This is a genomic window from Kribbella sp. NPDC043289, assembly GCF_056436705.1.
In genome coordinates this window covers 76,301-189,900 of record NZ_JBWKCB010000011.1, presented here as the reverse complement: position 1 = coordinate 189,900, position 113,600 = coordinate 76,301, and the positions used below count along the sequence as shown (strand labels likewise).

Here is a 113,600-nt window from a genome sequence, read left to right as displayed (position 1 = left end):
GACGCGAAGGACGCGGTCTACGCGTCGACGTTCAGTCACGCCAACGAGGTCGCCAAGCCGGGGTACTACAAGGTCGGCCTCGACTCCGGCGTGACGGCGGAGCTGAGCGCCACCACGCGGACCGGTTCGGCCGCCTTCACGTTCCCGGCCGACCAGGCCAAGACGGTGATGTTCCGTACGTCGAACTCCGAGGTCGGATCCAGCGACGCGCAGCTCAGCATCGACCCCGCGCACCGCACGGTCAGCGGATCGGTGACGAGCGGCAACTTCTGCGGGTACCTCGCCAGCGTCGGGCAGCGCAGCTACTACACGCTGCACTTCGTCGCGGAGTTCGACCAGCCCTTCAAGAACCAAGGCACCTGGACCGACACCACGGTGACTCCGGGCAGCACGAGCGCCCGCGGCGGAACGACGTACGGGACCGACGGGTGGATGCCGCCGAACAAGGGATCCGGTGGGTACGTCGGGTTCGCCGGCGACAAGGTGACGATGCGGATCGGCATCTCGTACGTCAGCACCGCCAACGCCTTGGCGAACCTGCACGCCGAGAACCCACGCGGTACGTCGGTCGCGGTGACGGCCGCGAAAGCCAAGCAGGCGTGGCGAAAGCAGCTCGACCGCATCGAGATCACCGGCGGTACGACGGACCAGCGCACCACGTTCTACACCGCGCTGTACCACGCCCTGCTGCACCCGAACGTGTTCAGCGACGTCAACAAGCAGTACTGGGGTTTCGACCAGAAGCCCCACACGCTCACCCGTGGACAGCAAGCGCAGTACGCCACCTTCTCCGGGTGGGACGTCTACCGGTCGCAACTGCAACTAGTTACATTGCTCGAACCTGACCGCGCGGGCGACATCGCCCAGTCGTTGTTCAACCAGGCCTCGCAGAACGACGGCATCTGGGACCGATGGACGCACGCGTCGGGTACTACTGCCGTGATGACTGGCGACCCGTCGGCGCCGGCAGTCGCGGGCATCTACGCATTCGGTGGGACCAACTTCGACGCACGCCAAGCACTGAAGTCTTTGGTGCAGGCGGCGACGGTGCCGACGGCCAAGGACCTCAGTTCGGCAGGTAAGCCGGTCATGTCGATCGGACAGCGGCCATCGCTCGACAAGTACCTCGCGCTGCACTACATCCCCACGAAGTCCAACGCGTGGGGCGGTGCGGTCGAGACGCTCGAGGACGTGACGGACGACTTCGCCCTGGCACAGTTGGCTCAGCGGACCGGTGACCAGGCGACGTACCAGAAGTTCCTGACCAGGTCGCAGTACTGGCAGAACGTTTTCAACCCGGACAACGGTGGCTACATCCAGAACCGCGACGACAACGGCGCCTGGCCGGCGTTCACGCCGTCGACGTACGACGGGTTCGCCGAGGGTAGTAGTGCGCAGTACACCTGGATGGTGCCGCACAACCGGGCCGGTCTGGTCGACGCGATGGGTGGTGTGGACGCGGCGAATCAGCGGCTGGACGCGTTCTTCAAGAACCCGGACGGGACCTGGGCGCTCACCGGTGCGGGCGAGCTGCACGCGGAGATGGACAACGAGCCGTCGATCAACGCGCCGTGGATCTACAACTACACCGGCAAGCCGTACCAGGCGCAGGAGACGTTGCGTCAGGCAATGAACCAGCTCTGGAACACCAGCACCGGTGGAATCCCGGGGAACGACGACCTGGGCGCGATGTCGTCCTGGTACGTGTGGACCGCGCTGGGGCTCTACCCGGATGTGCCGAGTCGTGCGGAGCTGCAGGTGGCGGCGCCGCTGTTCCCGCGGGCGGTGATCCACCGGGACGGCGGGAAAACCATCCGGATCAACGCTCCGGGCGCGGACGCGCCGTACGTCCAGTCCTTGAAGGTCAACGGGACGGCGTCGACCAAGGCGTGGTTGCCGGAGTCGTTCGTGCAGCGTGGCGGCACGCTGGACTTCACACTCGCGGGGACGCCCAACAAGGTGTGGGGTGCGGACGTCGACGACGCACCGCCGTCGTGGCGGACCGGTGAGATCCCGTTCCAGACCTCCACCGACACCAGCCGCGTGGTGATCGCTCCGGGAACTGCCAGTGCACCGATCGCCCTGCAGGCGCACAGGTTGAGTGGGACCGCACAGGACGTCACCTACACGCTCAAGACACCTGCTGGCCTCACGGCGACACCTACTACTGGCACGTTCCCCGTCGACAAGACCGGTAGCGCGGCCGTGACGATCACTGCGGCCGCTGGTACGCCGGACGGGCGCTATCCGGTCACGGTGACGATGAAGGCCGCTGACGGGACTGTGCTGCCACAGGTCGGTTTCACTGTCGTTGTCGGCCAGCCGAACTCCTTCTTCGTACTGCGCGAAGGCGTGGGCATCTCGGACGACAACGGGGATCACACCGAAGCGGACTACGACGGTGGTGGCGTCAGCTACTCACGCCAGGCTCTGGCCGCGGCTGGTCTGACATCTGGTGGTGCAGGCACTGTGCAGGGCCTCAGCTTCACGTGGCCCGACGTACCCAATGGTGAGCCCGACAACGTGCCTGCTGACGGTCAGCTGCTCAACCTGAACCTGCCGACCGGTAGTACGAAGCTGTCGTTCCTCGGCAGTGCGGTGAACGGCAACCAGCAGACGACCGCGACCCTCACCTACGCCGACGGGACCACGTCGCAGATCGACCTGTCGTTCAGCGACTGGACCCTGGGTGGTGGCGGCGACACGCTCCACTACGGCAACGTGATCGTCGCAACCACGCCGTACCGCAACGAATCCGGCGGCGGCAAGGACAACGTCACCACCCACATCTTCGCCACCGCACCGGTGACGCTGGCACAGACACCGGTCAGCATCACGCTGCCGAAGAACCGCGACCTCCGGCTCTTCAGCGTGGCCGCCGGCTGAAGCTCGTCAAATCGCGCTGCCGCCCGTCTCCGCGAGCGCGGCAGCGACCTGACGCGCGTTCGCCGCGAACTCTTCGTCGGGGATCGGCGGGAGCATGTCGTCCCAGACGGCGATCATCGCGCCGCGCAACTGCATCATCCCGAGCGGCCGGGCGAGGAACCACAGATGGAAGTGCTCGCTGCCGTCGCCCCAGCGGTTGAAGTGCGTGCGGCCGACACTGTCGAGATCCTGAACCGCCTTGGCCACCCGCTGGATCACCGCACCGAGCGTGCCGGTCAGCTCCGGCGGCAGGGTGTCGAGCCGGTAGTGCGCCCGCGGCTCGAGGATCGCCACGAACGGCAGCCCGCTCGGCTTACGCGCCTTCAGCTTCCAGTGCTCGTCCCGCCAGATCACATCCCGATCCGGTTCCTTGCACGACCAGCAGTCCTCGCCGCCTGCCCCACCGCGAGCGGGTTCCGGCAGCACCGGCTCGTCCAAGGGCACCACTTGCACGTCGCCCTCGAACGGGAAGAACGGTCCACCGAGCAACGGGTCCGCTGACATCCGTTCGCCGTACGGGAGCCGTTGGTGGTATTCAGAAGGCAGCATGCACGGCACTCTGCCCGACAATCGGGGCATGGAGAAGCCGGAGTTGGCAACGTTGTTGGGGATGGACCCGCACCCCGAGGGTGGGTGGTATCGGGAGACGTGGCGGTCGGACGTGGAGTTCCAGCCCGAGGGGTACGGCGGGACTCGGGCCAGCGCGACCGCGATCTACTTCCTGTTGTCGCCGGGGGAGGAGTCGCGACTGCATCAGGTCCGGTCGGCGGAGATCTGGCTCTGGCACTCGGGCGGTCCGTTGACGCTGGAGTACGGCGAGGAGTCGGTCACGCTCGGACCCGACGTACGCGCGGGTCAGCGGCCGCAGGTGGTGGTTCCGGCCGGGGCGTGGCAGTCTGCCCGTCCGGCCGGGGACGAGGCGGTACTGGTGTCCTGCGTGGTGTCGCCCGGCTTCGACTTCGCCGACTTCACCCTGCGCTGACCCGCTTCGCTCCGGCCGGTCGGCACTCCTACCTCAGCAGCACGGCCTACGTCAGCGGTACGGCGGCCTCGCCGGTGCCGAGTTCCGGCAGGTGCTCGCGGACCATGTAGCCGCCCGCGCAGACGATCCAGACCGCGGACAGCAGCAGCGGGACCGTGGTCATCAGGATGCCGCCGGCAACGAACGTACCGCTGGTGGCGAACACCCCGAACGCGCCGGCGAACGACACCACGGCCGCCAGCAAGGCAAGGTACCCGAGCCAGTCCGGCATCAGGTGCGTCCGCAGTACGCCGAGACCCGCAGCGGCCAGCGGCAGCGCGGCGGCGAAGCCGATCATCGTCGTGGTGACCGCGCTCAGGTCGTACATCAACCGGGTGATGGCCTGGTCCCGGCCGGTGATGCCGAACGCGCTCCCGGCGATCAGGACGGCGTTCAGGAAGATCGCGCCGCCGACCAGCACCGAGCCGGCCAGCAGCGCCAGGTGGACGTCGCTGCGCTCGGCCCGCTCCCGAATCGCCTCGGCGAAGGCAGCCGCGAACCAGATCACCAGTCCGGCCGCGGCGGCCCAGAGCAGTGCGCTGAACAGCATCGTGGTCCGGTGGTCGGCGAGCCAGCTCGCGATCGAGCTGTCCGAGTCGCCGACCGTCGGAGGATTACCGGGCAGGAACTTGCCCAGCATTGCCAGGACGACAAAGGCCAGTCCGGCGAAGCCGCCCCATCGCAACTCGTGTCGCTCGGTCATGGGGAACACCTCCAACGTTGCACCGCGCCGACGTGGTGCATCTACTGCTGATGTTCCCCCGTTCACACCCGGAATCAAGACCTACGTCAGCACGGTGGCCAAGGCCTCGTACCCCGGCAGCAGGTCGATCCCTTCGTGCCCCAGCTGCTGGATCGCGACGTGGTCGGCACCCGCGTCCAGGTGCGCCTGCAGACCGGCCGCGATCTCGACCGCGGACCCGTGCAGCACCATCGCGTCGACCAGCCGATCGCTGCCGCCGTCGGCGAAGTCGTCGTCGCTGAACCCGAGCCGCTTGAAGTTCGTGGTGTAGTTGCTCAGGTTCAGGTACGGCGCCAGCCGCTCCCTGGCCGTCGCACGGGCAATGTCCGGATCGGTCTCCAGCACGATCGACTGTCCCGGCGCGAGCAGCACTCCGCCACCGAGGATCCGGCGCGCTTCCCGGGTGTGTTCCGGTGTGGTCAGGTATGGCAGCGCGCCGGCCGTCCGGGCTCCGGACAGCTGCAGCACCTTCGGACCGAGCGCGGCCAGCGCCCGCCGGTCGACCGGAACCTTCGCGTCGTCGAGCTCGTCCAGGTAGCTGACGATCTTCTGGTATGGCGACTGGTACTCGTCGGTCGCCTCCCGGTGCCCGACCCCGACCCCGAGCAGGAACCGTCCCGGGTGCTCCTCCTCCAGCCGGTGGTACGACGCCGCGACGTCGGCCGCCGGCGACTTCCACATGTTGACGATGCTGGTGCCGACGGCAATCGAAGTCGTTGCGGCCAGCAACACCTCGACATCGCGCAGGCCGGCATCCGGTGAGCTGCCGAGCCACAGGGCGCCGTACCCCGCCTGCTCCAGTCCCGCCGCGAGCTCCGGGCCGTAATGCTGGCCGCCGTGCCAGATTCCGTAGCGTCCCAGTTCCATCGCCACCACGTGCTCCTCTCGTCGAACGTCGCACAGTGCAACCCGGCGCGGGCGGGCGCGCATTCCAAGCATTCCTGACGCCCCCGAATGCTCGTCAATGATCGCTGCCACGTCAGAGGTGCGCGGCGATCCCCGGAACGCGCTCCCGGAGCCCCCGCAGACGCCGCTCGGTACGCTGCGGTTCACCAACCGTCGCCAGATTGAGCATTCCCGCATCGCCCGCAACCTGGCCGGCGCGAATGACCCGGGCCGACCGCTCCGCGGCGAGCGGCGCGGCCTCCAGGATCTGCAGCGGTGAGTAGGCGCCGCCGTACGCCTCGGCCATCAGCCGGAGCCGGGCGGCCTGGTACGCCAGATCGGTTCCGACTGCCAGTGGGGCGGTGTTCCAGGCGGTGAACGCCACGTCGTCCAGCGGTAGGCCGGGCCCGGCGAGGTCCCAGTCGATCACGCCGCTGAAGCCCTGGTCGGTGCCGATCCAGTTGTAGTACCCGTAGTCGTGCATGCAGATGATCTGGTCAGCAGCGAGTTCACTCGCGCCCGCGCGCCAGGTGATCACCCCGGACGGCCGGTACGCGGCAACGATCTCGTGATACCGCGCCAGCCAGCGCATCGCGTCCCCGAGGACGTCGTCCGGGACCTCCGGGCCGTACGCCGTACCCGGAAGGTAGTCGAGCACCTCCCGTCCGCGATCGTCGTACCCGTGCACCCGCGGTACGCCGGTCAGTCCGGCCTCGGCGAGATGGCCGAGCAGCGCATGCACCGCCGGAGTCCAGGCTCCGGTCGCGCGCCGGACCGTTGCGCCGACGCGGACAGCGCCGCTGATGTTTCCGCCGTGCAGCGGTATTTCTTCCGGCATGACGTCATCTTTGCCGAAATGCTTCCGTTGGGTTACCGACAGTGCACCGGCCGAGTGTCGCGTTCCGATGAGACCATCTGATCGGGTGGTATGGACCGTGCGGGCATACACTCGGCACGACCTGGCAACTACCCCTCGACGCCGGGCCGCGCGGACACAACGACGTGGGCCGCACACCTGGATCGCGAAAGAAGGGCCGTTGTGAAGGTCGGAGTACCGAAGGAAGTCAAGAACCACGAGTATCGGGTGGCGATCACCCCGTCCGGAGTGCACGAGTTCGTGCGCACCGGACACGAGGTTCTGATCGAGCAGGGGGCCGGCGACGGCTCGCTGATCCCGGACGCTGAGTTCGTCGCCGCCGGAGCACGGATCGTGCCGACCGCGGACGACGCCTGGGCGGACGGCGAGCTGGTGCTGAAGGTGAAGGAGCCGGTGGCCGAGGAGTACCACCGGATGCGCAAGGACCAGGTCCTGTTCACCTACCTGCACCTGGCCGCGAGTCAGGAGTGCACCGACGCGCTGCTGACCTCGGGCACCACTGCCATCGCCTACGAGACGGTGCAGCTGCCCGACGGGACGCTGCCGCTGCTGGCGCCGATGAGCGAGGTGGCCGGCCGGTTGGCACCGCAGTCCGGTGCGTACCACCTGATGGCGCAGGGTGGCGGGCGGGGCGTGCTGCTCGGCGGCGTCTCCGGCGTCCACCCGGCCCGCGTGGTCATTCTCGGCGCGGGTGTCTCCGGTATGAACGCGGCCGCGATCGCGCTCGGCATGCAGGCGCAGGTCCAGCTGTTCGACCGCAACATCGCCCGGCTCCGGCAGGCCGACCAGATCTACCAGGGCCACCTGCTGACGATCGCGTCGAACGCGTACGAGATCGAGCGCGCGGTACTCGAGGCCGACCTGGTGATCGGCGCGGTGCTGGTGGTCGGGGCGAAGGCGCCGAAGCTGGTCACCAACGACATGGTCAGCCGGATGAAGCCGGGCAGTGTGCTCGTCGACATCGCGATCGACCAGGGCGGCTGCTTCGAGGACTCGCGTCCGACCACGCACGCCGACCCGGTCTACAAGGTCCACGACTCGCTGTTCTACTGCGTTGCGAACATGCCCGGCGCGGTGCCGAACACCTCGACGTACGCGCTCACCAACGTGACGCTGCCGTACGCGATCGAGTTGGCGAACCTGGGCTGGCGGGAAGCGCTGAAGCAGGACCACAGCCTGGCGCTCGGCCTGAACACGTTCGACGGTCATGTCACGTACGGCCCGGTCGCCGAGGCTCACGACCTGCCGCAGCTGAAGCTGGACGAGGTGCTGGTCTGAGTATCACCCGGGCGGTCGGTACCTACCTTGACCACCTGACGGTGGAGCGCGGCCTGGCCGCCAACACCCTGTCGTCGTACCGGCGTGACCTGCGCCGGTACGGCGGCTATCTCGCGGCGACCGGGATCGACGACCTCGGCCGGATCACGGAGGCGGTGGTCAGCGACTTCCTCATGCGTTTGCGTGAGGGTGACGCCGACCATCCGCCGCTGACCGCGTCCAGCGCCGGCCGGACCGTTGTCGCGGTCCGGGGGTTCCACAAGTTCTGCGTGCGGGAGGGGCTGACCGCAGTGGACCCTGCGGCGGCCGTCAAGCCGCCTGTACCGCCGCAGCGGCTCCCCAAGGCTCTGGCGATCGACGAGGTGCAGTCGATCCTCTCCGCGGCGGCTGGAGCGGAGGCCGAGCCTGCGGTGCTGGCCACGCGCGACGCTGCGCTCCTGGAGTTCCTGTACGGAACCGGTGCGCGGATCTCCGAAGCGGTCGGTCTGGACGTCGACGACATCGACCTGGACGCCGGTGAGGTGCTGCTGCGCGGGAAGGGCAGCAAGGAGCGGGTAGTACCCGTCGGGTCGTTCGCCCGCCAGGCACTGGCCGCCTACCAGGTTCGTGGACGGCCTGATCTGGTGTCGCGTGGTCGTGGGACTCATGCGCTGTTCCTGAACGCTCGTGGCGGCCGCCTGTCGCGCCAGAGCGCTTGGACCGTACTGCGGCGGGCAGCGCAGCGGGCCGGGATCACGAAGGAGATCTCGCCGCACACGTTGCGGCACTCGTACGCGACACATCTGCTGGACGGTGGCGCCGACGTGCGCGTCGTACAAGAGTTGCTGGGACATGCGTCCGTGACGACGACACAGGTCTACACACTCGTCACGGTCGACAAGCTCCGTGAGGTCTACGCCACGGCGCATCCGCGAGCACTCTGACCCCGCGGCGACGCCATACTTCGTGCAGTGACGAACCTGCCACCGCACTTCGTTGAGGTCCTCGCCAACCGCCTGGCTGAGTACACCGGTCAGGACCTACGGACGATCAGGCCAACCGTCCGGTACGCCGGTGACGCGCTCGCGGGCCGGATGGCCGACCTGATGCTGGATGACGTTCGACGGTACGTGGGGGACGAGCATCCGGAGTACCTGAGTGCCAGGAACCGGTTCGTCGAGTCTGTCGGGCCGGAGCTCCGGACGGTGTCACCGGGCGTCGGTACCGAGGTTCAGCGACTCCAGCAGGCTCGCGCGGACGCGGATCGGGTATTCGCGCTGGCGGTCGACGTGGCAGATCCGATCGGGGTAGCTGTCGAAGCGCCGCGCTCGCTGGAGGCACAGCGTGCGGCCAGGATCACCGTGGCACAAGGGCTCATCCACGGACTGCCGGAGGGACAGACGCCGACCGCGGAACGGATCGGCGAGTGGCTGGCCGACGCCGGGAACGACACCCAGGCGTTCGTCCGCTACGCGGGCACGGACCTGTTGCGGGCAGCCGGTGACACGAACTACGAGCCGCGGACGAGCATGCGCAGCGGGAACGAGACGCTGCGGGACGGGGTCGCACGGGCCTGGGTACGGCATCGGCTGCCCGAGATCGCTGCCGCGGTCGGGCATCCGTTGGAGCCAGGGGACCTCGATCAGCTGCGGTACGGCAACCCGGGAGGCATCGCGGACGGTCTGGTGCGGGCGATCAGCTCGCGGTCCGGGAAGTCCACTGACGAGGTGCTGGATCGGCTGTGCGAGGCGGGCGACCGCGCTGCGCAACGTGGTGCGGACCAGTGGTCGACGGCTCGTCAGCTGCTGGTGCCGCAGGAGGCGCTGCAGTCGGTGAACGAGGGCGACCGGCACCTGGCCGGCTGGCGGTCCGTGTACGCGATGGAGGACGAGTTCAAGCGGCACTACGGCGACTCCGACCGGACGCCGGAGCTGACTCCCGAGGAGGCCGGCGTCGCCATCGCCGAAGCGGGCGTGGCATCCGCGGAGCGATTCGGCGCCACGGTGCCCGGGCCTGCGCCGGCGCAGCGTGACCCAGCGCTGGACGCGGCAATGAACGCCGCCTTCGTGCCCTCCACCGGTCGGTCCTCGTCGACTGCTGGTCACGGGGAGCGCTCAACTGCCGCACGTCCCACCCAGCAACAGAGCACGCAGATCAACGACCGCTGAAAGCCTCAGCAGCCTAGGCTCCTTCGCGTGAGCCAACAGGGGACGGTGGCGGAGGAGCGGCACGCTAGCTGGTTGGAGTTGTTCTTCGACCTCACCGTGGTCGCGGCGGCCGCACAGATCTCGCACCGGCTGCACGGCGCGGAGACCGTCGGTCAGATCGCCGCGTGCGCCGCGATGTACTACGCGATCTGGAGCGTGTGGACGACGACCAGCGTCTACGCCAACGTCGCCGGCGAGCGCACCCGGCAGCGCTCCGTGCTTCTGACCATGCTCGGCATCGCGATCATGGCGGCCGCCGTACCAGGTGTCTGGCCGCAGCTGCTGCCGGGCGAGAACCACGACGTACCCGAGCACCGGACCTGGGTGTTCGTGGTCGCGTTCCTGGTCTGCCGGGGGATCGCGTCCCGGTCGGCGGCGCGCGACGGACAGGTAGTCACGTTCTGGCCGGCCACGCAGACCGTGGCGGCGACGCCGTGGGTGGCGTCGCTGTTCGTGCCGGAGCCGATCGCCTACGTGCTGTGGGGCGTCGCGATCGCGCTCGACATCGCGTTCTCGGTGCTGGGTGCGACCAATCCCCGGATGGTCGAGGGGATGACGGAGCGGGCCCGCAGGCGCCAGCAGGAACGCGATCGGCGCGAGTCCAGGCGGCTGGCCGACCTGATCCGCCGCGGTGTCTCACCGGACCGGCTCCCGGACGCGTCGCCGACCCTCATCTCGGTCGCGCAGGTCGAGCGCGGGCATCTCGGCGAGCGGCTCGGGCTGTTCGTGATCATCGTGCTCGGTGAGGTACTGGCGCAGGTGGTCGACGCGAACGGTGCGGAGGACTGGACGCGGGCCGTCATCGCGGCGTCGTTGGCCGCGTTCCTGCTGGTGGTGCAGTTGTGGCGGCTGACGTCCGAGTACGGGTTCACGCCGGCGCCACGACGTACCAAACCGCTCGAGCCGTGGCAGGCGTTGCCGGCGCATCTCGGCGTCACTACGGCGATCGTGGTGATCGCGTCCGGGCTGGGCGCGTTGATACCGGAGGCGGCGGAGCATCTGCACGCGAAGGACCGGTGGTACCTGTTCGGTGGGCTGATGCTGTACCTGCTGACCAGCGTGTTCGCCGGTGTGGCCGGGCGGTCGCCGCTGCGGTGGTACTTCGGCTGGGTGCTGCCATGCGCGCTCGTCGCAGCGCTGGGCGGAACCTTCGGGTACGTCGTGCCTGGGTGGGCGCTGGCCCTTCTCGCGTGGGGCGTGCTCGCCTGGTTCTCGTCGTACAACCGGCTCGTGCGGACCTAGACCCCGGCGCTCGACGTAATCGGACGGTGTGCGATCATCTGGTTACGGTTGGTCATCCAGGGCGGACGATCGGCCAGGCTCGGAGCTTTGTCGACAAACAGCCCCACCCCGGTGCGGAGTGGCTGGTTGAGAGTGCTTGAATGCACGCTTACAGTCGCTGGGATCGCCCGTATCGGTTGAAAGGTTTGACGAGTCATGAACGAGTCGACATTCCCGGGCACCGAACACGAGATGGGCCACCTCCCGGAGCATCGACCGGAGCACTTCTCGGTCCCGGAGCCGGTCCAGCCGATCAGCACGCCCAGCCTCGAGCCCGGCCACCAGCCGAGCCCCGAACCCAACAGCCAGCCGAGCAGCCCGAGCCGACCGGCGACACCGCCGGCCCGGGCACTGCCCGACAACTATGCGGAGATGCCGAAGCCGACGGCCAAGCTCACCGCGGAGGATCTAGCACTCGTGAACGACCCGAACGGCCCGCGGCACACTCTCGGGCCGACCGGCCGGCCGATGCCGGACCTGCCGGAGCCGCAGCCCCCGACCAAGACCGGCCCGGCGCAGGTGATCGCGATGTGCAACCAGAAGGGCGGCGTCGGCAAGACCACCACCACGATCAACCTCGGCGCGGCGATCGCCGAGACCGGTCGCAAGGTGCTGCTGATCGACTTCGACCCGCAGGGGTCCGCCTCGATCGGCCTCGGCGTCCAGCCGCACGACCTCGAACTGTCGGTCTACAACCTGCTGATGCAGCGCGACATCACCCCGGACGAGGTGATCCAGCCGACCCGGGTGGAGAACCTCGACCTGCTGCCGGCCAACATCGATCTGTCCGCGGCCGAGGTGCAGCTGGTCCAGGAGGTCGCCCGCGAGTACACGCTGCAGCGCGTCCTCGGTCCGATCATCCCGAACTACGACGTGATCCTGATCGACTGCGCCCCGTCGCTCGGTCTGCTCACCGTCAACGCGCTGACCGCGTCGCACGGCATCGTCGTACCGCTGGAGTGCGAGTTCTTCGCGCTCCGCGGCCTGGCCATGCTGACCGACACGATCGGCAAGGTCCAGGACCGGCTGAACCCGAAGCTGGAGATCGTCGGGATCCTCGGCACCATGTTCGACGGGCGTACGACGCACGCCCGGGAGGTCCTCGACCGCGTGGTCCAGGCCTTCGACGAACGCGTCTTCCACACCGTCATCCGGCGTACCGTCAAGTTCCCCGAGACCACGGTCGTCGGCGAGCCCATCACGACGTACGCCCCGTCCTCGAGCGCGGCCATGCAGTACCGCGACCTCGCCAAGGAGGTGCTCGCGCGTTGTCCCGCCGGGTGAGCCTGCCAGGTGCCAGCGAACTCTTCGGGGGTGCGGCACCCAAGCAGACCCAACCCGAGAAGCGCACCACCGACGGACCGTCATCGGTACGGTCCCGGACGACGGTCGTCGACGACCGGAAGTCGAGTGGTCGGATCCGCCACGACACGAAGATCACCGTGTACGTGACGGAAGAGGAGCTGCTCGGCTTGGAACAGACCAGACTCGCGCTCCGTGCGGAGCACGGCCTGACGGCCGATCGCGGCCGGATCGTCCGCGAGGCGATCGATGTCCTGCTCGCCGACTTCGTCGACCACGGACCGGACTCGGTCCTGGTCCGGCGGTTGAAGGCGTCGGAGTGACGGTGTCCTCGGACGCACCGACCGGGGCGGAACAGGATCCGGCGCCACCGGTGGACCCGGTCTCCGAGGGTGTGGTCTCCGAGGACGCGCCAGCTGTTGCTGAGGGCAAGGGTTTCAGTGTTCACCTGGTGAACTTCGAAGGCCCGTTCGACCTGCTGCTGCAGCTGATCTCGAAACACAAGCTCGACATCACCGAGATCGCGCTCTCCCAGGTCACCGACGACTTCATCGCGCACATCAAGGCGCTCGGGTCCGAATGGGACCTCGACCAGACGTCGGAGTTCCTGCTGATCGCGGCGACCCTGCTCGACCTCAAGGCGGCCCGGTTGCTGCCCAAGGGCGAGGTCGAGGACGACGAGGACCTCGCGCTGCTGGAGGCGCGGGACCTGTTGTTCGCACGGCTGCTGCAGTACCGGGCGTTCAAGCAGATCGCCGCGTTGGTGCAGGAGCGGATGGCGCAGGAGGCCAAGCGGTTCCCGCGGGCCGTCGGGGTCGAGCCGCGGTTCGCGGAACTGCTGCCCGAGGTGCTGCTGGGGATCGACCCGGCCGGGCTGGCGGCGCTCGCGGCGAAGGCGATGGCGCCGAAGAACGACGTACCCCCAGGGGTTTCGCTCGCCCACCTGCACGCGCCGGCGGTCACGGTGCGGGAGCAGGCGATCGTCATCGTGGACCGGTTGCGGCGGCAGCGCAGCGCGACGTTCCGCTCGCTGGTCGCGGACTCCCCGGACACGGTCACCACGGTGTGCCGGTTCCTGGCGTTGCTGGAGCTGTTCCGGGAGGCCGCGGTCAGCTTCGACCAGGTCACGCCGCTCGGCGAGCTGACGGTCCGCTGGACCGGCACCGACGAGGGCGACATCGACGTCAGCGACGAATTCGACGAGGAAGCCCAACCCGCCTCCGAGGAGGGTGAGGCGCCGACGGTCTCCGACGACACCGACTTCCTCGAACCAGGCGCTTCGCACACCACCCACGACGAGTACCAGTCCGACCCAGACAACCCCGAGACGGCAAGCCAGTGACCAACCCCACCAGCCCACCCCCCGCCGCCCCTTCCCCCAACCCGGGAGCGACCGGGGAGGAAAACCGTCCCGAAACGGGCAGCAATCCTCCCCAATCTCAGACCGAGGCCGAGGCGGAGAACGCCGCGGACGCCGCCGAGACCCAGAACCGCGCAACGGATGACGCGAACGCGGGCGTTGACGCCGACGCCGAGGCTGACGCGGGTGATGACGCGAACGACGGGTCGGCTGACGACGCGAGCGCCAACGCGGGTGATGGCGGAACGGATGACGCCGGCGCGAGTGAAAACGCGGGCGACGGCGCTGACGCGCACGTGGGCGGTGACGCCGACGCGGGCGATGACGCGAGCGCTGACGGTGATGTGAACGCCGACGCGGGCGACGATGCGGGGGATGGCGCGGACGCCGACGCGGGTGAGGTGCGGTCGGGGGCGGGGCGGGCTTCGGGGCCGGTGGGGGATGAGGTTGTTGTTGATGATGCGACTATGCGGCGGGCGCTCGAGGCGATTCTGATGGTGACGGATGAGCCGTTGCCGGTGTTGACCTTGGCTCGGGCGGTGGGGCGGCCGACGGGTGATGTGGGGGATGCGCTGGCGGAGCTCGCGGCGGAGTACACCGAGCAGGGGCGTGGGTTCGACCTGCGTGAGGTGGGTGGGGGCTGGCGGTTCTACACGCGCGCCGAGGCAGCGGTGTACGTCGAACGGTTCGTGCTCGACGGACAGCAGGCGCGGATCACGCAGGCGGCGCTCGAGACGTTGGCGGTCGTCGCGTACAAGCAGCCGGTCAGCCGCGCGCGCGTCTCCGCGATCCGTGGTGTGAACGTCGACGGTGTCATGCGCACGCTCGTGGCGCGGGGGCTCGTCGAGGAGGCCGGCTCGGACACCGAGTCGCAGGCGACGCTGTACCGCACCACGACGTACTTCCTGGAACGCATGGGAATGCAGTCCTTGGACGACCTTCCCGAGCTCGCGCCGTACCTTCCCGAAATGGACGACATCGAGGAAGAGTTGGCCGCACAGTCCCTTCCGCCGGCGCCCACCACCACCGAGTCAGAGTCGACGCAGTCCGCCGAGGAGCCGGATCAAACCGCCTCCACACCGAGCGAAGACGAAGCAGCCGACGCCGAGACCCAGCAGCCGGCCGAGGACGCAGACAGCTCCGACGGAGAGGATGTGGATTCCGAGGAGGCGGAGGCTCCCACCGTCGAGTTGACGGTGGATGCTGAAGACACTCAGGAGGAGTCCGCAGAGGTTGAAGAGGTTGGGGATGGGCGAGGGGTTCGCGATGGCGGATGACGGTGGGGTTCGGTTGCAGAAGGTTTTGGCTCGGGCGGGGGTTGCTTCGCGGCGGAATGCGGAGTTGCTGATCGAGGAGGGCCGGGTCGAGGTCGACGGGCGGGTGGTGACCGAGTTCGGCGTCCGCGTGGATCCGGAGACGGCTGTCATCCGGGTCGACGGGGAGCGGATCCCGCCGGTCAGCGCGAACGCGTACCTGGTGCTCAACAAGCCCCGTGGCGTGGTGACGACGATGTCCGACCCGGAAGGGCGGCCGTGTATCACCGACTACGTGCAGGATCGCCCGGAGCGGCTCTTCCACATCGGCCGGCTCGACACCGACACCGAGGGGTTGCTGCTGCTCACCAACCACGGTGAGTTCGCGCACCGGCTCGCGCACCCGTCGTACGAGGTCTCCAAGACGTACGTCGCCGAGGTCGAGGGCAACGTCAAACCAGCGGTACTGCGGGCCCTCCTCGACGGTGTGGACCTGGAGGACGGGCCGGCCCGCGCCGACACGGTGAAGGTCGTCTCGACCGTCCCCGGCCGGACCCTCGTGGAGATGAGCCTCCACGAAGGCCGCAACCGGATCGTCCGGCGGATGTTCGACGCGGTCGGTCACCCGGTGAAGCGCCTGACCCGGACCGCGATCGGCCCGGTCCGCCGCGGCAACCTGCACACCGGCGAACTCCGCGAACTCGACCCCAAGGAACTAGGCCAGCTCCTCGACCTCGTCGACCTGTAGCAAATCGGCAGCTCGACAGGAGGTGTCGAGCAGCAGGGTAGTGCACCTGAGCGCGACCGTACGGGTGCGTACGGCGTACACCAGGTGCACTACCTGTCCAAATGCCGCTACGTCTGCAGATCGGCTTCTTCCGGTACGACGACCTGGTTGACCATGCTGCGGATCCGGTCGGCCGGCAGGGCGACCGCGCGGGCCCAGAAGTAGATGATCAGGTTGAACACCGCGACCACCAGCATGTCCCACCACAGCGGGAACCACGGGTGCTTGAGCGGCCCGAAGTCGCTCAGGTACACGATCAGTCCCATCCCGACCAGATACACCGGCAGCCATTGCGCGGCGCGCAGGTCGAGCTGCGGCGTGATCGGGTTCAGGTTGAGCACCCGGTTGCCGATCAGTACGACGTACCCGATCAGGATCGCGACGCCGAGCTTCCAGTCGGTGGCCCATCCGGACCACAGGATCAGCAGGTTCGCGATCACGAACGCCAGCGGCGACATCCAGGTGGCTCCCGGCAGCCGGTACGGGCGATCCGCTTCCGGCAACCGGGTGCGGAACACTCCGAGCGACAGCGGCGCACCGGCGTACATCAGCACGCTCGCGCTGGTGATCAACCCGACCAGCGACCGCCAGCTCGGGAACGGCAGGAAGCAGATGCACCCGATCACGAACGCGGTGATCAGCCCGACCCACGGTACGCCGCGGCGGTTGGTCTTCTCGAACACCGACGGCACGTACCCGTTCCGGCTGAGGCCGTACGACACCCGCGAGCTCCCGGTGATGTAGATCAGTCCGGTGCCGGCCGGGGAGATGATCGCGTCGAGGTACAGGATCGTGGCCAGCCAGCCGAGGCTGACCAGTGACGCGAGCTGCGCGAACGGTCCGGTGAGCGCCGTGAACGCGGCCGTGGCCCAGGTCCCCTTGACCTGATCGGCCGGCAGCGCGGCGATGAACACGACTTGCAGCGCGATGTAGATCAGCGCGCCGATCACGATCGAGCCGATCACGGCCCGCGGGATGTCGCGTTTCGGGTTGCTGCTCTCGCCGGCGAGCTGGTCGGCCTGCTCGAAGCCCAGCAACGCGAAGATGATGCCGCTGGTCGACACCGCGGACAGGATGCCCTTGGCGCCGTACGGGTTGAAGCCGTTGGCCGCGGTGAAGTTGCTGCCGTGGAACGACGCGATCGCCAGTACGAAGATGGTGAGCAGCGCAATGCCGACCTTCCACCAGGTCGCCGCGCTGTTGGTGCGCGCCAGCAACCGGATGCTGAGGAGGTTGATCGCGGTGATCACTGCCATCAGGACGACGGCGACGATGATGCCGCTCGTGGTCAGGACGTGCTGGCCGTTCTCGGTCTTCAGCCAGCCTTTCCCGAACGAGTAGTGCTGGCCGTAGGTGATCATCGCGAGCACCTCGATCGGTGCCACGGGGGCGGCCTGCAGCCAGGAGAACCATCCGAACGAGGCCCCCGCGGCGCCGCCGAACGCGTAGTGCGGGAAGCGCCGTACCGCCGGAGACCGGGTACATCCCACCCAGCTCGGCGTGCACGAGCGCGAGGACCAGGATCGCGGCACCGCCGATGACCCACGAGATGATCGCCGCGGGGCCCGCGGTGGACAGGGCGCCTTGCGCGCCGAACAGCCAGCCGGAGCCGATGATCGATCCCTCGGACGCCCAGATCAGACCGATGGAAACCGATGTCACGTCGCAGGCCGGGCCGGTTCCGCTCGGTGGCGGGATGTGCAGTGGAAGTGGCCATAACCGCACCATCACCCCGGTGCGCGGGCGGTGCAGTAACGCTGGCTGCAGACCCGTACCCCTGCTAGCAGGTACTGCGGTTTGCGGCCTGCTGCGACGACGGCGCGGCGGACCGGATCGCATGCTGGCCGGAGAAACCCTGCGGCGATCCGGAAGGACGCACGATGATGCGAAACCCACACAGAGCCGTTGCGCTGACCGGTACCACCGTCGCGCTGCTCGCCAGTCTGGTTGCCTGTGGCAGCAACAACAAGGCGTCGAGCAGCACCAGCAGCAGCGCTCCACCGGCGAACACCAAGGTCGGAATCCTGCTCCCGGACACGGCGTCCTCGCCGCGCTGGGTCTCCGCCGACCCGAACAGGCTCCGTAGCCAGTGCAGCACGAACAAGCTCACCTGCTACATCGACAATGCCAACGGCAGCGCGACCACGATGGAGTCCCAGGCGCAGGCGCTGATCAACCAGGGCGTCGGCGTCCTGCTGGTGACGAACCTCGATTCGGGGTCCGGCAAGGCGATCGAGTCGCTGGCCAAGCAGCACAACGTGGTGACGATCGACTACGACCGGCTGACCACCGGCGGGACCGCCGCGTACTACGTCTCGTTCGACAACGTGAAGGTCGGCGAGGACCAGGGCAAGTCGCTGACGGCGTGCCCGCAGGTGACGGGCAAAACCTCGGTCAACTACGTGGACATCGACGGTGCCCCCACCGACAACAACGCCACGCTGTTCGCCCAGGGCTACAACTCGGTGCTGTCGAAGCAGACCGGCTGGACCAAGGTCGGCGACCAGACCGGTAACTGGGACCCCGCCACCGCGCAGGCCGTGTTCACCACGATGCTCGGCCGGAACCCGAACATCAACGCGGTGATGGTGGCCAACGACACCATGGCGCAGTCGGTGATCAACGTGCTGAAGTCGCAGAACCTCGCCGGCAAGGTCGCCGTGTCCGGTCAGGACGCGACCGCGGGGGGTCTCGACAACGTGATGCTCGGCACCCAGTGCTTCACGATCTACAAGCCGGTCGCCGGTGAGGCGGACGTGGCGGTCAAGCTGGCGGGGCAGATCCTGTCCGGCCAGAAGCCGACCGCTCCCACGACGATCAAGGATCCGGCCGGCGGGCGCCAGGTCCCGTCGTACCTGGCTTCGCCGACCGTGATCACCAAGAAGAACGTGGCGCAGCCGGTGACCGATGGCTACGAGACCGCTGCGTCGGTCTGTCCGACCCCGGCACTGGTGAAGCTCTGCGCCGAGAACGGTATCCGCACACCGTGACGACCGTGGAGTCGCACGACGTCCTGGAGCTGCACGGCGTCGGCAAGTCGTTCGGCCCGGTCGTGGCGCTGTCGTCGGTGGACTTCAGCGCCGCGGGCGGCGAGGTGACCGCGCTGGTCGGGGACAACGGCGCGGGCAAGTCGACGCTGGTCAAGAGCATCGGCGGGATCCACCGCATCGATGCGGGCGAGATCCGCATCGACGGTACGGCGCAGCACCTGCACGAACCGCGGGACGCGGCCCACCTGGGGATCGAGATCGTTCACCAGGACCTCGCGTTGTGCGACAACCTCGATGTCGTCGGCAACATGTTCCTCGGCCGCGAACGGCTCGGCCGGTTCCACACCCTCGACGAGAACACCATGGAGCACCTGGCCGGGGAGACGCTGGCCTCGCTGTCGGTCCGCACGGTCCGCTCCGTCCGGCAGAAGGTGGCCAGCCTGTCCGGTGGCCAGCGGCAGACGGTAGCGATCGCGAAATCCGTCTTGTGGAGTTCGAAGATCGTGATCCTGGACGAGCCGACGGCGGCCCTCGGCGTCGCGCAGACCGAGCAGGTGCTGGAGCTGGTCCGGCGGCTCGCGGACCACGGCGTCGCCGTGGTCCTGGTGTCGCACAACATGAACGACGTGATGCAGGTGGCCGACTCGATCGCCGTCCTGTTCCTGGGGCGGATGGCGACCCAGGTACGCCGTACCTCGGTGACCCAGACGCAGGTCGTCGAACTGATCACCTCCGGCCGGTCGGGTGATCTCGGTCTGCCGGGGGCCGAGTCGATCGGAGCACCGGCATGAACGCGGTCCTCGCCGAGAAGGCGCCGCAGCACCAGCCCGCCACGAGCGCGTTGGCCGAGTACATCCGCGACTACGTGGCCCGGCTCCGCGGCGGAGAACTCGGGTCCGCGCCGGCGGTGGTCGGCCTGGTCGTGATCACGGCGTTCTTCTCGATCGTCCACCAGGGCTTCCTGAGCGCGTACAACCTCGAGGCGCTGGTGATCCAGGCGGCGCCGATCATCGTGATGGCGATGGGGCTGATCTTCGTCCTGCTGCTCGGCGAGATCGACCTGTCGGCCGGGACCACCGGCGGCCTGTGCTCGGCGATCATGGCCGTGCTGTTGCTGCGGCACCACTGGCTGTGGTGGCTGGCGATCCTGGCCGGGCTCGCGACCGGGCTGGTGATCGGGTTCGGGATGGGGTGGCTGCGCGCGAAGGTGGGGATCCCGTCGTTCGTCATCACGCTGGCGACGTTCCTCGCGTTCCAGGGCGCGACGTTGATCCTGGTCGGCGGCCAGGGTTCGGTGATCCTGCCGGCCGGGACGCCCTTGATCGGACTGGAGAACAACTTCGTCCCGCTGTGGCTGGGCTGGGTGCTGCTCGGCGTGTTCGTGGCCGGGTACGCCTTCATCAAACTGACCGATGCGCGCGGACGTCGCCGTACCGGGCTGCCCGCCACGCCGGTCGCGGTGATCGTGGCGAAGGTGGTCGCGGTGGCGCTGATCGGTGTCGCGTTCACCTACGAGATGGGGATCAACCGGAACCTGATCAGCAACGCGTTCTTCAGCAACAAGGCCGAGGGGATGCCGTGGGTCGTCGTACTGCTCGCGCTGCTGTTCGTGGTCTGGCATTTCGTTCTCAGCCGGACGCGGTACGGGCGGCACGTGTACGCCGTCGGCGGCAACGAGGAGGCGTCGCGGCGCGGTGGCGTCGCGGTGTCCCGGATCCGGATCTCGGTGTTCGTGATCTGTTCGGGGATGGCCGCCGTCTCGGGTCTGGTCGCGGCCTCGCTGCTGCAGTCGGTGCAGTCGAACGCGGGCGCCGGCAACACCCTGCTGCTGGCCGTCGGTGCCGCGGTGATCGGCGGTACGTCGTTGTTCGGCGGGCGCGGCCGGATGATCGACGCCATCCTCGGCGGGCTCGTCGTCGCGGTGATCATCAACGGGATGAGCGACCTGATCCAGGGCTCCAACTCGTCGGGCTACGAGTACGTCGTCACCGGTGCCGTGCTGTTGCTCGCGGCTGGCTTCGACGCGGTGGTCCGGCGCGGACGGACAGCCTGAATCAGTGGGCGTCCAGTAAACGGCGGATGGCCCCGGCGGACAGGCTCGTCTTCGCGACGAACCCGATCGCCGGGCTGTCCGCGATCAGGTCGGCGTAGTCCTGCTCGGCGTGGCCGGAGATCAGGATCATCGGCGCCGCCGCACCGGCCGCGTGCAGCCGGGTGATCAGCTCGAAGCCGCTCTCGCCACCGAGGTCGATGTCGACCAGCACGACGTCCGGCCGCGACTGCGCGATCAGGCCGGTCGCTTCGGCCGTGGTGGTCGCCGTACCCACCACCGTGACGCCCTCGCGCACCAGCAGCCCGCGCGCCGCGTCCAGGAAGGGCCGGCTGTCGTCGACGATCACGCACCGCATGGAACAAGCATCGCAGCGCCGAACTCCGGTGGCATTCCTGCTGCCTGTACTACGCCGTGATCGGCAACGTGACGGACAGCGTAGTCCCTTGTTCGTAAGGGCTTTCGACGGTCAGCGTCCCGCCGAGCGCGGCGATCCGGTCGTCGAGACCGACGAGCCCGGAGCCCTTCGACAGCACCGCTCCACCGGTGCCGTCGTCGCGAACCGACAGCAGCAACTGACGGCCCTCGAGCCGGACGTGGACCACCGCGACGGACGCGTCCGCGTGCTTGGCCGCGTTCGTGAGGGCTTCGGACACGACGTAGTACGCGGCCGCCTCGATCGGCGCGGGCAGCCGGGTGCCGACCTCGACCGTGACCTCGACGGGGATCGTCGAGCGGCGCGCGAGCATCCGGACCGCCGGGCCGATACCACCCTCGGACAGGATCGCCGGATGGATGCCGCGGGCAATTTCCCGCAGTTCGTCGAGGGTGGCCGTCAGGCCTTTGGCGACCTCGTCGAGTTCCGCGGCCTGCCCGTTCGGGCTGTCGGCCTGGATCGCCCGGACGCCGAGGCTGAGTGAGACGAGGCGTTGCTGGATGCCGTCGTGCAGGTCCCGCTCGATCCGCCGCCGGGTCTCGTCCGCGGACCGGACGATGCGGGCCCGGGACGCGGCCAAGGCAGCGTTCGCCGCGCCGAGCGAGGTCGCCATCGTGTTGAAGGTCCGCTCCAGCGTGCGGATCTCGCCCACGCCGGTCTCGGGCACCCGCACGGCGAGATCGCCGGCCGCCAGCCGGTTCGCCATCTCCGCGGTCACCCGCACCGGCCGCACGATCGCCCGGGTCAGGTACACCGCGAACCCGAGGATGAGGACGATCGACCCCGCGAGCCCGGTGATCGCGGCGATGGCGGCCCGGTCGGCGCTCGCGTCGGAGCGCAGCTGCTCGGTCGCGGACAACTGCTGCTCCGAGCTGATCAACGTGTCGAGCACCGAACGGATCGCGGCCATCCGCCGCGTGCCTTCCACCGTGGCCGCCACAGTCCGCGCCGAGTCCGGATCCTGCTGCGCGGTCTCGATCTGCGGCAACGAATAGTCCTGCAGGTACGACGTGATGCTCCCGGCGGCCTGCTGCGCCCGAGCAGCTTGGTCAGGGCTGTTGGACACCAGTTGCTCCAGCGCCGCGGTTTGCGCAGGCAGAGCTGCCGCTGCCTGTTCCCACGGCTGCAGGAACCGCTGCTGACCGGTGATGACGAAGTCTCGTTGCCCAGTCGCCAGATCGGCGACCAAACGCTCCACCTGATGCGCAGTGGTCAGTACGGCGGAGGTGTGCCGCGCCTGCTGCTCTGATGCCCGCAGTCCCTGCACGGAGATCAGCAGCACCACGAAACCGGAGCCGACCAAGACCATCAGCAACCCGCTCGCGATCACCACCCGCCGAGCGACTCCGCCGATCAGACCAGACATCATCGGTCGTCCAGGTACCTCAGGACGGCCAGGACACGGCGGTGGTCGTCGTCGGCTTCCGGCAGGTCGAGCTTGGTCAGGATGCTGCGGACGTGCTTCTCGACCGTTCCCTCGGTGACCCACAGCCTGCGGGCCACTCCGGCATTCGAGCGACCCTGAGCGACCAGTGCGAGCACTTCGCGTTCTCGGTCGCTCAGCACGGCCAACGGATCGTTGCGGTGCCTGGAGTCGACCAGCTCCTGCACCACCGCCGGATCGACCACCGAACCTCCGCGCGCCACCCGGTGCAGGCTCTCCAGGAACTCATCGACGTCCGTGACCCGGCTCTTCAACAGATAGCCCACGCCGTGCCCCGCCGCCATCAGCTGCAGGGCATGCTCGACCTCCACGTGCGCGGACAGCAGTACGACGGCAGTCTCCGGATGTTCGCGCCGAATGACGTCGGCCGCGTCCAGTCCTTCGGTCGCATGCTCCGGCGGCATCCGGATATCGACGATCACCAGGTCGGGTCCCTGCCCCCGGACCAACTCCAGTAACTCGGCACCATCCCCCGCCGTACCGAGCACGGCGAAGCCCGACCGCTCGAGCAGACTGGCAAGCCCCTCACGCAGCAGGACGTCATCGTCCGCTATGGCCACCCGCGTCCGGACCACGTCCACCCCTTGATTGCCTGGTGATGCCAGTGTGTCACCGGATATTCACCAGGCAATCCGAGTCACTCGCCGTACAGCTTCGGTGCTTCTGGGGTGTTGCCGTAGTACCGGAAGTAGTTGTCGTCCGGGAAGGCGGCGAAGGTCTGGCCGACCTGGCCCATACCTTTGATGACCGTTGCTGTGCCGTTGGCGTGTCCGACCGCGTAGAGGTAGGCGGTGCGGACGTCTTTGTCGATGCCGATCAGCAGAGTGCTCTGGTTGCCGCAGCGGTCTGCTATCAGTACGTCGAACGACTGCCAGGTCGACGTACGGACCTGCTTCACGACCGGACTGCCGCTCGCCGGGATCCGAATCGTGTAGAGCGCCCCACCGCGAGTGTTCGCGAGGAAGCTGTCGTACGTCGGCGTCTGGCTGATCAGCGTCATCGTCTTCACCGACGAGAACCCGCTGTACGTCGCTTTGTTGCGCCAGAGCTTCCCGTCGACGGTCCAGCGGTTGATGACGCCGTCGTGCAACGCGTAGGTGTTGGTCCGCGCGCGGCCCGTGGTGTCGGAGTACCGCGACTCCTCGAGGTACGTGTAGTTGAGGCCCCAGCCGCCGCCGAGTTTCCACTTCTTGAACGAGTCGGCGTCGAAGGCGCCGGTGGTCTGGTCGACGTCGTACTCGTAGCCGTACAGATCGCTGCCGAGTGTCACGTACCCGCCGCGCTTCAAGCCGGACGGCGGGTCCGGTTCGACGCGCAGCGAGCTGGCCAGCTTCACCCGGTCGCCCGGGAACAGTCCGGCCGGTCCGACCGTCGGAGTCGCCGCCGTCACCGGCGAGGTGGCTGTGATGCGTTGGAACTTGTGGTCACCCGGTCCGGCCACGAAGGACCCGAGCGTCGTCCCACAGACTGCCGTGGTGGAGCCGGTGGCCGCTTGGGCCTCGACCGGAACCACCGTGGCAGCCAGCAAACCCGCGCCGAGCACAGCCGCCGCGGTCCGCCTCATGTTCATGCACCCTCCAGGGGGTCGTCGTCATCCAGCTCGATGCCGACTACGCCCAAAAGGTTTGGAAGAACGACCGGACGAGTTTCCGTACGGCGTCGCTCGCGCACGACCTGCTGCCGACCAGCTTGGCGCGCTGTACCGCAGTCATCAGGCCGGCCGCCTGCAGCTGCGGCGCGAAGGCCGCGTAGTCGGTCCAGATCCAGTGGTTCGCATTGGCGAGCTGGACGCGCCGCACTGGTCCGCCCTGCGCGATGACAGCCGACCACGTGCGGTCGAAACGCGCGTCCCGGAACCCGTCTGTTCCTGCCAGCAGCAACGGTTTCCGGGCGATCGGATAGAGCTCTCCGTCCAGCGTGTCCAGGTAGCCCTCCAGATTGACCGCGGCCCGGACACGCGGGTGCTGCAGAGACACTGCGGCCGTCGCACCACCGGCAGAGTGTCCGTAGACGCCGACCCGTCGCAGGTCGATCGGAGCGTCCAGCTCGGACAGGTGGTCCAGGACGAACCGCAGGTCGGCGAAGCGGGTGTTCATCATGACCTTCGACTGCACTGGGTCCGTCTGCACGTCCGGACTGATCTCGATGACCCGCAGCCGGCCGTCCGGGAACACGACCTCACTTGCCTCACCAGGGTGGTCGACCGAGATCACGACGTACCCGTGGCTTGCGAGGTCCTCGGCGATCGAGGTGCCGATGGTGCGTGGGTCGGCGCCGCCCGGGCTGTAGAGCAGCGTGGGGCGCCGTCCGGGGAGGGCGGGCGCATCGACGTACGCGTGGGTCTGGGTGGCTGCCCAGTTCACTCCGCTGGTCGGGAGCTCCGGATGCAGCAGTCCGGCGTCCAGCCCCTTGAAGACCTCGGCTGCGGCCGGTGCGAGCTGGGGAGCTCGCTGATGGCCGCGTACGACGGTTGCGGGGTAGAAGGCCGTCAGCGCGAGCTCCCGGGTGGTCGCGCCGTTCCATGGGTCCGTGCGACTCGTGTCGGTCAGCGAGTGGGTCGTCGTACCGACAGGCCAGGGGCCGGTCGGGGCCGGGAGGCGCAGGGTCAGCTCAGTGGTTGCTGCGGAGGCGGTCTGGAGTTGGATGGCGCCGGCCACGGCGGAGGCGGCGGTGGCGGTCAGGAACGTTCGTCGTCTCATGTCCCCGACGCTGTCAACTGAGCTGCCGCGGGTCAGCTGACCGGACAGGATCTCCACCCGGAGTTACGTCTCCGGGTGGAGCCCCAGTGGACGTCAGGCGCCGGTCAGCGCAGTGCCGGCCGTGTAGTAGCGGAAGTACGAGTCGGTGACCGGGAAGGTGGTCGGGACCTTGCCGAGGCCCTTGATCACCGTGGCGGCGCCGTTGGCGTGACCGACGGCGTACAGGTAGCCCGTGCCGGTGCCCTTGTCGATACCGAGCAGCAGGGTGCCGTAGTTGCCGCACTTCTCCGCGATCAGCGTGTCGAAGCTCTGCCAGGTCGAGGTGCGGATCTTCGTCACCACCGGCTTGCCGGAGCCGGTCGGCACCTGGACGGTGTAAAGAGCGCCGCCGTTCGTCGTGGCCAGGAACGTGTCGTACGCGCGGCCCTGACCGATCAGCGTCATCGTCTTGACGGCACCGAAGCCACCGAACGTCGTGTAGTACTTCCAGCCGCTCGGGGTGACCGTCCAGCGAGCAATCAGTCCATCAGTGAACTGATTGATCAACGAGTAGACGTTGGACCGGTTGACGCCCGAGGCGGAGTACCGGCTCAGCTCGACGTACTTGTGCAGCTCGTCCCAGCCGCCGCCGACCAGGGACTGATCGACCGTACCCGGCACGACTGCGGTACCGGTGCCGTCGGTGATGTAGCTGGTGCCGTACATCCGGGTACCGATCGCAACCAGCCCGGTGCGCTCCTCACCGGCCGGTACGACGAGCTCGGTGCGTACCGCGGTCGGCAGGTGCGCCTGACCGTCCGGGTACAGGTCCTTCGGACCGACCTGGCGAGCACCGGCGGACGGTGTCGCCGTGATCGTCTGGCTGGTGTGGTCGCCGCTCGGAGTGACCGAGCCGAGGCGCAGTGAGCACGCTGCTGTCTGGGCTTGTCGACCGGCCGGCGTGGCGCCGGCTGTCGGGGTGACCAGGGCACTCGTGGTGAGCGCTCCGATGGCGATCGCGCCCAGCGCGCGCCGGTACTTCGTCATCTGGATCTCGCCCTTCGTCGCAGGTTCGGAGGCGCGTGCCTCCGAGGAATCGATGCGGGCGGACACCCGATTGTTGCGGCCCACAGGTGCATCAAAGGGATAACGCCGGGATGCGGCGCGCCTGAGACATGGCCCGCTTGTCGGAAGTGCGCCGTACTGTGGGTGGTGTGAACCGGCGAATCTTCGGTCTGGAGAACGAGTACGGCGTCACCTGTACGTTCCGCGGGCAGCGGCGACTGACCCCGGACGAGGTGGCGCGGTACCTCTTTCGGCGGGTCGTGTCCTGGGGGCGGAGCAGCAACGTGTTCCTCCGCAACGGGGCCCGGCTCTACCTCGACGTGGGCTCCCACCCGGAGTACGCGACCGGCGAGTGTGACTCGGTCACCGACCTGATCGCGCACGACAAGGCGGGGGAGCGGATCCTCGAGGGTCTGCTGGTGGACGCGCAGAAGCGGCTGCACGACGAGGGCATCTTCGGCGACGTCTACCTTTTCAAGAACAACACCGACTCGGCCGGCAACAGCTACGGCTGCCACGAGAACTACCTGGTCTCGCGGCACGGCGACTTCGCCAAGCTGGCCGACGTCCTGATCCCGTTCCTGGTCACGCGGCAGCTGATCTGCGGCGCGGGCAAGGTGCTGCAGACGCCGCGCGGCGCGGTCTACTCGGTCAGCCAGCGCGCCGAGCACATCTGGGAAGGCGTGTCGAGCGCGACCACCCGGTCCCGCCCGATCATCAACACCCGCGACGAGCCGCACGCGGACGCCGAGCGGTTCCGCCGGCTGCACGTGATCGTCGGCGACTCGAACATGTCCGAGACCACCATGCTGCTCAAGGTGGCCAGCACCGACCTGGTGCTGCGGATGATCGAAGCCGGCATCGTGATGCGCGACCTCACCCTCGACAACCCGATCCGGGCGATCCGCGAGATCAGCCACGACATGACGGGTCGCCGTGAGGTCCGGCTGGCGAACGGTCGCGAGGCGTCGGCGCTGGACATCCAGATGGAGTACCTGACCAAGGCCCGCGACTTCGTCGACCGGCGCGAGCTGGGGACGCCGGCCGTGGAGCGGGCGCTGTCGTTGTGGGAGCGGACGCTGAAGGCGATCGAGTCCGGCGACCTGTCCGGGATCGAGCGCGAGATCGACTGGGTGATCAAGTACCGGTTGATCGAGCGGTACCGCTCGCAGAACAACCTCGGCCTGGCGAGCCCGCGGGTCGCGCAGCTCGACCTGGCGTACCACGACATCCACCGGCCGCGCGGTCTGTACTACCTGCTCGAGCGCAAGGGTGCGGTGACCCGGGTCGTCGATGATCTGCGGGTCTTCGAGGCCAAGTCGGTGCCGCCGCAGACCACGCGAGCGCGGCTGCGCGGGGAGTTCATCAAGCGCGCGCAGGAACGCCGCCGCGACTTCACCGTCGACTGGGTGCACCTCAAGCTCAACGACCAGGCTCAGCGCACAGTCCTCTGCAAAGACCCCTTCAAGTCCCACGACGAAAGAGTCGAGAAGCTCATCGCGAGCATGTAGTCCTCGGCTAAATGAAGTGCTCGGTCGCCATGTGCTCTTTAGAAAGAGCACATGGCGATTGACATTCGGCCTGTGACCGCGGCCGAGACGAAGGAGTACCTGCGCGTCCTGCCGTTCGTGAACGGGTTTCCGCAGGAAGAGCCGGAGCCGTCGGCCTGGTACGCCGGGCAGGCGGCCTGGCCACCGCAAGTTCCGGCCACCGCGGCTGACCTGGAGCGGTACGCCGAAGACGTGCAGGCGGACTGGTTCCGGCCCCAGGCGGCGTTCGTGGACGGGAAGATCGTCGGTTGGTCCGCCATCGTGTCCGTGCAGGTCACCGTTCCGGGTGGGCGGCAGTTGGACCTTGGCGGAGTGACGTCCACCGCGGTGTTACCGACGTACCGGAGGCGCGGGCTGCTGCGGAAGGTGATGACCGCGATGCTCGCGGACTGCCGGGAGCGTGGTGAGTTCCTGGCCGGGCTCAGTGCGAGCGAGGGGACGATCTACGGGCGGTACGGGTTCGCGCCCGCGACGTTCCAGCACCGCTGGGAGGTACGGCGTACCGATGTCGCGTTCCGGTCCGCGTTCACGGATCCGGGGGCGCTCGAGTTGGTGGACGGCGCGGTCGCGGCGGAGGTCTGGCCGGTACTGTACGAACGCGTGCGGGCCGAGCGGGTGGGGGAGATCAGCCCGCTGCCGGGGAAGTGGCAGGGGCTCGCGGCTGGTGGGGCGCCGGGCGACGGCTCGGGTCCCGCGCACCATCTGGTGCATCGCGACGCAGCGGGTGTGGTGGACGGGGCGGCGATCTTCCGGTTGCCGTGGTCACCGGATCCGGCGCGGGCCGGCGTATTGCAGGTGGAGTCCTTCGAGGCGTTGACGTCGGCTGCGTATCGCGCGTTGTGGGGGTTGCTGCTCGACTTCGACCTGACCAAGAGCGTGGTGGCCGCGCGTCGGCCGGTCGACGAGCCACTGCGGTCGATGCTGACCAATCCACGGGCCCTCAAGCTGACACGCACCCGCGACAACCTGTGGCTGCGCATCCTCGACGTACCGGGTGCTCTGGAGGCTCGTACGTACGCAGCGACCGATTCCCTGGTATTGGACGTATCGGACGACCTCTACGGAGCAGGCCGTTGGCGACTCGACGCCGGCCCGGACGGAGCTTCTTGTACTGCGGTTAGCGGCTCGGCGGACCTCGGGCTCGGTGTCAACGAGCTGGGATCGCTGTACCTCGGCGGCGTCCGCGCGAGTGAGTTGGCGTCCGCGGGCCGGATCGACGAACACACTCCAGAGGCGGTTTCGCGGCTGGACGCGTTGCTGCGACCGGACCGGGCTCCGCACAATGCCGTCGGGTTCTGAGCGGTGTGACTGTACGTGGTGTGACGCAACGGTGACGCGGGCAGGCGGCCGGCTTGTTGAATCAGCAAGCTAGGGTGGGCGCGTCGTTGACCGAGGCGAGCGGCGCTGAGCGGCGCCGGGATGGTTCGAGGTGCTGGTTTCGTGCGCAAGTTGTTGAGTCTGGTTGTGGTCGCCGCGCTGGGGGCGTCCCTGGCGGCCTGTGGCTCCGGAAAGGACGAGTTCGGGGCAGGCGGGATCAAGGTGACCTCGGACTTCGGGCAGAAGCCGACCGTCACGCACCGCGAAGGTGACCCCGAGAAGCAGCTGGTGACCGAGGTCCTCAAGGAGGGCGACGGTCCCGAGGTGAAGAAGGGCGAGCTGCTCACCGCGAACTACCTCGGCCAGATCTGGCGCGACGGCAAGGTCTTCGACAACTCCTACGACCGCGGCGCGCCGTCGTCGTTCCCGATCGGCGTCGGTAGCGTCATCGGCGGCTGGGACGAGGGTCTGGTCGGCAAGAAGATCGGCAGCCGCGTGCTGCTGTCGGTCCCGGCCGACAAGGGCTACAAGCAGACCGGCAACGAGCAGGCCGGCATCAAGGGTGACGACACGCTGATCTTCGTCGTCGACCTGGTCGGCGAGGCCGCCAACGACACCCCGCTGGACGCGAGCGCGGTGACCCCGTCGACGCCGACCAAGATCACCGTCAGCGGCGCCCTGAACGCGGAGCCGAAGGTGACGGTCGCGGCCGGCGCCAAGCCGCCGGCGAAGCCCGGCAAGCCGGTCGTGTTCGCGCTCGGCAAGGGCAAGCCGATCGAGAAGGGCAGCCAGCTGATCGGCCGCTACGTGGTCTACGACTACACCGGCAAGAAGCAGGCGAGCACCTGGGACCCGCAGCCCGCGACCCAGCAGAGCCCGGCGCAGCCCGCGGCCCCGACCGACCAGCTCCAGGTCGGCCCCAGCGCCACCGGCCAGACCGGCGCCCTGGACGGCCTCGCCGGCATCCCGATCGGCAGCCGCGTTCTCGTCGAGCTCCCGGCGTCGAAGGACCAGGCCGGCAAGACGGTCAACGCCTTCGCCGTCATCGACGTCCTGAACGCCTTCCCGGCCCCGAAGCAGACGGGCCAGTAGTAGGGGTTCTGTAGTCCCCGTTCAGTAGCGTGAAAGTACGGGTTAAGTCCTCCTGGAGAGTCTGGTCGTGTTGTTCGACGACCAGACTCGAAAGGAACTTCTTGTGCGTATGCGTAGCAAGATCATCAGCGGGACCGGAGCCGTGGCCGGACTGGCCCTGGCGGCTGGAACCGCACTGACCATCGCCGCGCCGGCTGACGCGGCGTCCTGCTCGGCGTCCAGCGGACACCTGTACTGCGCGAACAAGGCCAACACGCCGATCTATCTGAACGCCCGGTACGAGAACCCGAAGGGTGCGCCGGAGAAGATCGTCGACACGTTGCAGTCGTCGTACAGCTACTTCAAGTGCTACGTGCGTGGCACGTCCCACGGCGGCGGCAACAACGTCTGGTATAAGACGTACGGCGACAAGAACGGTCGCTGGGGTTACGTCCCCGCGCTGAACGTCTACACCCCGAAGGACCCGTACCCGGGCGTCTCGAAGTGCTGACTCAACCGTGCCCGGCCCTCCCGTAGGGCCGGGCACGGTCAGTTCGTGGCCAGTTCAGGAGGCCGCTTCGGCTGGGGCTCCTCGAGCATCCGCCGCACGTCGTCTGCCGCGAGCGCCCCGGTGCTCTGCAGGTACTCCAGCGCCTCGAGCCGGTAGCTGCGCGCCTCGGTGGTGCGCCCCAGCGCGTTGAGTGCATCGGCGGCGTCCCAGCTGTCCTTCATCGCCGCGTGGGTGAAGCCCAACGACCTGTTCAGGTCACGGGATCGCAGGTAGTAGTCCAGCGCCCGGGCGTGGTCGTTCTGGCGGGCGTGCGACTGGCCGAGGTTGCTCAGCACGATCGCGAGGCTGTCGCTGTCGCCGAGCTCCTCATGGATCTCCACGCAGCGTTCCCACACCCGCTTCCCGTCCTCCTGGCGCCCGAGCTTCACGTAGGCGTCGCCCAGGTTGTTCAGGGTCGCGACCTCACCACGCAGGTCACCACGTGCCCGCTCGAGTTCGAGCGAGCGCTGGTAACACTCGATCGCCAGGTCCGGTCGGCCTTGCTCGCTGCGGAGCGTGCCCACCAGGTTCAGCACCACGCTCTCGCTCGTGTGCTCGCCGTGTGCCCGGCAGTCGGCGAGCAGTGGCTCCGCGATCCGGAGCGTCTCGTCGTACCGCTGGAGCTCCAGATTGGTGGCGGCCAGGTCGCGGCGGGCCATGATCGTGCCACCCACCGGATCAGGCAGCTGATCGGCATACCGCAATGCGGTCTGGTTCGCTGCCAGCAGTCGGTTCCAGTCGCCCTGGCTGGCGAGGGGTACAGCGAGGGCGGCTGCCAATGCGATCGCGACGGTTGGCCCGTCGTCCAGCAGCAGGTGCGCATGGTGCATGGCCGCGAGCAGGTTGTCCGCCTCGGCGACCACCCACTGTGCCGCGTCCGCACCGCTGCTGAAGGCCTCACCGGTTCGGCTCAGGTCTGCGTCGCGCAGTCCGATCGTGCAGCGTCGTTCGCTCGCCGGGTTGAGGGCCCTGCTCGCCTGTCGTGTTGTCGCGAGGACGTGATGCACCAGTCGGGTCGTCGCTGCGGTGCGATCCGCTGGTGCCAGCAGTGCGGCCTGTTCGACGGCGTACAACCTGAGCAGGTCGTGGAGTTCGTAGCGGTCGCCGTGACCGGGCCGGAGCAACTGGGCTTCGACCAACTGGTCGAGTTGCTGCTGTACGACGCGCTCCGGGAGGTCAGCGAGTGCTTCGACCACAGGTGGTGTGAAGTCGCTCAGACCGACGTCGCCGAGCAGTGTGAACGTCCGCGCGACCGGAGCGTCCAATGCCTCGTACCCGACCGCGCAACTGGCCCGGACCGCCAAGTCGCCGTGCTCCAGCTCGTCCAGCCGCGCATGCGCGTCACCGAGCCGCCTCGCGAACCAGTCGAGGGTTCGGTCCGGCCGTCCGGACAGCCGCGCGCCCGCGATGCGCAGGGCGAGCGGCAGCCCCTCGCAGAGCCCGACGATCTTGTCCGTCGCATCTGGCTCCGCTGCGACCCGGTCCACGCCGATCTGCCGTGCCAGCAGGTCTCTGGCCTCTGAGGGAGAGAAGGCACCGAGCCTGACCTCGGTGGTCGGGTCCAGCGCGGCCAGAATCGGCCGGCTCGTCACGAGCACTGCCGCGGGCGAACCACGGCCGGGGAGCAGCGGTCTGACCTGCGCAGGATCAGCCGCGTCGTCCAGGACGATCAGCAGTCGCTTCCCGGCGATGGTCGAGCGGAACCGGGCCGCTGCCTCCTCGACGGCGTCCGGGATCTGCGGGTCGTCGACGCCCAGCGAACGCAGGCACCGGGCCACTGCGTCGTACCCGGACAGCGGAGCAAGGCCGGCGTCTGCACCGTGCAGGTTGACGTACAGCTGGCCGTTCGGAAAAGCATCGGCGACGGCGTTGGCGGCTTCCAGCGCGAGCGTGGACTTCCCGACGCCACCCGGGCCGCTCACCGCGACCAGCTGCGAGTCGTCGGTGCGCGACCGCAGCCGGTCGGTCAACAACACCAGCTCTTCCTCACGACCGGTGAACCGGGTTGTCCCGGCCGGCAGTTCGGCGGGGCGGGTGGTCGCATGCTCCGCGTCGTCGACCAGCGCCAGGTCCAGCTCTGGGTCCTGGGACAGGATCGCCTGCTCCAGCCGACGCAGCTCGACGCCCGGGTCCAGACCCAGCTCGTCGACCAGCGTGTGGCGCGCGTCACGGAAGGCACTCAGGGCCTCGGCGCCACGGCCGCAGCGGTAGAGCGCGAGCATCTGCTGGCTCAGCAACCGCTCGCGCAACGGATGCTGCCGAACCAGATCGGTCAGTTCCGGGACCAGCTCACTGTGCAGACCACGTCCGAGATCGGCCTCGACACGGTCCTCCAGCACCCCCAGGCGCAACTCGGTCAGCCTGCTCGTCTCGCGCCGTACGCTCTCGGTGCCGTCGAACTCCGGGTACGGCGTCCCGCGCCACAGCTCCAGCGCCGCGCCGAGGGCCTCTCCGGCCGCCCGGTGGTCCAGCTGGGCGATCGCTGTTCGGCCGAGCCCCGCGAGCTGCTCGAACTGATCGCTGTCGACCTCGCCGGAGCCGACCCGCAGCGCGTATCCCGGCGGCTGGTAAGTGATCCGGTCCTCACCCAGCACCCGCCGCAGCCGGTGGATGTGGACCTGCAGGTTGTTCTCCGGTGCCGCCGGTGGCCGGCCGTCCCAGAGTTCGTCGACGAGCCGGTCGACGGTCGCTGTCCGGCCTGGCGCGGTGAGCAGGATCGCCAATAGCCGGCGCTGCATCCCCGACCGGATCGCGATGGCCGCGCCCGCGTCGTCGGTGACCGCGAACGGGCCGAGCACCGAGAACCGCATCCGCAACGCCCCCAAGGCCTCGATTCGGTCGGACAACCCTACCGATGCCCCGGGGCCAGAGCGTCCCGTTCAGTGGGTACGGCGGACCGCGCGGCGGCTGAACCACCGGTTCGCGTCGGGGTGGAAACTGAGCACGATCGCGCTGATCACCGCGGTGACATGTGCGCAGCGGATCGCGGCGAACGCGATGAACGACGCGGACCAGTCCAGCGTGCCGAAGTCGCCGTTGTGCCAGAGCCAGTCGATCGGCCCGACCAGCAGGGACGCGATACCGACCGTGCCGAGCAGACCCGTGAGGAGCCAGCGGGACCAGCCCACACCCGGGCGGAAATAGCGGTCGATGACGACGAACAGGCCGCCGTACACGATCGCGCGGAAGGCGATCTGGACGAGCAGGCCGAGGATCGACGTACCGTCGGAGATCGCGCCGAGGACACCGAGAACGGACTCGGCGACACCCGCACCGACTGCCGTGAACCACAGCGTGGTCGCGCCGCGCACGGCGAGCGGGGGCTGCGGCCGGGCGACGTCGTGAATCGTGAGCTCGCGGTGCTTGGTGCTGTTCATACCACCTACTGTCGCCGCACGACCGCTCCCGATCAGGAGTGCTGCGACCCCGATCCAGGTGGACCTGGATCCACCGTTCAGCCGCGCGCCACGCCCGGCGACGGGCGTCTGGCCTGCACCGCCGCGGCGTGCTGGGCAACGGCCGGATAGTTGCCTGAGGTCACCAGCGAGGAGGCGCTGACGGCGTACTCCGTGAAGTCCTGCTGGCTCATCGCGTGCGCCATCACGTCGATGTCCTGCGGCAATCGCAGCGCTTCGCCGAACACGCGCGCGTGGGCGGTCACCAGCAAGGTACGGATCATCGCGTCGCCGCCGCGCTCGTACTCGGGGCCTTGGTACAGGAAGTACTCCGCCTGGACGAACACCTGCCGGGCGTCGGGATCCGGCGGTATCCCGGCAGCCCGCCGTTCCTCCAGTTGCGCGAGCAGTTCGAACGCTTCCCGCTGCAACGCGTGCCGGTCTGCCTGGTCGCCGGTCTGCGTGACGTACAGGCCTTCGAGCGCGAACGGTACGCCGCGCGAGTTCGCCGCCGCCTCGTCGCGCAGCAGGAGGTTCCCGTTGACGATCCGGCCGTCCGGTGCGACGACCCGGTTCTGCAGCACCTGGCTGTTCGGCGCCTCCGCGTCGAACCGGGCGTGGATGATCGCGCCGATCCGGACCGACATGCGGCTTCCCGGCGTCGGCACACCTTCGGTGAGCTTGCGGGACCCGAAATCGATCACACCGCCACCCTCACCGCGCAGCCCGGCACCGTAGACGCTCAGCCGCGGGTCCGTCGGGTCGATCGTCCGGTGGTACTGCTCGAGCTCGGACTGCGGGCTCCGGCCGCCCTCATGGTGGGCGAGCTGGAAACGCCACTCGGCCAGGTTCCGGTAGAGCTGGACGAAGGCCGCCGTCCGCTCGACACCCGTCGTCGCGGCATCCAGCCGGTCCCCGAGCCAGGCGAGCGATTCGTTGGCCGCCGCGGCCTGGAACGTGGCGAACGTGCCCTGCTGGTCCCACTGCGCCGGATTGTTGGTGACCTTGATCAGATCCGGCGTCGGGAAGCTCGCCGGGGTGATGATCACGGTACGTCGATCAGGCGGGCCGCGTGCCGACCTGCTGCTGCGGCGGCTTCGAAATACGCGCGGTCCTGGTCGAGGCTGCGGCCCATCGTGGACAGCTTGACGGGCGCCTCCCGCAGCGCGCCGTACAGCCCTTCGACGCCGACCCGCACCACCCGGTGCAGCGCCTTCAGCGGCTCGGCCGCATCGCGGACCGCGTCGCCGAAATCGCCCGCGAGATCCGGTACGACGACATCCGCCGGCTGGAGCGCCACTCGGCCGTACGCGGTCAGGCTGTGGTGCGAGATGCCGCGGTGGCGCGGTCGCGGGTCGGCCTCGGAGATGCGGAGTGACGCGACGGCTCGGCCGCCCAGTGTGCCGGTCGCGTTGACCGCCTCACCTGATTGCACGCCGGAGAAGCCCCAGCGCGTTCCCGTACCCAGATTGCCCGGGCCTTGGGTGATGACGACCAACTCGGCGGACTGGACCTGTACAGCAGTCAGCAGGCCGGTGTGGACAGTCACCGCCTCCTTGTCGCCGCCGTACGCCTGCCCGACGGTCACCGTGCCGCTGAGCCAGCCGGCGTCCCGCAGCGTCGCCACGTTGCGGGAGAACGCCAGCGGGAGCGCACCGCCGTCTGTCATCACGTAAACGACCCGCGTGGTCGGCCGAGCCTCGAAAACGCCCGCCAGCACCGCCGGGAGCGCGGAATGCAGGTCCGCCACGACCACCGGCGTACCGAAGAGGTCGTCGGCGTCACGGAGTACGTCGTGGTCGGGGGAGTCCTGCTCGTCGGCGCCCAGCACCATCGCCTGCAGCGGCGTGTAGCGCGCCTTCACCAGGTGCCCGTGCTCGGGCGGGTCCTCCGGCAGCCGATCCGGTACGGCGACCACGAGCGCGTACCCGCCTGTCCCGAGACCGCGGTCCAGAGCGCCGACGTTGAGCAGCACCCGGTCACCGGTCACCGGCGTACCAACCAGGTCCGGGTAGGCCAGTGCACGCACAGCCTGTTCCCCGACCATCACTGTCAGTTCGACCGCCCCGGCCCAGCTCCGCCCGACCGCAGTCACCACACCATCGCGCCACCGAATCACAGCCAGAGATTATCGGGTCGAACCGGTGTTCGAAGTTTCGGTGTGGAAAGGCGGGTTTTGGACGCCTGCAGGCCGTAAGGTGGTCGGGTGTCGGCGCGGAAGAGTGAGCGACTGCTCAATGTGGTCATCTGCCTCCTGGTCGCGCGCACCTACGTGACCAAGGAGCGGATCCGCGAGGTCGTCGAGGGGTACGCGGGCCAGACCGACGACGCCTTCGAGAAGATGTTCGAGCGGGACAAGGACGAGCTGCGCGACCTCGGCATCCCGATCGAGATGGGCACCATCGACAAGTTCTTCTCCGACGAGGTCGGGTACCGGATCCGCCGCGACGTCTTCGAGCTCCCCGAGGTCCACCTGGAGCCGGACGAGGCCGCCGTGCTCGGTGTGGCCGCGCGGGTCTGGCAGCACGCCGGCCTGTCCGAGGCGACCACGTCGGCGGTGCTGAAGCTGAAGGCAGCCGGCATCCAGACGGACCAGTCCGCACTGAGTGCCATCGAGCCGCACGTCGGCGCGTCAGAACCGTCCTTCGACCCGCTCTGGGCCGCTGTCGTCGCGCGACAGGCCGTGCGCTTCCAGCACCTGCGGAGCGGTGCATCGGAGCCCACCACGCGGACCCTCGAGCCCTGGGGCATCGTCTCCTGGCACGGCCGCTGGTACGTCGTCGGTCGGGACAGGGACCGTCAGGCGACCCGCATGTTCCGCCTGTCGCGCATCGGCGGCGCTGTGAAGACGGTGGGGGAGCCAGGCGCGTTCACCGTGCCTGAGGGGACGGACCTGCGCTCGCTGGTGACGGAGCTCGCTCCGCCGCGTCCGACGTCCGAGGCGAAGGTGCGGGCGCGGACCGGTTCGTGTGTGAGCCTGCGGCGGCGCGCGAACGCGATCGAGCCCTACGAGGACGGCTGGGACCTGCTGCACGTCCCGTACGCCGACTCCTCGGTGCTGGCCGAGGAGATCGCGTCGTACGGACCTGATGCGGTGGTCGAGGGGCCTGGGGACGTCCTGGACGGAGTTCTCTGGCGGTTGCGGACGGTGGCGGGGGCATGAGCAGCGCGCGTGACCAGGTGCAGCGGCTGCTGGCTCTGGTGCCGTACCTGCGGGAGAACGACGGTGCCCGGGTCGACGACGTCGCGAAGGAGTTCGGCGTCCGGCCGCGGCAGATCATCGCGGACCTGAAGGTGCTGTGGTTCTGCGGGCTGCCGGGTGCGCAGATGGGCGATCTGATCGAGATCGACATCGAGGCGGCCGAGGGTGACGGGGTCATCCACATCAACAACGCGGACTACCTGGCGCGCCCCCTGCGGCTGGCCGCAGCGGAGGCGCTCGCGCTCCTGACCGCGCTGCGGACGCTGCGCGAGGTGACCGCCGGCCCGGACCGCGACGCGGTCGACCGAGCGATCGCCAAGCTGGAGTCCGCGGCCGGTGAGGCTGCCGCGGCCAGTGAGGGTGCCGCCGCACACGTCCACGTCGAGCCGGCGGCGCCGGAGATCGCGGCGATCGTCAACCGCGGACTGGCCTCGAAGCAGCGGTTGCACCTGACGTACGACGTGCCCTCGCGCGACGAGACCACCGAGCGGGACGTCGATCCGATGCGACTCGTCGTCTCGGAAGGCCGCACGTACCTGGAAGCGTGGTGCCGGCTGGCCGAAGACGTGCGGCTGTTCCGTCTGGACCGGATCGCGGCCGTCAAGCTGCTGGACCTGCCGAGTGAGCCGCCGCCCGAGGCAACGCCTCGCGACCTGTCGAACGGCATGTTCCAGCCGTCCGAACAGGACCTCCTCGCCACGCTCATGCTGGCGCCTCCGGCCCGTTGGGTCGCCGAGTACTACCCGAACGAGTCCGTCGAAGAGGGGCCCGACAACTCCCTGATCGTCAAGCTCCGGGTGGCCGACACCGCCTGGCTGCAACGCCTCGTCCTCCGCCTGGGCGGCGCCGCCACGGTCCTGGACCCGCCCGACCTCACCACTCAGATCGCCGCCACGGCCCGCGAAGCGCTCTCGGCGTACGACGATCAGCTCAGCCCTGGCTGAGGAGTTTCTCGAGGGGTGACCGGAAGCGGGGCGTGACGCGGACGCCCGCCAGCCAGGCGGTCCAGCGCTCGGCTTCGGTCTCGACGAGCGCGGTGACGTCGGCGCCGACGTCTTCCAGGAGCTGGAAGCGGACCTCGCCGGATTCCGGTTGGCCCCAGGCGCCGATGATCTGGCCGTTGGACCAGATGGTGGGGCCGACATTGCCGGTGGTGTCGAAGAGCTTGGACTTGTGCGGGCCGAGGAACCATTCACGCTCCTTCCAGCCCATCGGCGTCGGGTCCAGACCGGGAAGGAACGCGACCCACGGGTCGACCTCGACCTCGGGAGCCTCGTCGCCCGGGAGGACGTAGCCGACCTGGCCGTCGTCGAGGTCCACCGCGACGGCCTCCACCGCCGCGAGGGCCTTCTTCGTCTGACCGAGAGTCCAGCCCGCCCACCACTGCAGATCGGCCAGCGTGCCCGGCCCGAACGACGTCAGCCAGGCGCGCGCGAGCGTCACCCGAGCGTCCTCGGCGGCGGGCTTGTCGCGGGGGCCCTCAGGCAACCAGTCCGCTGCGGGCGACCACTGGTGCTGCCCGCTCAACCACGTCCCCAGCGGGCGTCCGCGCACGATCCGCCCCTCGGCGGACAGCTGGAACAACACGCGACTCGTCACGTACGGCTGAGCGGCGTACGACTTCCCAGCCGCCATGTTCAACCGCGTCCGCAGCCGGGGTTCGTCGGCGGACAGCTCCTGCGCCGTCGCCGACCCACGCAGCGCCAGCGCGGTCGCCGTCGACTCCTCGACCGCGGCGAGCCAGCGCCCGCACGCGTCCGTGTCCTCGGCGACGCCTGCCTCGCCCAGATGCTTGACCAGCAACTTCCGCTGCTTCACCGCGATGTCGTCCGTACACGCCGCTTGCACGACCGGCGCGAACGGCGTCGGTACGACGAACACGGTCCGCCGCATGCCGAGCATCCGGATCAGCGAGCGATCGTCGTACAGCGCACGCTCCGTGCCCGCGACGTCACTCCCCGGAACGCGGGCGGCGACGCTGAGATGCACCGTGGCCGGATCGGTGGCGTGCAGCGCGACCATCGCCGCGGCCGCCTCGACCGGGTCCGCCGCCTGGCAGCCCGCTCCGAGCCGGTGCCGCCGCCCGAGCCGCGTACGCCGCTCCTCGATCCCGATCCGCACCATCCGCGACCCCTCGCCTCGCCAGAAAACCATCCAGAACCATCCGAAACCACGCTCAGGACAGCTCATCACGCGCGGGGTTCCACCCTGCGAGACACTCGGTTTTACCATCACGTTCCGACACCGTTGTCCACCGAGACCCACCGCAGGACGTGGGTCCCGGGCCAGATCGGGTTAGGCTCCTGGGTATGTACTGGTTCCTGCTCTTCCTCGCGGTGGTGGCGGTGTGGCTCCTGGTCCTCGCCCTGCTCGGGATCAGGTTGTGGGGCCAGGGCAAGGCACTGACGCGTGAGTTGGTCGCCGCCCAGTCCAAGCTGGAGGCAGCGCAGTCCACGGCCGGGTCTGGACAGACCCGTGAGGACGGCTGAAACCCGGCGTAGTATTCGGCCACGAACTCAGGCTCGAGTCCCGAGTTGATGTTGATGGGAAAGGGAGATCGACATGGCAGCACCGCTCCTCGGTATGCCCCAAGGCGCAGAGTGGCTCGTCATCCTCGCGATCGTCGTGCTGCTGTTCGGTTCGGCCAAGCTGCCGGCGCTGGTGAAGCAGCTCGGCAAGTCGAAGAAGATCTGGGAAGAGGAGGTCGGCCCCAAGAAGAAGGACGGCGAGCTGACCGAGAACGCCTCCCAGCCTCCGGCGCAGCAGGCGGCCCCGCAGCAGGCGCAGCAGGCCCAGCCGCAGGCGAACCAGGCGCCGGGCGACGGCCTGCCGCCGACGCACACGGCCAACTGAGTAGAACGCCCCACTCGTGTCAATGGTGAAGTTCGGGCGGCGGAAGGAGAAGGACCGTCACCCGAGGGACCCAGAGGGTCGGATGACCCTGCGCGAGCACATTGTCGAGCTCCGGAACCGGCTGCTCTTCAGTGTGCTCGCGATCGTGGTGTGCACCGTGATCGGCTGGATCTTCTACAACGACGCGTTCAAGTTCCTGACCCAGCCGTTCCACACCAGCGTCGGCGACATCGCCCGGGAGCAGGGCAAGGAGCCGATCCTGACGTTCCCCGGTGTGGGTGACGCGCTGACGTTCCGGATCAAGATCTCGGCGTTGTTCGGTCTGGTGCTCGCCAGCCCGGTCTGGCTGTACCAGCTGTGGGCGTTCGTCGCGCCCGGTCTGCACCGCAACGAGCGCAAGTGGGCCTACATCTTCTCGGGCATCGCGGCGCCGTTGTTCGCCGCCGGCATGGCGGTCGCGTACTGGACGCTGCCGAAGGGCATCGCGATCCTGATCAGCTTCACGCCGCTCGACATCCAGAACCTGATCGAGCTGCCGACGTACCTGGACTTCGTGATCCGGACGATGCTGGTGTTCGGTGTCGCGTTCCTGATCCCGTTGGTGGTCGTGCTGCTGAACATGGTCGGTGTGGTGCCGGCGGCGGCGCTCGCGAAGTTCCGGCCGTACATCATCCTGGTGATCTTCGTGTTCGCGGCCGTCGCGACCCCGTCGGGTGACCCGTTCACGATGTGTCTGCTGGCGATCCCCATGTGCGTGTTGTTCTTCGCGGCCGAGATCATCTCGCGGATCAACGACAAGCGTCGCAAGGTCCGCAGCGACGAGCTCCTGGCCGACTAGTGAGTAGACGTGTCGCGCTGGTGGTCAACCCCACCAGCGGTAGAGGTCGTGGTGCGCGGATCGCGCCGGTGGTCCGCGAGCGGCTCGCCGGCGCCGGCCTGGTCGTCGACGTGCACGCGACGACGTGTGCCGACGACGTCGGCCGGATCTCGGCCGAGGTGGTCGCGTCCGGTGCGGACGCGGTCGCGCTGATCGGTGGCGACGGCACTGTCCACCTCGGCGCCCAGGTGCTGGCGAACTCCGGCATGCCGTTCGGTGTCATCCCGGCCGGTACCGGCAACGACTTCGCCCGCGGGATCGGCGTACCGCTGAAGGACCCCGTGGCGGCGGCCGATCTGATCGTGGCGGGGAGGACCCGGGCGGTCGACCTGGCGGTCGCGAAGGACCGGTTCATCACGACCGTCGTGGCCGGCGGCTTCGACTCGCTCGTCAACAAGCGCGCGAACGCGATGAGTTGGCCCAAGGGCAGCTCCCGCTACACGGTCGCGACCCTCGCTGAGCTCCGCACGTTCACCCCGCTCGAGTACGTCGTGACGGTGGACGGCCAGGTCATCGAGACCAAGGCCATGCTCGTCGCGGTCGGCACCGGGCCGACGTACGGCGGGGGACTGCAGATCTGCGCCGGCGCCGAGATCGACGACGGCCTGCTTGACGTCACGATCATCGAGCCGGTGTCCCGGCTGACCCTGCTGCAGCTGTTCCCGAAGCTGTCCAAGGGCACCCATGTCGGTCATCCCCGGGTCCGCACGCTGCGCGGCAGCTCGGTCCGGATCGAGTCTCCGGGGATCACGGCGTACGCCGACGGCGAGGTACTCGGGCCGCTGCCGGTCGAGGTCGGGATCGCTCCGGCGGCACTGACCGTCTTCGGCTGAGCGGAAACCGTAACAATCCGAGCTGTTCTCATCTCCGGGTTTGGTCTGATAGGAAAGCTTCCTAACAGTTTATTCCTCGGACGCCCCTCGGAGGACACCCATGGAGAACCGCCCCACCCGCCGGTCCGCCCTGCTGCTCGGCCTGTCGCTGGCCACCGTTCCGGCCGCCGGCCTCGCCGTCGCGCGGTACGCGCCGTCCGCCGACGCCGCCACCGCCGTAGTGCCGGGTCAGCTCAAGGCGACCGGGCTCGACGATCCCGCGAAGAAGGAGATCGCGATGCAGATCGTCTGCAGCGCGGAGAACTCGTCGCTGGACTGGAAGGCGCAGTACAAGTACATCGAGGACATCGACGACGGCCGCGGCTACACCGCGGGCATCATCGGGTTCTGCTCGGGCACCGGCGACATGCTCGACCTGGTCGAGCTGTACTCGGACCGCAAGCCGGGCAACGTGCTGGAGAAGTACCTGCCGGCGCTGCGGAAGGTGAACGGCAGCGACTCGCACCAGGGCCTGGACCCGAACTTCACCAAGGACTGGCAGACCGCGGCGAAGGCCTCGGCGTTCCAGGGCTGCCAGAACGACGAGCGCGACCGGGTGTACTTCGACCCGGCCGTCAAGCAGGGCAAGGCCGACGGGATCGGCACCCTCGGACAGTTCTGCTACTACGACGCGATCGTCATGCACGGTGACGGCGACGACGCGACCAGCTTCGGCGGGATCCGCAAGCGCGCGCTGGGCAAGGCCAAGCCGCCGTCGCAGGGTGGCAACGAGACGACGTACCTGAACGCCTTCCTGGACGCGCGGGTCTGGGCGATGAAGCAGGAGGAGGCGCACAGCGACACCAGCCGCGTCGACACCGCGCAGCGCGTCTTCCTCCGCAACGGCAACTTCAACCTCAACACCCCGCTGGACTGGAAGGTCTACGGCGACCCGTTCCACATCGGCTGAGGATCGCTCACGGCGTGACCTTCGGCTCGGTGCGGTCCGTCCGGTGATCGGCTTCCGCGTGCTGTCGCAGCATCGACAGTGACGTGGCGAGCTGGTCGAGAACCGGCGCGGGCAGCACCGAGCCGACCCATGTCCGCAGTTCCGCCTCGACGGTGGGCTTCGCGGCGTTCAGGACGCGTTCGCCCTCGTCGGTGAGGGCGACCAGCGAGGACCGCCGGTCGTCGGGATTCGCGGTACGCCGGACGCGCCCGGCGGACTCGAGCCGGTCCACGGCCTTGCTGGTGGCGCCGACCGTGATCGCCATCTCGCGGGCGATGTCGAAGACCCGGGTCGTCCCGTGGGCCTCGATGAAGCGCAGGAACTCGAACTGCCCGAGCGGGAGCTCGTGCTCAGCCTTCAGCCGGACGTCGAGGACGTTGTAGAGCCGTGTTTCCAGGCGGACCAGATCCGTGAACAATGCTGTGAGATCAGTCACGGGAATTAGATTCCTCGGAATGTAGTTGGTGAGAACTATATTCCTCGGAATCTATCACCAGGAGACGGACCCATGAGCGCTGAAGAACGCGAAGCAGCACGCGGCATGATGCAGAAGGGCGAGATCGGCCGGTCGCCGGAGGAGCAGCGGGCCGAGTTCGATGCTCTGTTCGCCAGCCGACCGCTCGGCGACGACGTGACGCTGGCCGAGCGGACGCTGGGCGGCGTACCGGCGCTGGACGTGAAGGTCGAGGGCGCGGATCAGGTCGGCGTGATCCTGTACCTGCACGGTGGCGGGTACGTGATCGGCTCGGCGCGGACCGGTGCGAACCTGGCGGCGCCGTTGTCCCGGCGGAGTGGCGTTCCCGCGGTCTCGCTGGAGTACCGGCTGGCGCCTGAGCACCCGTTCCCGGCGGGGATCCATGACGCGCTGGCGGCGTACCGGGAGTTGGTCGAGAGTGGCCAGACCGTGGTGATCGCCGGTGATTCGGCCGGTGGTGGACTCGCTCTGGCGACGCTGCTCGCGGCCCGGGCGGAAGGGCTGCCGCAGCCTGCCGGCGTGGTGCTGTTCTCGCCGTGGACCGACGTCGCGCTGACCGGTCCGAGTATCGATGCGCGCGGCGACTTCGACCCGCTGTTCAGCCGCCCGCAAATGGCGGAGTCCGCCGAGCTGTACCTCGGTGGGGCGGATCCGCGGAACGAGCTGGCCAGTCCGGTCCTCGCGGACCTGAAAGGCCTGCCGCCACTGCTCGTCCAGGTCGGTACGGCGGAGGTGCTGCTCGACGACTCGCTCCGCCTGGTGGCCCGCGCCGCGGAGCAAGAGGTGGACGTCAGCCTTGACGTGGTGGCGGGCGCGCCGCATGTGTACCAGTACTTCGCCGACCTGATGCCGGAGGCCGACGAGGCGCTCGACCACGCCGCGACGTTCATCCAGAACCGCCTGCGCGACAAAACTGTAGGTGGCGTCGCATAGATTGGGGGCATGAGCACTCCGTCCGAGAAGTACGCCACCTTCCGCTCGGACCAGGAGCATCCCGCCGTGAAGGAATTCCGGGGGCTCTACGACTTCGAGCTGGACGAGTTCCAGCTCCGCGCCTGTGCCGCCCTCGAGGACGGTCACCAGGTGCTGGTCGCGGCGCCCACCGGCTCCGGGAAGACGCTGGTCGGCGAGTTCGCCGTCCACCTGGCCCTGCAGCGCGGCCAGAAGTGCTTCTACACCACCCCGATCAAGGCGCTCAGCAACCAGAAGTACGCCGACCTCGTCAGCCGCTACGGCTCGGACAAGGTCGGCCTGCTCACCGGTGACAACTCGGTCAACTCCGAGGCCCCGATCGTCGTCATGACGACCGAGGTCCTCCGCAACATGCTGTACGCCGGATCCAGCACCCTGCTCGGCCTGTCGTACGTCGTGATGGACGAGGTGCACTACCTGGCCGACCGGTCCCGCGGCGCGGTCTGGGAAGAGGTGCTGATCCACCTGCCGGACTCGGTGAGCGTGGTCTCGCTGTCGGCGACCGTCAGCAACGCCGAGGAGTTCGGCGACTGGCTGGAGACGGTCCGCGGCAACACCGTGGTCGTCCTGGAGGAGAAGCGGCCGGTGCCGCTGTTCCAGCACGTGATGGTCGGGAAGCGGCTGCACGATCTGTTCGCTGGTGAGGCGCCGACCGCTCGGGTCGGCGCTCCCGCGAAACCGGCCAAGTCCGGTAACCCGGCGAAGGCGGCCGCGAAGGCCGACCTCAGGGATCTGGTGAATCCGCAGCTGGTGCGGATCGCGCGGGACGACAACCGGATCTTCCGCGACGACTCGCGCAAGCCGCGACGCCGTCGCGACCTCCCGAAGGGCCGGCCCTCGAAGAGCCACTTCACGCCGTACCGGTCGGATGTGGTGGAGGAGCTGGACGCCGGTGCGTTGCTGCCGGCGATCTTCTTCATCTTCTCCCGGAAGGGCTGTGAGGACGCGGTCGTGCAGTGCCTGCGGTCCGGGCTGCGGCTGACCAAGCCGTCCGAGCGGGACGAGATCAAGCGGGTGGTCGCGGAGCGCACCGCCGACCTGCCGGACGAGGACCTCGGCGTGCTCGGGTACCACGACTTCGCCGAGGCGCTCAGCCGCGGCATCGCGGCGCACCACGCGGGCATGCTGGCGGCGTTCAAGGAGGTCGTCGAGGAGCTGTTCGCGCGCGGCCTGATCAAGGTCGTGTTCGCCACCGAGACGCTTGCCCTGGGCATCAACATGCCGGCGCGCACCGTCGTCCTGGAGAAGCTGTCCAAGTGGAACGGTGAGGCGCACGTCGACATCACGCCGGGGGAGTACACCCAGCTCACCGGGCGCGCCGGGCGGCGCGGGATCGACGTCGAGGGGCACGCGGTCGTGCTCTGGCAGCCCGGGTTCGATCCGCGGGAGGTCGCCGGCCTGGCGAGCACCCGGACGTACCCGCTGCGGTCGTCGTTCTCCCCGTCGTACAACATGGCCGTCAACCTGGTCCGCCAGGTCGGGCGGACTCGGGCGCGGGACATGCTCGAGCTGTCGTTCGCGCAGTTCCAGTCCGACCAGGCCGTGGTCGGGCTGGCGCGGCAGGTGCAGCGCAACACCGAGGCGCTCGAGGGGTACAAGGAGTCGATCGACTGCCACCTCGGCGATTTCCTTGAGTACGCCGATCTGCGCCGGCGGATCGGTGAGCGGGAGGCGTCGGGTTCGAAGCGGCGCAAGCTCGACCGCCGGGTCGAGGCGCAGGAGTCGATCGAGAAGCTGCACACCGGCGACATCATCCGGATCCCCGCCGGCCGTAGTGCGGGCTGGGCGCTGGTGCTCGACCCGGGGATGCGGTCCGAGCGCGAAGGGCCGCGGCCGACTGTGCTGACGTTGGACCGGCAGGTGCGCAAGCTGTCGATGGTCGACTTCCCGACCCCGGTCGAGGCGATCGGCGTGCTGCGGATCCCGAAGAAGTTCAACCCACGCAACCCGCAGCAGCGCCGCGAGCTGGCCCAGGTACTGCGGACCCGGACCGATCTCCTGGGTGAGGACGGACCGCCGTCACGGGCCCGTGGCAAGGATGTCGTCAGCCACGCGGACGACCCGGAGCTGCAGGAGATGCGGGCGCAACTGCGCGCGCATCCGTGCCACGGGTGCTCCGACCGCGAGGACCACGCCCGCTGGGCGGAGCGGTACTTCCGGCTCGACCGGGAGAACCGCGACGTGCAGCGGAAGATCGAGCAGCGGACGAACACGATCGCCCGCCAGTTCGACCGGGTCTGCCAGGTGCTGGACGCGCTGCACTACCTGGACGGCGACAAGACGACCGAGGCCGGCGACCGGCTGGCGCGGATCTACACCGAGCTCGACCTGGTCGCGGCCGAGTGCCTGCGACAGGGTGTCTTCGACGATCTCACGGTGCCCGAGCTGGCCGCGTGCCTGGCCGCATTGGTCTACGAGTCGCGGTCGAAGGACGAGCCGACGTCACCGCGGTTGCCGCGGGGCGACGTACGGCTGGCGCTGGAGAAGATGGGGTCGATCTGGCGGGACCTGTCGGCGCTGGAGCGGGACATGCGGGTCGACTTCCTGCGGTCGATGGACCTGAACTTCTGCTGGCCGGCGTTCCGGTGGGCGTCGGGTGCCTCGCTGGCCGAGGTGCTGTACGAGTCGGATCTGGCCGCGGGTGACTTCGTCCGCTGGGTGAAGCAGCTCATCGACCTCACCGAGCAGATCGCCGACGCCGCCGGGGCGACGCCGCTGCGCAGCACGGCCCGCGCCGTGGTCGACCAGATCCGCCGCGGCGTCATCTCCTACGCCACGGTGGTCGACTAACACACCACCCCAACGCCGCCACCCCAGCGCCACCGCTGGCTGGCGCACCAGTCTTGCGCTACACCCGCGGCGGGGATGAATCTTTCGAGATCGCCTGGAAAACAAGGGATTCGTGGGAGAACTGTCGGTGGTGGTGAGTAGGGTTTTCGGTATGGATGTTTTCGGTGGGCGGTCGGTGGTTGCGTTGGGCAACCATGAGCTGCTGCCTGCGCTCGATGAGCTGGACGCGGAGATCATCCGGTTGCAGGGGATTCGGTTGCAGGTTGTCGCGCGGGTGGAGGAGAGCGGTTACGCGCAGGAGGTCGGTGCGCGGGACACGGCCGAGTTGCTGGCGTTCCGGCATCGGCGGGACCGGTCGGAGGCGTGGCGGGACGTGCGGCTGGCTCGCGCACTGCCGAAGTACGCGGCTGTCGATGCCGCGCTCACCGCGGGGATCGAGTCCGACGGAATGGTGCTGCCGATGCAGACCGCACAGGCGGCGGCGATCGTGGCCGAGCTCGAGCGGGTCCGTTCGCGGGTGCCGGTGGAGGACCTGGATATCGCCGAGGCCCAACTGGTGTCGCTGGCCGCTCATCTTGCTCCGAAGGAGCTGCGGTCCGCGGCCAAGCAGCTCTGCGACCTGCTCGACGCGGATGGTCCGGAGCCTGCAGAGCAGAAGGCGTACGCCCGCGAGTCGCTGACTCTGGCTCCGGCTGAGAACGGCGTGAACTTCAGGGGCTACCTGGCCAACGAGAATGCGGAACTCCTGCGTGCCGTCGTCCATGCCGGTGCCCGCCCCCACAAGACCGTCGACGGCGAACACGACCCCCGCTCGCGCGACAAACGCCAGGCCGACGCCCTCACCACGGCGCTCACCATCGCCGCCAACGCCTGGGACACCAACACGGCTACTCCCGGGCAGGTGCCCGGGCACGGCGCCAAGGCGAACATCACCGTCACCATCGACCTCGACGACCTCAAGTCCGCGACCGCCACCGCCGCCGCGACCGCCACGGCTCATGCCACCGGTCAGACGGTGTACGGCGATGCCCTGTCCGCTGCGGTCATCCGTCGCTTGGCGTGCGATGCGAACGTCATCCCGATGGTCCTGGGTTCGAACTCCGAGCCCCTGGACGTCGGTCGCCGCGAACGCCTGGTCACCAAGGCGATGCGGCACGCGCTGAACGCCCGCGACCGCGGCTGCGTAGTGTGTGCTGCACCGCCGGTGATGTGCGATGCCCACCACCTGATCTCCTGGCTCGACGGCGGCGTCACCGCCCTCACCAACCTCGCCCTGCTCTGCCGCCGCCACCACGTCGACCTCCATGCCGGCCGCTGGACCATCACCATCACCAACGGCCAAGCTCACCTAACCCGCCCCACCTGGGCCACCCGATCACCTGCAGTCCCTGCCCAACCTGCAGGCCCAGACCCCACCCGACCTGCTGGTGTGCGCGCGGCCCGACCTCCTGGCGCGGCTCGCACCCAAGCTGGAGATGCGGATCCTGCCCGGCCTGCTGGCGTGCGTGCCGCCGGCTGTGATTCGCCGGTCGGCAACTGCACCACGCCGTTCGACTCTCGCGGGTCGACAAGCGGTCCTTGGGGCGACGCAGATCTGGCCGCTCCCCGGGCCGGCCGTTGGAAGGCTGACGGAGCGACCCTCAGTGCCGCGGCTCGGTTCGCTGTTTGGGGTGAGCGCAGCGGCACCGAGTCCGACACCGGGCCACCGTGCTTCGCAACCATCTGAGTCCCTCGGCTCAGGTCGGACGAGAGCTACCAGCACACGGTCGCCGCCCACCCCGCGAACCCGACCACGCCCGACCACGCCACCCGCGAGCCCAGCCGTGTCTTGTGAGCCGGTTGAGCTGAGACGGGTTGGTTCTGTGCGGCGGAGTAGACCTCTTGGGTGAAAGACTTTCCGGGTTAGGTGCCCCCTGCGTTGGAGTTGAAGGAGAAGACGTTCGTGGAGTTGTCGCGGCGGAGTTTGGGGAAGTTGGCTGTTGCTACTGGTGCTACCGCTGCGGTCGGTACCGGGGCCGGTTATCTGATCGGCCGGCCGGCTGATGCGGCGGCCACCTGGAAGACGACGGGTACGGCGGTGTCCTCGCTGGCCGGGTTCGACAGCCAGATGAAGTCGTTCATGCAGGCCCGTGGCATCACGGGCGGCCAGGTCGCCGTGACGTACAAGGGCCGCCTGGTGCTTGCCCGCGGCTACAGTACGTCGACCGCGCTGACCGTGCAGCCGACCTCGCTGTTCCGGATCGCGAGCCTGTCGAAGTCGCTCACCGCGGCCGCGATCGTGAAGCTCGCGCAGGACGGCAAGGTGAGCCTGTCGACACCGGTCGCGAACATCATCGACATCACGCCGGCGACCGGGCTGACGCGGGACCCGCGCTGGTCGCAGATCACGTTGTGGAAGGTGCTGCAGCACATCGGCGGCTGGGACCGGGACGTGTCCGGCGACCCGGAGTGGAAGGACGCCACGATCTCCCGGACGCTCGGCGTACCGATGGAGCTGCACCAGGCCGACGTGATCAAGTACATGGCCGGCCAGAAGCTCGACTTCAACCCGGGCGCGAAGTACGCGTACTCGAACTTCGGCTACACGCTCGCCGGCCGGGTGATCGAGAAGGTCAGCGGGCTGAGCTACGAGCAGTACGTGCAGCAGAAACTGCTCGCGCCGTTGAAGATCAAGCGGATGGCGCTCGGCTACTCGATCGCGAAGCACAGCGGCGAGACCTCGTACGAGTCGCAGTACTCCGGGCCGACCGTGCTCGACATGTCGGGGAAGAAGGTGCCGGCGCCGTACGGGACGTTCAGCATGCGGATCCAGGACGCGAACGGCGGCTGGATCGCGAGCGCCCCGGACCTGGTGCGCTGGGCGAAGATGTTCGACGCGCCGTCGAGCGTCCTGAACAGTACGTCGCTCGGCCGCGTCTGGTCGAAGCCGTCGACCGGCGTGAACTCCGATGGCTGGTACTACGGCCTCGGCTGGCAGATCCGCCCGGTCACCGGCGGCACGGGGCGCAACACCTGGCACACCGGCAGCATGCCCGGCACCTACACGCTGCTGGTCCGGACGAGCGGTGGGCTGAGCTGGGCCGCCCTCTTCAACCGCCGCGACGACGCGAGTGGCAAGTCGTACGGCGACATTGACGCCGCCATGTGGACCGCGGCCAACGGCGTGAAGACCTGGCCCACCCACGACCTGTTCCCGCAGTACTTCAGCTAGAACATCAACGCCCGGAAGTGTGGGGTGCTGATCTGGGCCTCCCCGGCCATCTCGGTCAGCACCTCGCGCAGGGTGTCGATCGCCGCGTCGCCGAGCCGTTTGCGGAGGCGGCGTTCGTAGGACTGGTGGAACTTGCGGGCCGCGGCGAGTGCGTCGCGGCCGCGGTCGGTGAGGTGTAGGAGACGCGCGCGGGCGTCGGACGGGTCGGGGCGGCGTTCGACGTACCCGCGGCGTTCCATGTCGTCCACGATCTGGCTCGCGCCCTGTTTCGTGATCTCGAGCCGCTCGGCCAGGCCGCTGATCGTCATCGGGCCGGCGGACAGCGTCCGGAAGACGAATCCGTCCGACCGGCCCTGGTCCTCGAACCCGAGGCCGGCCACGTGTCCGCGGAGTTCGCGGACGAACTCCTGATCCGCGAGAAGTAACAAGATGCCCAGATCAGGCTTGCCCGAGTGCGTCATACCCGCCATGATAGTCAAGCTGGCTTGGTCAAGTCAGCTTGACTAAATCGAGGGGGAACGATGCATGTGACACATGCGGCCGACGCGCCGCGCTTCCAGCGGCCGGGAGTCGAGTTCACCGGGCTGGCAGCGCCCAGCCGAGGGTCGGCGGGACTGTGCACCTGGCGGCTCACGGTCGACCCCGGGCACGGCGGCGACGCGCCGCACACGCTCGACCGGGACGAGGTGTTCATGGTGCTCAGTGGCACCGTCCAACTCGCTCCGGACGGCGACAAACTCGGTCCGGGCGACGCGGTCGTCGTACCGGCGGGTGAGCCGATCTCGCTGACCAACCTCGGCGAGGACAAGGCGGAGCTGTACGTCGCCATCACCGCGGGCTTCACCGGCTACATGGCGGACGGGACGGCGGTCCAACCGCCCTGGGCCCAGTAAACGGCCCAGTAGGCGTCAGCAGCGCCGGATCGGTGCCGTGTACGTCGTCTTGCTCGCAGTGGCGACGTAGTAGTCGGTGACCCAGCTCCCGTCACTCAGGCGGTCCCAGACTGCCGTAGTACCGACTCTCGAACCGGCCTGCTGGCAGCTGATCCACGCCAGCGAGCCGACGGGCAGCGTGCCCGGGTACTTCGCGTACGACGTACCCGGGCCGTGCCGGCGTGACAGACCGTCGATGGTGGTCTGGAACGGGAAGCTGCAGCCGGGGATCGGTGCGCTGTACCCCGGTTTGCTCGGCGTGCGCGTGTAGTAGTCGGCGATGTAGGTGCCGTCGATGAGCTTGTTCCAGACCGTCGTGGTACCGATCTTCGGTCCGAAGGTCTGGCACACGATGCGGACCCCTGCGTTCGCTGCGATCGTGGAGCGGACCGGGTACGCCGTCGAAGGTCCGCTGTACGAGTGGACCGTCGTACGGACGCTGTAGTGGTACGCGACGCTGGCGACCGGTGCGTCGAAGCGGTCGTTGTCGATATTGAGGGTCACGCCGCCGTACGTCTCGGTGTGGTCGCCCCGGTACTGCTTGCCGCGCTGTCCGACCGCCCAGAACGTGTTGGGCACAGTGGGCCAGTTGGTGAGGGAGCTGTTGTTGTCCCAGCGCGCGATCCACAGTGCGTCGGGACGCGCGTAGGAGCTGGAGTTGTACGCCGCTGCGAGGTCGGGCGCTCCCGAGTTCTGGTGACCGTAGACGCCGGAGACGTACCGCTGCCGGTGTAGCTCCGTCGTCCAGGCGGACAGGTAGTGCAGTACGGCGGAGCGGCAGACGGCGTTGGTGTTGTCGTAGTGCTCCATGTCGTTGTAGATCGCACTGCTCGGCAGAATGCCCAGCGCCTTGGCCTTGGCGACCGCATCGTCCGCGTCGCGGGCCGCCTCCCGGTTCGGCGCGGTCGTGGACATCTTGTACTTCCTGGTACCGCAGGGGGCCTGGAGACCGAGATAGATGGGGACGAGCCGCCAGCCCATCGCGGTCACCGACGTGACCCAGGAAGCGGTGAGCTGTGGCTGGGCACAGCTGCGGTTGACCCCACCGATGTAGATACCGATCGCCTTGTACGGCGAGGCGCGCCACGCGGTCATCGTGGCGAGCGTCGGCGCGGTACAGGTGTCGAACGCCAGACCGGTGAACCGGGTCGCGGAGGTGCCGGAGTTGTAGGTGATCGGCGTCGTGGGCTCGGCGAACACGGGGTCCGCAGGCCCGGCCACCAGCACGGCGAGCGCAGCCACCACAACCTTGACCTTGACCACGGCGGTCACCCCCAGCCCTCAGTACACGCTGAGTGAGCCGTCGGCGCCAGTCCTGCGTCGATGCCCGTCCGCGCGCTAAGTTGAGCCCAGAACCGAGTTGGGAGGACCGATGCCGGAGATTGTGGAAGTCGGGGAGCGTCCGTACGTCGCGCTGCGCGGGAAGGTCGCGATGAACGGGATCGCTGCGTTCGCGGACCGGATGCGCGAGGTGATCGACTGGCTGGCGGCCAAGGAGATCGCACCGAACGACGCTCCGTTCTTCAAGTACGACGTGGTCGACATGGACGCCGGTCTGGTGCTCGAGATCGGGTTCCCGGTGGACGACCTGCACTCGGGTGAGGGCGAGATCGTCACCGGCGTACTCCCGGCCGGCCGGTACGCGCAGGTCAGGTACCACGGCCATCCCGATGGACTGCTGGGTGCCACGAGTGACCTGCTGGCGTGGGGCGCCGAGCAGGGCGTGGAGTGGGACGCCAACGGGGACCAGTGGGTCGCGCGCCTGGAGATCTACCGCTCCGACCCGCGTGAGGTCCCGGACATGAACGACTGGGATACCGACCTCCAGTTCAAGCTGAAGGACTGACGGCGTGCCGACTGTCCTCGCTGGGGTCGGTCGGCTCGACGGAGAGCGGATCCGGCATGTGGCGTCGCCGCTGATCGAGCTTGGCTGTGCCCTGCACGTGCTGGCCGAGCCCTCGCACCACGACCGGGTCGAGTGGGCAGCGTCGGTACCGCTGTCCGCTGACCTGCGCGCTGAGCTGTCGCAGTGGTCGTGGACCGTGCGCGCGGTCCGGGCCCGGTTCTTCGCCACCTCTACGGCGACCGGTATGCCGTCCTGGTCCGACGAGGTCGCCGCGCTGCGCTCGCGTCCACCGGAGGAGGTGGCGGCCGAACTGGTCCGGCCGTTGCGTGGTCGCCCGTTGAGCAGCCGGCACGTCGACACGGACGCCGTACTGCACTGGGCTCGCAGTCGCGGCCGGTCCGTTGCCGCGCTGGTCGAGGCGCTGCTGACCGATCCCGCAGAGCCCGTACGGCGTTTCGTCGACCTGCTGGACGCGTGTTGGCAGGAGTGGTTCGGGGACGTCTGGGAGTCGTCGCGCGACGCGCTGGCGGCCCGGGGGCGGCACGATCGTGACTTGGCGATCCGCGACGGTGCCGGGGCGATGCTGTGCTCGCTGGACGGTTCGATCGCGGTGCGGGACGCGGACAACATCGTCGTACAGAAGGTGCAGAGCAAGCGGATCGACGTCGGGACGCGCTCGCTGTTGCTTGTGCCGAGCAACTACATCGCGCCGCACCTGTTCCTCGGGGAGATCCCGGGGGAGCCGGTAACGGTGATCTATCCCGCTGACGGGCGAGCGGCCGCCGTACCGACTGCGCAGCAGATCCGCGCTCGCCTCGATGCGCTCGCGTCTCCCGATCGCCTCCAGGTCTGCCGGGCCGTCGCCAGTGAGCCCCGTACCGCCGGCGAGATCGCCGCGCTCTGGGGCCTGCACCCGACCCAGGTGACCCGCCACCTGCGCGCCCTCACTCGAGCCGGCCTCGTGACGGCCGAACGCCAAGGCCGCTTCGTCGCCTACCGCCTGGACAACACCGCACTGACGACGTTGGGCACGGATCTCCTGACCCTCATCCTGCGCTGAGCTGACGGAAGTCGGCAATCCACCGGGTACGGCGGCCGGTGGCTTGTTGGATGAGCGGTTGTGACCACCCAACTTTCGCCCGCCGTCCGGAGACTGATCGCCGCGACCCTGGTCAACACCGTCGGCAACGGCATCTACGCGGCTGTCGGCGCGCTGTACCTGACCCGGGCCGTTGGCCTCTCCGTCGGTCACGTGGGGATCGGACTGACCGTGGCCGCGTTGATCGGCCTGGCCGCCAGTACGCCGCTCGGCGTGGTCGCGGACCGTCTCGGCCCCAAACAGACGTACGTCGCCTTCCTGCTCCTGCAGGCGCTGACGATGACTGCGTTGACCCAGGTGCGCTCCTTCGGGCTGTACGTCGTGGTCGCCGGCCTGACCGCGATCGCCGACTCCGGTCAGCGCGGCGCCAAGGGAGCGTTGATCGCCGGCCTGGCACCGCCCGGCCAACGCGTGCGGACCCGCGCGATCCTGCGGGTGGCGACCAACATCGGGATGGGCGTCGGCATGGCGGCGGCCGGCGCGGTCCTGGCCGTCGACCGGCGGGAGGTGTACGTCGTGGCGCTGCTGGCGAACGCGGCGACGTACGTCGTGACCGCCGGGCTGGTGCGGTTCGGGATGCCGGCTGTCGCGCAGGTGCCGTCCGCAACTGGTCCCTCGGGCCTGACCGCTGTACGGGACCGCCGGTTCCTGGTGTTCGTCGGACTGGACGGCGTACTGAGCATGCATGGCGCGCTCGCGCAGGTCGGCATCCCGCTCTGGGTCGCTAACGCGACCGATGCGCCCCGCTGGTTGATCTCTGTACTGCTGGTTCTGAACGCGGTCGCGGTCGTCCTGCTGCAGGTCAGGCTCGCCCGCGGCACCGACCGGATCGCGGGCGCTGCGCGGGCCGGGCGGCGAGCCGGGTTGCTGCTCGCGCTCACCTGTCTGGTGCTCGCGCTCACCGACGTGACGTCCGGCGCGCTGACGATCGGGTTGCTGGTCGTGGCTGCGCTCGCGCACGTCGTGGGCGAGATGCTCCAGTCCGCCGGCGGGTGGGGGATCAGCTTCGAGTTGGCGCCGCCGGGGGCTCAGGGGCAGTACCAAGGCACGTATGCGATGGGCCACCAGATCGGCGACCTCGTGGCGCCGTTGGTCATCACGACGGTTGCCGTCTCCTGGGGCTGGCCGGGCTGGTTGCTGACCGCAGCGGTCTTCCTGGTCGCCGGTCTCTTCGTCCCGGTCGTGGTTCGGGAGCCCTCGACCGGCTACGAAGCCGCAGAGGTCAGGCTGCCAGTGGTTTGAGGAGGTCGCGGAGGGCTCGGGCGGCGGTGAAGCCGGCGCGGTTGGCGCCGATGGTGCTGGCGGACGGTCCGTAGCCGACGAGCTGGATGCGTGGGTCGGCGACGGTGGCGGTGCCGTTCATCCGGATGCCGCCGGACGGTCCGCGGAGGTGCAGCGGCGCGAGGTGGGCCAGGTCGGCGCGGAAGCCGGTCGCCCAGAGGATCGTGTCCACCGCTTCGCGGCGGCCGTCGGCCCATTCGACGCCGTCCGGGGTGATCTTGGAGAACATCGGCAGCCGGCTGTAGACGCCACGGTCCCAAGCGGCCTGCTCCTGCTGACGAAGGTGCAGCCCCGTCACGCTCACAACGCTGCGCGGCGGGAGACCGGCGCGGACGCGTTCCTCGACCCGAGCCACCACCTGACGCCCGTACTCCGGGCTGAAGTCTTCACCGGTACGCCATTCCGGCGGGCGGCGGGTGACCCACGTCGTGGTGGCGACCTCGGAGACCTCGGCGAGCAACTGGACGGCAGAGGCGCCGCCACCGACCACGAGCACGTGCTGCCCGGCCAACTCGGCGGCTCCTCGGTAGTCGGCGGTGTGCAGTTGCCGGCCCCGGAAGGTCTCGATCCCCGGATACCAGGGGATGAAGGGCCGATCCCACGTCCCGGTCGCATTGACCAGCGCGGCGGTCTCGTAGGTTCCGTTGGACGTCTCGAGGGCGAACCCTTCGTCGGCGCTGTGCACGCTCTCGACCGTCACCGGCCGCAGCACCGGGAGATCGAAGCGCTTCTCGTAGTCCGCGAAGTACGACGGCACGAACGCGTTCGCCTGCTCCGCACCGGCACTCGGCGGCACCGGTACACCCGGCAGGTTCGCGATCCCGTGCACGTCGTGCATCGTCAACGAGTCCCACCGGTGCAGCCACGCGCCACCAGGCCCCTGGTTCTGATCGAGCACGACAACCTCGTCGTACGGCGTGAATCCCAGCCGCACCAGGTGGTACGCGGCCGACAGCCCCGCCTGTCCCGCACCGATCACCGCTACCTCGAGCACACCATCACCAACACGCGGTGCGGCCAGTGTCTTCCCGGCTACCGTGACGAGCATGGACCTCACCGCGGTGTACGGCTTCCGGATGGACTGGCTCGTCAGCTTCGTCGCCGTCACCCGGTACGGCGGTTTCTCGGCGGCTGCCAAGGCGGTCCATCGTGGTCAGTCGCGGATCAGTGAGCACGTGGCGGATCTCGAACGCGCCCTCGCCGTACAGCTCTTCGATCGCGGTGCGCACCCGCCGCGCCTGACGCCCGAGGGCCGCGCACTGCTGCCGCGGGCCGAGGAGATCCTGCGCGGCGTACAGAACCTGTCCGCCGGGGGAGACGTCCGCTTCGGCGCCTACCCGAGCGCCGCGGCCTGGCTCTTCCCACAGGTCGTACGGCGCCTTCCGGACAGCATCCGGCTGCTGCTCGTCGAAGGCCCGAGCATCGACCTGGAGGCCGCGCTGGTCCGCGGTGACATCGACCTCGCGATCCGCCCCGTGCATCCACTCGTCACCGACGAGTCGTTGACGCACGAGATCCTCTGGCGCGAGCCGCTCACCGCGGTGTTCCCCGAGAACCACGCGCTGGCCGGCATGGAGTCAGTCACGCTGGAACAACTGGCTGAGCTCCCACTGATTTCGATCGGCAAGAGCGACGGGCCGCGGCAGTTCGAGTCGCACCTGGCCTTCGCCTCGCGGGGCCTCGCTCCGGAGTTCGTGTTCCGCACCAACCAGCCGCAGACCTTGCTGTCGCTGGTGCGCCATGGCCTCGGCGTTGGGGTGACCAACCAGTTGGCAGTCACCACCGCCAACCTCACCGGCGTGCGGCTGGTACCCATCCACGACGCCGGTGTCGAGCGTCAGGTGGCGCTCTTCACCCGGCGCGACCACCCGTCGTCCCCGGCGTTGCTCGAGGTCATCGAGGTGGTTCAGCGGATGAACTGGTCGACGTAGTCGGCGCCCAGGCCGTTCGTGCCGTAGTGGTCCCGGCACAGCTGGATCTTGGTGAACGTGTCCTCGTAACCGATCTGGTTGCCGGCCTCGTCGACGTAGATCATCGCGCCGGAGATGTTGAAGAACGTGATCATCTCCGTGCAGTCCTCCGGGACGCGCAGGGTGTGGATCTCACCCGGCGGCTCGTACACGAACGCCCCGGTGTCCGCGACCCAGTCGTGCTCGTCGTACTGCCACTTGCCCTTGATCACGTAGCCGAAGACGGCGCTCGGGTGCCGGTGCCGGGAGACGATGCCGGCCCGGGTGACCTTGAGCAGGTTGCACCACTGGCCGGTGATCGTGTTCAGCATCAGCGGCCGGAACCACACGTCGGGCGCCTGCGGCACCCAGAGCCGATCGTCGTCGGGGACCGCCTGGACGGCGATCTCGGGTGGGACACCGGTGGAGACCGGGATCATCGAGTTCTCCTCACATGCTCAGGTAGCCGCCGTCGACGGGGACGACGGTGCCGGTGACGAAGCCCGCGTCCGGCCCGGCGAGGAATGCGATCACTCCCGCGACCTCGTCGGGGGTGCCCCACCGAGCCATCGGCGTACGCGACAGGATCCGGTCGGACGCGACCGGGTCGGACTGCAGTGCGGCGGTCAGGTCGGTGGCGATCCATCCGGGTGCGACCGCGTTCACCCGGATGCCGTCGGCGGCCCAGGCGACCGCCAGCGACTTGGTCAGCTGCACGATCCCGCCCTTGGAGGCGCTGTACGCCGGAACCAGCGGCCCACCGAAGTAGCTCAGCATCGACGCCACGTTGACGACACAGCCACGACTCGCGGCGAGCAGTCCGTACGCCGCCTCGGCCGCGCGCATCGCCCCGGTCAGGTTGATCTCCACGACCTCCCGGAAGACCTCCGGCCGGTGCTCGTCCCCGCGCCGGATGACGCCGGCCGCGTTCACGAGTACGTCGAGCCTCCCGAGCGACCCGATCAGCTCCTCGAGCGCGCCGTCGGCTCGCAGGTCGAGCTCGACCTCCGACGGGCCCGCTCCGAGCCCGGCCGCGACGACGTGCAGTCCGTCCGCGGCGAGGCGCCGTACCGCGGCCGCGCCGATGCCACTGGTGCCGCCGACGACCAACGCTGAGCGCATTGTCATGCCCGTCATGGTCGCGGGGAGCCGGCGGTCGCGGCAAGGAAAACCCGGAGGACGGATCGGTGCGATCCGCCCTCCGGTACCCGGCTTCCTCCCGGCCCGGTGCCGAACGAGAGTCGGCACCCAGCCGGTGGGTCAGCCGGCGCTCACGTCGATCCGCCGGTGGTAGCGCTGGCCGGCCTTCCCGCCGATCAGCGCCGCGAGCAACGTGATCACCACGGCCGCGATCAGCGCGACCACGCCGCCCGAGGTCAGCGTGTCGGTGGCGATCGGGATCGACGGCAGGTCGACCCGGCCCAGTACGTCGTACTGCGAGCCCGCGAGTGCCGCGACACCGGCGACGACCAGGGTCACCACGACACCGATCATCCAGACGCCGAAGCCCTGCCGGCCACCGTCGAAGCGCGCCAGCCGACCGGCGACGTACCCGCCGTTGTAGTACCCGATCGCCAGGATGACCAGCAGGACCGCGCCGGAGACGATCCCGATCGTGTCGGCGTTCGCGTTGTTCCAGGCGATCGGTCGCGCGTAGTCGATCGCCGCCGCGATCGCACCGGCGATCCCGGTCAACAGCGTGGTCAGACCGATCGCGACCAGCCAGCCGAAGAACGCCGCCCCGCCCTTGTACCCCCGGTAGGCCGGATCCACCTCGGCCGCGGGCGACGCGTCGCCGTCGGCGCGGTGCCGACTGGACGGCGGGTCCCCGTCGTCCTCGTACGTTGCGGCCGGGTCCAGCCGCTCGATCCGCGTGTCTTCCTGGTGCTGTTCCTGAATCATTGTCAGCTTCTCCTCACCGGACAAGCCCCGTGTGACTACCAGGTACCCCGGTGTGAAACCGACAGGTCGTGCTTACAGCAGCTGGTCGATGCGGCCGTGGTAGCGCCGGCCCGCCTTGCCGCCGATGATCGCTGCCAGCAGCGTGAGCAGCAGCAGCGCGGCCGCGGCGGCGATCCCGCCGAGCGCGAGCGTGTTGTTCGACAGGGCGACGTCCGGGCGGTTCAGGTCGCTGATCGTGCCGTACTGGTGGTTCAGGAACCAGACCCCGCCGCCGGCGATCGCTCCGACGAGCAGTGCGATCATCCAGACCCCGAAGCCCTGCCGGCCGCCGTCGAACCGGGCCAGCCGGCCGGCGACGTACCCGCCGGTGTAGAAGGCCAGCATGAGCATGAAGATGCTGACCGCGGCGGCGGTGAGCGAGGCGGCGCCGGGCTGCGCCTTGGCGTCGCTGGTGCCGTAGCCGAGGATCTGGGCGGTCCCGAGTGCGGCGGCGGATACCGCTGCCAGCAGCAGGATCGACATCGAGATCGCGATCAGCCAGCCGAAGAACGCGGCCCCGAACTTGAACCCGCGGTACGACAGCAGTTCCGGATCGATGTCCGGATCAGCGCTGAGGACACCCGGAGCGCCGGAGCTCTGCTGGTCCGGGGTGACCGAGATCGTGGTCATCGCCCGGTTGGCGGCCGCCCGCGCCTCCTCGTAGCGCTGCGTGGCGTTCGTCTCGCCTGCGGGCGGGGTGATCGTCGCGGTGTCGCCGGGGTACTGCTGACTCATGTCCGCTGGCTCCTCACTGGTCGGGCTTCGGGGCGGTCCCTACCCGTCCGCACCGCGGCTGACACGGGCCGAGCCCGGATTTAACCGTCTCCTCGTGTGGTCTCACTGACCGTCGCCGGGTATCGGCGCGGAGTGATGACCAGCGGTCCGGCCGGGCGGGGCACGGTACGGGTCTGTGACGAGCCGACCAGGAGCAGACACCGCATGTCAACCGTTTCCGGCGCGAGTTCGGCCAGCGTTGTCACGGTGATCATTTCCTCCGGACCGCCCACGTCGCGGCCGACGACGACCGGCGTACCGGGGGAGCGGTGCTCGAGCAGCAGGTCCCGGGTCGCCGCGACCTGCCAGGTGCGGGACTTCGACGCCGGGTTGTAGATCGCGATGGCGAGATCCGCGGCCGCGGCGGCGGTCAGGCGCCGGGCGATCACGTCCCACGGCTTGAGCCGGTCCGACAGCGACAGCACGCAGTAGTCGTGTCCCAGCGGCGCTCCGACCCGGCTGGCGACCGCCTGCGCGGCGGTCATCCCGGGCAGCACGCGGACGGCGATATCGGCGTACTCCGGTTCGGCGGCGACCTCGGTGACCGCGCTGGCCATGGCGAACACGCCGGGGTCACCGGACGAGACCACGACGACGGTGGAGCCCTTCCGGGCCAGATCGAGCGCGAAGGCGGCGCGTTCGGACTCGACGCGGTTGTCCGAGCCGTGCTTGCGCTGCCGCGCGCGGTCGGGCAGCCGGTCGACGTACGTCGTGTAGCCGATCACGTCGTCGGCGCCGGCGATCGCGGCGCGGACCTCCGGGGTCATCCACTCCGGGCCGGCCGGTCCGAGGCCGACGACCGTCACGGAGCCCTCGGTCGCAGTCTTGGGGTCCGGGGGAGTGAACGTGTTGTTGATCGGGCTCGGGAGCAGTGCGAGGGAGAAGTACGGGACGTCGTCCGGGTCGACCTCGGTGAGCGGCGCGGTCCGTTGGGCGTCGGTGGTCGCGCGTTCGACGTACCACGCCTCGTCGGCACGGCCGGCCAGTTCGAAGGCTTCGCGGACCCCGGCGAACGTGCGCCCGAGCTTCATCACCGCCGCCGCATCGGTCGAGCGGAGCCGCTCGGCGAGGACATCGGGTGGGAGGGTGCCGGGCAGGACGGTCAGGATCTCGTCCCGCTCACACAGCGGACGGCCGAGTACGGCGGCCGCGGCGTTGACCGAGGTCACGCCGGGAACCACCTCGCAGGGGTACCGATCGGCGAGCCGCTTGTGCATGTGCATGTAGGAGCCGTAGAAGAGCGGATCGCCCTCGGCCAGGACGACGACGTCGCGGCCGGCGTCGAGATGCGCGGCCAACCGGGCGGCGCAGTCGGCGTAGAAGTCGTCCATCGCACCCTGGTAGCCGCCGGGGTGGTCGGTCGTCTCGGTGGTCAGCGGATAGACCAGGTGCTCCTCGATCTGTCCGTCAGTCAGGTACGGCGCGGCGACCGATCGCGCGATGCTCCGCCCGTGCCGCGCACTGTGGAACGCGATCACGTCCGCGGCGCCGATCAACCGGGCCGCCTTGACCGTCACCAGCTCCGGGTCCCCCGGCCCGAGCCCGACTCCCCACAGGTGCCCGCTCATTCGACCTCACTCGCGATCGCGTTGACGGCGGCCGCGGTGATCGCGCTCCCGCCGCGGCGGCCCTTGACGACCAGGTACTCCAGGCCGAGCTCGTTCGCGGCCAGCGCGTCCTTCGACTCGGCGGCGCCGATGAACCCGACCGGGATCCCCAGCACCGCGGCCGGGCGCGGCCCACCCGCGGTGATCACCTCGAGCAGCCGGAACAGCGTGGTCGGTGCGTTGCCGATGGCAACCACCGCGCCGGGCAGCCGGTCCAGCCACAGGTCGACGGCCGCGGCGCTGCGAGTGGTTTCCAGCTGCTGCGCCAGCTCGACCGTCCGTGGATCCTGCAGTGTGCAGATCACCTCGTTGTCAGCCGGCAGCCGCCGCCGGGTGATCCCGGCCGCGACCATCTGCGCGTCGCACAGGATCGGTGCGCCGCTTTGCAGTGCGGCGCGCGCGTTCTTGACCACGTTGGGCGACCAGGCGAGGTCGGCGACCAGGTCGGTCATGCCGCACGCGTGGATCATCCGCACTGCGACCTGCGCGACGTCCGCCGGCAGGCCGTCCAGCGCTGCCTCGCTGCGGATCGTCGCGAACGACCGCCGGTAGATCTCCGCGCCGTCGCGCACGTACTCGTAACTCACAGCCGCACCCCGTCCACCAGATACCCGTCACTCACCGCAAGAACATCCACAAACCCCGCAGCCGGTTTCCCGCACCGCCGCTCGCACCCGGACCAATGCACCCGCCGTCCGTCCCTTCGCATCCCTGGCATCAGCTGAGTCGCATCCGCCCGTACGTCGGCCAGCGCCTTGGCGCACCGTGGTCGACCCGCGCAGGCCGTGACACCCTCCCAGACCGAGTCCGGCGTCGTCACCAGTCCGACGTCCTCCAGCCCGGCACTATCCGCTGGAACGACGACGGACCGCCAGGGCGTGACTCGGATCTCGTCGGCGACCTGAGTGAGCGCAACAGCCTGTTCCTGCGTCAGACTCCCCAGCGGCACGGTCACCACCAGTGCCGCCCCGTGTACGCCGGCCGTCACCCGGGTCGCCTCAGCCGGAGCCACTGCAGTCGCCGATAAGCCCAACCGGTCGAGAATGCGCTCCGCGCCCTCAGCGAGCTCAGCGATCCGCCACTCCTGATCGCGGACAGCGAGAAACGCCTCCGCCGCAGCCAGCATCAGCTCCGGCACCTGACCCCCCTCGACTCGCACGCCACGAGTCCCGAGGGTCAGTACGCCGGTCTGCTCGTCGACCGCCCGCACCGCGACATCCGCGTTGACGTCCGCCAGATCCCCGCGCCCGTCGTCCAGTGCGAACAAGAACCGCCCCGGCAGGTCTGCCAGCGCGGGGCGAGCACACAGCGCCTGGTCCAGCGCGGTGGCCACCGGAAGTACGTCGTACCGCGAGTGTTGGTCCAGACCGGACAGTGGTGAGGCGAGGATGTTGCGGACGCGTTCGTGGGTGATCGACGGGAGCAGTCCGGCTGCGAAGAGCCGGTCGGACAGGTCCCGCGGTCCGTCGGCGTCCAGCCCGCGGATCTGGATGTTCCCGCGCGACGTGAGCTCCAGCCGGCCATCACCGAGGTCAGCGGCGGCAATCCGCAGTACGTCGAGCTGTGCGGCGGTCAGTCGACCACCGGGCACGCGGACGCGCGCGAGACCACCGTCGGCCGCCTGGTGCACTGCCAGCACACCAGGGCATCGATCGCCTTCAGTCCTCGCCACAGCCGTGATGCTACGTGCCCGAAACCTGCTGTGTTCTGGACCACAGCAGGACCCCGACCGCCAGCGCCGCACACGCGCCACCGGCTGCCATCGCGACTGATACCGACCACGCGTCCACGACGAGTCCTCCGAGCAGCGCCCCGATCGACAACACCGCCTGGAACGAGGAGGTGAACCACACAGTTGCCGCTTCCCGCGACTCCGGCACGGCCAGCGCGAACATGCTCATCGAGCAGACAGGTACGCCGCCGTACCCGAGGCCCCAGATCACCAGCAATAGCAGGGCTCCCGCCGTACTGCGGCCTGCCACTGGCATGAGGAGTGTCGCTACGGCGATCAGGGCAGCGCAGGTGATGAAGGTGCCTTTGAGGCTGCGCGCAACGGACAGGCCGGCGATGACGTTGCCGACCAGACCGGCCGCGCCGTAGACGAGCAGGAAGAGGCCAATGAGTTCTGGGCGCACCACGTCGCGGAGGAACGGTGTGACGTACGTGTAGGTCGCGAAGTGTGCCGTCACGATCAGACAGGTGACCAACAGCGCACTCCGGCTGCCGCGGAGGGCTTGCCAGAGTACGGCGGCCCGCGTCACCTGCAGGGGAGGGAGTAGCGGCACTGTGGCGCGTAGCGCGATCAGTGCGAGCAGAGCGAGGACTCCGAGGGCCGCGAACGACGTACGCCAGCCGGCGAACTCTCCGACGAACGTGCCCGCTGGTACGCCGAGCACCGAGCCGAGTGGTACCGCCGAGAAGATCACTGCTGTCGCACGCGTCGCCCACCGCTCCGGGACCAGACGCCCGGCCAGTCCGGCGCCGATCGACCAGAAGCCGCCGATAGTCAGGCCGACAAGGACTCTGGCGACCAGCTCGAGTGAGAAGACCGGTGCGGTCGCTGCGAGAAAGCCGGCGCCCGCTAGTAGAAGCATCAGCACGCAGAGCATCAGACGCCGGTCCAGCCGCGCTGTCGCCAGCGTGACGACTGGTGCGGCAACCGCCGCGACCAGTCCGGGGATCGTCATCAGCCAGCCGGTCCGTCCCGGGGTCAGCGCGAAGTCGGCGCCGATCGGGGTCAGCAGTCCGATCGGGAGGATCTCGGTGGTGACGATCGCGAAGATGCCGAGTGTCACCGCGCCGACCCCGAGCCACCGAACGGTCGATGGCCGGGTTGCCGTCAGGGTTGTCATGCAGTCCAGGCAACCGGCCGTGGTACGCCACAGCTCGCGGTTTCGCGACACCGCGGTCCGGCACGACCAAGCCGTCGTTTTCCCGCGATTGTCGGTGCGGGGTGACAGGGTGCGGCGCATGGTGCTGAGGGAACGACCGTGGCCGGCCGACGACTCGACGCTGCCCGGGTCGGTGATCGGGTTCTTCCAGTTCATCCACACGACGGCGGTGAACAAGCTGGACGGGCTCGACGAGGAGCAGGCCCGCGCGACCCCGCCGGCGAGCTCGCCGGTGATGAATCCGCTCGGGCTGATCAAGCACCTGACCGCGGTGCAGCGGCAGCACATCCAGCGGACGATCGGCGGCCAGGACCTGCCGTCGCTGTGGCGGTCCGACGACCACGACTACGAGTTCCGGATCGGCGCCGACGAGACGATCGCTTCGGTCGTCGCGGCGTACGACGCCGAGTGGGAGCTCTCGCAGCGGACCTTGGGCTCGGTGGACTGGAGTGGGTTCGTGACGGGGAACCACGGGGCGGTGCGGGTCGAGCGGCTGCTGGTCGACGTCCTGCAGGAGTCGGCCCGGCACCTCGGGCACCTCGACGTACTCCGGGAACTCCTCGACGGCGGCCGCGGCGAATGATCCAGCCCAATGATCTAGCTCGGGATCATCTGCCGGTAGATGATCCCGCGTTACCCTCGAAGGTATGGCGCAGCTCCCGGAACGTACCGTCCCTGACCTCACCGGCTACCTCACGCACGCCGGTCACGTCCTGGAGACGCAGCTGTCGGCGGCGCTGGCGGAGGTTGGCCTGACGCTCCGCATGCAGTGCGTACTGCGGCACGCGCTCGAGGCGGAGCGCACCCAGATCCAGATCGCCGAGCTGTCGTACCTGGACAAGACCACGATGGTGGTCACCGTCGACGCGCTGGAGAAGGCCGGGTACGCCGAACGGAAGCCCTCCGCGACCGACCGCCGCGCCCGGATCATCGCGGTCACGGAGTCCGGCGCGAAGATCGCCGCCGAGGGACAGCAGATCGTCGACCGCGTGCACGCGGAAGCCCTCGCCGCCCTGGCCGCCCCCGAGCGCCGGACGTTCGTCGACGCCGTCACCACCCTGGTCGACGGCCCCCTCGCCACCCCGGTCACCGCCCAGCCGGTACGCCGCTCCCGCCAGCGCGCGAGCTGAAACCCGCAGAAGCCATCCAAGCGCACTAGTCTGATAAAAGATCGTCTACTACGGGACTATCTGTTAGGGTCCTTCTTGTCGGTTCAAGGACAAGGAGAGACCTGTGAGTGTGGACGTGGTGGAAACGGCCGTCGGGCGCGGGCGGGCGCTGGTCGTGCTGTGCGTGATGCAGCTGATGATCATCCTCGACGGGACCGTCGTGACCGTGGCGCTGCCGACGATCCAGCGGGACCTGGAGTTCTCGCAGGCGGGGCTCGCCTGGGTGCTGAACTCGTACCTGATCGCCTTCGCCGGGCTGCTCCTGCTGGCCGGCCGGATCGGGGACCTGATCGGCAGCAAACGCGTCTTCGTCGCGGGCCTCGGCCTGTTCACCGCCGCCTCGTTGCTGTGTGGCCTGGCGCCGAACGCGGAGGTGCTGATCGCCGGCCGGTTCCTGCAGGGCGTCGGGGGCGCGCTCGCCTCAGCGGTGATTCTCGGGATGATCGTCAGCCTCTACCCGGCGCCGGGCGAGCAAGCGCGGGCCATGGGCGTCTACAGCTTCACCGCCGCCAGCGGCGCGTCCATCGGCCTCATTCTCGGCGGCGTGATCACCCAGACCATCGGCTGGCACTGGGCATTCCTGATCAACGTCCCGATCGGCGTGCTCTCGCTGGTGTTCGCCGTGCGGGTGCTCGGCCACCAACCTGGGCTCGGTCTCTCGAACGGCGCGGATGTCGTCGGAGCCGTACTCGTGACCGCGGGCCTGTCGCTCGGCGTCTACACGATCGTCCAGACCGCTGAACCGCAGGCGACGCTCACCCGAACACTCCTGCAAGCCGCCGCGGCACTCCTGCTCCTGGTCGCGTTCGTCGTGCGCCAAGCACGCATCAAGAACCCACTGCTTGCCCTGCGCATCTTCCGGCGCCGCCAGCTCAGCGTCGCGAACGGAGTCGTCGTACTGCTCTTCGCGGCCGGCTTCGGCTTCCAGTTCACCACCGCGCTGTACGTCCAGCGGGTCCTCGGCTACGACTCGCTCACCACTGGCCTCGCGTTCCTGCCGGCGCCGATCATGAACGCATTGATGTCGCTGTCCATCGCACCCCGGCTGACCGTCCGCTTCGGCCCGCGCAAGATGCTGATCGCCGGACTGGTCGTGTTCCTCCTGGCCCTGCTCTGGATCAGCCGCGCCCCGGTCGACGGCTCGTACGTCGTCAACGTAGGTCCGGTGCTCGCAGTGATGGGTGCCGGTATCGGAGTGGCGATCCCGGCGTCGATCATGCTCGCCATGGCCGGCGCGGACCCCACCGACGCCGGACTGGCCTCGGGCCTGAACAACACCGCACAACAAGCCGGTGCGGCCATCGGCACCGCCGTACTCGCGACGCTGGCCGCCTCGACCACCACGCACCGGCTGAGCCAGCACGCCGGTGACCTACTGGCTCTGAGAGACGGGTACGGCGCTGCGTGGCTCGCCGCGGCCGGTTTCGTCCTCGCAGCGGCACTGCTGTCGATCGGTCTGCTCAGAGCCGCCCCAACTGACCAGTAGTCTTGTCGGCCGTGACGACGTCGAGAGATCCCGATCGCCTGATCCTGTTCACCGACGCGGTCGTGGCGATCGCGATCACGCTGCTCGTGTTGCCCCTGGTCGACCTGGTTCCGGAGGTCAGGGCGGACGGCGGGGACGCTGTCTCGGTCATCACCGAGCACCGGCAGGAGCTCTTCACGTTCCTGCTCAGCTTCGCCGTGATCGCCAACTTCTGGCTGGGGCACCACCGGGTCTTCGAGCACGTCCGCGCCTACAACCCACTGCTGATGCGGCTGAACCTGCTCTGGCTGCTCACCATCGTCGTGCTGCCGTTCCCGACCGAGATCATCGGCGCGTTCAAGAGCGACCGCTTCACCGCCGGCATCTACGTCGGGACGATCCTCGTGCTCAGCATCCTCCAGTCCGCGATCACCTGGCTGGTGCACGGGCACAAGGAACTGGAGGACCCGGACAACCCGGTCAGCAAGCGGCAACTCGTTGGCACGCTGCTGCTGACCGGGCTGACCGTCGTCGCGTTCCTCCTGGCGGCACTCGTACCGGGAGTGAACTTCTACGCGATGCTGCTGCTACTTCTGTCGCCGTTGCTGATGCCGGTGTGGAGCAAGCGCTTCACGCGCCAAGACCAGCCCACAACCCGCACTGGTGCTCAGCAGTGAGGTTCACCTGCTGAATCCCGTTCTGATCGGTCGGCGCGAGCGACAGCCCGTTTACCACGCGTGCGCCGGTCGGTGACCAGTGCGGCCGGTCCGGTCCGTTCGGGTCACCGGTCCGGGCGAACGCGGTCCAGTAGTCGATCATCTGGTCTGACAGCTTCTGCTGCGTTGCGGTCAGCGGCAGGTCGTACCCACCGAGCCGGAACAGGTACGGCAGCTCTGACGCGTGGACGGCGCCCAGTCCGGCCGGCGCGATCGGTGAGTGCTTGTCAGCGAACTCGTAGGCGTACACCGGTACCTTGCGCGCCGCCTGCTGGTCATTCGCTACCTGTGTGCACGACCAGATCCGGTCCGTCGTGACAGCACCCCACGCCGCGGCCGGCGACCCGTAGCGGGACTGGGGGTAGTGCCGCAGTACCACTGGAGCCTGCTTCGGGCCGACCATGTTCTCGACGACCTTCGGGTAGTCCTTGATGTCCCCGAACGCGGCCAGCCAGGCGTTCGCCTCGTCGTGGTTGTTCCCCGAGACGATCGGTACGCGGTGGAACAGTCCGGCCTTCATCGCCTTCGCCGGGCTGAGCGGTACGGCGGCAGTCCCGCCGTACCCGACCTGCGTGAACTGGAGCATGTCGTCCACGAGTACGTCGGACTTCACCGCGCGCAGGCAGTCGAGCATGGACTGACCGGGCTTGCAGGCCAGCTCGGACTTCTTGCCGGCCGCCCACTCCTTGCCGTTCGCCTGCACCTGGCTGGCCGGGATCCACGGGGAGTCCGCGGCCTGGCCCGGGTACTGGCTGTTGTCGCCCCAGTTGAACGCGCACGAGCCGCTCTGCATGATCGCCTTCGCGAACAGGCCCGTGGAGGTCGGCGAGGTGAGCTGGGCGCACACACTCATCCCACCGGCCGACTCACCGGCGACCGTGACGTTGCGCGGGTCACCACCGAAGGCCCGGGCGTTGCGCTGCACCCAGCGCAGGGCGGCCTGCTGGTCCTGCAGACCGTACGTGCCGGACCCCGGCAGGCCCGGGTACCCGAAGAAGCCGAAGATACCGAGCCGATAGTTGACCGTGACAACGACCACGTCACCACGGGCAGCGAACTTCGACGCCTCGTAGCTGCTGCCCGCGCCGGAGAAGAACCCGCCACCGGGAAGCCACACGACGACGGCGCGCGGCTTGCTGGTGGGCTTGGCCGGCGTCGTGACGTTCAGGTACAGGCAGTCCTCGGTGGACGACCCCTTCGGAGCCTCGGAGTTCGCCTGCTGCGGACACACGTTCTGGACCTTCGACTCCCGTACGCCGGTCCACGCCGCGGCCGGCTGCGGCGCCTTCCAACGCAGTGCTCCGATCGGGGGAGCGGCGTACGGAATCCCGTCGTACACCAGGGCGTCGCCGACCGTCTTGCTTGCGACGAGCCCGTTGTCGGTTCGTACGGCGTTGTCTGTTGGTGGGGCTGGTTGGGCTGCTTCGCCGGGACCGGCGAACGCCACCACCAGGCCGAGCGGCACCACAGCGGCCGCTATCGCTGCCAAGAGTTTCTTCGTCATACCGGCAGCCTCGGCCAGGTGGTACCCCGGCCGCTTCGGTCCGGTGGCCAGGGCGCCTAAGACTTTGGTCTACGTCGCAGCAGGTACGTGTCCATGATCCAGCCCTTGCGGTCGCGGGCCTCGGCGCGGACCTTCTCGATCTCGGCCGCGACATCGCGGAGCGGACCGGAGATGAGCAGCTCGTCCGGAGTGCCGAGGTACGCACCCCAGTAGATGTCGGCGTCGGTGTCGAGGTGCTCGGTGAACGCGGTCTGCGCGTCGAGCATCACCACCACGTCGTCCACGTCGTCCGGCCACTGCTTCGCGAGCCGCCGCCCGGTGGTGATCTGGATCGGGCGGCCGACCTGGTTCAGCCCCACCCGGTGCCGTGCGGCGAGCGTCGACACGCTGCTGATCCCGGGGATCACCTCGACCTCGAACGCGAGCTCGCCGCGCGCCAGGATGTCGTCCAGGATCGCCAGCGTGCTGTCGTACAGCGACGGGTCGCCCCAGACCAGGAACGCGCCCACCTGGTCCTCGCCGAGCTCGGCCGCGATCATCTGTGCGCAGACATCGGCCCGGCGCCGCCGCCAGTCGTCGACGGCCTCGACGTACGCCGAGGTGGTCCGGTCCCGCTCCGGGTCCTGGCCGACGACGACGCGGTACTCCTTGCTCGTCGCGTACCGGCGGAGGATCTCCGACCGCAGGTCGACCAGCTCCTGCTTGACCTCGCCCTTGTCGAGCACGAAGAACACGTCGACCCGGTTCAGTGCCGACACGGCCTGCATCGTCACCTGCTCCGGATCGCCCGCACCGACTCCGACGACCACGATCTCGCGCATGCGCCGCAGCCTATGTCACACCGTCAGCAGCAGTGCGGCGGCAAGGACGGATCCCACGACGGCGCCGCCGTAGCACACAGCCACGATCGGTACGGCGTACCGCTTCAGCTGCAGCCCTTCGTACAGGGTGTAGCGAAAGCGGTGCGCCCAGTGGAACAAGGCCAGCACGCAGAGCCCGAACAGCACCAGGCGGGTGATCCAGTTGTGCAGCACGGCGAACACGTGGTCGTAATCAGGCGGCGACAGCCAGCCGAGGGGGAACGCGAGGCCGAACAGGAACAGCAGGACCGGCACCATCAGCGCCGCCACCATGCCACCGGAGCTGAACAGCATCCACAGAAACGGTTCCGGAGTCGGCCGACGGCGTTGTGCGGTCATCTCAGCACCACCCACGCGACGACGGCCGACAGCACCAGCCAGGCCAGGTAGTGCGCGGCAACGACCTGACTCGGCGGCACCCGACGCCCACGCACCTTGACGGCCATGGCCCGCGGCGCCAGAGCGAACCAGGTCACCACGTGCAGCAGCACGAACAGCATCGCGATCACATTGATTGCGACCACCCACCAGTGCCCACTCCAGTCCAGGAAACGCTGGTACGACGCGGCGCCGTCGCTGATCGCGTTCACCAGGAGCAGCAGGAACACCACGAACCACGCGACGAAAACACTACTGAGCTCACGCAGTACGAACAGCGTGTACGAACGACGCTCGAGCCACCAGAACAGGTGGACCGGCCGCTGGTAGACACTCATCGCTTGCGCCGGGACTTCACACTGCGCGGCATGAGCAGGTCCTTGATCGACTGGGTCGCCGCGGTCAGTTTGTAGCGCTGGATCGCGCCGGCCGGATCCACGCCCTTCGGGCACGCGGCACTGCATTCGCCGACGAACGTGCAGGCCCAGATCCCTTCCGGCGACGACAGCACGGCGAGACGCTCGTCGGCGCCCTCGTCGCGGGAATCGAGGTTGTAGCGCTGCGCCAAGGCGATCGCCGCCGGGCCGATGAAGTCCGGTTCGAGGCTGTAGACCGGGCACGCCGAGTAGCACAGCATGCAGTTGATGCACATGCTGTACTGCTGGTACTCGTCCAGCTCCTCCGGAGTCTGCAGGTACTCGCCCTCCTCGACCGGGCTGTGCACGTCCCGAACCAGCCACGGCTCGACCTTCGGCAGTTTGGTCATGAAGTCGTCGATGTCCACCACGAGGTCGCGGACGACCGGGAAGTTGCGCAGCGGCTCGATGCGGATCGGGCCGGGCGCGTAGTCGGTCAGGAAGGTGGCGCAACTCAGCTGGGGTTCGCCGTTCACCGTCATACCGCAACTGCCGCAGATCCCCATCCGGCACGACCACCGGAACGACAACGTGCCGTCCAGCTGGTCCTTCACGTAGGTGAGACCGTCCAGGATCGCCCAGTGCTCGCGCAACGGGACCTGGTACGACTGCACCACCGGCTCGGTGTCGACCCCTGGCCGGTAGCGTGCGACCTCCAGCGTGATCTCGGCTGCCATCCTTACCTCCCGTACACCCGTTCCGCCGGTGCCCAGCGGGTGATGGTCACCGGGAGATACGTGACGCGGCTGGATCCGTCGGGTTGGCGTCGTACCAGCGAATGCGCCAGGAAGCGTTCGTCGTCGCGGGCCGGGAAGTCGGTCCGCTGGTGTGCACCGCGCGACTCCTCCCGGAGGGTCGCGCCGGCGATGATGCACTCGGCGACATCCAGCATGAACCCGAGTTCGAGCCACGCGATCAGTTCGGTGTTGAAACTCGTGCTGTGGTCGTCGATCGCCGCGTGCTGGAAACGCAGCCGCAGCTCGGCCAGTTCGTGCCCGGCCTTGGTCAGCGAGTCGCCGTCACGATAGATCCCGGCGCCGTTCTCCATCGTGGTCTGCATCTCGGTCCGGATGTCCGCGATCCGCTGGTGCCCCTCGGCACGCCGGCCCAGCTCCGCCGCCAGCCGTCGTTCCTCGTCCCGGCCCTGTGCGACGATCGACGCCGGTACGGCGCGGTGATAGCGACCGGCGAACACGGCGGCGGCCCGGCCCGCCCGGTTGCCGAAGACCAGGCACTCCGGCAACGAGTTCGACCCCAGCCGGTTGGCGCCGTTGATGCTCACACAGGCCACCTCGCCGGCGGCGTACAGACCGTCCAGCGAGGTCGCGCCGCGAAGGTCGGTGTGAACTCCGCCCATCATGTAGTGCACGACCGGGCGCACCGGGACGAGTTCGTGCACCGGATCGATGTTCTGGTACTTCGAGCACAACTCGCGGACGAACGGCAGCTTGGCGTCGATCAGCTTCGCACCGAGGTGCCGCAGGTCGAGGTTCACCACCGGTCCGTACGGCGTCTCGATCGTGCGGCCCTTCTCCACCTCGTGGACGAACGCCTGGGACAACCGGTCCCGCGGTCCGAGTTCCATGTTGCGCAGTACCGGGTCCGGTGTCGGTGTACCGAGGTCGTAGTCCTGCAGATACCGGTAGCCGTCCTTGTTCAGCAGCCAGCCGCCTTCGGCGCGCGCCGCCTCGGTGATGAGGATGCCGGTGAACGGCAGGCCGGTCGGGTGGTATTGGACGAACTCCATGTCCTTCAGCGCCGCGCCGGCCCGGTAGGCGAGCGCCATTCCGTCGCCGGTCTTGATGTTGGCGTTGGTTGTGAACGGGAAGACGCGACCACAGCCGCCGGTACACAGGATCACCGCGTTCGCCGTGATGGTCTCGACCCGGCCGGTGGCCAGTTCGATCGCGACGACGCCGTACGTGCGCCCGTCGTCGACCAGGAGCTTCGTCACGTACCACTCGTCGTACCGGACGATGTCCGAGTAGGAGAGTGCGGTCTGGAACAGTGTGTGCAGCAGGTGGAATCCGGTCCGGTCGGCGGCGAACCAGGTGCGCATCTTCTTCATCCCGCCGAAGGCCCGGACGGCGATCTTCCCGTTCGGCTGCCGGCTCCAGGGGCAGCCCCAGTGCTCGAGCCGGAGCAGCTCCCGAGGAGCCTCGGCGACGAACGCCTCGACGGCGTCCTGGTCACACAGCCAGTCACTGCCGGACACCGTGTCGTACGCATGCTCGTCCAGCGTGTCGTCCGGCCCGGCCACGGCCGCGGCACCGCCTTCGGCGGACACCGTGTGGCTACGCATCGGATAGACCTTCGAGATCACCGCGACACGAAGCGCCGGGTTGGTCTCGGCCACCGCGATGGCGGCTCGCAACCCGGCGCCGCCGCCCCCGACCACCACCACGTCGTGATAGCTCGCCATGGGGTCAGGCTTCGTGTTCGCCGCTGTGTTCGTCGGCCAGGACCTTGCCGTCGTGCCGCACGGTCCTGATCCGTACGCTGCCGTCGTGGAACTCGTGCCGGATTTGCCGGCACCCACAGGCGTACAGCATGTCGTCGCGCCGGAGGCCCTCGAAGTCGTCCTCCTGGCTCCGGTCCGCATCCCCGGTCCGCCCACACGGCGCCCGCTCCCCAGTGAGATGCGTCTTCGTCCCCGTCATCCGCCCACCTCCTCCGCCCTCCGAGGTGTTGGTGACCTACATCACACACCCCCGATAGTGCGCCTACCAGGAGAGGACGGCAATGGGCAGAGCGGCGGTCGCCTACTGCTTGGCTTCCCGCCACTCGCGCTCGAAGGGCAGCCGCCAGGCGCGCGGAGCGATCAGCTGGTGGATCGCGTTCGGGCCCCAGGTGCCGGCCTGGTACGTCTTCGCGGGCGGCGGGTCGTCGAGCAGCGGCGCGGAGCGGTCCCACAGCGACTCGATGCCCTCGGCCGTCGTGAACAGCGTGTGATCACCGCGCATCGCGTCCAGGATCAGCCGCTCGTACGCCTCCAGGACGTCGGCCGCGTTCTCGGTCTCCTGGGTGGAGAACTGCATCGACAGCTTCTCCAGCCGCATCCCCGGACCGGGCCGCTTGCCGTAGAACGACAGCGACACCCGCGAGGAGTCGGCCAGGTCGAAGGTCAGGTGGTCCGGACCCTCGGAACCGACGCCGGAGCCGGACGGGAACATCGTCTTCGGCGCCTCCTTGAAGGCGATCGAGATGATCCGCTGGCCCTCGGCCATCTTCTTGCCGGTGCGCAGGTAGAACGGCACGCCGGCCCAGCGCCAGTTGTCGATCTCGACCTTCAGCGCGATGAACGTCTCGGTGTCGGAGTCCGGCGCGACCCCTTCCTCGTTGCGGTACCCGGAGTACTGGCCGCGGACCACGTCGGCCGGGTGGATCGGCAGCATCGACCGGAAGACCTTGTTCTTCTCCTCCGAGATCGCTCGCGGTTCCAGGGCGGTCGGCGGCTCCATCGCGACGAACGACATCACCTGCATCAGGTGCGTGACGACCATGTCCTTGAACGCGCCGGTCGGCTCGTAGAACGTGGCCCGCTGGTCCAGGCCGAGCGACTCCGGGATGTCGATCTGCACGTGGTCGATGAAGTTCCGGTTCCAGATCGGCTCGAACAGGCCGTTGGCGAACCGGAACGCGAGGATGTTCAGCGCCGCTTCCTTGCCGAGGAAGTGGTCGATCCGGAAGATCTGCGACTCGTCGAAGGTCTGGTGGACGAAGTCGTTGAGCTTGATCGCGGTCGCCAGGTCGTCACCGAACGGCTTCTCCATCACCACCCGCGCCCGGTCGACCAGACCCGCGTCGCGGAGCATCGCGATCACCGCCTGGGCCGCCTTCGGGGGCACCGACAGGTAGTGCAGCCGGCAGGCGTCCGGGCCGAGCAGCTCCTCGGCCTTCTTCACCGTGGCTGCGAGCGCCTCCGGCCCGGCGGTGACCGGCACGTACTCGAGCCGCTCGGCGAACTGTGCCCACTGCTCGTCGGTCATCTTGTGGGTGCCGAAGGTCTCGACCGCCTTCTTGGCCCGCTCCCGGAACTCGTCGCAGCTGAGGTCCTCGGTCGCGGTGCCGATGATCCGGACGTCCGGCGCGAACCGGGACTGCTGCAGATAGGCCAGCCCCGGCAGCAGCTTCCGCTTGGCCAGGTCGCCGGTGGCGCCGAACAGCACGATCACGTGCGGCGCGAGCGGCTCCGGATCCCGTCGCGACGGTCGCGATCCGGGGGACGGATACGCAATGGTCTGAGTACGGTCAGGCATTCAGTCCTCCCGAGGACGCCACCGGAGCCAACACACCTGGCAGTCTAGGCACTAACGGTGTACGTCGAACTCCGGTGTGACGGCGAGCAGCTCGGACAGGTCGGTCCCGACCGTGATCTCCGCCGCAGCGACGCCGCGCCGGAAGACCCGGGCACCGAGCGGAAGCCCGTCGAGAGTGAGCGTGTCGCCGCTCAACCGCAGCCAGGTGCCCTCCCGAAGACCGACCACGGGGACGTCGTTCTCCTCGAGGAACTCGGTGATCCGCAGCTCCCGCGTCTCGCCCTGGTGTGTCGAGGACGGGTCCGGGTCGAGGTAGTGCGGGTTGAGCTGGAACGGCACCAGCCCGAGCGTCTCGAACGACGGCGGCTGCACGATCGGCATGTCGTTACTGGTCCGCATCGTCGGCCCCGCGAGGTTCGTCCCCGCGCTCGAACCGACGTACGGCGCTCCGCCGCGGACCCGGTCCCGGATCACGGCCAGTTCGCCGTTCTCGTGCAGCGTCTTGACCAGCCGGAACGTGTTCCCGCCACCGACGAAGATCGCCCGCGCCGACGACAGCACGTCGCCGGTGTGCGCGCCGACGACCGACACACCGAGCGGTGCGAGCGCGGCCCGGACCGTCGCGGTGTAGCCGTCGTGATCGGCCAGCGCGTACGGGACGAAGACGACCTCGTCGATGCCGTTCAGCACGTCGTGCAGCGCGTCGACGGCGTGTTCGAGGTACCCCCGCCCATGCGTGGCGGAGTTGGACAGCAGAAGCAGTTCCACAGGTTCCCCTCTAGATCAGCGGCGGCGGTTGCGGGCCGCCGGGGTGCGGTGCGCGAGCAGCAGGTTGCTGAGTTCTTCGGTTGCCTCCAGCAACCGCGGGACGTGGTCCCGGATGTCGTCGATCAGTTCCTCGGACTTGCCCTCCGCCACGGTCAGCGAGCCGATCGGGCGGCGGCCGAGCCGGACGGGCGCCGCGATCGCGCGGGTGGCGGCGTCGTACTCGCCGTCGGAGAACGCCCAGCCGGTCTGCACGGTGTCCTCGAAGACCTGCTCGAGCGCGACCTCGTCGACCTCGGTCAGGTCGGTGAAGCGGGCGAACGGGCGGCCGGACAGCAGGGCCCGCCGCTCGTTGCGGTCCAGGAAGGCGAAGTACGCGCGGGACGTCGCGCCGGCGTGGGCGGGGTAGAGGTCACCGAGCAGCGGGTGGCTGCGCAGCGGGCCGCCGCCCCCGTCGACGGCCGCGATGCAGCGCACGTGGAAGCCGTCCGGGATGGTGAAGGTCGTGGTCCGGTTGGTGTCGTGCGCGAGCCGTTCGAGGACGCCGTCGGCGAGCGCGGCGAGACCGCCGGTGCGCTCCCAGAGCGCGGCCATCCGCCACATCGTCGGGCCGAGGCTGTATCGCCGGCTGATCGGGTCCGAGCGCAGGAACCCGCGGAACGCCAGCGCCGCGAGCAGCCGCTGGGCCGAGGACTTGTCGATGCCGAGCTCGTCGGCGAGCTCCATCACGCCCCAGTCGCGGCGCTGCTCGGAGTACGAGATCAGGATCTGCAACGCCCGGTCCACGGTCTGCAGTGGTGATCGTGTGTCGTCGTCCACGGCGAGAACGGTAGCGCAACGGCCCGATTATTGAATTGGTCTCTCATATAACGGGAAGTCGTTGCAGATGCCGTGATCTGTCCCCGAATCTCATCGGCATGAATCTCGTCCTGCGCCGCGTGCTCGCGATGGTGCCCGCGCTGATCGGCGTCGTGGTGTGCATCTTCGTGCTCACCCGGGTGCTGCCCGGTGACCCGGCCCGGACGCTGGCCGGCGAGCAGGCCGACCCGAGCGTGGTCGCGAAGATCCGCACCGACATGGGCCTCGACCAGCCGCTGCACGTCCAGCTGGTCCGGTACTTCGCGGACCTTCTGCACGGCAACCTCGGGTTCGCCTGGCACACCGGCCACAGTGTCGCCTCCGACTTCGCGTCCCGGCTGCCGGCGACGGTGGAACTCGCACTGGTCGCCCTGGTGATCGCGTTGCTGGCCGGCGTACCGCTCGGGGTGATCAGCGCCACCCGCCGTGACCGTCCGGTCGACCACGCCGGTCGCGTGTTCTCGCTGCTCGGTGCGTCGATGCCGCTGTTCTGGCTCGGGCTGATGGTGATCGTGGTGTTCTACAACAAGCTCGGTTGGGCACCCGCGCCGCTCGGCCGGGTCGCCGAGGGCGTGAACCCGCCCACCAACATCACCGGCTTGTACATCGTCGACTCGCTGATGACCGGCGATGTGGTCGCGCTGAAGTCGTCGCTGTCGCACATCATCTGGCCGGCCCTGTGCCTGGCCACCGGCAGTACGGCGATCATCGCGCGGATGACCCGCTCGGCGATGCTCGAGGTGATCGGTCAGGACTACGTCCGGACGGCGGTCTCCAAGGGCCTCAAGCCGTCGGTCGTCACGCTCAAGCACGCGCTGCGGAACGCGGCCCCGGTGATCGTCACGGTCTCCGGTCTGCAGTTCGGCCAGCTGATGGGCGGCGCGGTGATCACCGAGACGGTCTTCACCTGGCCCGGCGTCGGCTCGTACGTCGTGCAGTCCGTACTGGCCACCGACTACGCGCCGGTGCAGGCCTTCACGCTGGTCGCCGCGGTCGTCTACCTGGCGGCGAACCTCGTCGTCGACCTCGTCAACGCCCGCCTGGACCCGAGGATCGCGGATGCCTGAGACACTCACCAAACCCCAGACGACTTGGCGGCTGCTGCTCCGCAACAAGCTCGCCGTCGTCGGCCTGGTCTTCATCGCGATCTGGACCGTCGGTGCGCTGCTGTCCGGTCTCTCCCCGTACGGCGCGACGCAGCCCGGTGCCGGTGGTCTGCTCCAGGGCCCGACCCTCGCGCACCCGTTCGGCACCGACAACTTCGGCCGCGACATCCTCACCCGGGTTCTCGCCGGTGGCCGGATCTCGTTGTGGACGGGCCTGATCGCGATCGCGATCTCGCTGGCGATCGGCGTACCGCTGGGGGCGTTCGCCGGATACGTCCGCGGCCGCGCCGGCGGGCTGATCATGCGGCTGATGGACATGCTGCTGGCGTTCCCGTCGCTGGTGCTCGCGATGGCGATCGCGGCCGCGATGGGGCCGGGCATGGTCAGCGCGATGGTTGCCGTCGGCATCGTCGGGATCCCGGAGTTCGCCCGGATCGTGCACGGCCAGACGCTGTCGCTGCGGGAGCGCGACTTCGTCGAGGCCGGCCACGCGATCGGGCTGCCCGCCCGCAGCATCCTGATCCGGCACATCGTGCCGAACGCCCTGGCGCCGATCCTGGTCCGGGCCACGCTCGGCATGGGCTACGCGATCCTGACCGCTGCCTCGCTGAGCTTCATCGGCCTCGGTGCCCAGCCGCCCGACCCCGAATGGGGCGTACTGATCTCCGACGGCCGCGGCTACATCATCAGCGGCGAGTGGTGGATGACCACGTTCCCCGGCCTGGCGATCGCGACCTCGATCCTCGGCTTCAACCTCCTCGGCGACGGCCTGCGGGACGTCCTCGACCCTCGGCTGCGGACCAGCCGATGACCCTCTGGAAGGAGACCCGCGTGAAGCGGACAGTTCTCACCCTCGCCGCGGTGTCGGCGCTCGCGATGTCCGGCTGTGCCGCGAACGCGAACAGCAACGCCAACGGCGGCAGCAGCGGCAAGGACGCCGCCGCCGACACCCTGGTCGCCGCCTACTCCGAAGGCGGCAAGACCCTCGACCCGGCCGAGGCCAACGACGTCACCTCGGACACCTTCGTGACGGCGGCCTACGACCAGCTGGTCACCTACGGGCGGACCGAGGTGAACGGGAAGCCACAGGCGAAGACCGACGAGATCAAGCCGATGCTGGCCGAGTCCTGGCAGGCCGGTGCGAACAACACGTCGTACACCTTCAAGCTGCGCACCGACGCGAAGTTCCAGGACGGGTCGGCGATCACGGCGGACGACGTGGTGAAGTCGTTCGACCACATCAAGGCGTCCAGCTCGGCCAGCTTCCTGTACAAGATGGCCGGTATCGCCAAGGTCACCGCGGTCGACGAGCACACCGTGAAGATCGACCTGACCGCGCCGAACCACCTGTTCCTGCAGATCCTGCCGATGTACTCGTTCTCGATCGTGGACATGGACCAGGTGACGAAGAACGGCGGCGCGAAGTGGCTGTCCACGAACACCGCCGGCTCCGGCCCGTACAAGATCACCAAGTGGGACCCGTCGACCGAGGCGTCGATGACCCGCAACGACGCGTACTGGGGTGACAAGCCCAAGCTGCGCGACGTCGACGTGAAGTTCATCGCCGAGGCGTCGAACCGGGTCCAGTTGCTGCGCAAGGGCGAGGTCGGTCTGGCCCTCGAGGTGCCGCCGAAGGACGTGCAGTCGCTGAAGGCCGCCGACGGTGTGGTGATCGACTCGCGGGCCAGCAACAAGATCCTGTTCTTCGCGATGAACAACAAGATCAAGCCGTTCGACGACCCGCGGGTCCGGCAGGCGGTGTCGTACGCGATTCCGTACGACAAGCTGCTGAACGACGTGATGAAGGGCCAGGCGTCGCCGATGAAGTCCTCGGTGGCCAGCTCCACGCCGGGCTTCAGTGACGCCGGCTACACCTACACCCACGACCTCGACAAGGCCAAGGCGCTGCTCGCCGAGGCCGGCCTGTCGAAGGGCTTCAGCTTCGACTTCACGCTCGGCTCCGGGTTCGACGACTGGAACGACGACGCGGTGCTGATCCAGGCCGAGCTGGCCAAGATCGGCGTCACGATGAACATCAAGAAGATGGCCCGGCCGCAGTTCCTGGAGGCGCTGGCGACCAAGCAGGTGCAGTCGTACATCACTCGCTGGACGTCGTTCGTCAACGACCCCGGCTACCACCTCGGTCTGCTGCTCACCAGCCAGGGCTCGAGCAACTACGCGAACTTCTCCGACCCGGCCGTCGACCAGGCCTGGCAGCAGGCGGCCACCGAACCGGACGTTGCCAAGCGCAACAAGCTGTACGGCGCCGCGCAGCAGGAGATCAACACCAAGGCACCGTGGGCGTACCTGTACGAGTACAACATCGTGGTCGCGCACCGGGCCGGTCTCGACGGGTACACGTCGTACCCCGACGGCATCGTCCGCTTCTCGCAGCTGAGCGTGACGAAGTGACGGCCTGGGAGCAGCGGGTGCTCGCCGAGATCGAGCGGACCGCGGACGACCTGATCGAGCTGGCCGGCGACCTGATCCGGATCCCGAGCGAGAACCCGCCGGGGGACTGCACCGAGATCGGCGAGTTCATCGCCGCCGTCCTGCGGAAGGCGGGTGTCGAGGTGGAGATCCTCGACGCCGGCCAGGGCCGCCTGAACGTGGTGTCGCACCAGGGCTCGGAGGGTGAGCGGCACCTGGTGCTAGCGGGTCACTCGGACGTCGTACCGGTGGGTGACGTGAGCCGCTGGAGCTTCCCGCCGTTCGCCGGTGACGTCGTCGACGGGTACCTGCGCGGCCGCGGCGCCAGCGACATGAAGGCCGGCCTCGCCGGGATCATCCACGCGTACGTCGTGATGCACCGGCTCGGCGTACCGCTGGGTGGGCGGCTGTCGCTGGCCGCGGTACCGGACGAGGAAGTGGGCGGACCGCTCGGCGCGGACTGGTTGCTCGACCGCGGGGTGCTCGACGGTGCGACCGGTGCGGTGATCGCGGAGCCGGCCGAGCGGACGCACCCGACGATCGGCCAGAAGGGCAGCAACTGGTTCCGGCTGACCGTGTCCGGACGTCCGGGGCACGGCAGTCTGCAGCCGCTGCACGGGACCAATGCGAACCTGCAGGCAGCGAAGGCGATTCTCGCGCTGCAGGGGTTGTGGGAGATGGTTCCGGACGCGCCGGCCGACGTACGGGAGCTGATCGCTTCGTCGCAGAAGTTCGCGGAGGAGCGGGAAGGGTACGCACCCGGGATCGGTGCGGTGTTCGACCACGTGACGATCAACGTCGGGAAGGTGACCGGCGGGTCGGCGACCAACGTCGTCGCGGACAAGTGCGTGGTCGAGATCGACACCCGCGTCCCGATCGGACTGAGCCGGGCGCAGGTGCTGGCGCGTGTCGACGAGCTGCTGGCCGAGGCCGGTATTGAGGCGACGGTGGAGCCGCTCGGGTTCCGCAGTGAGCCGAACTGGACGCTGCCGGACGACCCGATCGTGGTGGAGCTCGTCAGTGCACTGCGGGAGCTGACCGGTGAGCCGGCCGAGGGCGTGCTGCAGTGGGCGTCGTCGGACGCGCGGACGTTCCGCAGCCATGGCATTCCGGTGCTGCAGTACGGTCCGGCCGAGCTGGCGACCATCCACGGCTTCGACGAGCGTGCACCCGTCGCAGATGTCGTACTGGCGGCGAAGACCTATGCACTGACGACGCTGCGGTACCTCGGGGTTCGTGATGAGTGATCTGCTCAAGGTGACCGATCTGAGCGTTCGGATCGACACCTCGCGCGGACCGATCACTCCGGTCCGTGGCGTCAACCTCAGCATCCCGCGGGGCAAGATGCTCGGGCTGGTGGGGGAGTCCGGCAGCGGCAAGAGCGTGACGGCGATGACGATCACTCGGCTGCTGCCGCGGCGGTCGGTGCACGTGACCGGCGGACGGATCGAGTTCGACGGGCGGGACCTCACTAACCTGTCGGACCGGTCGCTGCGGGCCGTGCGGGGCAAGGAGATCGCGACGATCTTCCAGGAGCCGATGACCGCGCTCAACCCGGTACTGACCGTGGCGGACCAGGTCATCGAACCACTCCGCCTGCACCTGGGGCTGTCCCGCCGTCAGGCCGCGGACCGGGCCGCCGAGCTGCTCGACATGGTCGGCATCCGCGACACCGCCCGGGTACTGCGGGACTACCCGCACCAACTCTCGGGTGGGATGCGTCAGCGCGTGATGATCGCGATGGCGATGTCCTGCGAGCCGAAGCTGCTGATCGCCGACGAACCGACCACGGCGCTCGACGTCACCACCCAACTGCAGATCCTCGAGCTGGTGATGGACCTGCAGCAGAAGCACGGTACGTCGGTCCTCCTGATCACCCACGACCTCGGAGTGGTCGCGCAGACCTGTGACGAGGTGACGGTGATGCACAACGGTGAGGTCCAGGAGACCGCACCGGTCGAGCAGCTCTTCGAGTCACCGCAGGCGGACTACACCAAGCGGCTGCTGAGCTTCCTGCCGTCCAGTCAGCCCCGATCGCGGGAGACCCGACCGTCGGACGAGCCTGCGCTGCTGGAGGTGTCCGACCTGGTCAAGGTGTTCCCGGGGCGTCGGCGGCGCGGCCGGCGTACCGAAGCTGTCACTGCAGTGGACGGAGTGAGCTTCAGCGTCGCACCGGGGCGGACGCTCGCCATCGTGGGGGAGTCCGGCTCCGGGAAGTCCACGACCGGCCGGGCGTTGCTCAGGTTGCACGAGCCCACGTCCGGGGCGGTGCGGTTCGACGGGGTCGATCTGCTCGGGCTGTCCGACGAGGCGTTGCGGGCGATGCGTTCGCGGATGCAGATCGTCTTCCAGGACACCTATGCGTCGCTTGACCCGCGCTGGACGATCGAGCGCACGCTGGCCGAGCCGTTGCGGCTGCACACCGACCTGGACGCCACGGGGATCCAGGAGCGGTTGGTCGAGGTGATGGAGCTCGTCGGACTGGAGGCGGACCATCTGCACCGGTTCCCGCACGAGTTCTCGGGTGGTCAGCGGCAGCGGATCGGGATCGCCCGCGCGTTGCTGCTCAACCCGTCGCTAGTGGTCTGCGACGAGCCGGTGTCGGCGCTGGACGTGTCCGTGCAGGCGCAGGTCCTCGATCTGCTCAAGGACCTGCAGGAGCGGCTCGGTCTGACGTACGTGTTCATCTCGCACGACCTGTCGGTGGTGCGGCTGATCGCGGACGACGTACTGGTGATGAGCCGCGGCAAGGTCGTCGAGCGCGGCACGGTGGACGAGGTCTTCGCCGCACCGAGCCACCCGTACACGAAGGCCCTGCTGGCTGCGGTGCCGTCGCCCGATCCACGCTCGCGGCTCGACCGGGAGCGCCGTCGGGAGCTGGTCGAGGCCGGCACGAGGGAGGCTGTCGCGTGACCGTTCTTGGTGTCGTGACCATCGGGCAGTCGCCACGCAGCGACATGTTTCCGGAGCTGCTCCAGTGGTTGCCGTCGACGGTCGAGGTCCGTGAACGCGGTGCACTCGACGGCCTGAGTACGGCGGAAATCGCAGCGCTGGCGCCGACGCCCGGGGACGAGACGCTGACCACCCGGTTGCGCGACGGGTCGTCGGTGGTGATCGGACGGGCCGGCATCCTGCAGCGGTTGCAGGCTGCGATCGACATTCTCGAGGCGGGCAGCGCAGACGCCGTACTGCTGGTGTGCACCGGTGAGTTCCCGGCGTTCCGGCACAGCCGCCCGTTGCTGTTGGCCGGGCCGTTGATGACCGCCGGTCTGTCTGCGATCGCCGGCGACTCACTCGTCGGAGTGGTGTGCCCGCTGGCGGAGCAGGAGCAGCAGTCGTACGAGAAGTTCGCGGGGCTCGACCAGAAGATCAAGGTCGCCTGGGCGACGCCGTACCAGCCCGGCCTGACCGAGCTGGAGAACGCGGCCCAGAAGCTCGCCGCGGAAGGTGTGCAGCTCTTGGTGCTCGACTGCATGGGCTACACCCAGGCGCACCGGGAGGCGGCCGCGGCTGCTTCCGGTCTGCCTGTGGTGCTCTCCCGCTCCGTCGTCGCCCGGCTGACCGCCGAACTCTGCTGAACACATTTGACTGAGGAGATGCACAGATATGCCATGGCGTGAGGTTCTGGACCTGTACGACCTGCTCGACGACTCGGCCGCGTCCGGTGAAGGGGTAGCGGCCTGGTTGCGGAAGAACGGCGTCGACGACGTCCGCGTGACGACGGTGCAAGGGAACAAGGGCAGCACGGACTTCGTGCGTGCGGTGATTCCCGGCAGCCGCGGCCGGACCGTGGGTGGCGACGCCCCGACCCTCGGGGTGATCGGGCGGCTCGGTGGACTCGGCGCGCGGCCGGAGCGGATCGGGTTCGTGTCCGACGGCGACGGTGCGCTGGTCGCGCTCGCGGTCGCCGGGAAGCTCGGCCGGATGTTGCTCCGCGGTGACCAGCTGCCGGGTGACGTGATCGTCGCGACGCACGTCTGCCCGGACGCGCCGACCCGCCCGCACGACCCGGTGCCGTTCATGGACTCGCCGGTGGAGCTCGGCGCGATGAACGACCACGAGGTCGAGCCGGCGATGGAGGCGGTGCTGTCCGTCGACACCACCAAGGGCAACCGGATCGTGAACCACCACGGGTTCGCGATCTCGCCGACGGTCAAGGAAGGCTGGATCCTGCGGGTCAGCGAGGACCTGCTCGAGGTCGCGTCCCAGGTGACCGGCCGGCTGCCCGCCGTACTGCCGCTGACGATGCAGGACATCACGCCGTACGGGAACGACGTGTACCACGTGAACTCGATCCTGCAGCCGTGTACGGCGACCAGCGCGCCGGTGGTCGGGGTGGCGATCACGACCGAGACTGCCGTACCGGGCTGCGGCACCGGGGCGACCGACCTGGCGAGTGTCGAGTCCGCCGCCCGGTTCTGTGTCGAGGCCGCGAAGAGCTACGGCGCCGGCGCCGTAGAGCTGTTCGACCCGGCCGACTTCGACCGGCTCACGACGCGCTACGGCTCCATGCGTCACCTGCAGACGATGGGTTCCTAGTTGGTCTGCCAGAGGCCGAGGATGTTGCCTTCCGGGTCCTTGAAGTAGCCGGCATACCCCATGTCGCCGACCGGCAGCTTCTCGCCGATCGGTTCGCCGCCGAGGCTCTCGATGGTCTTCCAGGCCGCGTCGATGTCCGGGACGTCGACGGTCAGGATCGGCCGGGTGAGCTCGGCGGTGCGCTGGAACATGCCGCCGTTGATGAACCCGGGCTCGGACGGCATCGACTGCTCGTTCACCGGGCCGGTCGAGACCATCGTGTAGTTCATTTCGGGCATCTCCATCAGGTTCCACCCGAACGCCTCGCGGTAGAACGCCCGCGCTCGCTCCGCGTCGTCGTACGGCACCTCGAAGTGCACGATCCGACCTGTCATCGCAGTCCCCTCCCACTGGTACGCCGCTAGTGCCGACGCTAGACCTGGTACGCCGGTGCAACCAGCCCGCACCGAATACGGTGGGGGGTGTCTGTCTCCGGCTTACCTGTTCGTCGGTGGAGTGACAGGGAGGATGGGCCTATGAAGTACTTGCTGATGATCTGTGGTGACGAGTCGGCCGCCGCGCACGCCAACGACGGGTGCGGGGGCTGGACCGAGGAGATGACGTCGCGGGGCGTCGTCGCCGGTGGCGCGGGGCTGCGGCCGCCGGACGAGGCGACGACGGTCCGGGTGCGCAACGCGGAGGTGCTGCTCACCGACGGGCCGTTCGCCGAGACGAAGGAACAGATCGGTGGCTTCGTGCTGATCGACTGCGCCGACCTGGACGAGGCGATCGAGATCGCGTCGAAGCACCCAGCGGCCGGGTACGGCACGATCGAGATCCGGCCGGTGCTGGAACCGCCACCAGGAGTGGTGTGACCTTCGAGGACATCTACCGGCAGGAGTGGGGCCAGGTGGTCGCCACTCTGATCGGGATGACCGGTGACTGGGAGCTGGCTGAGGAGTGCGCCCAGGAGGCGTTCGCCGCGGCGCTGGAGCGCTGGCCGCGGGACGGCGTACCGGACCGGCCTGGTGCGTGGCTGACCACGACCGCACGCCACCGGGCGATCGACTGGCTGCGCCGTGAGGCGGTGGGCGCCGCGAAGCTCAAGGAGGTGGCCGCGATGCAGGACGAGCCGGATCCGCCGTACGACGTACCGGACGATCGGCTGCGGCTGATGTTCACGTGCTGCCATCCGGCGCTGGCGATGGAGGCGCGGGTGGCGCTGACGCTGCGGACGCTGGCCGGCCTGAGTACGACGGAGATCGCGCGGGCGTTCCTGGTCCCGGAGACCACGATGTCGAAGCGCCTGACCCGCGCGAAGCAGAAGATCCAGCACGCCGGCATCCCGTACCGCGTCCCGCCGGCCCATCTGCTGCCGGAGCGAACTCCCGCCGTACTGGCGGTCCTCTACCTCCTCTTCAACGAGGGGTACTCCGATGTTGTCCGCAGCAACCTCAGCGGTGAAGCGATCCGGCTCGCGCGTCTGCTGGTCCACCTGATGCCGGACGAACCAGAAGCCGGCGGACTGCTTGCGCTGATGCTCCTGCACGACGCCCGCCGCGAGACACGTCTAGCGCGTGACGGTGCGCTCATCACTCTCGAGGACCAGGACCGCACCCGCTGGGACCACGAGCAGATCACCGAAGGCGTAGACCTCCTCGACTCGGCGCTCCGTCGCGGTGAACCCGGCCCGTACCAGGTGCAGGCTGCCATCGCCGCCTGCCACGCCACCGCCCGCACCGCGGCCGACACCGACTGGCCACAGATCGCCGCCCTCTACGCCCAGCTCCCGCAGACCCCTGTCGTCGCCCTCAACCGAGCCGTAGCCATCGGCATGTCCGACGGACCCGCCATCGGCCTCCGCGTCCTCGACGACCTCTCCACCGGACCACTGGCCGACTACCACCTCCTCCCAGCCACCCGGGCCGACTTCCTACGTCGCCTCAACCGCCACCCCGAAGCAGCAACCGCCTACCGCGAGGCTCTGGCACTGGCCACCACCGAGTCCGAACGCCAGTACCTGCAGAAAAGACTCCGCGAGGTGTCTGCATCGGCCTAAGCCGTTCGTCGGTGGGTCATGACGGATATCAGAAGTGCGGTAACCGCCGAGCGCTCCGAGTTCGCGAACGTGCTCGCAGGCCTGACCGACGACCAGTGGGACCAGCCGACGCTGTGCGCCGGGTGGCGCGTCCGGGAGCTGGTCGCGCACATGACCATGCCATACCGGACCTCCGGGATGCAGTTCGTGACGGGGATGGTGCGGGCCGGCGGGAAGTTCAATCGGTACGCCGACAAGCAGGCGCGGCGGGACGCGGAAGAGATGACGTCGGCCGAGTTGCTGGACTGTCTTCGGCAGAACGTCGACCACCCGTGGAAGCCGCCGGGAGGTGGCTACGAAGGCGCGCTCTCGCACGACGTCATCCACGGGCTCGACGCAACTGTTGCCCTGGGCCTCGACCGCCGGGTACCGCTGGAACGCCTGCGACTGATCTTCGACGCCATGAAGCCACGCCAGCTCAAGTACTTCGGCGTCGACCTGACCGGCGTCCAACTGCAAGCCACCGACCTCGACTGGACCTACGGCACCGGTACGCCGCTGAAACGCCCGGCGCAGGAACTGCTCCTGCACCTGTGCGGCCGAACGATTGGAGTCACCCGATGATCATCTGCCTCCCGATCGAGGACCGCTCGCGCTCGTACGTGTTCTACCAGGAAGCGCTCGACCTGAAGCCAGTTGGCGAACCGGACGAGGACGGGATTCCCGAACCGCTGCAGTTCGCGCTCGCGGACGACGTGACCATGATGCTGATCCCGACCGGCGGCTTCGGCTGGGTGTTGGGGGACCAGCCCGCTGCGCCGCGTGGGCAGAGTGAGTGCATTCTGAGCGTGCGCCTCGACAGTGCGGACGCTGTCGATGTACTGAACGCTCAGGCGGTCGCCGCCGGGGCAGTGCAGGTGACGGCGCCGACCCGAAAGCCGTGGGCGTACCTGGCCACCTTCACTGATCCCGACGGACACCTGTGGATGGTCACCACCGGTTAGAGCACGCGGTGCCGGAACGTCTTGGCGCTGCGGGTGCCTGTGGCGTGGTGGCGGAAGAGGCGGCCGCCGTACCGAAGCCACTCGACCTGACCGTTGTCGCCGCGGACGAAGTTGACGCGGACGTGGGTCGGCGTACCGTCCGGGTTCAAGGCGAGCGCGAAGTCCTTGCGGTAGAAGGCGAAGCGGAACAGCGCCTGCCCGCTCGCGCCGGCGGCCAGCTCGCCCTTGTCGGCGGTGACGTCGAGACCGAGCTCCTCCGGCTTCCCGTCGAACCCGATCTGCTGTGACACGTACGTACCTTCGAACTCCGCGAGCTGACGGGCCGGCAGCTGGCGCGGTACGGCGGGCAGGTTGTTCACGCCGGCGAACTCCTGCAGCGCCCAGTCGTCGGCGAACAACTCGGCCACCAGCAACGGACCACTCTCCGAGTTCGTCAGCAGTGTGATGGCGAAGTCCCGCTGCGGCACGAACAAGAAGCCGGAGTGCTGGCCGTTCCAGTCGCCGCCGTGCTGGATCACGGTCGGGCCCTGGGCCGTCGGCCGCTGCATCCAGGTGACGCCGACGCCGTTCAGCTCGACGAACAGCGTGCCGCCAGGCCCTGGGTGGGACTGCATGGCCAGCCGCGCCCGATCGCTGAGCAGACGTGGGAATCCAGCGTGGCCCATGTGGAACCGCGCGTACCGCAGCTGGTCGCGCGGGCTCGAGATCAGCCCGCCGATCGAGTGCAGCGCCCGCGGCATCGCGTCGAACGACGGCTCGACGACCGCCTTGCCGTCGACCACGTTGTGCGACGCGGCGACGCTGAACCCGCCGAGCTCGCTGTGGAAGAACCGGCTGTGCGCGAGCCCCAGCGGATCGACGACGAGCTCGCGGGCGGCCGTCTCGTAGGGCTTCCCGGTCACCACCTCGATGATCCGCCCGGCCACGCCGATCGCGGCGTTGTTGTACGAGAACACCTTCCCGAGCGGAGTGAGCTGCGGGATCTTCGTCATGTCCGCGACGTACTTCGCGAGCGCGTCCTCGCCCTGACCGGTGTCCTCGAAGTAGTCGCCCTGCCAGCCGGCCGAGTGGTTCAGCAACTGCCGGACGGTGACCCGGGCGGCCACCGACGCGTCCTGGGTCGCGAAGTCCGGGAGGTACGCGCGCACCGGCCGGTCGAGGCTGATCCGGCCGCTCTCGACGAGCCGCATGATCGCCGTCGCGGTGAATGTCTTGCTGGTCGAGCCGATCCGGAACACGGTGTCGGCCGACACCGGCTCGTTGGTGTCCACGCTGGTCACGCCGAAACCGCGGACGTACTCGCGGCCGCGGTACCAGACCCCGAGGCCGGCGCCGGGGATCGCGTACTTGGCCATCCCGGCCTCGATCTTCTCGGCGAGCCGCCCGATCGCGGCGGGTTCCCGGACACCGCCGGCCGTGGCGGGCAGGGTAGAAACAGCAGCAACCGGTACGGCGGCCGCCGCGGACTTGAGCACGGTACGACGGGTGAGCGACACGTCAACGTCTCCTCGGGGCGAGTAGGAATGGGTCCGTTGCCGCTATTATTACCACTGTTGGTATCAATGGATACCCTGAAAGAACCCTGATGGAGAGCCGATGGAGGAGTCGCCGACCCCGGTGCTGGACGTTCTGCTGCACCCGATCCGCTGGCGCATCGTGCAGCGCGTGCTCGGTCGCGAGGTGACCACCACCGACCTGAAGCGCGACCTGCCCGACATCCCCGCGACGACGCTCTACCGGCACGTCGCCGCGCTGATCGACGCCGGCTACCTGACCGTCGTCCGCGAGCGCAAGATCCGCGGTACGACGGAACGCACGCTCAGCCTGGACCAGACCAAGGTCGGCCGGATCGACGAGCGCGAGGCGCGCGCGATGACGCCGGAGCAGCACCGCCAGGCGTTCCTGATGATGCTGACCCGGCTCGCGGCGGACTTCGACCGCGTGGTCGACAGCGGCGACCTGTACCCGCGGATGAACCAGTTGGGCTACTCGCAGCTCGCCCTCTACCTCAGCTCCGAGGACATGGCCGACTTCCGCGCCCGCTTCACGGAACTGATCGAGCCTTACCTGGAAGAGTCGCCCGGAAAGGACCGCGTCGTTCTGTCGATGTTCTCGCTGCCGGACAGCTGATTAGTGGCGAGTGAGGCGGAGTTGGCCGACGTCGAGGTACCCGGAGGCGAAGCCGGCCTCGCAGTAGCCCAGGTAGTACTCCCAGACTCGCCGGAACGTCTCGTCGAACCCCTCCGCCCGGACGTCCTGCCAGTTGGCGGTGAACTGATGCCGCCAGCGGCGGAGCGTCTCGGCGTAGTCCGCACCGAACCTGTGGTCGTCGTCGACCGCCAGCGTGGTGTGCTGCGCCAGCGTCTCGTCGATGGCGGTCCGGGACGGGATCAGGCCACCGGGGAAGATGTACTTCTGGATCCAGCCGTACGAGTGCCGCGTGGCGAGCATCCGGTCGTGGTCCATCAGAATCGCTTGCAGGGCGACCGATCCGCCCGGTGCGAGCAGCTGGTCGAGAGCGCGGAAGTAGTCCGGCCAGTACTCCTCGCCGACCGCCTCGATCATCTCCACGCTGACGATGGCGTCGTACGAACCGGTCACCGCACGGTAGTCCTGCAGCCGCAGGTCGACGCGGTCGGCCAGTCCGGCGTCGGCGACGCGCTTCTGGGCCAACTGCAGCTGCTCGGTCGACAACGTCACTCCGGTGACCTGTGCGCCACGACGGGCCGCTGCGATCGCCAGTGTGCCCCAGCCGATCCCGATCTCCAGCACCTGACTGCCAGGGCCCACACCGGCCTGGTCGAGGATGCGCTCGACCTTTCGCGTCTGCGCGTCCTCGAGGTCCTGGGCGGACAGCGGTACGTCGTGGTCGAACAGTGCGGAGCTGTAGGTCATCCCAGGGTCCAGGAAGGCGCCGAACAGCGCGTTGCTGAGGTCGTAGTGCGCGCTGATGTTGTCGCGGGCACCTGTCAGCGTGTTGCGCTGTCGACTCGGGATGCGCTGGTCGACGACCCGCCGGAAGCGGAGCAGCCACCGCGGTACCAGCTGTGCGACCCGGGCCGCGAACGGCGTCAGCAGATCGCCCAGATCGGTTCCGTCGGCCGCGGTCCAGTCGCCGGCCATGTACGCCTCGCCCAGACCGATCTTCGGGTTGTGCGCGAGCCGCTCGAACATCGACTGCGGCCGGACGATCCGCAGGACCGGTGCGTCCGGCCCACCGCCGCCGCGCACTGTGCCGTCGGGGTAGAGCGCCCGTACCGGCACCTGGTCGAGCATCCGGTCGACGATCAGCCGGGTGAACCACGCGCGCACGCACAGCGGACGCAGCGCGGGGTGCCGGAGGCAAAGCGGCTGGGCAACGGTCAGAGTGCTCATCGAAGTCCTTCCTGGAGCGGGTGCACCGGCCGCTTGATCACGGGGAGCCGGCGGGCCCAGAGCCACAGGCCGTGCATCCGGATCAGCGCCGAGACCCGTTGTGGCATCAGCGGCATGCGTACTGCGGTGGACAACACTGCTCGACGCGTCGCAGGGCGCGGTACGCCGTCGAAGCTCGCGCCGAAGACCGTCCGGTCGCCACGGGACAGACTGACCTGCACGCGGACCTGGTCGTGGCCCAGCTCGAAACTGAGGCGGTACGTGCCGGACACGTCGTTGAACGGCGAGACGTAGAACTCCTTCGCGGTGTCGGCGCTGCCGTCCGCATCCGGGCGCAGCAGGTAGACGTGCCGTTCGCCGTACGTGTTGTGCACCTCCGCGACGACGTACGGGCTGTCGACGCACCAGAAGACGGTGAGCGGATCGAAGACGTGACCGAGCACGCGGGCGTTGGCCAGCATCACGACCCGTCCGTCGTACTCGATCCCGTGGCTGGACAGATAGCGGAGCAGATCGGCCTTGAGCGTCGGACCGTGGCCACCGAGGTGGTCGCGGGTCTCGAAGCGCGCCAACGGACGCAGGTACCACGGCAGCCGCGGTACGTCGTCCAGGTCGATCAGCCACTGGTACACCCGATGCCGGAACGCGTGCCGGACCGGGCCGGACCGCCCGTGCCGGACAGTGCCGGTGACGATCGCCGGGAGGGAGCGGGTCTGACCGGCGATCGTCACCAGCGGACTCCGAAGGACTCGGCCGCCGCGACACCGGAGCGGCAGCCGTCCTCATGGAATCCCCAGCCGTGGTACGCCCCCGCGAACGCGACCAGGCCGGTGTTGAGGCTCGCCAGCCGGCTCTGCGCGGCGACGGCCTCCGGGGTGTAGACAGGGTGCTCGTAGTCCATCCGGGCGATCACCTTCGCCGGATCGACGGTCTCGGCGCCGTTCAGCGTCACGAGGTACGTCTCGTCGGTGTCCAGTCCCTGCAACCGGTTCATCCAGTACGTCGTCAGCGGGGTGCCGGGACGCACCACGTAGTTCCAGGAGGCGCGGGCGTTCTTCGTTGCGGGAAGCAACGACGAGTCGGTGTGCAGGACGGTCTCGTTGCGGCTGTACTCGAACGGCCCGAGCACCGCCTTCTCCTCGGGCGTGGCGTCGGCCAGCAGGTCGAGCGCCTGGTCGGCGTGGGTCGCCAGCACCACCCGGTCGAAGTCGAGCGTGTTGCCGTCAGCAACGGTCACGCCGACGCCGTCAGGGTGCCGCTGGACGGACCGCACCGGTTGGCCGGCGCGGACCGCGTCGAGACGGTTTGCCACGGCAGCGACGTACTGGCGGGAGCCGCCGGTGACGGTCAGCCATTGGGGTGAACCGGTGACCGAGAGCATGCCGTGGTGGTCGAGGAACTTGAACAGGTAGCGCGCCGGGTACGTCAGGGCCGAGTTGCCGCCGCAGGACCAGACGCAGGACACCACGGGGACGGCGTACAGGCGGATGAAGGCCGGACTGAACTTCTCGTCCTCGAGGAACTCGCCGAGCGTCACGAGGTCGTGGTCGTCGGTTCGGGCCACGTACGCGGCGGCGCGGCGGTGGAAGCGGCGTACCTCGGTCAGGAGCTGCAGGAACCGCGGATCGGCGAGCCGGCGACGCTGCGCGAAGATCCCGGTCGCCCCGCGTCCGCCGGCGAACTCCAGGCCGCTGGCCGGGTCGCTGATGCTCATGCTCATCTCGGTCGGCTGCGTCGGCACGCCCAGCTCGCCGAACAGCCGGCGGAGCAGGGGATAGGTGCGGTCGTTGTGCACGATGAAGCCGGTGTCGATCGCCAGCCGCCGTCCGGCCGGGTCGGTGATGTCGTGGGTATGGGCGTGTCCGCCGAGCCGCGCGTCGGCCTCGAACAGGGTGACGTCGTAGCGCCGCGCGAGCAGATAGGCGGCGGTCAGGCCGGACACTCCGGCTCCGATCACAGCCACGGACTCGGTCATGGGCAGGGCCTCCAGGCTGTCTAAGGTTTGTCTAGAGATTAGGCATGCTGACCTGCACTAGTCAAAGGTCTGTCTAAAGTTTGTATAGTGTCCCTGTGGAGACTTCGGTGCGAGGTGACCTGCGGATCGGCGCGTTGAGCAAACGCGCCGGTGTCAGCGAGCACGTCCTGCGTGCCTGGGAGACCCGCTACGGCCTGCTGTCCCCGACGCGGTCGTCCGGCGGTTTCCGGCTGTACTCCGAGATCGACGTGCACCGGGTGCAGCGGATGCGGGCCTATCTCGCCGACGGACTGTCCGCGGCCGAGGCTGCCCGCGCAGTCCTGGCCGAGCCGGCGATGACGCAGCCTGCGCCGGCAGTGGGAGCACTGAGGGCAGCGGAGCCTGGCGGTGTCGCCGGGCTGCGGGACGCGTTGGACGAGCTGGACGAGCGTGCGGCGCACGTCGTCCTCGACCAGCTGTTCGGTGCGCTGACGATCGAGGCGGTGATCCGCGACGTACTGATCCCGTACCTCCACGACCTGGGCGATCGCTGGGCCAGCGGTGAGGTCACGGTCGGGCAGGAGCACTTCGCCAGCAACGTGATCCGCTCGCGGCTCGCCGCACTGTCGCCAGGCTGGGGTGGTGGCCAAGGACCACGCGCGCTGCTGGCCTGTCCGCCCGGCGAGCTGCACGACATCGCCCTGTTGTCGTTCGGTCTGGTACTCCGGCGCTCGGGCTGGCGGGTGATCTTCCTCGGCGCCGACTCGCCGATGAACGATGTCGAACGCACCACCGAGGCGCTGGCGCCCGATCTGGTGATGCTGGCCGCCTCCGACGCCACCCGCTTCGACTCCATCCGCCCCGAGCTGGTCCGGCTGGCGCGAAACCGTTCCCTCGCGCTGGCCGGACCTGGGGCCTCCACCGAGCTCGCAACCGCCGTCGGAGCGCAGTACGTCGAGTCCGACCCGGTCACTGCCGCGGAGCGATTGGCTGAGCGATGACCAGAGTCCTGGTAACCGGTGCCACCGGCTACATCGGCGGGCGGCTCGTCCCTGAGCTGCTTGCAGCCGGGTACGACGTCCGCGTACTCGCCCGGCGACCGCAGCGGCTGGAGACCCGTCCGTGGCGTCGCGGGGTCGAGGTCGTCGAGGGTGATGCCTCCGACCCGGCAGCGTTGACGAAGGCGCTGGAAGCCGTCGACGTGGCGTACTACCTGATCCACTCGCTCGGTACCGGCCGCCGCTTCGAGGAGCGCGACCGGCGTACCGCACTGACGTTCGGTACGGCGTGCCGCGAGTCCGACGTCGGCCGGATCGTCTACCTCGGCGGGCTGTACCCCGAGGGCGAGGAGCTGTCGCCGCACCTGGGGTCCCGTCGCGAGGTGGGGGAGATCCTGCTCGCGAGCGGCGTACCGACGACGGTGCTGCGCGCCGCGGTGATCCTCGGGTCCGGCTCGGCGTCGTTCGAGATGCTCCGGTACCTGACCGAGCGGTTGCCGGTGATGCTGACACCACGCTGGCTGGACACGCGGATCCAGCCGATCGCCGTGCGCGACGTACTGCACTACCTGGTCGGGTCGGCCCGGATGCCGGCCGAGGTGAACCGCGGCTTCGACATCGGCGGTCCGGACGTGCTGACGTACCGCGCGATGATGCAGCGGTACGCCGCCGTCGCCGGCCTCCGCCCGCGCCGCATCGTGACACTGCCACTCCTGAGCCCCGGTCTGTCGAGTCACTGGGTCGGACTGGTCACCCCGGTCCCCAGCGGCATCGCACGGCCGCTGGTCGACAGCCTGGTGCACGAGGTGGTCTGCAAGGACCACGACATCGACCAGTACGTCGACCCGCAGATCGCCGGCGGGATCGGGTTCGACCGCGCGGTCCAGCTGGCACTGAAGAAGGTGCACGACCTCGACGTGAGTACGTCGTGGGCGTCCGCCGCGACGCCGGGCGCACCGAGCGATCCGCTCCCCAGCGACCCGGACTGGGCCGGTGGCTCGCTGTACGTCGACGAACGCGACTGTGCGGTCGATGCGGAGCCGGAGCGGCTCTGGAAGGTCATCGAAGGCATCGGCGGCCAACGCGGCTGGTACTCCTGGCCGCTCGGCTGGTGGACCCGCGGACTGCTCGACCGGATCGTCGGCGGCCCCGGACTCCGCCGCGGCCGGCTGCACCCGGACACGCTGTCGGTCGGCGACCCGCTCGACTGGTGGCGCGTCGAAGCGATCGAACGCGGCCGCCTGCTCCGGCTCCGCGCCGAGATGCGCCTGCCCGGCGAGGCGTGGCTCGAACTACGTGCCGGGACCGACGAGCAGGGCCGCACGCTGTTCCGGCAGCGCGCCCTGTTCCATCCACGGGGACTGCCGGGGGAGCTGTACTGGGCGGCCATCCGCCCGTTCCACGACGTCGTCTTCGGTGGCATGCAACGCAACATCGCGCACGCCGCCGAACGAACCAAGGAGTCCCGATGATCGTCATCGAACGCGAAGTTGCGACAGCGGCCGCCCCCGAGCGGGTGTTCGACTACCTCTCCGATTTCCGCAGTACCGAGGAGTGGGATCCCGGTACGGTCCGCACCACCCTGATCAGCGGCGACGGCGGCGTCGGTACGACGTACCGCAACACCTCCCGCTTCAACGGCCGGGAGACCGACCTCACCTACGTGGTCGAGGACTTCACCCGACCGGACCGCCTGGTCCTGCGCGGCGAGAACCGCACCATCGTCGCCCGCGACATCATGACGTTCCGCTCCGAGTCCCACCTCACCCGGGTCACCTACCGGGCCGAGTTCCAGCTGAAGGGCCTGGCGCGCTTCGCGGAGTCCTTCCTGCGCAAGCCGTTCGAGCACCTGGGCGAAGAAGCCGAGGAGGGCCTACGCAACGCCCTGGGGAAGCTCGCCGCATGACCCTGGACACCTTGCTGGACCGCGCGGTCGTCCCCGGCTACACCAAACTCGGCTACGCAATCCGCAGTCGCACCTGGCCCGCCAACGACCCCGCTCCGCACGCCCTGCAAGGCAAAACCGCCATCGTCACCGGAGCCCGCACCGGCCTGGGCAAAGCCACCGCTGCGGGCCTGGCACGCCTCGGCGCCACCGTCCACCTGGCCGTCCGCAACGCCGAGAAAGCCGCCCCCGCCCTGGCCGACCTCCAGCGCGAAGTCCCCGAAGCCACCTTCGTCCTCGACGAATGCGACATCTCCGACCTGGACTCAGTCCGCGCGTACGCCGCCACCATCACCACCCCCATCGATGCCTTGATCCACAACGCCGGCGTCATGCCCCCCAAACGCACCGAGTCAGCCCAGGGCCACGAGCTGACCCTGGCGACCCACGTCCTCGGCCCGCTCCTGTTGACCGAGCTGCTGCGGGACCAGTTGAAGAACGGCCGCGTAATCCTGGTCGCCTCCGGAGGCATGTACACCCAGCCCCTACCGACCGACCCCGAATACCGCGACGCCCCCTACAAGGGCGCCACCGCCTACGCCCGCAGCAAGCGCATCCAGGTAGCGCTAACGCCACTCCTGGCCGCGGACATGACCCCCACCTTCGTCGCCAGCATGCACCCAGGCTGGTCCGAGACTCCAGGCCTCACCGAGTCCCTCCCCGGCTTCAGCAAACTCACCGGCCGCCTCCTCCGCACCGCCGACGAAGGCGCCGACACCACGGTCTGGCTGGCAGCCACTAACCCCCGACCCCCCACCGGCAAGTTCTGGCACGACCGCAGCCCCCGCCCCACCCACTACCTCAAACGAACCCAAGAAACCCCAGAAGCCCGCCAAGCCACCTGGACCTACTGCCGCACAGCAGCAGGAATCTGAAGCACCCCAATCGCGCGGGCGTTGACCAACACCCACCCCACCACGCCGACCCCCCGACACCACATCCCCGCGCCACCACGCCCAAGGGGGGTCCGGGGGGGCGAAGCCCCGCCGGGCGGGTTCTGGGGGTTGCACCCCCAGAAAACACAGCGGCCGATCCACGTGCGCGCTTTCCGCGCACAGAGATCGGCCAGATCGGTCGCGCCCCCGGCAGGATTCGAACCTGCGCACCCGCCTCCGGAGGGCGGTGCTCTATCCCCTGAGCTACGGGGGCTCAGGAACGTGCTGAACAGTAGCAGGAAGTTCATCGAATCCCCGAATTGGGGTGACCGTCGGCGTGCTGGTGCCTCGTCAAGCAACGTTGAGGTTGTCAACGTCGAGTGGTTCACCTCTGAAGTCGCCCCTCTGCCGCCTGCATGCGCGGCGTTCAGGGACGACGTCAGGGGTGAACCACCCCGGGCGCGTGCCCCGCAGATCCAAGGCGCGGGTGTGGGGAGGATCTTGCGCCGGAATCGGGCCGCAATTCTCCCCAACCCCGCCCCTTTCCAGCCGCCCGCCACGACCGCGGAGCACTACCTACCCACAACGACCAGCACAACTCCCCACGCCACCACCGACACCCCGACACGACCTCACCTTCCTCGACACGGCAGTAGAAACCTGGGACGCGCAAACCGGGGATCTCTCTCGTTCTGGTGCTAGCTGCCCCATCCAGGCGTGCACGCGCTCGAGTCGTGGGAGGCGAACAACAACAACAACAGCTTCGCTGCCGTCTCGCCGGACGTGCAGTGGATGGTGACGGGGGAGTGGGGCACGATGGACCGCCTGCTCGTCCTGCCGATGCCCGGGGTGGCCGCCACCGACCCGGCCGGTCGGCCCCAGCGACGTCACCGGCCACGTCACGTCGCTGGGCAGCTCCCGCTCCGGAGTGTCTGCTCGGGGCAGTTCGAGGTTGAGGGGGTCGACTACTCCGAGTACGACGAGACGCTCCGGGTGGTCGTGATGTCGCCGGGTGTCTGCGGTGGGAATCGACAACAAGACGTACCGCTTCCAGCGCTGAGGACCCGTTCCAGGATCACCCTGAGTGAACCCTGGAACCCCGGTGCGGCGGGATCGGTTCCGTGGCGCGCGCCGTCATAGTGGACGTAAGCCCAACAGCGGAAAGGAAACAGGTACTTCTCATGGCTAGCTCTCTGGTCCGCCCGTCTCACGATCGCTGGATCGGCGGTGTCTGCTCCGGACTCGCTCGCCGGTTCGGTATCTCGGCCAACACGATGCGACTGATCTTCGTAGTCAGCTGCCTGCTGCCCGGCCCGCAGTTCCTGATCTACATCGCGCTCTGGATCATCATGCCGTCGGAGCGCTGACCCCGGCGGTCGGCCGTCCGGGCGGCACGTGGCAACCTGGCTCTCCATGAGAGCAGGTACGTGGCGCCGGGCGGCCTGGACGGCGGCCCTGCTCCTCGCGAGCGGTGTGGTCGGTGGCTGCCAGGTCGGCCCGGCGCCGCCCGCGGCGGCTGATCTCCGGACCGGTGCGCCACCCTGGGACGCGCCCCGGGACGCGGTCTCCTACATCGACAAGGCCGGGTTCGAGCGGCTCCCGCTGGACTTCTCCGGCCCGTCGCCGTACACGCTGAACATCGCGGTCACCGTCGACGGCAAGCCGGTACAGGTACCGGCCGGGATCGGCATCGACCGCCTCCGCGCCGAGCAGGCCGCCATCCACACCCACACCACCGACGGCGTGGTCTGGGTCGAGGCCAAGACCGCCGCCGAGCGCCCCACGCTCGCCCAGTTCTTCACCCTCTGGGGCATCCGGTACGACGCCACTTGCCTCGCTGACGCCTGCACCACCATGAAAGTCACCATCGACGGAAAACCAGCCCCCTGGGACACCCCACTGGTGCGCAACAGCCACATCTCGATCACCGCTCGTCACTGACCCCGTGCAATCAGTGCTACGGTTTTTGCTAGCACCGAAGGCAAAGGAGGCCCGGTATGGCGGCGATCACCGTGCGGAGCCTGGACGACGACGTGAAGCACCGGCTGCGGGTTCGCGCGGCCGAACACGGGCGATCGATGGAGGCCGAAGTGCGCGCGATCCTGATGGCCGCCGTGGCTGAGCAGGACGAGCCCAAGAACTGGCTCCTGGCGCTGCACGAGCGCTGCGCGGCGATCGGCGGGGTCGAACTGGACATTCCGCCGCGCACCGGTGGGCATCGTGCGGCAGTGAACTTCGACTGAACTTCGACTGATGATCGTTCTGGACACCAATGTCGTCTCGGAGCTGATGAAGCAGGTTCCGGACGCGGCCGTGTGGCACTGGACCCGCGACAACCTGGGTGCGGAGTTCCGCACCACGGCGATTACCGTCGCCGAGATCCATACCGGTATCGAGCGGATGCCGGGCGGCCGGAGGCGCACGCAGGTGCGGGAGGCCGCGGACGCGCCCTTCGCTTCCGCCTTCGTCGAGGACGAGATCCTGTCGTTCACGGCGGAAGCCGCGATGGCCTATTCGGTGGTGATGCGTGACCGGCGCCGGGCCGGTCTGCCGATCGAGCCGCTGGACGCGCAGATCGCCGCGATCTGCTTGGTGGAGCAAGCTCCGCTCGCGACCAGGAACACGGCCGACTTCGCGCGGACCGGCGTCGAGTTGATCAATCCCTGGGCCTGACCGGGGCGGTGGGGTGGGGACGGCCTGGGCGCAGCCCGGCGTACCGGGCTGTGGATGGTGAGTCAAGGGTTTGGGCGGGGGCCCATTAGGCTGAGCCGGTGACTCCGGAACAGCTCGCTGCGAAGATCCTCCAGGCCCTGGCCGCGCTCGCCGACGACGGCACCATCACCGTCGAGGGCGGGCTGCCGCGCGAGCTGAAGGTCGAACGCCCCAAGAACCCCGAGCACGGGGACTACGCCACCAACGTCGCGATGCAGCTCGGCAAGCGCGCCGGGCTGAATCCGCGGCAGTTCGCCGAGCTGCTCGCCGCCCGGCTCCGCGACGACGAGGCGATCACCGCGGTGGACATCGCCGGGCCGGGGTTCATCAACCTGCGGGTCGCGGCGGATGCCCAGGGCAAGGTCGCGCAGGCGATCCTGGACGCGGGCCCGGCGTACGGGACCACCGACAGCCTGCAGGGCCGGACGATCAACCTCGAGTTCATCTCGGCGAACCCGACCGGCCCGCTGCACCTCGGCCATACCCGCTGGGCCGCCGTCGGTGACGCGCTGGCCCGGGTGCTGGCCGCGGCCGGCGCGAGCGTCACCCGCGAGTTCTACATCAACGACCGCGGCAACCAGATGGACAAGTTCGGCGCCAGCCTGCAGGCCGCGGCGCACGGCGAGCCGATCCCCGAGGACGGCTACCACGGTGAGTACATCGGCGACCTGGCGCAGCGGATCGTCGCCGAGGTGCCCGGGATCACCGAGCTGCCCGCCGACGAGCAGGTGATCGCCTTCCGCGAGGCGGGGTACGAGCGGCAGCTCAAGGAGCAGCAGGAGCAGCTCGAGCACTTCCGGACCAAGTTCGACGTCTGGTTCTCCGAGCGCAGCCTGCACGAGCAGGACGGCGTACCGCACGCGATCCAGAAGCTCCGCGACCAGGGCCACCTGTACGAGGCCGACGACGCGCTCTGGATGCGGACGACGGACTTCACCGACGACAAGGACCGCGTGCTGATCCGGTCGAACGGCGAGCCGACGTACTTCGCTTCCGACGCGGCGTACTACGTGAACAAGCGCGAGCGTGGTTTCGAGACCTGCGTCTACCTGCTCGGCGCCGACCACCACGGCTACGTGAACCGGCTGAAGGCGATCGCGGCCTGCGCCGGCGACGACCCCGAGCACAACATCGAGATCCTGATCGGCCAGCTGGTGAAGATCCTCAAGGGCGGCGCGGAGATGCGGCTGTCCAAGCGGGCCGGCACCATCGTCACGCTCGCCGAGCTGGTCGAGGAGGGCGGCGTCGACGCGCTGCGCTACACGCTCTGCCGCTACCCGGCCGACTCCCCGCTGACCCTGGACATCGAGGAGATGACCCGCCAGGCCAGCGAGAACCCGGTGTTCTACGTGCAGTACGCGCACGCCCGGCTGGCCTCGATCCTGCGCAACGCCGACGAGCTCGGCATCAAGCTGGACGAGTTCGACCCGGGCCTGCTCAGCCACGAGCGGGAGGGCGACCTGCTCCGCGCGCTCGCCGAGTTCCCGCGGGTGGTCGCCACTGCCGCCGAGCTGCGGGAGCCGCATCGGATCGCGCGGTACCTCGAGGACACCGCGTCGGCGTTCCACAAGTTCTACGACAGCTGCCGCGTGCTGCCGCGCGGCGACGAGGAGGTGGAGCCGGTGCACAAGGCTCGCCTGACCCTGGTCTCCGCGACCCGGACCGTGCTCGCCAACGGGCTCGACCTGCTCGGCGTCTCCGCACCGGAGCGGATGTGAGGGCGCACGAGGCGGGCGCCCTGCACGCCCAGAACGGGAACCGCGTCCCGGCCTGGCTGCTGACCCCGCACGACGTCAACGACCTGGTCCCGCAGCTGTGGTCGTCCACGGCGAAGAAGTCCGCCGAGGGTTCGCTGACCGTCGGCGATGTCGACCTGCGCGACCTGGTCGCCGAGCACGGCAGCCCGGCGTACGTGCTGGACGAGGACGACTTCCGGGCCCGGGCGCGCGCGTTCAAGCACGCCTTCAAGGACTTCGACGTCTACTACGCCGGCAAGGCCTTCCTCTGTACGACGGTCGTCCGCTGGGTGCTCGAGGAGGGGCTGAACCTCGACATCTGCAGCGGCGGTGAGCTGGCCGTCGCGTTGCGCGCGGGCGCGGACCCGAAGCGGCTCGGTTTCCACGGCAACAACAAGTCCGAGTCCGAGCTGGCCCGGGCGCTGGACGCCGGTGTCGGCCGAATCATCGTCGACTCGCAGTACGAGATCTCCCGGCTGATCGAGCTGGCCGGCGAGCGTGGGACCACCGCGCCGGTGATGATCCGCGTGACGGCGGGCGTCGAGGCACACACCCACGAGTACATCGCGACCGCGCACGAGGACCAGAAGTTCGGCTTCTCGATCACCTCCGGCGCGGCCTTCGAAGCCGTTGCCCGGGTCAACGAAGCGCCGGAGCTGGAGCTGCTCGGCCTGCACTCGCACATCGGCTCGCAGATCTTCGACTCGTCCGGGTTCGAGGTCGCGGCCAAGCGCGTGATCGCCTTGCACGCAAGGGTTTCCGACGAGCTCGGCGTCGACATGCCCGAGCTCGACCTGGGCGGCGGTTTCGGGATCGCCTACACCACCCAGGACGACCCGTCCGACCCGGCGCAGCTGGCCACCGAGATGGGCAAGATCGTCGAGCACGAGTGCCGGGCCTTCGGCGTCGAGGTGCCCAAGGTCTCGATCGAGCCGGGGCGCGCGATCGTTGGTCCGGCGGTGTGCACGGTCTACTCGGTCGGCACGGTCAAGGAGGTCGAGCTGGACGCCGGCGCCTCCCGGACGTACGTGTCGGTCGACGGCGGGATGAGCGACAACATCCGCACCGCGCTGTACGACGCCGACTATTCCTGCACGCTCGTCAACCGGTACTCCGACGCCGAGCCGACGCTCGCCCGGGTCGTCGGCAAGCACTGCGAGGCCGGGGACATCATCGTGAAGGACGAGTTCCTGCCGTCGGACGTGCAGCCGGGCGACCTGCTCGCCGTCCCCGGGACCGGTGCGTACTGCCGGTCGATGGCGAGCAACTACAACCACGTACCGCGGCCACCGGTGATCGCGGTCAAGGACGGCCGGACGCGTGTCGTCGTCCGCCGTGAGACCGAAGACGACCTGCTTCTCCTCGACATGGGGGCCGCCGAATGAACGCTGTGAAGGACGACAAACCTCTCAAGGTGGGCCTGCTCGGTTGTGGCGTGGTCGGCACCGAGGTGGTGCGGATCCTGACCGAGCAGGCGGACCATCTAGCGGCCCGCGTCGGCGCCCGGCTGGAGATCGCCGGCATCGCCGTACGCCGGCCCGGACGTGCGCGCGATATCGCCGTCGACCCGGACCTGATCACCACCGACGCCCAGGCGCTGGTCTCGCGCGGCGACCTGGACCTGGTGATCGAGGTGATCGGCGGCCTGGAGCCGGCCCGCGGCCTGATCCTGACCGCGCTCGAGCACGGCGCCTCGGTCGTCACGGCCAACAAGGCACTGCTCGCCGAGGACGGCCCGACATTGTTCGCGGCCGCGGAGAAGTACCAGCGCGACCTGTACTTCGAGGCCGCCGTGGCCGGCGCGATCCCGATCCTGCGGCCGCTGCGCGAGTCGCTCGCCGGTGACGACGTGATCCGGGTGATGGGCATCGTCAACGGCACCACGAACTACATCCTCGACAAGATGGACACCACCGGCGCCGGCTTCGACGAGGCGCTCGAAGAAGCCCAGGCCCTCGGGTACGCCGAGGCGGATCCGACCGCAGACATCGAGGGGTTCGACGCGGCGGCGAAGGCGGCGCTGCTGGCCAGCCTCGCGTTCCACACCCGGGTCTCGATCGCCGACGTACACCGCGAAGGCATCACCGAGGTGTCCGCGACCGACATCGCGTCGGCCCGCGAGATGGGCTGCGTGGTGAAGTCGCTGGCGATCTGCGAGCTGGACGAGGCGACCGACTCGGTGAGCGCCCGGGTGTACCCGGCGATGATCCCGGTCACCCACCCGTTGGCCAGTGTTCGGGACGCGTACAACGCCGTTTTCGTGGAAAGCAAGGCAGCTGGACGCCTGATGTTCTATGGTCGTGGTGCCGGCGGCGCCCCGACGGCCAGTGCAGTCCTCGGGGATCTGGTGTCCGCCGCGCGCAACCGGCTCAAGGGTGTGCCGGGGGTCGGCGAGTCGTCGTACACCCAGCGGGCCGTCCGGCCGATGGGCGACGCGATGACCCGCTACCACGTGTCGCTGGACGTGGCCGACAAGGCCGGTGTGCTGGCGGCGGTGGCCCATGCCTTCTCCGAGCACGACGTGTCGATCCAGACCGTCCGCCAAGAGGGCCGGGGCAGCGACGCGCAACTGGTGGTGGTCACCCACACCGCGACCGACGCCGCGTTGTCCGCGACCGTGGAGTCCTTGCGGGACATGGACATCGTCCGTGAAGTCAGCAGTGTGATGCGGGTAGAAGGCGAGTAGGTCAATGGTGCACCAGTGGCGTGGCGTGATCGAGGAGTACAGAGACCGGCTTCCCGTTTCGGCGGACACGCCGGTGGTCACGCTCGGCGAGGGCGGGACGCCGCTGGTGGCCGCGCAGTGGCTGAGCGAGCAGAGCGGGTGCGAGGTCTGGCTGAAGGTCGAGGGCAACAACCCGACCGGCTCGTTCAAGGACCGCGGGATGACGGTCGCGATCTCGCTGGCCGCGCAGGCCGGTGACAAGGCGGTGGTCTGCGCCTCGACCGGCAACACGTCGGCCTCGGCGGCGGCGTACGCCGTCCGGGCCGGGATGCTGCCGCTGGTGGTGATCCCGGCGGGCCGGATCGCGAAGGGCAAGCTGGCGCAGGCGATCGTGCACGGCGCCAAGCTGGTGCAGATCGACGGCGGCTTCGACGACTGCCTGCGGATCGTCCGTGAGCTCGGCAAGAACTACCCGGTCGCCCTGGTGAACTCGGTCAACCCGGTCCGCCTCGAGGGCCAGAAGACCGCCTCCTTCGAGGTCTGCGACGCGCTCGGCGACGCCCCGGACCTGCATCTGCTGCCGGTCGGCAACGCGGGCAACATCGCGGCCTACTGGAAGGGCTACCAGGAGTACGCCAAGGACAAGCTCGCCACCCGGACCCCGCGGATGTGGGGTTTCCAGGCGGCCGGCGCGGCGCCGATCGTGCGCGGCGCGATCGTCGAGAAGCCGGACACCGCGGCCACCGCGATCCGGGTCGGCAACCCGGCGTCCTGGACGCTCGCCGAGGCAGCCCGGGACGAGTCCGGCGGCCGGATCGAGATGGTCACCGACGAGCAGATCCTGGCCGCGCAGCGTGAGCTCGCGGCCCGCGAAGGCGTCTTCGTCGAGCCCGCCTCGGCGGCCGGGGTCGCGGGTCTGCTGCACGCGAAGGCCGAAGGCTGGCTGCCGGGCGGCTCGACCGTGGTGATCACGGTCACCGGTCATGGCCTGAAGGACATCGACACCGCGCTCGACCACGCCGCCATCGAGGAGCCGCCGGTCACCGCGGCCGACACCGATGCCGTCGCCCGCGTCGCCGGTCTGAGCTGAGATGGGCGACCCGAAGCCGGAGCCGGAGTCCGGCAGCAACCGGCGGCCTTGCGACCAGGTGCGGGTCCGGGTGCCCGCCACGAGCGCGAACCTCGGCCCCGGCTTCGACGCCTTCGGCCTCGCCCTGACCCTGTACGACGATCTCGTCGTCACCCCGGGTGGGTCCGGGGTCACCGTCTCGGTGAGTGGCGAGGGCGAAGCCGACGTACCGCTCGACGAGACGCATCTGGTGGTGCGGTCGATCCACGCGGGGCTCGAGGCGCTGGGTGCTTCGGTGCCGGGCTTCACCTTGCGCTGCGAGAACCGGATTCCGCACGGGCGGGGTCTCGGATCGTCGTCGGCGGCGATCGTCGGCGGGCTGGCCGCGGCGTTCGCACTGGCCGGCGAACCGCTCGATCGCGAGCGGCTCGTCGTCCTGGCGAACGAGATCGAAGGGCATCCGGACAACGTCGCGGCGGCCGCCCTCGGAGGGTTCACGATCGCTTGGACGGAAGGCGATACGGGCCGGGCGGTCAGGTTGGAGCCGGCGGACGGAATCGACGCGGTCGCTTACGTACCTGACAATCACGTGCTCACCAAACAGGCGCGCGGGTTGCTGCCGGGCGTTGTTTCCCACACCGACGCCGCGGCGAACGCCGGCAAGGCCGCATTGCTCGTCGCCGCGCTGACCGGGCGGCCCGAGTTGCTGCTGACCGCGACCGAGGACCGACTGCACCAGGAGTACCGCGAACCGGCGATGCCGGAGAGTCTCGCGCTGGTCCACAAACTGCGCGGAAGTGGTCTGGCCGCGATCATCAGCGGGGCCGGCCCGACGGTCGCCGTACTGGGTGGTCATGTTGAGAAGAGTGCAGGTCACGGGTCGTTTTTCCGTGGTACGCCGGAGCCGCCGGACGGCTGGGCGAAGTACGAACTGGGGATCGATCCAGTCGGTGTACAGGTCTGGTCGATGGAGGCCGGGTAGCTCGGGGAATGGTCCGGTGCTGACACGCGTTGCAGTGGGTGAGACAGGCAGAGGACCCGCAGTGGTGCTAGTCTCGACTCACCCGATCCCCTCCAGGTGATCGGTGTGCTCTCGCCACGATCCGGGCTGTGCTCCCGGCACCCTGTGTTGTGTGGCGACCCTCCTGTGGATGTGACCTTGCGCCGCCTGCGTCGGAGATGTCCTGGGGGACTCAGATCTAGCGAGAGCCTCTTGATACCCCGCGTGCCCGTTGTGCGGTCGTGGGCGGAATGACATTGGTCGATGAGCCTGTCGGACATCGACGATCCGTGTGGGAAGGACCTCACGTGACAGAAACTGTTGAAGCCTCCAGCGGAGCCGGTACGTCGGCCCCGGGTACCGACGCCGTGGCCACCACCACGACGCGTCGCCGGAAAGCCGGAGGCGGCCTCGAGGGCATGCTGCTCCCCGAGCTCAAGCAGCTCGCCGGGACGCTCGGCATCAAGGGCACCGGCGCGCTGCGCAAGGGCCAGCTGATCGAGGCGATCAAGGCCGCCCAGACCGGTGGTTCCGCCGGTTCTTCCGCGGGCGGCTCCACCGGCGGTTCCCGGGCGAAGGTGACGCAGCCGACGCTCGACGAGGCCGCCGAGGCGTCCGCGCCGAAGAGCGCCGAGACGCCGGCCAAGCGCGAGGGAGGCAGTCGCCGGACCCGCGCCGCGGCCCAGAAGGACGTACAGCCGGAGCCGGCCGAGGAAGCTCCGCGGAACCCGGGCCGGAACGGTGTCGCCGCCGAGGCCGCCGTCGAGGCGCCCGTGGTGCGGGAGACGCAGCCGGACACCGCCGCGCAGAACGGCGCCACCGAGCGGGCCGAGGTCCGTACCGAGGAGCGCGCCGACGACCGCGGCGAGAACCAGGGCCGCAGCCGCGACCGGAGCCGGGACAACACCCGGGACAACAACCGCGACGGCAACCAGAACCGCGACCGGAGCCGCGACAACAACCGCGACGGTCAGCGTGACGGCAACCGGGACAACCGCGAGAGCCGGGACAACCGCGGCGACAACCAGCGGAACCGCCAGGACCAGAACGACCGCAACGCCGACCGGAACACCGACCGCAACACGGATCGGAACTCGGACCGGAACGCGGATCGGGGCGAGGACGGCGAGGGTCGTCGCCGGCGCCGCCGGGGCCGCGACCGGGACCGCAACCGCGACGGCAGCCAGAGCAGCAGCCCCCGCGACACCAGCACCCGCAACCGCGGCCGCGGCGAGCGGTACGACGCCGAGCCGACGATCAGCGAGGACGACGTCCTGGTCCCCGCGGCCGGCATCCTCGACGTGCTCGACAACTACGCCTTCGTCCGGACCAGCGGCTACCTGCCCGGCCCGAACGACGTGTACGTCGCGCTCTCGATGGTGAAGCGCTACGGCCTCCGCAAGGGTGACGCGATCACCGGTGCGGTGAAGCAGCCGCAGGACGGCGAGCGCAAGGAGAAGTTCAACCCGCTGGTCCGGATCGACACCGTGAACGGTGCGGACCCGGAGATCGCCAAGCAGCGGCAGGACTTCAACAAGCTCACCCCGCTGTACGCGACCGAGCGGCTCCGCCTGGAGACCGAGCCGGGCATCCTGACCACCCGGATCGTCGACATCGTCAGCCCGATCGGCAAGGGTCAGCGTGGTCTGATCGTCTCGCCGCCGAAGGCCGGTAAGACGATGGTGCTGCAGGCGCTCGCGAACGCGATCACCACGAACAACCCCGAAGTACACCTGATGGTCGTGCTGGTGGACGAGCGGCCCGAAGAGGTCACCGACATGCAGCGCACGGTCAAGGGCGAGGTCATCGCCTCGACCTTCGACCGGCCGGCCGACGACCACACCACGGTCGCGGAGCTGGCGATCGAGCGGGCCAAGCGGCTCGTCGAGCTCGGCCACGACGTCGTCGTGCTGCTGGACTCGATCACCCGGCTCGGCCGCGCGTACAACATCGCGGCCCCGGCCAGCGGCCGGATCCTGTCCGGTGGTGTCGACTCGTCGGCGCTGTACCCGCCGAAGCGGTTCTTCGGTGCGGCCCGGAACATCGAGGACGGCGGCTCGCTGACCATCCTCGCGACCGCGCTGATCGAGACCGGCTCGAAGATGGACGAGGTGATCTTCGAGGAGTTCAAGGGCACCGGCAACATGGAGCTCCGGCTGCGCCGCGAGTTCGCCGACCGGCGGATCTTCCCGGCCATCGACGTGGTCGCCTCCGGCACCCGCCGCGAGGAACTGCTGATGTCCAAGGACGAGACCCAGGTCGTCTGGAAGCTCCGCCGGGTGCTGTCCGCGCTCGACGGCCAGGCCGCCCTGGAGCTGCTGATCGGCAAGCTCAAGGAGAGCAAGTCGAACATCGAGTTCCTGCTCCAGGTGAACAAGACCACCCCGTCGACGACGGCCGGTCACAGCACCGACAACGGCAACTGACATCGTCGGTTCTCAGCTAGCTGAGGGAGACCTCAGCTAGCTGAGAAAAACTGTCCTCAGGGTTCATCTCGACCTCATCGAAGGTTTCTTCCCGGAGGAATGCTCCACCCCGTCAAGTTTCGACAGACTTCGGCGGGAGTGGGAATGCGCACACGATGGCGACTGGCAGCGGTCCTCGGGATCGCGCTGGTAGCGGCGACCGGGGTCGCGGCCGCGAACGTGACCGGCGGCAAGCAGGCCGGTCCGCGGCCGGACGGCTCCGCGATCACCACCTACGGCTGGCGGGTCACCCCGGCCGGCGACCAGACCAAGCTCGGCGAGAAGCCGTTCGGATCGGCCCTGAGCCCCGACGGCAAGTACCTCGCGATCAGCAACGACGGCACCCGGACGCAGAGCCTCTCGCTCGTCGAGACCGCCAGCGGCAAGGTCGTCCAGACGTTGCCGTACGTGAGCCCGCAGGCCCTGTTCATCGGCCTGGCCTGGAGCCCGGACGGCAGCATGCTCTACGCGGCCGCCGGCGGCAACGACAAGATCCGCGTCTACACCCAGGCGAACGGCCTGCTCACCGAGACCACCCCGATCACGCTGCCGAAGGGCACGTTCCCGGCCGGTCTCACCCTCAGCGCCGACGGCAGCAAGCTGTACGTCGCCGGCAACGGCAACGCCGCGTTGTCCGCGATCAACACCGCGACCGGGGCGGTGCTCGGCAAGGTCGCGACCGGCCCGAACCCCTTCACCGTCGGCCTCACGGCGGACGGCAGGACGGCGTACGTCTCGAACTGGGGGACGAACACGGTCTCGGCCGTCGACACCGCGACGCTGACGGTCCGCAAGACCCTCACTGTCGGCAGCCACCCGACCGCGATCCTGCGCGACCCGGCCACCGGCGAGATGCTCGTCGCGGTCACGGACGCCGACAAGGTGATCGGCATCGACCCGGCCACCGATGCCGTCACGAGAACCGTCGAGCTCGCGCCGTACCAGCACGCGCCGGTCGGCTCGAGCCCGCAAGGACTGGCGATCGACGGCACGACCTTGTACGTCGCCAACGCGGGGAACAACGACGTCGCGGTGGTGAACCTCGCGACCAACCACGTCACCGGCCTGATCCCGACCGGGTGGTACCCAACCACAGTCACGGTCACGAAGGACCGGCGCCGGCTGCTCGTCACGAATGCGAAAGGCCTCGGCGCCGGTCCGAACCCGGGCGGTCCGCAGCCGACGAACCCGGTCGTCGACTACTCGCAGTACGTCGGCTCGATGATCATGGGCACGCTGTCGAGGATCGCCGTACCGAGTCGGGACGAGTTGGCGCACTACACGAAGCAGGTGCGCGAGAACGACGGCTTCAACGGCGCCGGGCACCCGAACGGGCCGGCCAACGTGGTGCCGGCGCGACCCGGTGACCCGAGTCCGATCAAGCACGTCATCTATGTCGTCAAGGAGAACCGCACCTACGACCAGGTGTTCGGCTCGCTTGGCAAGGGCAATGGCGACCCGTCGCTGAACCTGTTCGACGACAGCTCAGCGCCGAACCACCGGCAGCTCGCCCGCCAGTTCGTGACGCTCGACAACTTCTACGCCGACGGAGCGGTCTCGTCCGACGGCTGGGAGTGGGCGACCGCGTCGGAGTCGAACGCGTACAACGAGCACCTCTGGCCGGTCGCGTACAGCAGTCGGGGCCGTGGCGACGACGTCTACACCAACCAGGCGACCGACCCGGGCAAGCTCACCGGCGACTCGCGGATCTGGGACCGGCTCGACGACGCGGGCATCTCGTACCGCAACTACGGCATGTGGGCCGGCGGTCCGCTGCCCGCGAAGGTGTTCGCGACCGAGCCGCGGCTGTCCGCGCACACCGACCCGAACTACGCCGCGCAGAACGGCGACATCCGGGACAACACCCGCGTCGACGAGTGGGTCAAGGAGTTCAACGCCTCGACCACGCTGCCGGCCATGGAGTTCGTCCGGCTCGGCAACGACCACACGTTCGGTACGTCGGTCGGCAAGCCGACGCCGAAGGCCGCGGTGGCCGACAACGACCTGGCCCTCGGCCGGATCGTGGACGCGGTGTCACACAGCGAGCACTGGAAGGACACCGCGATCTTCGTCACCGAGGACGACGCCCAGAACGGGCCCGACCACGTGGACGCGCACCGCACGGTCGCGCTGGTGATCAGCCCGTACACGCAGACCGGCAAGGTCGACTCGACGATGTACAGCACGGTCGCGATGATGCGGACGATGGAGCTGATCGCCGGGATCGGGCCGCTCACCCAGTTCGACGCCGCCGCCACCCCGATGACGGCGAGTTTCACCGGGACGCCGAACTTCGCGCCGTACGACGCCCGGACGCCGGCGCAGTCGCTCGACGAGAAGAACACCGCGGCCGCGCCGCTGGCCGCGGAATCGGGCCGGATGGACTTCACGCAGGCCGACAAGGCGCCCGAGCAGGTGCTCAACGAGGCGATCTGGAAGAGCGTGAAGGGCGCGGACAGCCCGATGCCGGCGCCGCGGGGCGCCCCGGCGAGCGGGTCGGAGGCGGCCGAGGAAGGTGGCCGCTGAGGGCCGGATTTCCGGCGGATCGACGGGTCGTGGCACACTAGATGGCTGGTTCCGGTTCACGCTCGCACCGTGCGGACGACCCGGGGCACCTGATCCTAGGAGACTGTCTTGAAGAGCGACATCCACCCGACGTACGTGGAGACCCAGGTGACCTGCACCTGCGGCGCGACGTTCACCACCCGCTCGACCGCGGAGAACGGCGTGATCCACGCCGACGTGTGCTCGCAGTGCCACCCGTTCTACACCGGTAAGCAGAAGATTCTCGACACCGGTGGCCGGGTCGCCCGCTTCGAGAAGCGGTACGCGAAGAAGTAGCTGTCTCGCCGCGCGCCGGTTCCGCATCCCTGCGGAACCGGCGCGCGGTTTGCGTTGTCCAGAGGTTCTCGAGAGGAGGAGTGCGGCATGTTCGAGGCGGTCGAGACATTGAAGGCGGAGTACGCCGAGCTGGAGCGGCAGATGGCGGAGCCGGAGCTGCACTCCGACCAGGCCAACGCCCGCCGGGTCGGTAAGCGGTACGCCGCGCTGGCGCCGGTGGTGCGCGCGTACGACGAGTGGTTGCAGACCGGTGACGACATCGAGGCGGCGCGTGAGCTCGCGGCCGAGGACCCGGCGTTCGCCGAGGAGGCCACCAAGCTGACCGCGCGGCGCGAGGAACTGGCCGAGCGGCTGCAGACGCTGCTGGTGCCGCGGGACGCAGGAGACGACAAGGACGCGATCCTCGAGATCAAGGCGGGGGAAGGCGGCGACGAGTCCGCGCTGTTCGCCGGCGACCTGCTGAAGATGTACCTGAAGTACGCCGAGTCGCAGCACTGGAAGACCGAGGTGCTCGACTCGGCCGAGTCCGACCTCGGCGGGTACAAGTCGATCACGGTCGCGGTGAAGGCGAAAGGTACGCCGGAGCCGGGCGAGGCGCCGTACGCGAAGCTGAAGTTCGAGGGCGGCGTGCACCGGGTGCAGCGGGTTCCGGTGACCGAGTCGCAGGGCCGGATCCACACGTCCGCGGCCGGCGTACTGGTGCTGCCGGAGGCCGAGGACGTCGACGTCGAGATCGACCCGAACGACCTGCGGATCGACGTGTTCCGGTCGTCCGGTCCGGGTGGGCAGAGCGTGAACACGACCGACTCCGCGGTCCGGATCACCCACCTCCCGACCGGCATCGTGGTCTCGATGCAGAACGAGAAGTCCCAGCTGCAGAACCGTGAGCAGGCAATGCGGGTACTGCGTGCACGGCTGCTCGCGGCGGCGCAGGAGGCGGCCGACCAGGAGGCGTCGGACGCCCGGCGTTCGCAGATCCGCACCGTCGACCGCTCGGAGCGCGTCCGCACGTACAACTTCCCGGAGAACCGGTTCTCGGACCACCGCGTGGGCTACAAGGCGCACAACCTGGACCAGGTCCTCGGTGGCGAACTCGAGCCGGTCATCCAGGCCCTCACCGAAGCGGATCTCACCGCCCGCCTCGAGGCCGTCGAGTCCCAGTGAGCACGAAAGCCCTCGTCGCCGAGGCAGCGGCCCGGTTGCGGGAGGCGGGCGTCGCTTCGCCGGATTTCGACGCGGCGGAGTTGCTCGCGTTCGTCACGGGCTCCAGCCGCCTGCACCTCAGCGACCCTTCCGCCGACCAGCAAGCACGCTTTCTGGAGCTGGTCGAACGGCGAGCAGCTCGCGAGCCGTTGCAGCACCTCACCGGTACGGCGGCCTTCCGGTACCGGGAACTCGTGGTCGGCCCGGGCGTGTTCGTGCCGCGGCCGGAGACCGAGGTGATGGTCGGCTGGATCCTGGAGCGGATCGCGGGAGTCAAGGATCCGCTGGTGGTCGACCTGTGTACCGGGTCCG

Annotated in this window: 112 protein-coding genes and 1 tRNA gene (2 of these 113 running past the window's edge); 69 read left to right on the top strand and 44 right to left on the bottom strand. The window is 69.0% G+C overall.

Annotated elements, in window-relative coordinates; translation table 11 throughout:
• A protein-coding gene (locus tag AC0662_RS39400; RefSeq protein WP_478307080.1) for a GH92 family glycosyl hydrolase crosses the window boundary here: on the top strand, window positions 1–2,886 show its 3' portion. Its footprint begins 483 nt before the window's first position; the window shows 2,886 of its 3,369 coding nt (coding positions 484–3,369); its start codon lies beyond the left edge, outside the window; the stop codon is at window positions 2,884–2,886.
• Window positions 2,887–2,892: 6 nt separating this feature from the next.
• On the opposite strand, the gene AC0662_RS39395 is transcribed toward AC0662_RS39400, so the two are convergent.
• Entirely contained in the window at window positions 2,893–3,474 is a 582-nt protein-coding gene (locus AC0662_RS39395) for a hypothetical protein (protein WP_452201162.1), read from the bottom strand.
• Between the two features lie 28 nt (window positions 3,475–3,502).
• Between AC0662_RS39395 and AC0662_RS39390 the strand changes: the two genes are divergently transcribed.
• On the top strand, window positions 3,503–3,907 hold the full coding sequence (locus AC0662_RS39390) for a cupin domain-containing protein (protein WP_478307078.1): 405 nt from the start codon (window positions 3,503–3,505) through the stop codon (window positions 3,905–3,907).
• A 46-nt stretch (window positions 3,908–3,953) separates the two neighbouring features.
• Here AC0662_RS39390 and AC0662_RS39385 read toward each other — a convergent pair whose 3' ends face one another.
• The 3 genes from AC0662_RS39385 to AC0662_RS39375 all read right to left on the bottom strand — a co-directional run bounded on the left by AC0662_RS39385 (window position 3,954) and on the right by AC0662_RS39375 (window position 6,411).
• Window positions 3,954–4,649, bottom strand: coding sequence for a DUF4386 family protein (locus AC0662_RS39385; RefSeq protein WP_452201159.1), 696 nt, complete (start codon window positions 4,647–4,649; stop codon window positions 3,954–3,956).
• An 81-nt stretch (window positions 4,650–4,730) separates the two neighbouring features.
• The gene (locus AC0662_RS39380; protein WP_452201212.1) at window positions 4,731–5,555 is read right to left on the bottom strand and encodes an LLM class F420-dependent oxidoreductase; all 825 of its coding nucleotides are present in this window, start codon (window positions 5,553–5,555) and stop codon (window positions 4,731–4,733) included.
• A gap of 112 nt (window positions 5,556–5,667) precedes the next feature.
• Window positions 5,668–6,411, bottom strand: coding sequence for a phosphotransferase (locus tag AC0662_RS39375; protein ID WP_452201157.1), 744 nt, complete (start codon window positions 6,409–6,411; stop codon window positions 5,668–5,670).
• Window positions 6,412–6,612: 201 nt separating this feature from the next.
• On the opposite strand from AC0662_RS39375, the gene ald reads away from it, so the two are divergent.
• The 9 genes from ald (at window position 6,613) to AC0662_RS39330 (ending at window position 15,858) form a co-directional block, all read left to right on the top strand.
• Entirely contained in the window at window positions 6,613–7,728 is a 1,116-nt protein-coding gene (ald, locus tag AC0662_RS39370) for an alanine dehydrogenase (RefSeq protein WP_478307076.1), read from the top strand.
• A gap of 2 nt (window positions 7,729–7,730) precedes the next feature.
• Window positions 7,731–8,651: a site-specific tyrosine recombinase XerD gene (xerD, locus tag AC0662_RS39365; protein WP_478307106.1), complete on the top strand. Its 921-nt coding sequence runs from the start codon at window positions 7,731–7,733 to the stop codon at window positions 8,649–8,651.
• A 27-nt stretch (window positions 8,652–8,678) separates the two neighbouring features.
• Window positions 8,679–9,875, top strand: coding sequence for a hypothetical protein (locus tag AC0662_RS39360; RefSeq protein ID WP_452201153.1), 1,197 nt, complete (start codon window positions 8,679–8,681; stop codon window positions 9,873–9,875).
• Between the two features lie 27 nt (window positions 9,876–9,902).
• Complete coding sequence (locus AC0662_RS39355; RefSeq protein ID WP_478307074.1) at window positions 9,903–11,156, top strand: low temperature requirement protein A; 1,254 nt, start codon at window positions 9,903–9,905, stop codon at window positions 11,154–11,156.
• A 195-nt stretch (window positions 11,157–11,351) separates the two neighbouring features.
• A complete protein-coding gene (locus AC0662_RS39350; RefSeq protein ID WP_452201149.1) occupies window positions 11,352–12,479 on the top strand; it encodes a ParA family protein in 1,128 nt (375 codons plus the stop codon).
• The gene (locus AC0662_RS39345; protein WP_387778200.1) at window positions 12,464–12,820 is read left to right on the top strand and encodes a hypothetical protein; all 357 of its coding nucleotides are present in this window, start codon (window positions 12,464–12,466) and stop codon (window positions 12,818–12,820) included. Before AC0662_RS39350 ends, AC0662_RS39345 begins: the two co-directional genes overlap by 16 nt.
• A gap of 2 nt (window positions 12,821–12,822) precedes the next feature.
• Window positions 12,823–13,839, top strand: a complete 1,017-nt coding sequence (locus tag AC0662_RS39340; protein WP_452201208.1) for a segregation and condensation protein A — start codon at window positions 12,823–12,825, stop codon at window positions 13,837–13,839.
• Window positions 13,836–15,134 carry an SMC-Scp complex subunit ScpB gene (gene scpB / locus AC0662_RS39335; RefSeq protein ID WP_478307072.1) on the top strand — a complete coding sequence of 433 codons (1,299 nt, stop codon included), beginning with the start codon at window positions 13,836–13,838 and terminating at the stop codon, window positions 15,132–15,134. The genes AC0662_RS39340 and scpB overlap by 4 nt, the downstream gene beginning before the upstream one ends.
• Window positions 15,124–15,858, top strand: coding sequence for a pseudouridine synthase (locus AC0662_RS39330; RefSeq protein WP_452201206.1), 735 nt, complete (start codon window positions 15,124–15,126; stop codon window positions 15,856–15,858). The genes scpB and AC0662_RS39330 overlap by 11 nt, the downstream gene beginning before the upstream one ends.
• 107 nt (window positions 15,859–15,965) lie before the next feature.
• On the opposite strand, the gene AC0662_RS39325 is transcribed toward AC0662_RS39330, so the two are convergent.
• Window positions 15,966–17,387, bottom strand: a complete 1,422-nt coding sequence (locus AC0662_RS39325) for an APC family permease (RefSeq protein ID WP_478307070.1) — start codon at window positions 17,385–17,387, stop codon at window positions 15,966–15,968.
• Between the two features lie 390 nt (window positions 17,388–17,777).
• Between AC0662_RS39325 and AC0662_RS39320 the strand changes: the two genes are divergently transcribed.
• From AC0662_RS39320 to AC0662_RS39310, 3 genes are read left to right on the top strand one after another with little or no spacing between them, the layout of a single operon-like run.
• Window positions 17,778–18,887 (top strand): sugar ABC transporter substrate-binding protein, encoded by a 1,110-nt coding sequence (locus tag AC0662_RS39320; protein ID WP_478307068.1) that lies wholly within the window; start codon window positions 17,778–17,780, stop codon window positions 18,885–18,887.
• Entirely contained in the window at window positions 18,884–19,678 is a 795-nt protein-coding gene (locus AC0662_RS39315; RefSeq protein WP_452201144.1) for an ATP-binding cassette domain-containing protein, read from the top strand. Before AC0662_RS39320 ends, AC0662_RS39315 begins: the two co-directional genes overlap by 4 nt.
• Entirely contained in the window at window positions 19,675–20,940 is a 1,266-nt protein-coding gene (locus AC0662_RS39310) for a sugar ABC transporter permease (RefSeq protein ID WP_452201142.1), read from the top strand. The genes AC0662_RS39315 and AC0662_RS39310 overlap by 4 nt, the downstream gene beginning before the upstream one ends.
• A gap of 1 nt (window position 20,941) precedes the next feature.
• Here the strand turns inward: AC0662_RS39310 and AC0662_RS39305 are convergent, their stop codons facing one another.
• The 6 genes from AC0662_RS39305 to AC0662_RS39280 all read right to left on the bottom strand — a co-directional run bounded on the left by AC0662_RS39305 (window position 20,942) and on the right by AC0662_RS39280 (window position 26,626).
• Window positions 20,942–21,295 (bottom strand): response regulator, encoded by a 354-nt coding sequence (locus AC0662_RS39305; RefSeq protein ID WP_478307066.1) that lies wholly within the window; start codon window positions 21,293–21,295, stop codon window positions 20,942–20,944.
• Window positions 21,296–21,344: 49 nt separating this feature from the next.
• A complete protein-coding gene (locus tag AC0662_RS39300; RefSeq protein ID WP_478307064.1) occupies window positions 21,345–22,742 on the bottom strand; it encodes a sensor histidine kinase in 1,398 nt (465 codons plus the stop codon).
• On the bottom strand, window positions 22,739–23,392 hold the full coding sequence (locus AC0662_RS39295; protein ID WP_452201136.1) for a response regulator transcription factor: 654 nt from the start codon (window positions 23,390–23,392) through the stop codon (window positions 22,739–22,741). The genes AC0662_RS39300 and AC0662_RS39295 overlap by 4 nt, the downstream gene beginning before the upstream one ends.
• 62 nt (window positions 23,393–23,454) lie before the next feature.
• Window positions 23,455–24,381, bottom strand: a complete 927-nt coding sequence (locus AC0662_RS39290; RefSeq protein ID WP_478307062.1) for a hypothetical protein — start codon at window positions 24,379–24,381, stop codon at window positions 23,455–23,457.
• Window positions 24,382–24,427: 46 nt separating this feature from the next.
• Window positions 24,428–25,516, bottom strand: a complete 1,089-nt coding sequence (locus AC0662_RS39285) for an alpha/beta hydrolase family protein (RefSeq protein WP_478307060.1) — start codon at window positions 25,514–25,516, stop codon at window positions 24,428–24,430.
• A 93-nt stretch (window positions 25,517–25,609) separates the two neighbouring features.
• On the bottom strand, window positions 25,610–26,626 hold the full coding sequence (locus tag AC0662_RS39280; protein ID WP_478307058.1) for a hypothetical protein: 1,017 nt from the start codon (window positions 26,624–26,626) through the stop codon (window positions 25,610–25,612).
• 83 nt (window positions 26,627–26,709) lie between these two features.
• On the opposite strand from AC0662_RS39280, the gene pafA reads away from it, so the two are divergent.
• The 4 genes from pafA to AC0662_RS39260 all read left to right on the top strand — a co-directional run bounded on the left by pafA (window position 26,710) and on the right by AC0662_RS39260 (window position 31,009).
• Window positions 26,710–28,071: a Pup--protein ligase gene (gene pafA, locus AC0662_RS39275; protein ID WP_141852932.1), complete on the top strand. Its 1,362-nt coding sequence runs from the start codon at window positions 26,710–26,712 to the stop codon at window positions 28,069–28,071.
• 51 nt (window positions 28,072–28,122) lie between these two features.
• The gene (locus tag AC0662_RS39270) at window positions 28,123–29,409 is read left to right on the top strand and encodes a GNAT family N-acetyltransferase (RefSeq protein WP_478307056.1); all 1,287 of its coding nucleotides are present in this window, start codon (window positions 28,123–28,125) and stop codon (window positions 29,407–29,409) included.
• Window positions 29,410–29,550: 141 nt separating this feature from the next.
• Window positions 29,551–30,519 (top strand): FKBP-type peptidyl-prolyl cis-trans isomerase, encoded by a 969-nt coding sequence (locus AC0662_RS39265; RefSeq protein ID WP_478307054.1) that lies wholly within the window; start codon window positions 29,551–29,553, stop codon window positions 30,517–30,519.
• 103 nt (window positions 30,520–30,622) lie between these two features.
• The gene (locus AC0662_RS39260; RefSeq protein WP_478307052.1) at window positions 30,623–31,009 is read left to right on the top strand and encodes a hypothetical protein; all 387 of its coding nucleotides are present in this window, start codon (window positions 30,623–30,625) and stop codon (window positions 31,007–31,009) included.
• Between the two features lie 38 nt (window positions 31,010–31,047).
• Here AC0662_RS39260 and AC0662_RS39255 read toward each other — a convergent pair whose 3' ends face one another.
• From AC0662_RS39255 to AC0662_RS39240, 4 genes are all read right to left on the bottom strand, one after another.
• Window positions 31,048–33,894 (bottom strand): AfsR/SARP family transcriptional regulator, encoded by a 2,847-nt coding sequence (locus AC0662_RS39255; RefSeq protein ID WP_478307050.1) that lies wholly within the window; start codon window positions 33,892–33,894, stop codon window positions 31,048–31,050.
• Window positions 33,895–33,927: 33 nt separating this feature from the next.
• On the bottom strand, window positions 33,928–34,425 hold the full coding sequence (locus AC0662_RS39250; protein ID WP_452201121.1) for a hypothetical protein: 498 nt from the start codon (window positions 34,423–34,425) through the stop codon (window positions 33,928–33,930).
• Between the two features lie 77 nt (window positions 34,426–34,502).
• Entirely contained in the window at window positions 34,503–35,492 is a 990-nt protein-coding gene (locus AC0662_RS39245) for a hypothetical protein (RefSeq protein ID WP_478307048.1), read from the bottom strand.
• A complete protein-coding gene (locus tag AC0662_RS39240; protein ID WP_478307046.1) occupies window positions 35,489–36,562 on the bottom strand; it encodes a DUF3866 family protein in 1,074 nt (357 codons plus the stop codon). Before AC0662_RS39240 ends, AC0662_RS39245 begins: the two co-directional genes overlap by 4 nt.
• A gap of 87 nt (window positions 36,563–36,649) precedes the next feature.
• On the opposite strand from AC0662_RS39240, the gene AC0662_RS39235 reads away from it, so the two are divergent.
• On the top strand, window positions 36,650–37,606 hold the full coding sequence (locus AC0662_RS39235; protein WP_478307044.1) for a helix-turn-helix transcriptional regulator: 957 nt from the start codon (window positions 36,650–36,652) through the stop codon (window positions 37,604–37,606).
• A complete protein-coding gene (locus AC0662_RS39230; RefSeq protein WP_478307042.1) occupies window positions 37,603–38,589 on the top strand; it encodes a helix-turn-helix transcriptional regulator in 987 nt (328 codons plus the stop codon). The genes AC0662_RS39235 and AC0662_RS39230 overlap by 4 nt, the downstream gene beginning before the upstream one ends.
• On the opposite strand, the gene AC0662_RS39225 is transcribed toward AC0662_RS39230, so the two are convergent.
• Window positions 38,576–39,799: a winged helix DNA-binding domain-containing protein gene (locus AC0662_RS39225; protein WP_478307040.1), complete on the bottom strand. Its 1,224-nt coding sequence runs from the start codon at window positions 39,797–39,799 to the stop codon at window positions 38,576–38,578. The two genes, AC0662_RS39230 and AC0662_RS39225, sit on opposite strands and share 14 nt — an antisense overlap.
• Before the next feature lie 155 nt (window positions 39,800–39,954).
• Here AC0662_RS39225 and AC0662_RS39220 point away from each other — a divergent pair, with 155 nt between their 5' ends.
• The 5 genes from AC0662_RS39220 to AC0662_RS39200 all read left to right on the top strand — a co-directional run bounded on the left by AC0662_RS39220 (window position 39,955) and on the right by AC0662_RS39200 (window position 43,157).
• A complete protein-coding gene (locus AC0662_RS39220; RefSeq protein WP_452201111.1) occupies window positions 39,955–40,134 on the top strand; it encodes a hypothetical protein in 180 nt (59 codons plus the stop codon).
• A 73-nt stretch (window positions 40,135–40,207) separates the two neighbouring features.
• Window positions 40,208–40,498: a twin-arginine translocase TatA/TatE family subunit gene (locus AC0662_RS39215; RefSeq protein WP_452201109.1), complete on the top strand. Its 291-nt coding sequence runs from the start codon at window positions 40,208–40,210 to the stop codon at window positions 40,496–40,498.
• Window positions 40,499–40,580: 82 nt separating this feature from the next.
• On the top strand, window positions 40,581–41,336 hold the full coding sequence (gene tatC / locus AC0662_RS39210; protein WP_452201107.1) for a twin-arginine translocase subunit TatC: 756 nt from the start codon (window positions 40,581–40,583) through the stop codon (window positions 41,334–41,336).
• Window positions 41,336–42,208, top strand: a complete 873-nt coding sequence (locus tag AC0662_RS39205; protein WP_478307038.1) for a diacylglycerol/lipid kinase family protein — start codon at window positions 41,336–41,338, stop codon at window positions 42,206–42,208. Before tatC ends, AC0662_RS39205 begins: the two co-directional genes overlap by 1 nt.
• A 100-nt stretch (window positions 42,209–42,308) precedes the next feature.
• Window positions 42,309–43,157 (top strand): chitosanase, encoded by an 849-nt coding sequence (locus AC0662_RS39200; protein ID WP_478307036.1) that lies wholly within the window; start codon window positions 42,309–42,311, stop codon window positions 43,155–43,157.
• A gap of 7 nt (window positions 43,158–43,164) precedes the next feature.
• Here AC0662_RS39200 and AC0662_RS39195 read toward each other — a convergent pair whose 3' ends face one another.
• On the bottom strand, window positions 43,165–43,632 hold the full coding sequence (locus AC0662_RS39195) for a MarR family winged helix-turn-helix transcriptional regulator (protein ID WP_478307034.1): 468 nt from the start codon (window positions 43,630–43,632) through the stop codon (window positions 43,165–43,167).
• Window positions 43,633–43,704: 72 nt separating this feature from the next.
• Here AC0662_RS39195 and AC0662_RS39190 point away from each other — a divergent pair, with 72 nt between their 5' ends.
• The 4 genes from AC0662_RS39190 (at window position 43,705) to AC0662_RS39175 (ending at window position 50,644) form a co-directional block, all read left to right on the top strand.
• Window positions 43,705–44,604, top strand: coding sequence for an alpha/beta hydrolase (locus AC0662_RS39190; RefSeq protein ID WP_478307032.1), 900 nt, complete (start codon window positions 43,705–43,707; stop codon window positions 44,602–44,604).
• 9 nt (window positions 44,605–44,613) lie between these two features.
• Window positions 44,614–47,433 carry a DEAD/DEAH box helicase gene (locus AC0662_RS39185; RefSeq protein WP_478307030.1) on the top strand — a complete coding sequence of 940 codons (2,820 nt, stop codon included), beginning with the start codon at window positions 44,614–44,616 and terminating at the stop codon, window positions 47,431–47,433.
• A gap of 151 nt (window positions 47,434–47,584) precedes the next feature.
• On the top strand, window positions 47,585–49,159 hold the full coding sequence (locus AC0662_RS39180) for an HNH endonuclease signature motif containing protein (protein ID WP_478307028.1): 1,575 nt from the start codon (window positions 47,585–47,587) through the stop codon (window positions 49,157–49,159).
• A gap of 192 nt (window positions 49,160–49,351) precedes the next feature.
• Window positions 49,352–50,644 (top strand): serine hydrolase domain-containing protein, encoded by a 1,293-nt coding sequence (locus tag AC0662_RS39175; protein ID WP_452201093.1) that lies wholly within the window; start codon window positions 49,352–49,354, stop codon window positions 50,642–50,644.
• Here the strand turns inward: AC0662_RS39175 and AC0662_RS39170 are convergent.
• Entirely contained in the window at window positions 50,641–51,105 is a 465-nt protein-coding gene (locus tag AC0662_RS39170; RefSeq protein WP_478307026.1) for a MarR family winged helix-turn-helix transcriptional regulator, read from the bottom strand. The genes AC0662_RS39175 and AC0662_RS39170 overlap by 4 nt on opposite strands.
• A 60-nt stretch (window positions 51,106–51,165) precedes the next feature.
• Between AC0662_RS39170 and AC0662_RS39165 the strand changes: the two genes are divergently transcribed.
• Window positions 51,166–51,537, top strand: a complete 372-nt coding sequence (locus AC0662_RS39165) for a cupin domain-containing protein (protein ID WP_452201089.1) — start codon at window positions 51,166–51,168, stop codon at window positions 51,535–51,537.
• A gap of 15 nt (window positions 51,538–51,552) precedes the next feature.
• Here the strand turns inward: AC0662_RS39165 and AC0662_RS39160 are convergent, their stop codons facing one another.
• Window positions 51,553–52,848: a glycoside hydrolase domain-containing protein gene (locus AC0662_RS39160; protein WP_478307024.1), complete on the bottom strand. Its 1,296-nt coding sequence runs from the start codon at window positions 52,846–52,848 to the stop codon at window positions 51,553–51,555.
• A gap of 100 nt (window positions 52,849–52,948) precedes the next feature.
• Between AC0662_RS39160 and AC0662_RS39155 the strand changes: the two genes are divergently transcribed.
• Genes AC0662_RS39155 through AC0662_RS39145 form a run of 3 tightly spaced genes read left to right on the top strand, consistent with a single transcriptional unit; the run spans window position 52,949 to window position 55,763 of the window.
• The gene (locus AC0662_RS39155; protein ID WP_452201085.1) at window positions 52,949–53,422 is read left to right on the top strand and encodes a GyrI-like domain-containing protein; all 474 of its coding nucleotides are present in this window, start codon (window positions 52,949–52,951) and stop codon (window positions 53,420–53,422) included.
• A gap of 4 nt (window positions 53,423–53,426) precedes the next feature.
• A complete protein-coding gene (locus AC0662_RS39150) occupies window positions 53,427–54,482 on the top strand; it encodes an ArsR/SmtB family transcription factor (protein WP_478307022.1) in 1,056 nt (351 codons plus the stop codon).
• Window positions 54,483–54,542: 60 nt separating this feature from the next.
• Window positions 54,543–55,763 (top strand): MFS transporter, encoded by a 1,221-nt coding sequence (locus AC0662_RS39145; protein WP_478307020.1) that lies wholly within the window; start codon window positions 54,543–54,545, stop codon window positions 55,761–55,763.
• Here the strand turns inward: AC0662_RS39145 and AC0662_RS39140 are convergent.
• On the bottom strand, window positions 55,744–56,850 hold the full coding sequence (locus tag AC0662_RS39140) for an FAD-dependent oxidoreductase (protein ID WP_478307018.1): 1,107 nt from the start codon (window positions 56,848–56,850) through the stop codon (window positions 55,744–55,746). The genes AC0662_RS39145 and AC0662_RS39140 overlap by 20 nt on opposite strands.
• On the opposite strand from AC0662_RS39140, the gene AC0662_RS39135 reads away from it, so the two are divergent.
• Window positions 56,849–57,733, top strand: coding sequence for a LysR family transcriptional regulator (locus AC0662_RS39135; protein ID WP_478307016.1), 885 nt, complete (start codon window positions 56,849–56,851; stop codon window positions 57,731–57,733). The two genes, AC0662_RS39140 and AC0662_RS39135, sit on opposite strands and share 2 nt — an antisense overlap.
• On the opposite strand, the gene AC0662_RS39130 is transcribed toward AC0662_RS39135, so the two are convergent.
• The 8 genes from AC0662_RS39130 to AC0662_RS39095 form a co-directional block, all read right to left on the bottom strand.
• Entirely contained in the window at window positions 57,709–58,191 is a 483-nt protein-coding gene (locus tag AC0662_RS39130) for a 2,4'-dihydroxyacetophenone dioxygenase family protein (RefSeq protein ID WP_478307014.1), read from the bottom strand. The two genes, AC0662_RS39135 and AC0662_RS39130, sit on opposite strands and share 25 nt — an antisense overlap.
• Window positions 58,192–58,201: 10 nt before the next feature.
• Window positions 58,202–58,879, bottom strand: coding sequence for an SDR family NAD(P)-dependent oxidoreductase (locus AC0662_RS39125; RefSeq protein ID WP_478307012.1), 678 nt, complete (start codon window positions 58,877–58,879; stop codon window positions 58,202–58,204).
• Between the two features lie 132 nt (window positions 58,880–59,011).
• Window positions 59,012–59,653: a hypothetical protein gene (locus tag AC0662_RS39120; RefSeq protein ID WP_478307010.1), complete on the bottom strand. Its 642-nt coding sequence runs from the start codon at window positions 59,651–59,653 to the stop codon at window positions 59,012–59,014.
• Window positions 59,654–59,725: 72 nt separating this feature from the next.
• Complete coding sequence (locus tag AC0662_RS39115; protein ID WP_478307008.1) at window positions 59,726–60,427, bottom strand: hypothetical protein; 702 nt, start codon at window positions 60,425–60,427, stop codon at window positions 59,726–59,728.
• A gap of 80 nt (window positions 60,428–60,507) precedes the next feature.
• Window positions 60,508–62,034 (bottom strand): precorrin-2 C(20)-methyltransferase, encoded by a 1,527-nt coding sequence (locus tag AC0662_RS39110; RefSeq protein ID WP_478307006.1) that lies wholly within the window; start codon window positions 62,032–62,034, stop codon window positions 60,508–60,510.
• On the bottom strand, window positions 62,031–62,660 hold the full coding sequence (locus AC0662_RS39105; protein ID WP_452201065.1) for a precorrin-8X methylmutase: 630 nt from the start codon (window positions 62,658–62,660) through the stop codon (window positions 62,031–62,033). The genes AC0662_RS39110 and AC0662_RS39105 overlap by 4 nt, the downstream gene beginning before the upstream one ends.
• Window positions 62,657–63,745, bottom strand: coding sequence for a precorrin-3B synthase (locus AC0662_RS39100; protein ID WP_478307004.1), 1,089 nt, complete (start codon window positions 63,743–63,745; stop codon window positions 62,657–62,659). Before AC0662_RS39100 ends, AC0662_RS39105 begins: the two co-directional genes overlap by 4 nt.
• 10 nt (window positions 63,746–63,755) lie before the next feature.
• Complete coding sequence (locus tag AC0662_RS39095; protein WP_478307002.1) at window positions 63,756–64,925, bottom strand: MFS transporter; 1,170 nt, start codon at window positions 64,923–64,925, stop codon at window positions 63,756–63,758.
• 118 nt (window positions 64,926–65,043) lie between these two features.
• Between AC0662_RS39095 and AC0662_RS39090 the strand changes: the two genes are divergently transcribed.
• The 4 genes from AC0662_RS39090 (at window position 65,044) to AC0662_RS39075 (ending at window position 68,275) form a co-directional block, all read left to right on the top strand.
• Entirely contained in the window at window positions 65,044–65,547 is a 504-nt protein-coding gene (locus tag AC0662_RS39090) for a DinB family protein (RefSeq protein ID WP_452201059.1), read from the top strand.
• Window positions 65,548–65,611: 64 nt separating this feature from the next.
• Window positions 65,612–66,094: a MarR family winged helix-turn-helix transcriptional regulator gene (locus AC0662_RS39085; protein ID WP_452201057.1), complete on the top strand. Its 483-nt coding sequence runs from the start codon at window positions 65,612–65,614 to the stop codon at window positions 66,092–66,094.
• Between the two features lie 103 nt (window positions 66,095–66,197).
• The gene (locus AC0662_RS39080) at window positions 66,198–67,619 is read left to right on the top strand and encodes an MFS transporter (protein ID WP_478306999.1); all 1,422 of its coding nucleotides are present in this window, start codon (window positions 66,198–66,200) and stop codon (window positions 67,617–67,619) included.
• Window positions 67,620–67,630: 11 nt separating this feature from the next.
• Complete coding sequence (locus AC0662_RS39075) at window positions 67,631–68,275, top strand: TMEM175 family protein (RefSeq protein WP_452201051.1); 645 nt, start codon at window positions 67,631–67,633, stop codon at window positions 68,273–68,275.
• Here the strand turns inward: AC0662_RS39075 and AC0662_RS39070 are convergent.
• The 10 genes from AC0662_RS39070 to AC0662_RS39025 all read right to left on the bottom strand — a co-directional run bounded on the left by AC0662_RS39070 (window position 68,229) and on the right by AC0662_RS39025 (window position 77,315).
• Window positions 68,229–69,818 carry a carboxylesterase/lipase family protein gene (locus AC0662_RS39070; RefSeq protein WP_478306997.1) on the bottom strand — a complete coding sequence of 530 codons (1,590 nt, stop codon included), beginning with the start codon at window positions 69,816–69,818 and terminating at the stop codon, window positions 68,229–68,231. The two genes, AC0662_RS39075 and AC0662_RS39070, sit on opposite strands and share 47 nt — an antisense overlap.
• 56 nt (window positions 69,819–69,874) lie before the next feature.
• Window positions 69,875–70,639, bottom strand: a complete 765-nt coding sequence (cobF, locus tag AC0662_RS39065; RefSeq protein WP_452201047.1) for a precorrin-6A synthase (deacetylating) — start codon at window positions 70,637–70,639, stop codon at window positions 69,875–69,877.
• Between the two features lie 15 nt (window positions 70,640–70,654).
• Entirely contained in the window at window positions 70,655–71,017 is a 363-nt protein-coding gene (frdD, locus tag AC0662_RS39060; RefSeq protein WP_452201046.1) for a fumarate reductase subunit FrdD, read from the bottom strand.
• Window positions 71,014–71,394, bottom strand: coding sequence for a fumarate reductase subunit C (locus AC0662_RS39055; RefSeq protein WP_478306994.1), 381 nt, complete (start codon window positions 71,392–71,394; stop codon window positions 71,014–71,016). Before AC0662_RS39055 ends, frdD begins: the two co-directional genes overlap by 4 nt.
• Entirely contained in the window at window positions 71,391–72,149 is a 759-nt protein-coding gene (locus AC0662_RS39050; RefSeq protein WP_452201042.1) for a succinate dehydrogenase/fumarate reductase iron-sulfur subunit, read from the bottom strand. The genes AC0662_RS39055 and AC0662_RS39050 overlap by 4 nt, the downstream gene beginning before the upstream one ends.
• Before the next feature lie 2 nt (window positions 72,150–72,151).
• Window positions 72,152–73,894, bottom strand: a complete 1,743-nt coding sequence (frdA, locus tag AC0662_RS39045) for a fumarate reductase (quinol) flavoprotein subunit (RefSeq protein ID WP_478306992.1) — start codon at window positions 73,892–73,894, stop codon at window positions 72,152–72,154.
• Window positions 73,895–73,898: 4 nt separating this feature from the next.
• Window positions 73,899–74,132: a hypothetical protein gene (locus AC0662_RS39040; RefSeq protein ID WP_452201038.1), complete on the bottom strand. Its 234-nt coding sequence runs from the start codon at window positions 74,130–74,132 to the stop codon at window positions 73,899–73,901.
• 102 nt (window positions 74,133–74,234) lie between these two features.
• A complete protein-coding gene (gene zwf / locus AC0662_RS39035; RefSeq protein ID WP_452201036.1) occupies window positions 74,235–75,731 on the bottom strand; it encodes a glucose-6-phosphate dehydrogenase in 1,497 nt (498 codons plus the stop codon).
• A 51-nt stretch (window positions 75,732–75,782) separates the two neighbouring features.
• Window positions 75,783–76,499 carry a dipeptidase PepE gene (pepE, locus tag AC0662_RS39030; protein ID WP_452201034.1) on the bottom strand — a complete coding sequence of 239 codons (717 nt, stop codon included), beginning with the start codon at window positions 76,497–76,499 and terminating at the stop codon, window positions 75,783–75,785.
• A gap of 15 nt (window positions 76,500–76,514) precedes the next feature.
• On the bottom strand, window positions 76,515–77,315 hold the full coding sequence (locus tag AC0662_RS39025; RefSeq protein ID WP_452201032.1) for an IclR family transcriptional regulator: 801 nt from the start codon (window positions 77,313–77,315) through the stop codon (window positions 76,515–76,517).
• Window positions 77,316–77,413: 98 nt separating this feature from the next.
• Here AC0662_RS39025 and AC0662_RS39020 point away from each other — a divergent pair, with 98 nt between their 5' ends.
• Genes AC0662_RS39020 through AC0662_RS38990 form a run of 7 tightly spaced genes read left to right on the top strand, consistent with a single transcriptional unit; the run spans window position 77,414 to window position 85,429 of the window.
• Window positions 77,414–78,421, top strand: a complete 1,008-nt coding sequence (locus AC0662_RS39020; RefSeq protein ID WP_452201030.1) for an ABC transporter permease — start codon at window positions 77,414–77,416, stop codon at window positions 78,419–78,421.
• A complete protein-coding gene (locus AC0662_RS39015) occupies window positions 78,414–79,271 on the top strand; it encodes an ABC transporter permease (protein WP_452201028.1) in 858 nt (285 codons plus the stop codon). The genes AC0662_RS39020 and AC0662_RS39015 overlap by 8 nt, the downstream gene beginning before the upstream one ends.
• A 20-nt stretch (window positions 79,272–79,291) precedes the next feature.
• A complete protein-coding gene (locus tag AC0662_RS39010; protein WP_478306988.1) occupies window positions 79,292–80,872 on the top strand; it encodes an ABC transporter substrate-binding protein in 1,581 nt (526 codons plus the stop codon).
• The gene (locus tag AC0662_RS39005) at window positions 80,869–82,137 is read left to right on the top strand and encodes a M20 family metallopeptidase (RefSeq protein WP_478306986.1); all 1,269 of its coding nucleotides are present in this window, start codon (window positions 80,869–80,871) and stop codon (window positions 82,135–82,137) included. The genes AC0662_RS39010 and AC0662_RS39005 overlap by 4 nt, the downstream gene beginning before the upstream one ends.
• Window positions 82,130–83,803 carry an ABC transporter ATP-binding protein gene (locus AC0662_RS39000; protein ID WP_478306984.1) on the top strand — a complete coding sequence of 558 codons (1,674 nt, stop codon included), beginning with the start codon at window positions 82,130–82,132 and terminating at the stop codon, window positions 83,801–83,803. The genes AC0662_RS39005 and AC0662_RS39000 overlap by 8 nt, the downstream gene beginning before the upstream one ends.
• Window positions 83,800–84,468 carry an AroM family protein gene (locus AC0662_RS38995; RefSeq protein WP_478306982.1) on the top strand — a complete coding sequence of 223 codons (669 nt, stop codon included), beginning with the start codon at window positions 83,800–83,802 and terminating at the stop codon, window positions 84,466–84,468. The genes AC0662_RS39000 and AC0662_RS38995 overlap by 4 nt, the downstream gene beginning before the upstream one ends.
• 28 nt (window positions 84,469–84,496) lie before the next feature.
• A complete protein-coding gene (locus AC0662_RS38990) occupies window positions 84,497–85,429 on the top strand; it encodes a DUF1177 domain-containing protein (RefSeq protein WP_478306981.1) in 933 nt (310 codons plus the stop codon).
• On the opposite strand, the gene AC0662_RS38985 is transcribed toward AC0662_RS38990, so the two are convergent.
• Window positions 85,426–85,803, bottom strand: a complete 378-nt coding sequence (locus AC0662_RS38985; RefSeq protein ID WP_452201019.1) for a VOC family protein — start codon at window positions 85,801–85,803, stop codon at window positions 85,426–85,428. The two genes, AC0662_RS38990 and AC0662_RS38985, sit on opposite strands and share 4 nt — an antisense overlap.
• A gap of 141 nt (window positions 85,804–85,944) precedes the next feature.
• Between AC0662_RS38985 and AC0662_RS38980 the strand changes: the two genes are divergently transcribed.
• The 4 genes from AC0662_RS38980 to AC0662_RS38965 are packed head-to-tail and all read left to right on the top strand — an operon-like array spanning window position 85,945 to window position 88,450.
• Entirely contained in the window at window positions 85,945–86,283 is a 339-nt protein-coding gene (locus AC0662_RS38980; protein WP_452201017.1) for a YciI family protein, read from the top strand.
• Window positions 86,280–87,467 (top strand): RNA polymerase sigma factor, encoded by a 1,188-nt coding sequence (locus tag AC0662_RS38975; RefSeq protein WP_478306978.1) that lies wholly within the window; start codon window positions 86,280–86,282, stop codon window positions 87,465–87,467. Before AC0662_RS38980 ends, AC0662_RS38975 begins: the two co-directional genes overlap by 4 nt.
• An 18-nt stretch (window positions 87,468–87,485) precedes the next feature.
• Window positions 87,486–88,070: a maleylpyruvate isomerase family mycothiol-dependent enzyme gene (locus tag AC0662_RS38970; RefSeq protein WP_478306977.1), complete on the top strand. Its 585-nt coding sequence runs from the start codon at window positions 87,486–87,488 to the stop codon at window positions 88,068–88,070.
• Window positions 88,067–88,450, top strand: coding sequence for a VOC family protein (locus AC0662_RS38965; protein WP_478306975.1), 384 nt, complete (start codon window positions 88,067–88,069; stop codon window positions 88,448–88,450). The genes AC0662_RS38970 and AC0662_RS38965 overlap by 4 nt, the downstream gene beginning before the upstream one ends.
• Here AC0662_RS38965 and AC0662_RS38960 read toward each other — a convergent pair.
• Window positions 88,447–89,946 (bottom strand): serine hydrolase domain-containing protein, encoded by a 1,500-nt coding sequence (locus AC0662_RS38960; RefSeq protein WP_478306973.1) that lies wholly within the window; start codon window positions 89,944–89,946, stop codon window positions 88,447–88,449. The genes AC0662_RS38965 and AC0662_RS38960 overlap by 4 nt on opposite strands.
• 100 nt (window positions 89,947–90,046) lie before the next feature.
• Here AC0662_RS38960 and AC0662_RS38955 point away from each other — a divergent pair, with 100 nt between their 5' ends.
• Window positions 90,047–90,580, top strand: coding sequence for a helix-turn-helix domain-containing protein (locus AC0662_RS38955; protein WP_478306971.1), 534 nt, complete (start codon window positions 90,047–90,049; stop codon window positions 90,578–90,580).
• Here AC0662_RS38955 and AC0662_RS38950 read toward each other — a convergent pair whose 3' ends face one another.
• From AC0662_RS38950 to AC0662_RS38940, 3 genes are read right to left on the bottom strand one after another with little or no spacing between them, the layout of a single operon-like run.
• Window positions 90,581–91,825, bottom strand: coding sequence for a class I SAM-dependent methyltransferase (locus AC0662_RS38950; protein ID WP_478306969.1), 1,245 nt, complete (start codon window positions 91,823–91,825; stop codon window positions 90,581–90,583).
• Entirely contained in the window at window positions 91,822–92,556 is a 735-nt protein-coding gene (locus AC0662_RS38945) for a DUF1365 domain-containing protein (RefSeq protein ID WP_478306967.1), read from the bottom strand. Before AC0662_RS38945 ends, AC0662_RS38950 begins: the two co-directional genes overlap by 4 nt.
• A complete protein-coding gene (locus AC0662_RS38940; protein WP_452201001.1) occupies window positions 92,553–93,800 on the bottom strand; it encodes an NAD(P)/FAD-dependent oxidoreductase in 1,248 nt (415 codons plus the stop codon). The genes AC0662_RS38945 and AC0662_RS38940 overlap by 4 nt, the downstream gene beginning before the upstream one ends.
• A 95-nt stretch (window positions 93,801–93,895) precedes the next feature.
• On the opposite strand from AC0662_RS38940, the gene AC0662_RS38935 reads away from it, so the two are divergent.
• Genes AC0662_RS38935 through AC0662_RS38920 form a run of 4 tightly spaced genes read left to right on the top strand, consistent with a single transcriptional unit; the run spans window position 93,896 to window position 97,597 of the window.
• A complete protein-coding gene (locus AC0662_RS38935; protein WP_452200999.1) occupies window positions 93,896–94,780 on the top strand; it encodes a MerR family transcriptional regulator in 885 nt (294 codons plus the stop codon).
• A complete protein-coding gene (locus AC0662_RS38930; protein WP_452200997.1) occupies window positions 94,777–96,249 on the top strand; it encodes an SDR family oxidoreductase in 1,473 nt (490 codons plus the stop codon). Before AC0662_RS38935 ends, AC0662_RS38930 begins: the two co-directional genes overlap by 4 nt.
• Window positions 96,246–96,683 (top strand): SRPBCC family protein, encoded by a 438-nt coding sequence (locus tag AC0662_RS38925; RefSeq protein ID WP_452200995.1) that lies wholly within the window; start codon window positions 96,246–96,248, stop codon window positions 96,681–96,683. Before AC0662_RS38930 ends, AC0662_RS38925 begins: the two co-directional genes overlap by 4 nt.
• Window positions 96,680–97,597 carry an SDR family NAD(P)-dependent oxidoreductase gene (locus tag AC0662_RS38920; protein WP_478306964.1) on the top strand — a complete coding sequence of 306 codons (918 nt, stop codon included), beginning with the start codon at window positions 96,680–96,682 and terminating at the stop codon, window positions 97,595–97,597. Before AC0662_RS38925 ends, AC0662_RS38920 begins: the two co-directional genes overlap by 4 nt.
• Window positions 97,598–97,799: 202 nt before the next feature.
• On the opposite strand, the gene AC0662_RS38915 is transcribed toward AC0662_RS38920, so the two are convergent.
• A tRNA-Arg gene (locus AC0662_RS38915) sits at window positions 97,800–97,871 on the bottom strand.
• A 443-nt stretch (window positions 97,872–98,314) separates the two neighbouring features.
• Here AC0662_RS38915 and AC0662_RS38910 point away from each other — a divergent pair.
• The 15 genes from AC0662_RS38910 to prmC form a co-directional block, all read left to right on the top strand.
• A complete protein-coding gene (locus tag AC0662_RS38910; protein ID WP_452200991.1) occupies window positions 98,315–98,737 on the top strand; it encodes a hypothetical protein in 423 nt (140 codons plus the stop codon).
• Between the two features lie 41 nt (window positions 98,738–98,778).
• Complete coding sequence (locus tag AC0662_RS38905; protein ID WP_452200990.1) at window positions 98,779–98,964, top strand: PspC domain-containing protein; 186 nt, start codon at window positions 98,779–98,781, stop codon at window positions 98,962–98,964.
• 46 nt (window positions 98,965–99,010) lie between these two features.
• A complete protein-coding gene (locus tag AC0662_RS38900; RefSeq protein ID WP_478306961.1) occupies window positions 99,011–99,538 on the top strand; it encodes a hypothetical protein in 528 nt (175 codons plus the stop codon).
• A 56-nt stretch (window positions 99,539–99,594) separates the two neighbouring features.
• Complete coding sequence (locus tag AC0662_RS38895; RefSeq protein WP_452200986.1) at window positions 99,595–99,840, top strand: FitA-like ribbon-helix-helix domain-containing protein; 246 nt, start codon at window positions 99,595–99,597, stop codon at window positions 99,838–99,840.
• Between the two features lie 10 nt (window positions 99,841–99,850).
• On the top strand, window positions 99,851–100,270 hold the full coding sequence (locus AC0662_RS38890) for a type II toxin-antitoxin system VapC family toxin (RefSeq protein ID WP_452200985.1): 420 nt from the start codon (window positions 99,851–99,853) through the stop codon (window positions 100,268–100,270).
• A gap of 98 nt (window positions 100,271–100,368) precedes the next feature.
• The gene (gene argS / locus AC0662_RS38885) at window positions 100,369–102,027 is read left to right on the top strand and encodes an arginine--tRNA ligase (RefSeq protein ID WP_452200983.1); all 1,659 of its coding nucleotides are present in this window, start codon (window positions 100,369–100,371) and stop codon (window positions 102,025–102,027) included.
• Window positions 102,024–103,430, top strand: a complete 1,407-nt coding sequence (gene lysA / locus AC0662_RS38880) for a diaminopimelate decarboxylase (RefSeq protein ID WP_478306958.1) — start codon at window positions 102,024–102,026, stop codon at window positions 103,428–103,430. Before argS ends, lysA begins: the two co-directional genes overlap by 4 nt.
• Window positions 103,427–104,731 carry a homoserine dehydrogenase gene (locus AC0662_RS38875; protein WP_452200979.1) on the top strand — a complete coding sequence of 435 codons (1,305 nt, stop codon included), beginning with the start codon at window positions 103,427–103,429 and terminating at the stop codon, window positions 104,729–104,731. The genes lysA and AC0662_RS38875 overlap by 4 nt, the downstream gene beginning before the upstream one ends.
• Before the next feature lie 4 nt (window positions 104,732–104,735).
• Entirely contained in the window at window positions 104,736–105,800 is a 1,065-nt protein-coding gene (gene thrC / locus AC0662_RS38870) for a threonine synthase (RefSeq protein ID WP_452200977.1), read from the top strand.
• Window position 105,801: 1 nt separating this feature from the next.
• Window positions 105,802–106,761, top strand: coding sequence for a homoserine kinase (thrB, locus tag AC0662_RS38865; RefSeq protein WP_478306956.1), 960 nt, complete (start codon window positions 105,802–105,804; stop codon window positions 106,759–106,761).
• Between the two features lie 326 nt (window positions 106,762–107,087).
• Window positions 107,088–109,205, top strand: coding sequence for a transcription termination factor Rho (gene rho / locus AC0662_RS38860; protein WP_478306954.1), 2,118 nt, complete (start codon window positions 107,088–107,090; stop codon window positions 109,203–109,205).
• 144 nt (window positions 109,206–109,349) lie between these two features.
• Window positions 109,350–111,770 carry a glutaminyl-peptide cyclotransferase gene (locus AC0662_RS38855; protein WP_478306952.1) on the top strand — a complete coding sequence of 807 codons (2,421 nt, stop codon included), beginning with the start codon at window positions 109,350–109,352 and terminating at the stop codon, window positions 111,768–111,770.
• A gap of 108 nt (window positions 111,771–111,878) precedes the next feature.
• Window positions 111,879–112,085: a 50S ribosomal protein L31 gene (gene rpmE, locus AC0662_RS38850; protein ID WP_387777964.1), complete on the top strand. Its 207-nt coding sequence runs from the start codon at window positions 111,879–111,881 to the stop codon at window positions 112,083–112,085.
• An 87-nt stretch (window positions 112,086–112,172) separates the two neighbouring features.
• Entirely contained in the window at window positions 112,173–113,249 is a 1,077-nt protein-coding gene (gene prfA / locus AC0662_RS38845) for a peptide chain release factor 1 (RefSeq protein WP_452200513.1), read from the top strand.
• Window positions 113,246–113,600, top strand: partial view of a peptide chain release factor N(5)-glutamine methyltransferase gene (gene prmC, locus AC0662_RS38840; RefSeq protein ID WP_452200515.1) — the 5' portion only. 473 nt of this gene lie beyond the right edge of the window; 355 of the gene's 828 nt are visible here — the first part of the coding sequence; its start codon is at window positions 113,246–113,248; its stop codon lies off the right edge, out of view. Before prfA ends, prmC begins: the two co-directional genes overlap by 4 nt.

Excerpts from the sequence above, each read along its gene's own strand:
- AC0662_RS39350 (WP_452201149.1), top strand. The coding sequence starts at position 11,352 with ATGAACGAGTCGACATTCCCGGGCACCGAACACGAGATGGGCCACCTC.
- thrB (WP_478306956.1), top strand. The coding sequence starts at position 105,802 with ATGGGCGACCCGAAGCCGGAGCCGGAGTCCGGCAGCAACCGGCGGCCT.
- AC0662_RS39140 (WP_478307018.1), bottom strand. The coding sequence starts at position 56,850 with ATGCTCGTCACGGTAGCCGGGAAGACACTGGCCGCACCGCGTGTTGGT.
- AC0662_RS39190 (WP_478307032.1), top strand. The coding sequence starts at position 43,705 with ATGAGCGCTGAAGAACGCGAAGCAGCACGCGGCATGATGCAGAAGGGC.
- AC0662_RS38895 (WP_452200986.1), top strand. The coding sequence starts at position 99,595 with ATGGCGGCGATCACCGTGCGGAGCCTGGACGACGACGTGAAGCACCGG.
- AC0662_RS39395 (WP_452201162.1), bottom strand. The coding sequence starts at position 3,474 with ATGCTGCCTTCTGAATACCACCAACGGCTCCCGTACGGCGAACGGATG.
- zwf (WP_452201036.1), bottom strand. The coding sequence starts at position 75,731 with ATGCCTGACCGTACTCAGACCATTGCGTATCCGTCCCCCGGATCGCGA.
- AC0662_RS38930 (WP_452200997.1), top strand. The coding sequence starts at position 94,777 with ATGACCAGAGTCCTGGTAACCGGTGCCACCGGCTACATCGGCGGGCGG.
- AC0662_RS38990 (WP_478306981.1), top strand. The coding sequence starts at position 84,497 with ATGCCATGGCGTGAGGTTCTGGACCTGTACGACCTGCTCGACGACTCG.
- AC0662_RS39115 (WP_478307008.1), bottom strand. The coding sequence starts at position 60,427 with ATGAGTCAGCAGTACCCCGGCGACACCGCGACGATCACCCCGCCCGCA.
- AC0662_RS38950 (WP_478306969.1), bottom strand. The coding sequence starts at position 91,825 with ATGAGCACTCTGACCGTTGCCCAGCCGCTTTGCCTCCGGCACCCCGCG.
- AC0662_RS39200 (WP_478307036.1), top strand. The coding sequence starts at position 42,309 with ATGGAGAACCGCCCCACCCGCCGGTCCGCCCTGCTGCTCGGCCTGTCG.
- AC0662_RS39305 (WP_478307066.1), bottom strand. The coding sequence starts at position 21,295 with ATGCGGTGCGTGATCGTCGACGACAGCCGGCCCTTCCTGGACGCGGCG.
- frdD (WP_452201046.1), bottom strand. The coding sequence starts at position 71,017 with ATGACCGCACAACGCCGTCGGCCGACTCCGGAACCGTTTCTGTGGATG.
- AC0662_RS39385 (WP_452201159.1), bottom strand. The coding sequence starts at position 4,649 with ATGACCGAGCGACACGAGTTGCGATGGGGCGGCTTCGCCGGACTGGCC.
- AC0662_RS39130 (WP_478307014.1), bottom strand. The coding sequence starts at position 58,191 with ATGATCCCGGTCTCCACCGGTGTCCCACCCGAGATCGCCGTCCAGGCG.
- AC0662_RS38875 (WP_452200979.1), top strand. The coding sequence starts at position 103,427 with ATGAACGCTGTGAAGGACGACAAACCTCTCAAGGTGGGCCTGCTCGGT.
- AC0662_RS39000 (WP_478306984.1), top strand. The coding sequence starts at position 82,130 with ATGAGTGATCTGCTCAAGGTGACCGATCTGAGCGTTCGGATCGACACC.
- AC0662_RS38955 (WP_478306971.1), top strand. The coding sequence starts at position 90,047 with ATGGAGGAGTCGCCGACCCCGGTGCTGGACGTTCTGCTGCACCCGATC.
- AC0662_RS39110 (WP_478307006.1), bottom strand. The coding sequence starts at position 62,034 with ATGAGCGGGCACCTGTGGGGAGTCGGGCTCGGGCCGGGGGACCCGGAG.
- AC0662_RS39320 (WP_478307068.1), top strand. The coding sequence starts at position 17,778 with ATGATGCGAAACCCACACAGAGCCGTTGCGCTGACCGGTACCACCGTC.
- AC0662_RS39135 (WP_478307016.1), top strand. The coding sequence starts at position 56,849 with ATGGACCTCACCGCGGTGTACGGCTTCCGGATGGACTGGCTCGTCAGC.
- AC0662_RS38905 (WP_452200990.1), top strand. The coding sequence starts at position 98,779 with ATGGCTAGCTCTCTGGTCCGCCCGTCTCACGATCGCTGGATCGGCGGT.
- AC0662_RS39070 (WP_478306997.1), bottom strand. The coding sequence starts at position 69,818 with ATGACGAAGAAACTCTTGGCAGCGATAGCGGCCGCTGTGGTGCCGCTC.
- AC0662_RS39020 (WP_452201030.1), top strand. The coding sequence starts at position 77,414 with ATGAATCTCGTCCTGCGCCGCGTGCTCGCGATGGTGCCCGCGCTGATC.
- AC0662_RS39300 (WP_478307064.1), bottom strand. The coding sequence starts at position 22,742 with ATGATGTCTGGTCTGATCGGCGGAGTCGCTCGGCGGGTGGTGATCGCG.
- AC0662_RS39170 (WP_478307026.1), bottom strand. The coding sequence starts at position 51,105 with ATGACGCACTCGGGCAAGCCTGATCTGGGCATCTTGTTACTTCTCGCG.
- AC0662_RS38890 (WP_452200985.1), top strand. The coding sequence starts at position 99,851 with ATGATCGTTCTGGACACCAATGTCGTCTCGGAGCTGATGAAGCAGGTT.
- AC0662_RS38970 (WP_478306977.1), top strand. The coding sequence starts at position 87,486 with ATGACGGATATCAGAAGTGCGGTAACCGCCGAGCGCTCCGAGTTCGCG.
- tatC (WP_452201107.1), top strand. The coding sequence starts at position 40,581 with ATGACCCTGCGCGAGCACATTGTCGAGCTCCGGAACCGGCTGCTCTTC.
- AC0662_RS39290 (WP_478307062.1), bottom strand. The coding sequence starts at position 24,381 with ATGAGGCGGACCGCGGCGGCTGTGCTCGGCGCGGGTTTGCTGGCTGCC.
- AC0662_RS39380 (WP_452201212.1), bottom strand. The coding sequence starts at position 5,555 with ATGGAACTGGGACGCTACGGAATCTGGCACGGCGGCCAGCATTACGGC.
- frdA (WP_478306992.1), bottom strand. The coding sequence starts at position 73,894 with ATGGCGAGCTATCACGACGTGGTGGTGGTCGGGGGCGGCGGCGCCGGG.
- AC0662_RS38920 (WP_478306964.1), top strand. The coding sequence starts at position 96,680 with ATGACCCTGGACACCTTGCTGGACCGCGCGGTCGTCCCCGGCTACACC.
- AC0662_RS38965 (WP_478306975.1), top strand. The coding sequence starts at position 88,067 with ATGATCATCTGCCTCCCGATCGAGGACCGCTCGCGCTCGTACGTGTTC.
- AC0662_RS39215 (WP_452201109.1), top strand. The coding sequence starts at position 40,208 with ATGGCAGCACCGCTCCTCGGTATGCCCCAAGGCGCAGAGTGGCTCGTC.
- AC0662_RS39375 (WP_452201157.1), bottom strand. The coding sequence starts at position 6,411 with ATGCCGGAAGAAATACCGCTGCACGGCGGAAACATCAGCGGCGCTGTC.
- AC0662_RS39090 (WP_452201059.1), top strand. The coding sequence starts at position 65,044 with ATGGTGCTGAGGGAACGACCGTGGCCGGCCGACGACTCGACGCTGCCC.
- AC0662_RS39095 (WP_478307002.1), bottom strand. The coding sequence starts at position 64,925 with ATGACAACCCTGACGGCAACCCGGCCATCGACCGTTCGGTGGCTCGGG.
- AC0662_RS39155 (WP_452201085.1), top strand. The coding sequence starts at position 52,949 with ATGCCGGAGATTGTGGAAGTCGGGGAGCGTCCGTACGTCGCGCTGCGC.
- AC0662_RS39125 (WP_478307012.1), bottom strand. The coding sequence starts at position 58,879 with ATGACAATGCGCTCAGCGTTGGTCGTCGGCGGCACCAGTGGCATCGGC.
- AC0662_RS39220 (WP_452201111.1), top strand. The coding sequence starts at position 39,955 with ATGTACTGGTTCCTGCTCTTCCTCGCGGTGGTGGCGGTGTGGCTCCTG.
- AC0662_RS39390 (WP_478307078.1), top strand. The coding sequence starts at position 3,503 with ATGGAGAAGCCGGAGTTGGCAACGTTGTTGGGGATGGACCCGCACCCC.
- AC0662_RS38940 (WP_452201001.1), bottom strand. The coding sequence starts at position 93,800 with ATGACCGAGTCCGTGGCTGTGATCGGAGCCGGAGTGTCCGGCCTGACC.
- AC0662_RS39270 (WP_478307056.1), top strand. The coding sequence starts at position 28,123 with ATGGCGATTGACATTCGGCCTGTGACCGCGGCCGAGACGAAGGAGTAC.
- AC0662_RS39185 (WP_478307030.1), top strand. The coding sequence starts at position 44,614 with ATGAGCACTCCGTCCGAGAAGTACGCCACCTTCCGCTCGGACCAGGAG.
- AC0662_RS39165 (WP_452201089.1), top strand. The coding sequence starts at position 51,166 with ATGCATGTGACACATGCGGCCGACGCGCCGCGCTTCCAGCGGCCGGGA.
- cobF (WP_452201047.1), bottom strand. The coding sequence starts at position 70,639 with ATGCGCGAGATCGTGGTCGTCGGAGTCGGTGCGGGCGATCCGGAGCAG.
- AC0662_RS39050 (WP_452201042.1), bottom strand. The coding sequence starts at position 72,149 with ATGGCAGCCGAGATCACGCTGGAGGTCGCACGCTACCGGCCAGGGGTC.
- AC0662_RS39310 (WP_452201142.1), top strand. The coding sequence starts at position 19,675 with ATGAACGCGGTCCTCGCCGAGAAGGCGCCGCAGCACCAGCCCGCCACG.
- AC0662_RS38985 (WP_452201019.1), bottom strand. The coding sequence starts at position 85,803 with ATGACAGGTCGGATCGTGCACTTCGAGGTGCCGTACGACGACGCGGAG.
- AC0662_RS39285 (WP_478307060.1), bottom strand. The coding sequence starts at position 25,516 with ATGAGACGACGAACGTTCCTGACCGCCACCGCCGCCTCCGCCGTGGCC.
- AC0662_RS39015 (WP_452201028.1), top strand. The coding sequence starts at position 78,414 with ATGCCTGAGACACTCACCAAACCCCAGACGACTTGGCGGCTGCTGCTC.
- thrC (WP_452200977.1), top strand. The coding sequence starts at position 104,736 with ATGGTGCACCAGTGGCGTGGCGTGATCGAGGAGTACAGAGACCGGCTT.
- AC0662_RS39085 (WP_452201057.1), top strand. The coding sequence starts at position 65,612 with ATGGCGCAGCTCCCGGAACGTACCGTCCCTGACCTCACCGGCTACCTC.
- AC0662_RS39180 (WP_478307028.1), top strand. The coding sequence starts at position 47,585 with ATGGATGTTTTCGGTGGGCGGTCGGTGGTTGCGTTGGGCAACCATGAG.
- prfA (WP_452200513.1), top strand. The coding sequence starts at position 112,173 with ATGTTCGAGGCGGTCGAGACATTGAAGGCGGAGTACGCCGAGCTGGAG.
- AC0662_RS39230 (WP_478307042.1), top strand. The coding sequence starts at position 37,603 with ATGAGCAGCGCGCGTGACCAGGTGCAGCGGCTGCTGGCTCTGGTGCCG.
- AC0662_RS38855 (WP_478306952.1), top strand. The coding sequence starts at position 109,350 with ATGCGCACACGATGGCGACTGGCAGCGGTCCTCGGGATCGCGCTGGTA.
- AC0662_RS39055 (WP_478306994.1), bottom strand. The coding sequence starts at position 71,394 with ATGAGTGTCTACCAGCGGCCGGTCCACCTGTTCTGGTGGCTCGAGCGT.
- AC0662_RS39250 (WP_452201121.1), bottom strand. The coding sequence starts at position 34,425 with ATGAACAGCACCAAGCACCGCGAGCTCACGATTCACGACGTCGCCCGG.
- AC0662_RS39040 (WP_452201038.1), bottom strand. The coding sequence starts at position 74,132 with ATGACGGGGACGAAGACGCATCTCACTGGGGAGCGGGCGCCGTGTGGG.
- AC0662_RS38900 (WP_478306961.1), top strand. The coding sequence starts at position 99,011 with ATGAGAGCAGGTACGTGGCGCCGGGCGGCCTGGACGGCGGCCCTGCTC.
- AC0662_RS39225 (WP_478307040.1), bottom strand. The coding sequence starts at position 39,799 with ATGGTTTTCTGGCGAGGCGAGGGGTCGCGGATGGTGCGGATCGGGATC.
- AC0662_RS38925 (WP_452200995.1), top strand. The coding sequence starts at position 96,246 with ATGATCGTCATCGAACGCGAAGTTGCGACAGCGGCCGCCCCCGAGCGG.
- AC0662_RS39330 (WP_452201206.1), top strand. The coding sequence starts at position 15,124 with ATGGCGGATGACGGTGGGGTTCGGTTGCAGAAGGTTTTGGCTCGGGCG.
- AC0662_RS39120 (WP_478307010.1), bottom strand. The coding sequence starts at position 59,653 with ATGATTCAGGAACAGCACCAGGAAGACACGCGGATCGAGCGGCTGGAC.
- AC0662_RS38980 (WP_452201017.1), top strand. The coding sequence starts at position 85,945 with ATGAAGTACTTGCTGATGATCTGTGGTGACGAGTCGGCCGCCGCGCAC.